Below are 110,236 nucleotides of genomic sequence, written 5' to 3'. Positions count from 1 at the left end.
CAGGTATTTCGGCCCACTTCCGCTCAATTCGATCATCGGCCGCGCAGTCCCGATCTGGACCAACGACCGCACTTCTCCGGTGCCGGATGCCGACAAACCGGTCCCTGGCGAGCCGTGACACCTCGCGCCAACCCTCATCAACGCTCATGAAAGGAGCACCCCAATGGCCCAGATTGGCACCTTCACCCGCAACGATGACGGCTTCTTCGGCAACATCTCGACGCTGACGCTCGACGCGAAACTCACCATCCTGCCTGCCGAGAAATCGGACGCGGAAAATGCGCCAGACCATCGCGTCTTCTGCGAAGGCATGGAGATCGGCGCGGCATGGGATCGCACCGGCGAGAAAGCCGGCAACTATCTCTCGGTCTCCATCGATGATCCGTCCTTCACTCAGGCGATCCACGCCAATCTGTTTCAGTCCGAATCCGAGAAAAAGGTCTGGGCCTTGCACTGGAGCCGGCAGTCGAAGCGCGACGCGCGAAGCTGATCGGATGCTCCGATTGCGCTTCAGCGGCCCTTCTGCGTCAAACCCTTTGATCGATCGGGCGCCGGTCAAACCCTTCGACCCGATCGCCTGTCAGGCGGCCGCCGCGCGCAGCGAAGGTCAAGGGTGGCCGGACGCTTGCCAATCGCTGCGGACGCCGATCGCGCTACAATTTGCGGAAAGCAGGTTCGGCCGGCGAAGCCTTGCCCTTGACGGGAGCGAGCACGGTGGCAGGCTGCAGGCGCGTCGGGATCGTGGTGCATGTGCTTTTGTCCGCCGAGGCATTGTTGCACTGTCTGCAAGCGTCATGCTCGCCCTCCCACCGTCTACTGTCTGTGCAGAGCCTTCCGCGCATCGTGAGCGGCCAGCGCGCTCCGGCAGTGCCATCTCGTCCTCTGATCCTTGGTCGGCGCATATCCGGGAGGCTGCCAAACGCTTTGCCATTCCCGAACGGCTGCTTCGCGCCGTCATGCATGTCGAGAGCGTTGGTGATGTCCATGCGGTGTCGAGCAAGGGCGCGATGGGCTTGATGCAGATCATGCCGGCGACATGGGAGGAACTGCGCGCCAAGTACCGCCTCGGTGACGATCCTTATCAGCCGCGCGACAACATTTTTGCAGGTGCAGCGTATCTGCGCGAGATGCTCGACCGCTTCGGCCGCAACGGCTTCCTCGCTGCTTACAATGCCGGTCCTGGGCGATACGAAGAGCATCTTGTTACCGGCCGGCCGCTGCCGCGCGAGACGATCGACTACGTCAGGAAACTGGCACCTCTGATCAATGGTTCGGTTCCCATTCCGATGAGCGCACGTCAAGGAGCGGGCAGGGCGAGCGCACTCGAAGCGGCGATTTTCGCGCACGTCGTGAACACACGGAATAGCTCGACTCTGCAGGGTGAGCGCGAGACTAATGTTCCCGTAGAGACCGTCTTCACGGCGATCCGTTCACCCACCGTACGAGCACCGGTGGACAAAGCGGTCACCGATCTTACGGCGCTCGTACCGCAACCGGACGGCTCGCGCAGTGAAGGCGTATCAGTTCCGAACCCCGCTATTCGTAGTCCGTTTGTGCAGACCTTCGCCGCGACTCCGCAATGATGTCAGCATTCCTGGTCAATCGCATTCCGACCTGTTCCGTCGCGGAAATTGCGGCGGGAGGGTTGGCCGTGAGAGAGGACGAAGAGGGATGGCGAGATAAAAGGCCGCGAGGTGCAGCGTCGATCGGTTGTGTTATTTCAATAGGTTATACTGCATTTCCGCGAGGTGCTAACAGGCGGCGTACCGCGCCGGAACACCGATTTCCCTGTGATTTCCATGCCTTAACACGATGTTCGGGGCCTTCGCCATGACCAGCGAGGATGGTTTCCGCATCCGCCCCGGCCGTATCCGCTCGTCCAGCGTCCAGCGCGCCAGGCCCTTCATCTCGCAAGCGCTTGCCGCCGCCCAGAAGGCCGGCGCCCGTATCTCTCGCTCAGGTCGGATCAGTCCGGGCAATCGCTCGACCTTCGGGCGTGGCCGCTCGGCGAGCGTGCGCGCCAATCGTCTCCTCACCAGCCGCTCGCGCACCGTGATCATCAAGACACGGCTGGTGCGCCATCACGCGCGCGGCGCCCCGCTTGCCGCCCATCTCACCTATCTGCGCCGCGAGGGCGTCACCCGTGACGGGGAGAAGGCAAGGCTGTTCGGGCCGGAAGGCGGGGAGGTGGATGGCAGCGCTTTCGCCGAGCGGTGCGGCGATGATCGGCACCACTTCCGCCTCATCGTCTCGCCGGAAGACGCCGTCGACATGGCGGACCTCAAATCCTTCGCCCGCGATCTGATGGGGCAGATGGAAAAGGACCTCGGCACGAAGCTCGATTGGGCGGGCGTCGATCACTGGAACACCGACAACCCGCACCTTCACATCATTTTGCGCGGCCACACTGATGACGGGCAGGATCTTGTGATCTCGCGCGATTACATCAAGGAGGGGATGCGCGCCCGTGCGGCCGATCTTGTTACCCAGGAGCTCGGCCCGCGCAGCGATCTCGACATCCATCGCAATCTGCAGCGCCAGGTCGAAGCCGAGCGTTGGACCCAGCTTGACCGGCAGCTTGTTCGCGACGGCCGCGACACTGGCGTCATCGACCTTGCCACCGCCGCGAACGCCCAGCCCGACGAGTATCACGTGTTGAAGGTCGGGCGGGTACGCAAGCTCGAAACCCTTGGCCTTGCCGAACAGGTCAACCCGGGCCAATGGATGATCGACGACAAGGCCGAGGCAACGCTGCGCGAGCTTGGCGAGCGCGGTGACATCATCAAGCGGATGCACCGCGCCCTGACAGAGCAGGGCATCGAGCGCGGCTCGGCGAACTATGTGCTGGCGGCGGAGCGCCTCGACACGCCGATCGTCGGTCGGCTGGTCGACCGCGGCCTCGATGATGAACTGAAAGGCACCGCATACGCCGTGGTCGATGGCACCGACGGCCGCACACATCACATCAAGCTGTCCGACCTCGATGCCGCCGGCGACAGCGCTCCGGGTTCGATCATCGAGCTGCGCAAGTTCCATGACGCGCAGGGACATGGGCGCGTGGCGCTCGCTGTCCGTTCCGATCTCGACATTGAGCGGCAGGTCACCGCCGCCGGCGCGACCTGGCTTGACCGCCAGAACATCGCCCGCGAACCGATTGCGTTGTCGCAAGGCGGCTTCGGTGCCGAGGTACGGCAGGCGATGCAGCGCCGCGCCGACCATCTGGTCGAACAGGGCCTCGGCGAGCGCCATGGCCAACGCACAACCTTCACCCGCAACCTGATCGACACGCTGCGTCGCCGCGAGTTGGAGGCGCTCGGCGAAAAGCTCTCGGCCGAAACCGGCCAACCTTTCAACCGCGCCCGCGGCGGCGAATATGTCACCGGTTCCTACCGGCAGCGCTTCACGCTCGCGTCGGGCCGCTTCGCCATGATCGATGACGGCCTCGGTTTCCAGCTGGTGCCCTGGACGCCGTCTCTCGAAAAGCATCTTGGCCGCCACGTCTCGGGCATCGCTCGCGATGACGGCAGCATCGACTGGAGCTTCGCCCGCAAGCGGAGCCTCGGTCTCTAACCTCATTGTGAAGAAAGGACCGCTTCTATGTCCGCCACCAAAATACTCTGGGGCCAGATCCTCGCGGTCTTGATGATCGTGCTGATCACCACCTGGAGCGCGACGCAATGGGTGGCCTGGCGCCTGGCGTTCCAGCCCGAGCTCGGCAGGCCATGGTTCCATGTCCTGGGCTTTCCGTTTTACCTTCCGCCGTCCTTCTTCTGGTGGTGGTATGGCTTCGATGCCTACGCGCCGTCGATCTTCGTGGAGGGAGCCTTTATCGCGGCTTCCGGCGGTTTCGCCTGCGTCGCCGTCGCCATCGGCATGTCGGTCTGGCGGGCACGCGAGGCCAAGAAGGTCGAGACCTACGGCTCCGCCCGCTGGGCCGACAAGCAGGAGGTCATGGCAACTGGCCTTCTCGGCTCCGATGGAGTGGTGCTTGGGCGGTTTGACGGCGCCTATCTGCGCCACGATGGACCGGAGCACGTGCTGTGCTTTGCGCCCACACGTTCGGGCAAGGGTGTCGGCCTCGTCGTCCCGTCACTGCTGACCTGGCCGAGCTCAGCCGTCGTTCACGATATCAAGGGCGAGAATTGGCAGCTCACCGCGGGCTTCCGCGCCAGGCATGGCCGTGTCTTGCTGTTCGATCCAACCAATCCGAAATCCTCATCCTACAACCCGCTGCTTGAGGTGCGTCGCGGCGAATGGGAAGTCCGCGACGTTCAGAACATCGCCGACATCCTGGTCGATCCGGAAGGCTCGCTCGAGAGGCGGAACCATTGGGAGAAAACCAGCCATGCCCTTCTGGTCGGCGCGATCTTACATGTGCTTTACGCCGAGCCGGACAAGACGCTTGCCGGCGTTGCCGGTTTCCTTTCCGATCCAAAGCGTCCGATCGAATCAACGCTGTCGGCGATGATGAAAACGGCGCATCTGGGTGAAGCGGGTCCGCACCCGGTCATCGCCAGCGCCGCGCGAGAGCTACTAAACAAATCAGACAACGAGCGCTCCGGCGTGCTCTCCACCGCCATGTCGTTCCTTGGCCTCTATCGCGATCCTGTCGTGGCCGAGGTCACGCGCCGCTGCAACTGGCGCATCACAGACCTTGTCGAGGACAAGCATCCGACGACACTCTACCTCGTCGTGCCGCCGTCCGACATCAACCGGACCAAACCGCTCATTCGCCTGATCCTCAATCAGATCGGTCGCCGCTTGACTGAAGATCTGCAGGCGAGGGCGAAAGGGCACCGGCTGCTCTTGATGCTTGACGAGTTCCCGGCGCTTGGCCGCCTCGACTTCTTCGAGTCGGCGCTCGCCTTCATGGCCGGCTACGGGCTGAAAAGCTTCCTGATCGCTCAATCCCTCAATCAGATCGAGAGGGCGTACGGCGCCAACAACTCGATCCTCGACAACTGCCACGTCCGGGTAAGCTTTGCCACCAATGATGAGCGCACCGCCAAGCGGGTGTCCGACGCGCTGGGAACAGCGACCGAGATGAGGGCCATGAGGAACTATGCCGGCCACCGGCTGTCGCCGTGGCTCGGTCATCTCATGGTCTCCCGCTCCGAGACGGCTCGCCCGCTCCTCACGCCGGGTGAGGTGATGCAACTGCCGTCCACCGACGAGATTGTCATGGTCTCGGGTGCGCCGCCGATCCGCGCCAAAAAGGCGCGCTATCATGAGGATGCTCGCTTCCGGGAACGTATCCTGCCGCCTCCGGCGTTGGTGGCGGCAGTGGAGGGGAAACCCGACGACTGGACGAAACTGCCTCTGCCTTCGGGTCCCTGGATTGCCGAAGCCACGTCGGCCGCCGCCGCCGCGGATGAGGATCCAACCGAATCCGAGCGTCGGCGGCAACCTGAGCTCAGTCGCGTCGAGTTGGTCGTGAAGTCTTCGACCGAGAACGAATTCGAGATCGATCACCTCGACGACGTCGAGGACGATGTTGCCCGCAATCGTCGACTGACGCGCCTCATGCAAGGCATTGCGCGGCAGGCGTCGCTCGATCCCGGCGACGACGTGGATATGTGAGGCTGCGATGGCAAAGGCACAGCGCAAACAACGCCTGTCCGTCTATCTCGATCCGAAGGTCATGAGCAGGCTGGCCGAACATGCGGCGCGCCGTGATTTTTCACGGTCACTCGTCGCCGAGGCGGCCATCGAGTCGTTCCTCTCACCCGATGCCGCCGAGCGACAGGAGGCTGCGATCACCAAGCGGCTTGACCAGCTCGATCGCCGCATGGCACGCCAGGAGCGCGATGTTGGAATTGCGGTGGAGACGCTCGCCGTTTTCGTTCGCTTCTGGCTGGCGACAACACCAGCGTTGCCCGAGCCCGCGGCGCAGGCTGCCCATGCCAAGGCGGGCGAGCGCTATGATGCCTTTGTCGCCGCACTCGGCCGGCGCCTGGCAAAAGGTCCAAAGCTTCGACAGGAAATCTCCGAGGACATCGATGGAGGCCTGGAAACACACCAACCGGGCAGGCCCGTGGGCTAAATGGCCGTGAGCGATGTCAGGATTTTTCGTTGAAAATTATAGTCTGTATGCTATAAGGCAAGGGAGAATGAAAAACCAAAAGCCCGCAGTATGGATGGGGTCGTCGAAGGGCGACCTGCGCGAGTTTCCGGTCGATGTTCGCCGGTTGATGGGTGTCGCAATCAACGACGCCCAGAATGGTGAGGAGCACCCGGCTGTCAAAGCCCTGAAAGGCTTTGGGGGCCGCAGCATCCTCGAGGTGGTCGACGACTTCGACGGAGATACCTACCGGGCCGTCTATGCCGTGCGCTTTGCCGGGATGATCTACGTGCTTCATTGCTTCCAGAAGAAGTCGAAGAAGGGCAGGGAGACACCCAAGCACGAAATCGATCTCGTGACAGTGCGATTGAAGGCGGCCGAGGCGCACTACCGCGAAAACTATGGGAAAGGAAGAAAGTCATGACAGAAGACATCACCGCCGAAATGAGCAGCGGCAACGTGTTTGCGGACCTCGGCTTTGACAATCCCGAAGAGGAATTGCTCAAAGCCAAGTTGGCCCGCGAGATCCGCGCCATTATCAAGCGCCGGCGCCTGACCCAGGCGAAGTCGGCTGAACTGCTCGGAATGAAACAGCCCGACGTCTCCGCGATCGCCACCGGGCGCACGGGTAAGTTTTCAATAGACAGGCTGGTTCGCTGTCTGGACCGGCTCGACTACAAGGTCGACGTGGTGGTTCGCCACAAGCCTCGACGGTCAGCTCGTGCTGAGGCCGCTTGATCAGACGGCTTTGCCGCCGAGCGGACAATTGATTTTCCAGGTTTGGATGGGCGCCACCGCGACCAGGACGGTAGGATTAGCGAAAAGCATGGGAACACGAAGGTGGACACCCTTCGTCAGACCTACGGCGACAATTTCGCAGCTGGGATTCGCAGCGACGCGAAGCTATCGACGGTGTTGCAGCGCGCCGGCGTCGGCTCTCTAAGCCAGTACCTAAAGCAGAACAAATAATCGTCGCCTTGCGCCGTTTACATCGGCACCGCCGATCGCCTGTATTTGCACGCCACGCTACTACGCCTCGATATAGGTGTTGAAACCACTCGAGCTGCGGTTCTCTTAATCATCCCCGTCCGGGGGCCGCCGATGTTCCCCGGATCGAAACGGGGACAGGATGGCAGCTTCGCCTTACAATTCAGAAGGTCTGGCGCGCGGCGCACGCATGCTGCGCACGGCGCTCGGACCCGCGATCGCGAGCTATCTCGACGATGCGGGCGTAGTTGAAGTGATGCTCAACCCCGATGGGCGTTTGTGGATAGATCGCCTGTCCGAGGGGTTGTCCGATACCGGCGAACGTTTGTCGGCAGCTGACGGCGAGCGCATCGTTCGCCTCGTTGCTCATCATGTCGGTGCCGAAGTCCATGCCGGCGCCCCGCGCGTCTCGGCCGAGCTACCCGAGACGGGCGAGCGGTTCGAGGGGCTTCTTCCTCCCGTCGTCGCGGCGCCCGCCTTCGCGATCCGCAAGCCCGCCGTCGCCATCTTCACCCTCGAAGATTATGTCGCGGCCGGGATGATGTCGGTGCGCCAGGCGGAGGCGCTGCGACAGGGCGTTGCCAACCGCGCGAACATTCTGGTCGCTGGCGGCACATCCACGGGCAAGACCACGCTGATCAACGCGCTGCTCGCTGAAGTGGCCAAGACCGCCGATCGCGTCGTCATCATCGAGGATATGCGTGAACTGCAGTGCGCAGCACCCAATCTCGTGGCGATGCGCACGAAAGACGGCGTCGCGTCTCTATCTGATCTTGTTCGCTCATCGTTGCGCCTGCGCCCTGACCGCATTCCGGTCGGCGAGGTGCGCGGGGCCGAGGCGCTCGAACTGCTCAAGGCCTGGGGCACCGGCCACCCCGGCGGCCTCGGCACGATCCACGCCGGCAGCGCCATTGGCGCGCTGCGCCGGATGGAACAGCTCATCCAGGAAGCCGTCGTCACGGTTCCACGCGCTCTGATCGCCGAAACGATCGACCTGGTTGCCGTCCTTTCCGGCCGCGGCTCCGCGCGCCGGCTGTCCGAACTCGCCCGTGTCGACGGCCTTCGCCCGGACGGTGATTACCGGGTCGCGCCAGCCGTCCTTGAGAGCGACGACAGCCCGACAACCTTGCTCATCCAAAGCCCTGAAGGAGAAAATCCGTGACCCAACGCCTGCGCCTCGCGCGCCATCGTCTCGCCATGACCGTTTCCGTTCCCACGCTCATCCTGGTGATGGCGGCGCCTGCTTTTGCCTCCGGCTCGTCGATGCCGTGGGAACAGCCGCTGCAACAGATCCTCCAGTCGATCGAAGGCCCGGTCGCCAAGATCATGGCGGTGATCATCATCATCGTCACCGGCCTGACGCTCGCCTTCGGCGACACGTCGGGCGGCTTCCGCCGGCTCATCCAGATCGTGTTCGGCCTATCCATCGCCTTCGCGGCGTCGAGCTTCTTCCTGTCGTTCTTCTCGTTCGGCGGCGGAGCGCTGATCTGATGGTGGGTTCGGTCGAACAGGGCGGGTCAATGCCGGACTACGCAGTGCCGGGTTATGCGGTCCTCGTGCACCGCGCGCTGACCGAGCCGATCCTGCTCGGTGGCGCCCCGCGCGCCATTGCCATCATGAACGGGACGCTCGCGGGCGCCGTGGGGCTGGGGTTGCGTCTGTGGCTCGTCGGCCTCGCAATCTGGGCGATCGTCCATGTTGCCGCCGTCTGGGCCGCCAAGCGCGATCCGCTTTTCGTCGACGTCGTTCGCCGGCACCTGCGCATCCCGGCGCATCTCACGGTCTGAGCGAGGTCGCACCGATGATGAACCTTGCCGAATATCGCAATCGTAGCAGCCGGCTCGCCGACTTCCTGCCCTGGGTGGCATTGGTCGGCGCCGGCATCGTCTTAAACAAGGACGGCAGCTTCCAGCGCACCGCGCGTTTCCGCGGCCCCGATCTCGACAGCGCCGTTCCGGCCGAACTGGTCGCCGTCGCCGGCCGGCTCAACAATGCCTTCCGCCGCCTCGGCTCCGGCTGGGCGATCTTCATGGAGGCGCAGCGCCATGCCTCGACCCGTTATCCCGACAGCCGCTTTCCGGATGCGGCCTCCACGCTTGTCGATGCGGAGCGAAAGGCGGGCTTTGAGGAGACCGGCGCGCATTTCGAGTCCAGCTACTTTCTTACGCTCACCTATCTCGCGCCCGCCGAGGACACGGCGCGCGCGGAAAGCTGGCTCTACGAAGGCCGCGAGAAGAAGGGCCTCGACCCCAACGCGGTGCTGACCGGGTTCGCCGATCGCAGCGACCGCGTCCTGCGCCTTGTCGAAGCCTTCATGCCGGAGTGCCGCTGGCTCGATGACGCCGAGACGGTGACCTATCTGCATGGCTGCGTCTCGACCAATCGCCACCGTGTCCGCGTTCCCGAAACGCCGATGTATCTCGATGCCATGCTGGCCGACCAGCCGCTGACCGGCGGGCTCGAGCCGCGGCTTGGCGCGTCGCATCTGCGCATTCTCACGGTCACGGGTTTCCCGACCGCGACCACGCCGGGCCTGCTCGACGAACTGAACCGGCTGGCCTTCCCGTATCGCTGGTCGACACGCGCGATCCTGCTCGACAAGACGGATGCGACCAGGCTGCTGACAAAGATCCGGCGTCAATGGTTCGCCAAGCGCAAATCGGTCGCCGCGATCCTCAAGGAGGTGATGACCAACGAGGCATCCGTCCTCGTGGACACCGACGCCGCAAACAAGGCCGCCGATGCCGATATGGCGCTGCAGGAACTCGGCGCCGACTATGCCGGCATGGCCTATGTCACCGCGTCGGTGACGGTGTGGGACGATGATCCCGGCATCGCCGACGAAAAACTGCGCCGGGTCGAAAAAATCATCCAGGGCCGCGATTTCACGGCAATGATCGAAACCATCAACGCCGTCGACGCCTGGCTCGGCAGCCTGCCGGGTCATGTCTACGCCAACGTCCGTCAACCACCCATCTCCACCCTTAATCTCGCCCACATCATCCCGCTTTCCGCGGTGTGGGCGGGCGAGGTGCGGGACGAGCATTTTGCAGCGCCCCCTCTGCTCTTCGGCAAGACCGAAGGCTCGACCCCGTTCCGGCTTTCGCTTCACGTCGGTGACGTCGGCCATACGCTGATCGTAGGCCCGACCGGCGCGGGAAAGTCCGTGCTGCTGGCCCTGATGGCGCTCCAGTTCCGCCGCTATGCTGGCTCGCAGGTTTTCGCCTTCGATTTCGGCGGCTCGATCCGCGCGGCAGCACTCGCCATGGGCGGCGACTGGCATGATCTCGGCGGCGATCTCAGTGATGGGGCGATCGACAGCGTCAGCCTTCAGCCGTTCGCCCGCATTCATGATGTCCCCGAGCGCGCCTGGGCCGCCGACTGGATCGTGGCGATCCTGACGCGCGAGAATGTGACGATCACCCCTGAGGTCAAGGAGCATATCTGGACGGCTTTGAGCTCTCTGGCCTCCGCGCCAGTCGACGAGCGCACCATCACCGGTCTGGTCGTGCTGCTTCAATCAAATGATCTCAAGCAGGCATTGCGGCCCTATTGCGTCGGGGGTCCCTACGGCCGGTTGCTCGATGCCGAGCGCGAGCATCTCGGATCTGCATCGGTCCAGGCTTTCGAAACCGAAGGACTGATCGGAACAGGTGCCGCGCCCGCGGTCCTTTCCTATCTCTTCCATCGCATCGAGGACCGGCTCGATGGCTCGCCAACCCTTCTCATCATCGACGAAGGCTGGCTTGCGCTGGACGATGAGGGCTTTGCCGGCCAGCTCCGCGAATGGCTGAAGACGCTGCGCAAGAAGAACGCCAGCGTCATCTTCGCCACGCAGTCGCTCAGCGACATCGATGGTTCGGCAATCGCGCCCGCGATTATCGAGAGCTGCCACACCCGGCTTCTCCTGCCGAACGAGCGCGCCATCGAGCCGCAGATCACCGCGATCTATCGCCGCTTCGGCCTCAACGATCGGCAGATCGAGATCATCGCCCGGGCGATGCCGAAGCGCGACTATTACTGCCAGTCCCGCCGCGGCAACCGGCTGTTCGAGCTCGGCTTGTCGGATGTGGCGCTCGCGCTTTGCGCTATATCCGCCAAGGCCGACCAGGCCGCGATCGCCCGCATCGTCGCCGAGCACGGCCGCGACGGGTTCCTCGCAGCCTGGCTGACCCACCGCGACGTGGGCTGGGCCGCTGAACTCGTTCCCACCCTAACCAGCCCCGCCCTCACCAACCAGGAGAAGTCCCCATGAAACTGCGTCGTTCACTTGCCATGCGGCTCGCTGCCGCCCTGATTGTCGCTCCCGCCGCGCTCTCGCCGATGCTGGCGACGCCGGCACACGCCTTCATCGTTTTCGATCCCTCGAACTATTCGCAAAACGTCCTGACGGCAGCGCGCTCGCTCGAGCAGATCACCAACCAGGTCACCTCGCTTCAGAATGAAGCGCAGATGCTCATCAACCAGAGCCGTAATCTCGCAAGCCTGCCATTCTCCTCGCTGCAACAGCTCCAGCAGTCCGTGCAGCGTACGCAGCAATTGCTCGGTCAAGCGCAGAACGTTGCCTATGACGTCCAGCAGATCGACCAGGCCTTCCAGCAGAAATACGGCAACGTCTCGCTGTCGGCTTCGGATCAACAACTCGTCACTGAGGCGCGCTCGCGCTGGGGCAACACGATTGGTGGCCTTCAGGATGCCATGCGTGTGCAGGCGGGCGTCGTCGGCAACATCGACACCAACCGTAGTGAGATGTCGGCGCTGGTCGGCCAGAGCCAGGGTGCGACCGGCGCGCTTCAGGCAACACAGGCCGGCAACCAGCTCCTCGCGCTCCAGGCGCAGCAGCTCGCCGATCTCACCGCGGTCGTCGCCGCGAACGGTCGGGCGCAGGCGTTGCAATCGGCCGAACAGGCCACCACCGCCGACCAGGGCCGCGAGCAGCGCCGCCGCTTCCTGACGCAGGGCTCGGGCTACCAGTCCGGCAGTGCGCAGATGTTCTATGGCAAGAACTGAGGCCGGCGCGATGGATGGCAAGATGCTCGCTCGCATCGGCGCGGTCGTCTTCATCGCGGTCGCTTTGACAGTGACCGCGATCGAGATGAGCAGCAAGGACGATGAGCCTGACGCCCTGGCGACGCGGGACCGTTCCATCGAGTCACAAGACCCGCTCGCGTCCGAATTGCGCCGCTGTTCCGGGATCGGCGAGGCCGGTCCTCGCGATCCCGGTTGCTTGAAGGCATGGGCAGAAAGCCGGCGCCGGTTTCTCGGTCAACGTGACGCGGCAACCGCGCCTGCTCCGGTAGCGCCGACACCACTGTTTCCAAATGTGGCGGCGTCGGCCGACCGGAAAGAAGGCGAGCGGATGGATGTGACCGCTCCCGCGATGCAGGTCGAGCCGCCCCGGCCGGAGGCTCGCTGACATGGGTGGCATGGGCGTCATCGATCATTTCCTCGAAGTCTTCACGCGCTACATCGACAGCGGCTTCGGCCTGCTCGGCGGCGAGGTCGGCTTCATCGCCACAACCCTGATCGTTATTGACGTGACGTTGGCTGCGCTCTTCTGGTCCTGGGGTGCTGACGACGACATCATGGCGCGCCTCGTCAAGAAGACCCTGTTCGTCGGCGTTTTTGCCTATCTCATCTCCAACTGGAACAATCTCGCCCGCATCGTCTTCGAAAGCTTCGCTGGGCTTGGCCTGAAGGCCTCGGGTACGGGTTTTACCGTCAACGATCTCATGCGCCCGGGCAAGGTGGCGCAGACCGGGCTCGACGCCGGCCGGCCGTTGCTGGACTCGATCTCGAACCTGATGGGCTATTGGTCCTTCTTCGAGAACTTCATCCAGATCGCCTGCATGTTCTTCGCCTGGGCGCTGGTGCTGCTGGCCTTCTTCATCCTCGCGATCCAGCTCTTCGTCACGCTGATCGAATTCAAGCTGACGACGCTTGCCGGTTTCGTGCTGATCCCCTTCGGTCTGTTCGGCAAATCCGCCTTCATGGCCGAGCGCGTGCTTGGCAACGTCATCTCGTCCGGCATCAAGGTGCTGGTGCTCGCCGTCATCATCGGCATCGGCTCGACCCTCTTTTCCGAGTTCACCGCAGGCTTCGGTGGCAACACGCCGTCGATCGACGATGCCATGGCGATCGTGCTGGCCGCGCTGTCGCTGCTCGGCCTTGGCATCTTTGGACCGGGCATTGCCAACGGTCTCGTCTCCGGCGGCCCGCAGCTCGGCGCGGGCGCGGCGGTCGGCACCGGGCTCGCCGCCGGCGGCATGGGAGCAGTGGGCGCAGCGGCCGGCGGCGCCGTCATGTCCGGCGGCGCGGCTGTCAGCGGCGGCGCCGCGGCGGCGGCCCGTGGCGGTGCCGCGACCGCGGGCAGGGCATCCACAGCCTACAATCTCGGCGCGGCCGGAGAGTCTGGCCTTTCCGGGGTCGCATCCGGGCTCGGCGGTGTCATGAACGCTGGCGCACAGGGCGCTATCTCACCGCTGAAGCGCGCGGCCAATAATGCGGCAGGCGGCATGAAGCAGAGCTACCAGTCGGGCGCTCGCGCTGCCTTCGAGACGACGGGTGGATCATCCACCGCTGGCACAATCGGCGCGAACGCCGCCGAAGCCGGCTCCGCTCCCGCCGCGTCCTCCGCCACCGAGAGTCAGCCCGCCTGGGCAAAGCGCATGAAGCGCTCGCAACAGATGACCCATGGCGTCCAGGCCGCCGCTCACGCTGTTCGCAGTGGTGACAGCCATGGCGGCGGCTCCTCGATCAACCTCTCTGAAAGAGACTGAGCATGTTCAAACGACCGTCCACGCATTACGGCAAATCCCCACAACCCGAGACGCCCTACCAGCGCGCTGCGCAGGTCTGGGACGAGCGCATCGGTTCGGCTCGCGTGCAGGCGCGCAACTGGCGTTACATGGCTTTCGGTTCCCTGGCGCTCGCCGCGGGCTTCTCCGCCGCACTCGTCTGGCAATCCGCCAACGGCTCGATCGTGCCCTGGGTTGTGCAAGTCGATCGTCTCGGCCAGGCGCAGGCTGTCGCCCCTGCGGTCGGCGACTATCAGCCGAACGATCCGCAGATCGCCTTCTACCTGGCGCACTTCATCGAACAGGTGAGGTCGATCCCCGCCGATCCGGTAATCGTGCGGCAGAACTGGCTGCGCGCCTATGATTTCGCGACGCAGGGCGGGGCGCTGGCTCTCAACGACTATGCGCGCGCCAATGACCCGTTCACCAAGGTCGGTAAGCAGCAGGTCGCGGTCGATGTCTCGTCGGTCATCCGCGCATCGCCGGTGAGCTTCCGAATCGCCTGGGTCGAACGCCGCTATCAGGACAGCTCCCTCGCTTCCACGGAGCGCTGGTCCGCCATTCTCACCATTGTCGTGCAGCCTCCGCGCGACGCCGACGCGCTGAGGAAGAACCCGCTCGGCATCTACATCAACGCCATCAACTGGTCGAAGGAGCTTGGACAATGACGCCCGCACTCTTCAAGGCCGCCCACTGGGGGTGTCCAACTTTCCTCATCCACGCAGTGCCGGCTTTCCGCAAGATAGCCTTTCCAGCACTTCTGCTTTGCACTTCGGCGCTTGCGGGCTGTGCCGCCAGGCAGAAGCCACCGGAGATTTCCTATGACGATCCGGTCCCGGCCGTGCAGGCCGTCGATCCGCCCCCGCCCGTCAAGGTGGTCGAACTGTCAAAGCCGCTGCCGCTTCCAGGCCAGTTGAAGCCGGTCGGCAAGGACGCAAAGCCCGAGCCGGAACCGACTGATCCGACCGCGCGCGTGAACCTGGCCAACGCGGCCGCGCGCGTCCAGCCTGTGCGCAACGGCTTCATCAACTCGATGCAGGTCTATCCGTTCGTCGATGGCGCGCTCTATCAGGTCTATGCCTCGCCCGGGCAGATCACCGACATCGCGCTCCAGCCCGGCGAGCAGCTCGTCGGCTCCGGTCCCGTCGCCGCCGGCGACACCGTGCGCTGGATCATCGGCGATACCGAGAGCGGTGCCGTCGAGGCCAAGCAAGTCCACATCCTTGTCAAGCCGACGCGCGCCGAACTCATAACCAATCTCGTCATCAATACCGATCGGCGCACCTATCACATGGAACTGCGCTCGACGCCGTCGACCTATATGGCATCGGTTTCCTGGCAATACCCGCAGGACCAACTCATCGCCTTGCGCAGGCAGAACCAGCAGGCTGAGGCTGCACAGCCGGTCTCGACGGGCATCGATCTCGCTCGCGTCAATTTCCGCTACGAGGTGACCGGCGATCGCGCACCGTGGCGGCCGTTGCGGGCCTTCGACGATGGCAAGCAGGTGTTCATCGAGTTCCCCCGAGGCATCGGCCAGGGCGAGATGCCGCCACTCTTCGTGGTTGGGCCGGAAGGCGACACGTCGGATCTGGTGAACTATCGCGTGCGCGGCAACTACCTCATCGTCGATCGGCTGTTTGCCGCCGCTGAGTTGCGCTTCGGCGCCGGCAAGAACCAGAAGCGCGTCCGCGTCTCCCGCACCGATGGGGTGAAGAGCAGTCGATTTTCATGGATGCGTGGCCCTGGTGAGACCCCGCCAGCGACGTACCTCCGAACAGACAGGGGAGGGTCGTCATCATGAGCGACAAAATGGATCCCGGGAAGGAAGAAGGCCTGGGGCCGATGCATGACGCAGAAAGGGCGGAGCCAGCCGAAGATCACGCCCGTCCGTTGACAGGTGAGCCTGCCGCGGCCATGCGGCTGCGCGCCGAGCCGCCGCGCGTGACGCGTCTGTCGCGCAAGGCGCTTGCCGGATTGGGGCTCGCCGCAAGCCTGGCAGTTGGCGGCGCGCTGATTTATGCGCTGCAGAACCGTCAACAAGGCCAGGGGCAGGAGCTGTATTCAACCGATAATCGTTCGACGCCCGATGGGCTTGCCGACCTGCCAAAGGACTATGCCGGCGTTCCGAGGCTTGGCCCACCGCTTCCGGGCGATCTCGGCCGTCCGATCCTGAACGCGCAAAATGGAGGCCTCGCGCCATCGACAGGCCCCGTTGGACCGGACCCGGAGGAGCAGCGCCGGGAGCAGGAACTGGAAGCGGCGAGGACCGCGCGTCTGTTCGCGTCCACGCAAACGCGGCCTGCTGGTGAGGCGACTGCCACTCAGTCTACAACAGGCACCCCGCCACAGGCCGACCTTTCCAGCCTAGGCCTCGCGCCGCAGCCGGCGACGCCCTCGGCGCAGGACTGCCAGCTCGCGTTCCTCGATCAGCCACCGGACAAACGCACCGTCTCGTCGGATCGTGTCGCGGCGCCGGCGTCGAAGAACGTCCTGCAGGCGGGCGCCGTCATCGCAGCCGCCCTCATCACCGGCATTCGTTCCGACCTGCCGGGTCAGATTACCGCGCAGGTGACGGAGAATGTCTATGACAGCCCCACCGGACAAATCCGTCTCATTCCTCAGGGGACGCGCCTCATCGGCCAGTATGACAATGGTGTCGGCTTTGGCCAGCGTCGCGTGTTGCTGGTATGGACCAGACTGATTTTTTCAGACGGCCGCTCCATCGTTCTGGAACGTGAGCCTGGCGCGGACGCCGAGGGCTATGCTGGCCTCGAGGACGGCGTCGACTATCACTGGGGCGAGTTGTTCAAGGCTGCAGCACTTTCCACGGTTCTGAGCATCGGGGCGCAGGCAGGCTCATCGGGCCAGGAGAGCGACATCATGCGCGCCCTTCGCCAGGGTGCTTCCGACAGCATCAGCCAGACAGGCCAGCAGATCGTCCAGCGGCAGCTCAACATAGCGCCGACGCTCACCATCCGACCGGGATTCCCGGTGCGCGTGATCGTCACTCGCGATCTCGTGCTCGAACCTTACGGAGGCTGAAATGGCCAAGCTGAAACTGGGACCAATCGCCGACGACAAACCCGTCAAGGTCATGGTGGAACTCCCCGCGGCATTGCACCGTGACCTGACCGCCTATGCCGAGATCCTCGGCCGCGAGACGGACCAGAAAGTTGTCGATCCGGCAAAGCTCATTGCACCGATGCTGGCGCGATTCATGGCAGCAGATCGGGCGTTCACCCGAGCCCGGCATGGTCTAAAAGGCAGCTAGATTCGCCCGCGGACGATGATGGGTATCAAGGCGCAGGATGCAGCCTTCGGAGAAATGAGATGAAGGGAGCTATTTCGGGATCACTGGCCATCGATCCAACGACGGCATTGAGAAACGCGCAGCTGCAAAGGGGCGCATCCAACCCGATCGATGGTTGGACACTCTTCCCCGGCCCCCTTGGTTCAACACGGTTAAGCGCTTCATCCAGATCGGTCAGAATGCTGCGTATTTTAGCCAGTAAATGTTCGCCGGCAGCTGCCGCCTTGACCCCACCCGGGTGGCGTTCGAACAAAGCAACGCCCACCATCAACTCAAGATGCCTAATCCGCCTGCTGAGCGCGGAATGATGAATTCGCAACCGCCGGGAGGCACCGAGAAAGCTACCTTCCTCGGCCACAACGATCGTACAGTAAAGCGTGACCAGTTGAATGGAGCGCCACATTGCGCTTCCTTTGTGCGGAGATGATGCAGCGCTTGTCACAAGATTGAGTTGTGAGTGTTTGGGCTGCGTGTCTCGCGAAGCCTTTGGAGAGTGCGTTCATCGAAGCTCGCTGTCACCGCCACCGTCTCTTCGCCGCCTATGACCTTCGGCAACCCCAGTGGCGTCACCCTGAAATGCAACTGCACCAGCCGCAGCAGCCACAGCGGGTTCATTTCGATGATGATCGTGTCGATGTTTCTGTCCAATCCCCACTCGACGATGCCGGACAAAAGCGCATTCGCCACCGGACTGAGCATCCGTCCCCGTTCGCGATATTGTGGCTCGACGCAGTAGCGCGTCCATTCCCAAATGTTCTCGCCGACCGGCCGCTCGCCTTCGCTAAGGTCCGATAGGACCTCGGACAGCAGGTGGGGCCGCGTCGAAGGCAGCATTCGCTGGTAACCGACAATGCGGTCTTCGGCTGTAAAGAGCATGTGGACTGCGTGCTCATCGTCGAAGCGGTCCATTTCACGACCGTCTTCGCGCCACAAATCTGTCCAGCCCTTTTCTTCGACAAACACCCTGTGGCGAAGACGGAACGCCTGATCCAACTCTGCCTGATATTCTTCCGCATTGTGCGCCGTAACGACAAGAAGCATCTTGGTTGTCCTCCAGTTCGAGGTCAACCAATGGTCCTTTCCGAAAGAAGGCGGCATCACGTAGTTGCGTGAGATTAGGCGATCAAGCCCAGGCGGAAAGCTTCCGCGACAGCGTGTATTGTGCTTGTAACGCCGAGCCTCTCGCGCACCAAGCGCAAGTGAGTATCCACAGTATTGCGGCTGATGTGGAGATGATCGGCGATTTCGTCCACGGTGAGGCCTTCGGAAGCCCATCTGAGAACATCATGCTGCCGCGGAGAAAGACGCGCTGGCCTCGTGTTCCGCTTTCCGTCTGCGAGAACAGCCGCGCAGCCAAGAGCGTAAGCGGCGATGAACTGAAATGCGAGACGGTCGTGAGAATTTGGTTCGAGCTTTTCACCTGCAATAGAAAACCCGACCGCCTGACCTTCCAACGTCGCGAACGGTATCGTCAAGCCCTTGCGTAGTTTGAACTCAGTAGCCTCCTCCATCACCCGTCGGCCGACGCGGCAAACCCTGCACACTTGATTGATCTCGCTCCAAAGGAAAGGTGCATTACCCCGATTTACAAGTTGAATGGTAGGGTCGCGATAGAGATAGCCATTTGAAAAGTAGCGCTCGGACCACTGTTCAGGCCAAGCGTTGAGCAATACGTGTGAAACCTGCTCACGTTTCAGGGCTCGAGGCGGAGGAATTGAGCCTGCCAGCAGGTTCGTGGCGCCAAATCGTCCAGCATAACAAAGTAGGTGCTGACAAATCTCTTGTTGGGTCGAACTCCCCCGAATTCTACCAACGGATTCAAGCGTATCATCAAGACGCCTGCGCCAAATTGCGGTTTCTTTCATCACCGTCAGTTGCCATCCATACAGGGCAGGAGCCGCTGCCGCAGCCTAAATGTGTCGCCCTCCGTCCGCTTCGTATCCGACAGACCGGAGCGGTATTACTCATCGGGTCTATGGGGTGGTGCAGTCGCTGTGCACTGACTTCTGGTCTCCGGCCCGAGGCAGCCTTTCCGTGTTCGGTCACGCGATCAAATCTGGCCTAAGCAGCGCTCATAAGACTAATCTTCCTGACGAGCAGTCCGCTTCGATCTTCGTGCCATAAGACGCCGATCGCCGGGCAAGATCCGCGATGATTGAGCGGCCCATCTCGCTCCTGGCTAGCACCGGCACGCGCCTCGTGTGAGGTAGCCCCGTCTCAAGAGATTTCTCTCCGCCCAGGATGATCGGTTCCAGTGACATGGCACTGAGCGCCCCGCCCTCATTGAAGCAGCAACGGGCGACAACGCTTTTCCAGACGTCGGCCGAGTTCCACTCAGCCTCGTGCTCTGGAACGTGAAAGATGAAATTGCCGAGCCCAAAAAACAGTGGGGCAGATTTGTAAATCTCCACCGGCTGCAGCACAGGCGCGCCGTGGCAGGCAAATATCCGCGCACCGGCGTCGACGCACCTTCTGGCGAATACTCTCACCCAGTCGGGAACTTCGCGCCAGTCGGGCTCCCAATGGTGATGGTGAAGATAGGCTATGACGAACTCACCACGGTGGGCGGCGTCGCTTATGGCGGCAAGCTGGTTGGACGCACTGGTTTGGTCCATGAGAATGTGCCGTCGGTTCTGGGCCGACCGTCGGAACACCGTCCCATAGAAGTCAATATCGCGAGGGTCGCTCACGACTGGCGGATCGTCTGGTTGGTAATAGTTTGCCCTCTCTAACTCGCCGCTCTTGAATGCCGACTGTATGGCGGTCAGCATGTCGAACTTTTCAGGATCGACCCCGAAGAGCCGACGCACCTCCAGCCTGTTGACGCCTGGCCGAGCGGGCCTGTCGGAAGCTGCGTCGTCGGCATACATCGTCGCCGGTCCGGGTCCGGCATCCATGGCAGCCAAGGTAACCGTCTTGGCTCCCAACCTCTTCGATCGGGGTGTCATCGCGGTGGCACGGTCAGCGCCTGTGCCGGCATGGAGAAACCCGCGCGCGCCCACCTCCTCGATAGTGGACAGCACCCCACCTGGACCCAGGTCAAAGGCGTGGTTGTTCGCCAAGGAGAGAGTGTTGATACCCATGTCTTCCAGAACGTCGAGGACCAACGGTTCGGAGCAACCGAAAAACGATCCCTTCATCGGCCAGCCAGGGTGACGTCCCGTTATGGTCGTCTCGAGATTGGTGAAGGCGACGTCGGCGGTCTTCAACATCTGCACAAGGTCATGAAAACTGCTGTCCGATGACGCGCGGATATCGTGATGGATCAGGGATTGGCCAGTCATTGCCACGGTGAAGGGTGTCATTGTTGGACAGAATCTTTTCAAAAGGACGAACTTCAGGGTAGGGCATGGCGGATCCTGTTGCTCCGCCATGCCGCAATTTGGAGAACTTGCGCGATGGCGCTCAGGGCGTCTCGGGTGGAGAGATGTCGAAGCCGAACCATTGCAGGCTGAGTTTCTTCAACGTGCCGTCGGTGACCGCGCCGGCAATCGCCTTGTTGAACGCCTCCACCAGGTCGCCATCGTCCTTCCTGATGCCGATGCCAATGCCGGGTCCCCACGTCCCGCCAAAGAGTTGCGGACCATAGAAAGCTGCGTTTTGTCCGTCCGGACTGTCCAGAAACAGCTTCCAGTTGGAGTAATCGGCTAATCCGCCGTCGATCCGGTCGGCGGCGAGATCAAGCTTCAGGTTCTCCAGAGAGTCGTAGCTCCGGATCGTCGCCACTTTGCCGAACAGGTCGGTCAAGACTGCCTCGGAATTGGAGGAGCGCAGCACGCCGAGATTTTTCCCAGTCAGGGCCGCCTTGAGCTGGTCGAGGATCGCCTGTTTGCCGGCGTCGATTCCGGTGAGGTCCAGCTTCAGCTTTATGTCGGTTGGAGGCAAGTTCAGATCCCGGCGCATGACGATCTGGTTGGTGCCGATCGCGTAGGGCGCAGAGAACGATATGGTCTTCTTGCGCTTCTCGGTGATGGACATCCCAGAGATAATCGCGTCGTATTTTCCAACGGTAAGTGCAGGGATGATCCCGTCCCAATCCTGCGCTACGAACTTGCATTCGATGGCCATGCGGCGGCACAATTCCTTGCCGACGTCGATGTCGTAGCCGACGAGCTGGCCGTTGGAATCGATCGAGTCCCATGGCGGAGATGCACCCTCGGAGGCGATGGTGATCGCGGTTCGAGTGCCGGCGTGAGCGCCCGTCGTCCATAACATGGCTGCGAAGGCGATCGGCAAAAGATGTTTAGGCATGATTTGATTCCCCCTTTTTTGGTTGCGATGTCCGTTCGTGGGTTCAGAGCGTGTAGACTCGCGCCAGATCCGGCTGCAGCCCGCAGCAGATGCCGACGCTGTCGGTGCGCCAATGCCTGGCCAGTTCGGCGAGATCGATGTGTTCGCCATCGGCTGATCCGAGCAGGATCGCTTCGTCGCCGAGGGCAGCATCCGGAATGCAGGTCAGGTCGACACGCACATGCTCCAGGTGCAGGGGAGCAAGCAGCGGGATCCGCTTCCCACGGATGATCGCGCTGGCGCCAAATGGCAAATCCCTCGGCAGGCCGTGTCCCCAGCCTATGCCAAGCACGCCGATTTGCATGTCGGAGCTATAACCGGGCAGATCAGGTACAGGGCCTATGCTGGCATCGGCCCGTTTGACCGAAACGAGCCGAGCCTTGATCGCGTGAAGCGCTGGTTTGAGGGTGAGTGGGCGTGCCGCCCTCGCCGTGTCCGCGATGCCGAACAGCATTGCCCCAGGGTCGACCGCATCCAGATCCATCTCGGGATGGCGCAGCACTCCGTCGCTGCTGGACAACATGATGATAGCGGGTCGTCGACTGATAGTTGCCAAAAGGTCTTTCAGGCGGCTCCACTGCTCACTGGCTGTCGGCCCGGTGCCTGGAAGTTCGTTCAAATGCGCGTACAAGCCCTTGACGTCGATATTGGGTGTAGCGGCGGCCCTATCGAGCAATCCTTCGATCTCGGACGGAAGTGCGCCGGCGCGCCAGAAACCGAGGTCGACCTTGACGAAGGCGGCCAGCCTTTCCGAGGTCGCCGCCCAGGCGTCCAACTCGGATACATTCGAAAGGGTGATTGTGAGGTCCTGCTTCGACACATCCCTGGCCCATTGGGGACTTATGCCGGGATAGAGCAGAATTGGCGTTCGGGAAGCTCGCGAGCGGACGCGATAGGCGTCTCGCGCTGAGGCAACGCCGAACCCGTCCACCCCCTCGGCCGCCAGTACAGCTGCGACCTCTGCGGCGCCACAGCCATAGGCATCGTTTTTGAGGCAGGCAAAGATCTTGACGGCGGGTCCCACGGCAACCCTGACAGCGCGATAGTTGTGGATGATCGCCGAAAGGCTGATCTCGCGCCAACAGGACGCTGCAGCTGGGGACGCTAACTGGGACAGCGCATCCGTCATGGCGAAATCCGCCGCAACGAGAGCATCGCCGTCTCTCGTGCTACTTTCGGCTTAGCGCCTGCGAGGTGCCTCTCCAGAAGGCGAAAGATCGAGGTTACTAGGTATGTGAGAGCGAGATAGATGACGCCTGCGGCGAGGAATATTTCATAGGGCGCGAAAGTCTCGGAAACGAGCCGGCGCGCTACGCCGGTGATTTCGAGAAGCGTCACCGTGCTGGCCAAGGAACTGGCTTTCAGCAGCCCGATGACCTCGTTGGTGTAGGACGGCAATGCCGCGCGGAACGCGATGGGAAATGTGATGAGCCTTGCCTGCTGCAAACGTGACATGCCGACGGCTTCCGCGGCTTCGACCAATCCGCGAGGCACCGCCTGGATTGCACCCCGGAAGAGTTCCGTCGTGTAGGCGGCGCTGTTCAGCGAGAAGGCGAGCAGCGCGCACCAGAAGGGGTCGCGCAACAATACCCAGAGGGGGCTGTGGCGGATCACGTCGATCTGGCCGAGGCCGTAGTAGATAAGGAAGAGTTGCACCAGCAACGGCGTGCCGCGAACCACGTAGGTGTAGGCCAGTATGGCCGACGAAAGATATCGGCGGTCCGATGCCCGCATGAATGCCAAGGGCACGGAGATGACGAAGCCGATCACCAGCGACGGGACCGTCAGCGCTATCGTCAGGAACGCTGCGTTCGCCAGTGTCACGATACTTTGGAGGAAGATGTCGATCTGCATCTAGAGCAGTTTCTGGATAATCACGGTTAGGCATCGTAGCCGGCGTGGGCGAACAGGTTTTCGCATTCTTTGGGGTGGAAACGATCGATGGCGACGGCCACGGCGTCCCATAATTCCGGGATGGACCGGGCTGCTGCCTTTCGCAGTAAAGCCTTCAGCTTGGCGAAGGCCATCTCAATGGGGTTAAAGTCCGGGGAGTAGGGCGGAAGATAGCGAAGGGAAGCCCCCGCAGCCTCGATGATTTCGCGGACACCGACCACTTTATGAGCAGGCAGGTTGTCCATCACGACGACATCGTCGGGTTGAAGCGTCGGCACGAGGACGCGGCGCAAGTAGACCAGGAATGCTTCGCCATCCATGGCGCCGTCCAGGAGCCAGGGCGCGACGATCCCGTCGAGGCGCAGGCCGGCCGTGAAGGTCGTGGATTTCCAGTGCCCATGAGGAACAGCCGCCCGGCAACGCTGTCCACGCGCAGAGCGGCCTCGTAGCCGGGCCATCTTGGTATTGAGGCCACTTTCGTCGATGAAGATCAGGCGGCTCGGATCGAGATCGAGTTGGCCTTCGAACCACTCTTCCCGCGCTGCCAAAACATCCGGTCGCTGCTGTTCGGCCGCGTGCGCTGTCTTTTTTTGTACGTGATGCCACGCTTTGCGAAGAACGCATGGACCGTCGTCAGGCTGGCTTTGACCCCGCGCTCTGCCGCAAGGCGATCGACGATCTCGGCAAGCGTGATGTCCCGCTCATCGGTCTCGACCAAGGCGAGAATGAAAGTCTCGTGCGCGTCCAGCTTCGATACCTTCGGCTTGCCCTGCCGCCCAGGTTCCAGATTGCCGCTCGAACGCCAGGCCCGATACCATGCACCAGACGTCGATATCCCGATGGCAAACCGCCGTGCCGCTTCTCGGGTCGACAGGCCTGCCTCTATCGCCTCGATAACACGCGTCCGCAAATCCAGGCTGTAAGCTCGTGCCATGCCGCTGCTCCTTCCGCAAATCACTTCGATCAGGGAATCAGAACAAGCCGTTCACTGCAAACAAACGACTCCGATTAAGGGAAAACCGCTCTATCTTCCTCCCTCAGCGCAACTGGCCTGGCACAGCGATGTGTTGCTCGAGCCTTCTGAACGCCAACAGCGAGACGCTGGTGAGCAGCAGGTAGAGCGCGGAGGCGGCCAGATAGAACGTCAGCGGCGCCCTCATGGAGCCCGCGCCGACGAAGGCGACACGCATAATATCTGTCAGGCCGACCACCGAAATCAGCGCTGTGTCCTTGAGGAGCGAGATCCAGAGGTTGCAGAAGGCCGGCAACGCCACGCGCACCATCTGCGGCAAGATCACGAGCAACCAAATCTGCCAGGATTTCAGGCCGATCGATGATGCGGCTTCCCATTGCCCACGCGGGATACTCAAGATCGCGCCGCGGAATATCTCGGTGGAATAGGCGCCAAAAATGACGGTCAGCGCGATGACCCCTGCCGAGAGGGCGCTGATCTCGACATATCGGCCGATCGCGAATGTGATCGCGGCCGTTCCTCCGAAATAGATGAGGAGGATCACAAGCAGTTCGGGCACGCCCCTGATCACGGTCGTGTAGACCTCGGCCAGCCACATCGGAATCCGATACGCTGACAGCTTCGACGCGGCGCCGGCGAGGCCGACGGCGGTCCCCAGCACACCGCTGATGGCCGCGACCAGCACTGTCATGCAGAGTCCGTGCAGGAATTGTATGGCGAAGCCGTTCATGACGCAGGTCGCCCCATCAATAATGCGATTGAAGGAATCGGCGGAGCCGTTCGGAAGCCGGCTCAAGGAATAGCTGCCGCGATGGCCCCTCTTCTTCGATTTTGCCGTCGTGCATGAACGCAGCGCGCGTAGAGACCTCTCTGGCGAAGGCGAGCTCATGGGTTACCAGAAGCATAGTGCGCCCCTCCTCGGCCAGTGACCGGATGACCTTGAGCACCTCGCCGGTCAACTCGGGATCAAGCGCCGACGTCGGCTCATCGAACAACAGAACGGCGGGCTCCATGGCGAGAGCCCGGGCGATGCCCGCACGTTGCTGCTGCCCGCCCGAAAGTTGGTGCGGATAGTGATGGCGCCTGTCCGCAAGGCCGACCTGCGCGAGATATTGCTCCGCGACCCCGATCGCTTCCCGCCGTGACTGTCGCAGGACGTGCGTTGGGCCTTCCGCGACATTCTCAAGGATCGTTCTGTGCGGCCACAAGTTGAAGCTCTGAAAGACCATCCCCAGGGAGGCCCTCACCCTTTGAATCTGGCGCCGGTCTAGAATGGCGCCGCCACGGCCGTTTACCGCCTCGCGAAGCTTCAACCGCTCACCCAAGACCCACATGCGCCCGCGGTTCGGCAGCTCAAGCAGGTTGAGGCAGCGCAACAGCGTGCTCTTGCCCGAGCCGCTGCTTCCCAGAATGCCGATCACCTCGTGCCGGTGGGCAGTGAGCGTAACGCCGCGTAGAACCGGATAATTGCCGAACGATTTTTCAAGTCCTTCTACCCTGAGGGCCGCCACATCATCGCAGCCTGGCCTATCGAGATCGGAGGGTGCCAACGAAACGGCTCCCGCCGTACATGCGATGCGCGCCAACCGCTTTGGCAATCGAGCCTTCCCGGAACTGGGACAAAAGCTCCGCACTGCTGCCGACCAAGGTCGCATCATCCGTCATTCCCGTTCTGCGTTGAAACCCGGCAGCGGCTGGGCGACGCCCGAGAGTTCATCTCAGCGGGCGACGAAGCTTGACCGTGATCTGGCACTACAATCGGCCAAGAGAAGTGGACCGGTCAATTTATAAGCCAGATTCTTTTCATATAAGCTGAGCTAATATAGCCAATCGTGCGCTAGTGCCGAAAACGCGCGTTTTCTGCCCAATAATCGTGCTTGCTCAACAGGTCACGCTGCCGCATGATAAGTTGTTGTCGTGTCGGTCAACGACTGCGGGCGTAAAAGCGCCGGGCACGACCGACGGGAGCAAACTTGGTCGAGATTGCGAACACAGGGGTAACACTCCGCCAGCTGCAGATTTTCCGAGAGGTCGTGCGACTGGGGTCTGAACGTCAGGCCGCCAAGGTCCTTCGCGTCACCCAGTCGGCGGTAAGCCAACAGGTCGCGCAATTGGAGACGGCGCTCACCGTGCCGCTGTTTAGGCGCGAGGGAAACCGGCTCGTCGCAACGGCGCAGGCCTGGGAACTGCTTCGCGAGATCGATGGGACGTTCTTGAGCCTTGACAGGGTTGGAAAGTCGATCGCGGCGCTGAAGGGAATTGAGGGTCATGCAATCGGCATCGCGGCGCCAGACATCTTTTGCTTCACCCTTGTCCCGCGGGCTGTCAGGCAGATCCGTGTCGATGACCGCTCATGTGTCTTCCACGTCAAGTCAGGCAGCTACCAGGACGTCGCAGAGCATGTTCTCAACGGGCGTGCTGATCTGGGCCTATCGCGTCTACCACTCGACGAAAGACTCTTTGATTGGATGCCGGTCGCGACTGCGACCAATGTCTGTCTCTTTCCGGCGGGGCATCGGCTGGGCGAGAAGGACCTGATAACGCCGGAAGATTTGCGCGACGAGCCAATGATAGATATAGAGCCGCGCCAAAATACTCACCAGATGGACTTGAACGCTCTGCGCTACATGGGCGTGGAGCCGAATATTGCCGTCGAGGTTGACGCCAACGGGCATGAGGCTGCATTCATTGCGGCTGGTATCGGGATCTCGGTGACCAACAGTATCGTTGCGAAAGAGTGTGCGTTCTTTGGCCTCCAGTTTCGGCCCTTTGAGCCAAGCGCAATTTATCACTACGTCGTGTTCTGGCAGCGGGGACGCAAGTTAAGCGGCCAACTGCAACTGGCAAGGGAACGGCTCGCCGATGCGCTGCGGGATCCCGCATGACGGAATTGGCGTTGAACCGGCAGCATCTCCGGGCAAACCATCTAACGGAAAAGCTGGCGGCCAGTTGCAGGCACCAATGACTTGGTTGCCGCGCAAGCCTTGAGCGATGCTTCGGAAGCCTCGACTTGGTTCGCACCCGGGTCGCACCGGCAGGGCTGGGTAACGATGCCGGCGCAACAGGCATCCTAGTCGTCATCGTCGAGTTGATGTGCTGGACGCCGCAGGATGATGCCCTTGTGCAGCGCTGAGTTGGCGACAATTGCTTTAACTGCGGACAGCGCCCTGCGCGGTACAACGACCACTTCATGATCAAGTGCGCGGGCATGCTCGACCAAGCTCGAAAGCCTGAGGTCAGTTGCCCCGCTCTCGATCTTGGAGATATGGCTTTGCGGCACTCCGATCCGTGTGCTGAGCTTGCGCTGGCTTAGCCCTTTGTCTCTGCGGGCGCGACGCAGAGTTTGAATGATGTCGTCGGTCTCATGGCGCATCGATATGTCTCTGTATATCAGGTGAAACGTCTGATATGCTTTGGCATATCATTCTTAGTAAGACGATTGCGAGTCAGAGGACGCGACCTCTTCGATGAGTGCTGTGTCTGGGACGGGCTTTGAAACGTCGGTTCGGCGTGGCTCGAAGGACCGTAGCTTGGCCCTTCTTCGTGCTGCCTCGGCCTGTTCTCCCCTGGTGGTGGGGAAGCCCGCCAGTTCGTAGGCCTTAAACATCGAGCCGAAGCGTTCAGCGAACACGCGATACGTGGGCAGTTGTGAATCCGCATCGATAAGCGCTAGAGCGGTTTTCCCTTAATCGGAGTCGTTTGTTTGCAGTGAACGGCTTGTTCTGATTCCCTGATCGAAGTGATTTGCGGAAGGAGCAGCGGCATGGCACGAGCTTACAGCCTGGATTTGCGGACGCGTGTTATCGAGGCGATAGAGGCAGGCCTGTCGACCCGAGAAGCGGCACGGCGGTTTGCCATCGGGATATCGACGTCTGGTGCATGGTATCGGGCCTGGCGTTCGAGCGGCAATCTGGAACCTGGGCGGCAGGGCAAGCCGAAGGTATCGAAGCTGGACGCGCACGAGACTTTCATTCTCGCCTTGGTCGAGACCGATGAGCGGGACATCACGCTTGCCGAGATCGTCGATCGCCTTGCGGCAGAGCGCGGGGTCAAAGCCAGCCTGACGACGGTCCATGCGTTCTTCGCAAAGCGTGGCATCACGTACAAAAAAAGACAGCGCACGCGGCCGAACAGCAGCGACCGGATGTTTTGGCAGCGCGGGAAGAGTGGTTCGAAGGCCAACTCGATCTCGATCCGAGCCGCCTGATCTTCATCGACGAAAGTGGCCTCAATACCAAGATGGCCCGGCTACGAGGCCGCTCTGCGCGTGGACAGCGTTGCCGGGCGGCTGTTCCTCATGGGCACTGGAAATCCACGACCTTCACGGCCGGCCTGCGCCTCGACGGGATCGTCGCGCCCTGGCTCCTGGACGGCGCCATGGATGGCGAAGCATTCCTGGTCTACTTGCGCCGCGTCCTCGTGCCGACGCTTCAACCCGACGATGTCGTCGTGATGGACAACCTGCCTGCTCATAAAGTGGTCGGTGTCCGCGAAATCATCGAGGCTGCGGGGGCTTCCCTTCGCTATCTTCCGCCCTACTCCCCGGACTTTAACCCCATTGAGATGGCCTTCGCCAAGCTGAAGGCTTTACTGCGAAAGGCAGCAGCCCGGTCCATCCCGGAATTATGGGACGCCGTGGCCGTCGCCATCGATCGTTTCCACCCCAAAGAATGCGAAAACCTGTTCGCCCACGCCGGCTACGATGCCTAACCGTGATTATCCAGAAACTGCTCTAGTGTAACGTATCCGAACTTATTATGTAGTCGCCGGATACCATCTAGAAGTTCATCATTGGAGTACCATCGACCGCGCCTAGCAACCGCCCGGCACTTGTACCCGACAATTGCGTAGGCGGCCCGACGGCTTCCAAAATGCTTATCGTAAGATCTTGCGCAGGGCGTGTATAGGCAGTCATCAATGATCCTCGAAGACAGTCTTTTTCTCTCCTTAAAGAGCCGCTTCAGTCTCTTGAGCATGTCGGCTTCTGTAAACCCGTAGCCACGTTTAAATGCCAACTCCCGCTGCGCTTTCGCAAAAACCTTACCGTCGACAATCGGGTCCATCATCTTGACTCTAACCCACAGAAACGGAGGGTTGCGTTTCGTTTCTCCCCTCATTTTTTGCGTCGTTCGGTTGTACACGTAATATCCAACCATCAGCTCGCTGGTCAGCACGCTTTTGACACGCCCGGGGGTCCACGCGCAGCCGTCGGTCGAAGGAACCAGCTCATCGTTCAGCACCTTCACAATGTTCAGCATGCTTCGCTTTTGACTGACAAACATGCGAAAAATTCGGCGAACTGTTCTGAGCTCCTCCGGCGGGCCTGGCACAACAATCACACGATCAGTGCTCAGTCCCTTTTGCTCACCGGGTCCGAGCAAAAATCGGGGCTCACCATCTTTATTGACCAGGAGCCGTCGTATCCCATATGGCAAATTACCACCTTGCTTAAACCCAAGGCGTGCCTGCTGCGTTTGCGCCCTTGAGATTTTCGACGACAATTCCCGGCTGTACTCTCCCGCCATCACGCGCTTCAGATTTTTGACGATGCTCGAAACCATGCTGCCATCGTTTTCGAAAGGTTCACCGCAATACTCAACGCTGACTCCAGCATCTCGACAAAGAAACTCGTAGTGTGCGGCCTGGTCCGTATCTTGAAATCGACCCCACCGGCTTACATCCAGAACCAGAACAGCTGAATAAGCGTGTTGGCCTGTCACGACATCGGCCAACAATTGCTTGAGACCATCCCTCCCTTTCAGGCTTAGCCCACTTTTACCGGCATCGGCATAGGTCTGAACGACAGCATACCCCCATGTTTCTGCATACTCCGCGATTGCCGCGGCCTGGTTTTCCAGCGAATAGCGCTGGTGTTCGGTTGACATGCGGATGTATTGCGCCGCTAGCACACGAGGCATGCTTGGCAACCCACGCGCCATGGTATCTCCCCGGATAGCTCAGGCCAGATATCAATAGAAGGGCGTGCTTCCGAAGATCGAATATTACAACGCTCACGTGCTCTAACCAAGACATATCGGGTGTTAAGTTGCCGCGCTGTTCATCTCGGCGATGGCCTTTGCCGTCCTCGGATCGTCGGCCGAGGCGTGCCGTGACTCTAAACTTGCCGCGCAAGTGCTTCGCGCGGCTCGAGACGTTGGGTCGCTGGTAACCCCAAGCGAATTCACATCAGAATGGCGGATTGATTGTCAAAAACGCCGTACTAATTGCCGTACTAATTGGCAAAAAAGTACGGCAACAAATCACTAAACATCTGAAAACGTTGGTGATCCCGACAGGAATCGAACCTGTGACCTACAGATTAGGAATCTGCCGCTCTATCCTACTGAGCTACGGGACCACGCGGCCAGACACATAGCCGCTTCGGATCGTTTCGCCAAGAGGCCGGCCGAACGCAATTCGGCCAGCCCCGTGGGTGACAGGCATCAGGCGGCGAGTGCCGTCTCCGCCAGTTTCACCCAATAGCTCATGCCGTGCGGGATGACCTCGTCGTTGAAGTCGTAGGCCGGGTGGTGGAGACCGGCGGTGTCGCCATTGCCGATGAAGATGAAGGCGCCGGGGCGGGCTTCCAGCATGTAGGAGAAATCCTCGCCGCCCATCACCGGCTGGATGCCGCGATGCACATGGGCATCGCCGGCGACACCGGCCGCGATATCGCTGGCAAACACCGTCTCTTCCGCATGATTGAAGGTCACGGGGTAATTCGCCTGATAATCGACCTCGATCCTGGCGCCAAACGCGGTCGCCAGCCCGTCGCAGATGGCGCGGATGCGCTCTTCGGACTTTTTGGCGATTTGCTTGCGCAGGGTACGCACGGTACCAGCGATCTCGGCCGTCTCGGGGATGATGTTGTAGGCATCGCCGGCGTGGAACTTGGTCACCGACACCACCACGGCCTCGACCGGATCGGTGCTGCGCGAGGCGATCGTCTGCAAGGCGCCGACCAACTGGCTGGTGATGACGATCGGGTCGATGGTGCCGTGCGGCATCGCCGCATGGCCGCCCTTGCCACGGACGGTGATGGTGAACTCGGCCGTCGCCGCCATGATCGGGCCCGGGCGGATGGCGAACTGCCCGACAGGCAGGCCGGGCATGTTGTGCATGCCGAACACCTTGGAGATGTCGAAACGCTCCATCATGCCGTCCTTGACCATCTCGTTGCCGCCGCCGCCGCCTTCCTCGGCCGGCTGGAAGATCACCGCCACCGAGCCGGTAAAGTTGCGCGTCTCGGCGAGGTATTTCGCGGCACCCAAAAGCATCGCCGTATGGCCGTCATGGCCGCAGGCATGCATCTTGCCGGGAATGGTCGAGGCGTAGGGCTTGCCGGAGGTCTCGTTGAGCGGCAGCGCATCCATGTCCGCGCGCAGGCCGATGGTGGGGCCTTCGCCCTGGCGGCCGCGGATGATGCCAACCACGCCGGTCTTGCCGAGACCGGTGACCACGTCGTCGCAACCGAAGGCCTTCAGCTTCTCGGTGACGAAGGCGGCGGTCTTGAAGACGTCGAAGTTCAGTTCCGGCGACTGGTGCAGATGCTGGCGCCAGCCGGCAACTTCGTCCTGCATTTCGGCGGCACGGTTCAGGATTGGCATGATGGTTCCATCTCGCTGTTGGGACAGGCGGGTGTTGTCCGCTGCCTTGCAATTGTGATCGTCAGGCGCTTTGCCATGTTGGCGTCACATAGAGTAAATAGCACCGCAACGATGCAGTCCGGTTTTTGAGGGTCGGACTGCATCGTGCTGGCGATCGCGTAACGAAATCTTACGGAGCCAGGGGCGACTACGGCAAGAGGCGATTTCGGATTTGATCATGCGGCACAGGCATTTCCTCAAACTATTCTCGGCTGGCGCAATCGTGCTGTCGGTCCTGGCCGGGTCGGCGCAGGCCAATCCGGTCGTTGTGTTCGATCTCAACAACGGCCAGATCCTGCAGCATCAGGATGCGTTCAAGCGCTGGTATCCGGCGTCGCTGAGCAAGCTGATGACCGCTTATGTGACCTTCCGGGCGATCGCGGCCGGCGAGGTCCAGCTCGATTCGCCGATCAAGGTGACGAAACATTCGGCCTCCCAGCCGCCAAGCAAGATGGGCTTCAAGCCTGGCTCGGTGATGCGGCTCGACAACGCGCTGAAGATGATGCTGGTCAAGTCCGCCAATGACATCGCCATGGCTGTCGGCGAGAATATTGGCGGCTCGCAGGCAGCCTTCGCCGAACGGATGAACGCCGAGGCGACCCGCCTCGGCATGAACGGCACGCATTTCGTCAATCCGAACGGGCTCTATTCGCCGGACCAGTATACGACGGCGCGCGACCTCGCCGTGCTGGTGATGGCCATCCGGCGTGAATTTCCGCAATATGCGCCGTGGTTCTCGATCGAGGGGCTTGCGGTCGGCAAGAAGGCGATCCCGAACTACAATCTGCTGATCGGCCGGTATCCCGGCGCCGACGGCATGAAGACGGGCTTCGTCTGCCCCTCAGGCTTCAACATGATCGGCTCGGCGACCCGCAATGGGCGCACGCTGGTGGCGGTCGTGCTTGGCGAGAAGTCCGCAATCACCCGTGCCGAGGCCGCAGCGAAACTGCTCGACCAGGGTTTTGACACGCCCGCCGCCGGTTCGGCCACCATCGCCACGCTGGCGCCCTACGGCGACACCGTCTCGCCCAACGACATGCAGGACGAGATCTGCAAGAAGAAGGCGCGGGCGGAGCAGTCCGAAGCGCCGCCCGCCGCCGCTGCCGCCAAGGATGTGCCGAAATCACCCTACCATGAGAAGCTCGACCATGTCCCGACGCTGGTTGCCGTCGGCCTTGGCGGCGCCACCGGTCCGGCGCCGAAGGCCATGCTCGACCAGGGCGGCCAGGAGTATGCCGACGTGCCGATCCCGAGCTGGCGTCCCGACCAGCCGGCGCCGGCCGGCACAGGCCCGGTCGTTGCCGGTCCCGCCGCGCAAGGCGACCAGCCGGTCAAGGTCGCGAACTAGCCGGATGAGCGGCTTCCCGATCCCTGTTTCAGTGCTGACCGGTTTTCTCGGCGCCGGCAAGACGACACTGCTCAACCGGCTGTTGAAGGATCCGGCGCTGGCCGACACGGCGGTCATCATCAACGAGTTTGGCGAAGTGGCGATCGACCATCTGCTGGTCGAGCAGGCGTCCGACGGCATCATCCAGCTGTCGGACGGCTGCCTGTGCTGCACTGTGCGCGGCGAACTGGTCGACACGCTGGCCGACCTGGTCGACCGGCTGCAGACCGGCCGCATCGCCCGACTGGCCCGCGTCATCGTCGAAACCACGGGGCTTGCCGATCCGGCGCCGGTGCTGCAGTCGATCATGGCGCACCCCGCTCTGGTCCAGGCCTTCCGGCTCGACGGCGTCATCACGCTGGTCGACGCGGTCAATGGCAATGCCACGCTCGACGCGCATGTCGAAGCGGTCAAGCAGGTGGCGGTTGCCGACCGCATCGTGCTCAGCAAGGCCGATCTGGTCACCGACCCGGATGAATTGGAAACGCTGCGGGCGCGGCTGCGGCAGATCAATCCGGGCGCCGATTTGCTTGACGTTGCCGACACGAAGACAGGCGTGGCGGCGCTGTTTGATTGCGGTCTCTACAATCCGGCGACCAAATCCGCCGATGTGCGGCGCTGGCTGGGCGAGGCGCATGATCATCATCATCATGACGGCCATGATCACGAGCATGACCACGGCCACGGCCACGATCAGCGCGTGCGTTCTTATTCGCTGGTCCACGACGGCCCGGTGCCGTTTTCAGCTATCGAGATGTTTCTCGACCTGTTGCGCTCGGCACATGGCGAGCGTCTGCTACGGATGAAGGGCGTCATCGAGCTCAGCGAAGACCCGTCGCGGCCGTTGGTGATCCATGGCGTGCAGAAAATCCTGCATCCACCGGTGCAATTGCCGTCCTGGCCGGATGGCCAGCGCGGAACGCGGCTGGTGCTGATCACGCTCGACATGCCGGAAGACTATGTGCGTCGGCTGTTCGCCGCGTTCACCAACCGGCCGTCGATCGACACGCCAGACCGCGCGGCGCTGGAAAACAATCCGCTGGCGATCGCGGGAGGGTAAACTCTACGATTGCTGCTCGCCGCGCTCGACCAGAAAACGATGACCGCCTGACACCGCCGCCGTTTCGACGAGGCGGTGGCCGCTGTCGGAACAGAATGCCGGGATGTCGATGACGGCCAGCGGGTCGGTGGTTTCGAGCCAGAGCCGGCTGCCTGGCTGCATTCCGGCCAGCCGTTTCTTTGCTTTCAGCACAGGCAGAGGGCAGTTCAGCCCCTTGAGATCGTAGACGCTCGCGGGCTTGGCAAGCTTGTTTTCAAGCATGTCGTTGTCCCAAAACCGCTACGCACCTTTGGGTGGCATGCATTTGGCGAAAGCCTCAACCGCCGAACATGCCGAGCAGCTTGTTCTTCAGTCTGGTGACCCTGCTCTCGTCGGCGCTCGCCGCCTGTGTTTCAGCTTCAGGCGCGGCCTCCATGGGGGCTGCGATGGTGGCGGTGGCGACAGGCGCTTCCTTGGCGGCCTCTTTCTGGGCCTTGGCGGCTTCCTTTTCTGCCAGGGCCTGCGCCTTGGCGGCTTCCTTGGCCTGCCTGGCTGCCTCTATGGCGGCAAGCCTCTGCTCCTCGGCCTTCTGCTTGGCGGCTTTTTCGGCGTCGAGTGCCGCCATCCTGCGGCCGGCCGGCGAATCGATGCGGCCCATGCGCGCCGTCTCGGTCACCGAGCCATCGGTGTTGAGCGACGGCGGATCGATCGGCACACGCTCGCCGCGCGCCCGGCGCTTGGACCAGTCGGAGACGATGCTGGCTTCCTTGACGCCGGCGATGGTCGGCTTCGGCGGCGGCGCGCTGGCCTTGAGCGCGCCGTTGAACGCCGCGTCATAGGTGCTCTGATAGGCGTTGTAGGCGCTCTTCAAGGAATCCGGTTGCGTGGTCGCCGGGCAGGTGCCGGTCGGATCAAATGTCTGGCCGTCGGCGGCGACCTGGTTGAAGACGTAGCGCTTCTCGCAGACGTCGACCTTCGGCGGCACCTTGGTGACTTCGAAATTGTCGTAGCCAACCTTCAGCATCTTCCAGAACTCATAGTTCGGGTCGTTGCGGTAGCGCGCCATGTTAGCGGCGGTCATGCGGAACGGAAAAGCCTGGATCTGGAATTCGGTCTGGCCACCCTGGAAGGCATCGCGGCCAAAGGCATAGATCTGCTCGATCTGCGCATCGGTCATCGAATAGCAGCCCGACGACGAGCAGGCGCCGTGCACCATCAGATTGGCGCCGGTGCGGCCATTGGCCCGGTCATAGGCATTGGGAAAGCCGATGTTGAAGGACAGATGGTAGTTCGAGCGCGGGTTCATCTGCGACGGGCGCACTGTGTAGAAGCCTTCCGGCGCCTGGCGGTCGCCTTCGGTGTATTTCGGCCCGAGCTTGCCCGACCATTTGCAGATGTCGTAGCTCGCCACCATGTCGTAGCGGCCGTTGGTCTTGGCCTTCCAGATTTCTAGCTTGCCCTCTTCCTTGAAGATGCGGGCCATCACCGACGAGGTGCGCACCATGCCCTTGGCCCTCATGTCGGCGAGGATCTTGTCGGGCAGCGGCTTGTTGGCCTCCGGGGCAAAATCCTTCATCGACGAATCGTTGCAGCCGGCAACGCCGAGGGCAGCGATCAGGATTCCAGTACGGGCAAGCTTGGCGAACATGGCTGCGGATATCGTCTTTTCTCTGGCGCCAAGGCGATTCATGCCAAGGCTTCTGCACTGAACGTGTACGGACACTAAGCCCGTTAACCTTGAAAATTCCTTACCGCAAGTGTCGACGCGTCCCCCTGCGGCAGTCTCATTGAACCGAATGCAGCGGCATTTTTGTGGCAAAAATGCTCCGTGCCGCCACATTGCGGCGGGCGGGGCAGGGCCTTGGTTTAGAGACTGCGGCCCATTGCCAGATATTTCTCGCGGCGCTGCTCGCGGAAGTCGGTGTTGACGCCAGAAAAATCCTTCATCGTCTTGGCGATGAGGTCGCCGGTCGCGGCAATCACGGTTTCGGCGCCACGATGCGCGCCCCCGAGCGGCTCGGGGATGATGGCGTCGATGATCTTGAGCTCCAGAAGATCCTGCGCGGTGATCTTCATGTTGGTCGCCGCGTCCTTCGATCGTGTCGTGTCGCGCCACAGGATCGAGGCGGCGCCTTCCGGCGAGATCACCGAATAGATGGCGTGTTCGAGCATGTAGACGCGGTTGGCGGTGGCGATCGCGATGGCGCCGCCCGAGCCACCTTCGCCGATGACCACCGAGATCGACGGCACTTTCAGGCCAAGGCAGGCCGAGGTGGAGCGGGCAATTGCTTCCGCCTGGCCGCGCTCCTCCGCGCCGACGCCGGGATAGGCGCCAGCGGTGTCGACCAGCGTCAGCAGCGGGATATTGAAGCGGTCCGCGAGTTCCATCAGCCGCACCGCCTTGCGGTAGCCTTCCGGCCGCACCGAGCCGAAATTATGCTTCAGCCGGCTGGTCGTGTCGGAGCCCTTTTCCTGACCGATGATGGCCACCGGCTCGCCGCGGAAGCGGGCGAACCCGCCGACGATCGCCTGGTCCTCGCCAAAATTGCGGTCACCGGCCAGCGGCGTGAAATCGTTGAACAGGCCCTTGATGTAGTCGACGCAGTGCGGCCGGTCGGGATGGCGCGCCACCTGCACCTTCTGCCACGGCGTCAGTGCCTTGTAGGCGTCGCGCAGCGCGTCGCGGGAGCGCTTCTCGAGACGGCTGATCTCGTCGCCGACATCGACCGCCTCGCCACTCTCGGCAAGCTTCTTCAGCTCGAGGATCTTGCCCTCGAGGTCCTGCACCGGCTTTTCGAAATCGAGGTAATTGTACATGCGTGAGCGGACCGATACGTCGGAAGGCGAGGACTGGCGGAACCCTGAAATCCAAGGCTCCGGGCGGTGGAACGTCGTCCTCACATAGCGATATGAGGCCTAGTCGGCAAGCGGATGATGATCGTTGACCAGCCGTACCAGCCGCTCTTCCAGCACATGGGTGTAAATCTGTGTCGTCGATATGTCGGCATGGCCGAGCAACTGCTGCACGGCCCTGAGATCGGCGCCGTTCTGCAGGAGATGGCTGGCGAAAGCATGGCGCAGCACATGCGGCGAGATCTTCGCGGAGGCGATGCCGGCCCTTGCCGCCAGCCCTTTCAGGTCGCGGGCAAAGACCTGGCGCGAGAGATAGCCGCTATCCGAGGCGGCCGGAAACAGAAACGGACTGTCGGCGAAGGAAGGCACCTTGGCGCGGGCGGCAAGCCAGCTCCGCATCGCCGTGCGCGCCTTGGCCGATAGCGGCACCATGCGCTCCTTGTCACCCTTGCCGCGCACCATGAAGAAACGGTCGTCGCGCTGCGCCACCGTCACCGGCAGGCCGACCAGCTCGGAAACGCGCAGGCCGGTGGCATAGAGCACCTCGACCAACGCATGCAGGCGCAGTGCCGCCAGCCAATCGCTGTCGCCAGGCGCCGCATCGTTGCCGAGCCTGGGATCGCCGGCCTCAAGCGCTGCGCGGTCGATCAGCCGGCCGGTGTCGGCCTCGCTCATCGTCTTCGGCAGCGGACGGCCCTTTTTCGGGCTGTCCAGCGTGCCGGTCGGGTCATCCGCGCGAAGACCCTCGGCGTAGAGGAACTTGAAGAACTGACGGATCGCCGACAATTTGCGCGCCTGTGACGTCGGCGCAAAGCCGCGCGCGGCGATATCGTCGAGATAGGCGCGGATATCGGTGGCGGCGGCACCGGCAAGCCCGCCATCGATCGCGTCCGAAGCGTCTTCGAGGTCGCGGCGATAGGAGGACAGCGTGTTTTCGGCGGCACCGCGCTCGGCGCTCATCATTTCCAGGAAGGCTTCGATGCGGGCGGCGCTGTTCATTCGGGTTTTCTGGGCGGGCTTTTCTTTGGCGGCGATCAGCTTTTCTTGGGATTGAGCTTTTCGGGAGGGATGCGCACGCTCATTTCCGCCTTCCTGGGCTCGACGAACATCACCAGCGCGAACATCGTACCATAGGCAATGCCGGCCAGAATCGCGAGGATCACGACAAAGCGAAACAGTGTCGGCATCAATTTTCGCCCGTCTTCTTGTTCTGCGTTTCCAAACCCTGTGCCCTTATGGGACGCCAATCCGCCCAATTCAAGGAAGAAGCTGAGGTTTGTTAGCAACTTCTGATGATGCACGGCCAGCCCATATCAGGCTCAGGGCTGCTCGCCACGCTTGACGAAAACAGGCTTTTCATGTCGATACGCCGGCAAAGGGGGCACTCGAAGCATCAGATGAACGCGCTGCCATCAAATCCTCCAGAGGAGAACCATGCCGCGCTGCTTGGCCGGCTGGGCAGCCGTTCCGTCGTGTTTGTCGGGTTGATGGGCGCCGGCAAGACGGCGATCGGCCGCAAGGTGGCGGCGATGCTGGCGCTGCCCTTCATCGACAGCGACCAGGAGATCGAAAGCGTCTCGCGCATGACCGTTCCGGAGCTGTTCGAGCGCTATGGCGAGACCGAGTTCAGGGCCCTGGAGCAACGCGTCATCCTGCGCGTGCTGGAGAACGGCCCGCAGGTGCTGTCGACTGGCGGCGGCGCCTTCATGAACGCCCACACGCGCGAGGCCATCGCCGGCCATGGCGTGTCGGTGTGGTTGAAGGCCGAGCTCGACCTTTTGATGGAGCGCGTCTCCAAGAAGCAGAACCGGCCGCTCCTGAAAAGCGCCGACCCCCGCGCCGTGCTGGAGCGGCTCATGCAGGAGCGTTACCCCGTCTACGCGACATCGGACGTCACCGTGCCGACCCGCGACGACCGCAAGGAGGTCATCGCGGCCGAGGTGGTGGATGCGCTTTGCCGGCATTTCGGCATTGATGAGACTGTCCCTACAGACGAGGTGCGATCGTGAGCGCAAGTCAGCCGGTCACCGTCGAAGTCGGCCTTGGCGACCGGGCCTACGACATCCTGATCGGCTCCGGTCTGCTGTCGCGGGCCGGTGAGGAGATTTCGCGCCGCCTGCCTGGTACACGCGCCGCGGTCATCACCGATGCCAATGTCGCGGCAGCGCATCTCGATGCACTGAAAAAGGGTCTCGAAAAGAACGACATCCAGCCCACTATCGTCACGCTGCCGCCCGGCGAGAAGACCAAGAGCTTCACCCATCTCGAAGAGGTGGTCGACGGCGTGCTGGCCGCCCGACTGGAACGCGGCGACATCGTCATCGCTTTTGGCGGCGGCGTCATCGGAGACCTTGCCGGCTTTGCCGCCGGTATCGTGCGCCGCGGCATGAATTTCGTGCAGATCCCGACCTCGCTGCTGGCGCAGGTCGATTCCTCGGTCGGCGGCAAGACAGGCATCAACAGTGCGCGCGGCAAGAACCTGGTCGGTGTTTTCCATCAGCCGAAGCTGGTGCTGGCCGATACCGAGGTGCTCGACACGCTGCCGATCCGCGAATTCCGCGCCGGCTATGCCGAACTTGCCAAATACGGGCTCATAGACCGGCCGGCGTTTTTCGCCTGGCTGGAAGAGAACTGGTCCCAAGTGTTCGCCGGCGGGCCGGAGAGGGCGCAGGCCATTGCCGAGGCCTGCCGCGCCAAGGCCGATGTGGTTGCCCGCGACGAGTTCGAGACCGGCGACCGTGCGCTGCTCAATCTCGGCCACACTTTCGGCCACGCGCTGGAAGCCGCCACCCAGTATGACGGAACCCGGCTCGTCCATGGCGAGGGTGTCGCCATCGGCATGGCGCTGGCGCATCGGTTCTCATCGCGGCTCAACCTCGCCAGCCCCGACGATGCGGCACGCGTCGAGGCGCATCTGCGCGCCGTCGGGCTGCCGTGGCGGATGGCCGACATTCCGGGTGATTTGCCCGATGCCGAGGCGCTGCTTTCCTTCATTGCCCAGGACAAGAAGGTGTCGCGCGGCGCGCTGACCTTCATCCTGACGCGCGGCATCGGCCAGGCCTTCATCGCCAAGGATGTGCCGGCTTCGGAAGTGCTGACGTTTCTGAAGGAGAGCCATCCGGGCGAGCAGGAAAGCCGGCCGGGCCAGCAGAAGATGCGGCCGAGCCAGCAGAAGAGCCGGCCGAGATGACCAACGAGACTGGCTGGATCGTCGTCGCTGTCCTTGCCGTCCTCGTCCTGCTGGCCGTTGCCTTGCGTACGCGCCTGCTTGCCGCTTTCGGCTATGAACTGTCGCGCATCGGGCCGCAGCGCTCGAGTGAGGCCGAGTTGCGCGGCGCGGTCGACGATTTCCGCCGCGACGGCCAGGTGGTGCGCGAGGATCGCGATCGCGTCGGCGGCCTGTTCGATCTCGCCGAGCTCGAAGTGTCCGACATCATGGTCCACCGTACCAACATGCGCTCGGTCAATGCCGACAATGCGCCGGAGGCGGTGGTGCGCGAGATCCTGCAGAGCCCGCACACCCGCATGCCGCTGTGGAAAGGCTCGCTCGACAACATTGTCGGCGTTCTGCACGCCAAGGACCTGCTGCGGGCGCTCAACGATGTCGGCAACGACTTTTCCAAGATCGACGTGATGAAGATCGCCTCGAAACCCTGGTTCGTGCCCGACACCACGACCTTGCAGGAACAGCTCAATGCCTTCCTGCGCCGCAAGGCGCATTTCGCCGTTGTCGTCGACGAATATGGCGAGGTCGAAGGGCTGGTGACGCTGGAGGACATCATCGAGGAGATCGTCGGCGAGATCGCCGACGAGCACGACGTCGACATCCAGGGCGTCAAGCAGGAGGCCGACGGTTCCGTCGTCGTCGACGGCACGGTGCCGATCCGCGACCTGAACCGGGCGCTCGACTGGAACCTGCCGGATGAGGAGGCCACCACCATTGCCGGTCTCGTCATCCACGAGACGCAGTCTATCCCCGAGGAAAAACAGGCGTTTACTTTCCATGGCAAACGCTTCGTCGTGATGAAGCGCGACAAGAACCGCATCGCCCGGCTGAGAATACGGCCAGCCGGCGACGCTTAGAGCAATTCATCGTTTCACGGAAACGGCGAACGGCTCTAACTCTTTGTTTCGACGCAATTCCGGACGGAAAACAGTTTCACACTTTTCCTGGAATTGCTCTAGGGCGTGTCGCGTTGATCGAATTCAGGCGACGTGCTTCAAGCCCCTGTTTTGATGCATGTCGCCCAAGACCGGCGCGCACTTCTTGACGCCATGAGAACCAGCGCAACTGCGCAGCTTCATTCTGTGATCTGGCTCGTCGAGCGTTCGTGGATCGTTGCCCCCGTTTCAGCGTCGACGGCGGCCAAGCTGACCTCATAACCCCAAAGCCTGCGGATGTGACGAAGCGTGGCGTCCCGGCTGGCATCCTCGAGAAGGACGCCGTCATTGACCTTGTGCTGCAGTCGCAAATGCCGGTCGCCGAGCAGATCGACATCCACCACCTGGATGTCCGGTCGCTTCGCGCCAACGTCGTAGCTGTGAGCGAGCGCGGCGCGTATCTTGGCATAGCCGCGCTCGTTGTGAATCGAGGCGACCTGGCAATGCGGTTGGTCGGCAACGTCGCCGAGCACAAAGAACCGCCATTTTCGGATCAAAGTCGGACTGAGGTACTGGCGGATAAAGGATTCGTCGCGGTGATCCGCCCAGGCGTCGAGCAGGATCTCGCGCCAGTTGCCGCGGCCGGCAATGTCTGGAAACCAGTCCCGGTCCTCGGCCGTCGGCTCTGTCGACATACGCTGGATGTCCTGCATCATGTCGAGGCCGAGAGCGTAGGGGTTGATGCCGGAAAAGCGCGGATCGTCGAACGCCGGCTGGAAGACCACGTTGGAATGATTGCGCAGGATTTCGAGCATGGCGCCTTCGCTGATCAGGCCGCGATCGAACAGCATGTTCATCAGCGTATAGTGCACGAAAGTGGCGCAGCCCTCGTTCATCACCTGTGTCTGCCCCTGCGGATAAAAATACTGTGCTATGACACGAACGATCCGGATGATCTCCCGCTGCCAAGGCTCCAGGACCAGGCTGTTCTTTTCCAGGAAATAAAGCAGGTTTTCCTCGGGCAGGTTGAGCGATTTCTTCCGCTCCGGCTCTTGCTCCTTATCGCTGACCCTTTGCTGAGAAGGCGGCAGCGTGCGCCACAAATCGTTGTACGAGCGCTCCTCGTATTCGAGGCGCTCGCGAAGCCCTTCGCGCTGCCGCTCCGACGACAGCTTCGGCGGCCGGTGATAGCGGAACACGCCCTGCGCCATCAGCGCATGGGCGGAATCAAGAACAGCCTCGACGGCGGTGAGGCCGTGCCGCTCCTCGCAACGGGCAATGTAGCCTTTGGCGAAGTCCAGGTAGCCGAGGATAGCCCCGGCGTCCGTCCACTGCTTGAACAGCTGATTGTTCTTGAAGAAATGATTGTGCCCGAGCGCAGCATGGGCCGTCACCAAGGCCTGCAGGGCCATGGTGTTTTCCTCCATCAGATAGACGATGCAGGGATTGGAATTGATGACCAGTTCATAGGCAAGCCCTCGCGCGCCTTTGCGATAGAGCAGATCCTGGTAGAGGAAATGTTTGCCGAAAGACCAGTGACGGTACATCAGCGGCATGCCGACCGACGAATAGGCGTCGAGCATCTGTTGGGAGGAGATGATCTCCATCTGCACGGGGTAGGTATCGAGATGAAGCTCTTCGACCGCGATTGCCTCGATCGCGTCATAGGCCCGCGACAATGTCTTGAAATCCCAGTCGGACCCTGAAAAAAGCAGGCTGGATTTACTGGCTTGTCTGGCCATCGTACCCTTCACGCTCTCTTAAGGGGAGCCAGCTGTCTGCCGAAGAGCTGGCGAAAAACGGGGTAGATATCGGCGGGCGTGGCGATGCGGCTCATCTGAAAGTTCGGCCATCTCACGTCGATTTCGCTGTAGGCACGCCATAGCGATGTCCCGTTTTCGGTTGTGCGGAAGATATGGGCCTCACGCTCGTCGATGATCTCCACATAGGCAAAATACTGGCACAGCCGCATGAGCTTGCCGTTGAGCAAGGCTTTGCATCGCTCGGAATCGCCGGCGAAATTGTCGCCGTCCGAGGCCTGGGCGGCATAGATGTTCCATTCGCGGGCCGGGTAACGTTCTTCAATAATGCGATGCATTTCCTCCAGCGCGGTGGAAACGACAGTGCCGCCGCTTTGCGTGTTGTAGAAGAATGTGTCCTCATCGACCTCCTGTGCCAAGTGCGTGTGGCGGATGAAGACGATCTCGATGCGGTCGTAGCGCCGTTTCAAGAACAGGTGCAGCAGCACGAAGAAGCGCTTGGCCAGATCCTTTTCGCGCTCTCCCATCGAGCCGGACACATCCATCAGGCAGAACATGACGGCGTTGGCGTTCGGCACAGGCTGGGGATCGAAGCGGTTGAAGCGGATGTCGACCGGATCGACATAGGCAATTCGCCGGCGGCGGCGTTCCAGCCGGTCGAGATCCTCGCGCAATGCCGCAATGCGCTGGCTTGCCGCTGCGCCGGATGGCACCAACTCAAGCGTAGCGATTTCCCGGAGGACCGCGTCCAGTTCCGCCTGCTTGGGACGCCTCAGCGCAATGCGGCGGCCATGGCTGTTGCGCATCGTGCGCCCAACATTGATGTTGGTCGGTGAACCGGTAGCGGCGAAACCAGCCCGGCGCGGTTTGAAGGCAAGGATTTCCTTGAGATTGAGCTTGACCATGTCCGGAAGTTCGAGATCCTCGAAAAAAAGATCGAGCACCTCTTCGCGTGACAGCACGAAACGAAAGTCGTCTTCAGACGCCGTGTTTCCCGGGGACGACGCTCCCCCGCCGCCGCCCTGGCCAGGCTTGGGGATCAGGTCTCCAGGGGAGAAATGCTTGTTACCCGGCAGGATGTGCTGGCGCCTGCCGCTGTTGCGGGCGTTGTTGAAGCTCGGCTCGCCTGTGCCTCTTTCGGGCATGGGCACGGTGTGCTCGGCGTCCGCGTCGGCGATCCTGCCAGCGCGGATCTGATCGCGTATGCTCCGCTTCAGTTCCTCGCGGGCACGCTTGAGGAAGCGCTGGCGATTGCCGAGGCTCTTGTCCTTCGGATTCAGGCGACGGTCGATGAAGATCGGCATGGACCCATCGGGCTCCCTCAGCCCGCCTTGTTCACCCGCATGTACCAGTCCACCAGGCGACGCACCTGCCGCTGGGTGTAGCCGCGCTCGACCATGCGTTGAACGAATTCGTTGTGCCGTTTTTCCGTAACGCTGTCTTGCTTGGAGCCGAAGCTGATCACCGGCAAGAGGTCCTCGACCTGACCGAACATCCGCTTCTCGATGACCTCGCGGAGCTTTTCATAACTCGTCCATGACGGGTTGCGGTCGTGGTTCCTTGCGCGCGCACGCAGCGTGAACTTCACCACCTCGTTGCGGAAGTCCTTGGGATTGGCGATGCCGGCCGGCTTTTCGACCTGCGACAATTCGTTTTCCAAAACCTCGCGTTTCAAGATCTGGCCGGTGTCGGGGTCCTTGTAGTCCTGATCCTCGATCCAGGCATCGGCATAGGCGATGTAACGGTCGAAAAGGTTCTGGCCATATTCGCTATAGGATTCGAGATAGGCTTTCTGGATCTCGTGGCCGATGAACTCGGCATACCGCGTGGCGATCTCCGACTTGATGAAATCGAGATAGGCTGCTTCCGATTCCTTGGGAAACTGCTCTCGCTTGATCGCCTCCTCCAGAATGTACATCAGGTGCACAGGATCGGCAGCCACTTCCTTGGTGTCGTAGTTGAAGGTCTGCGACAGGATCTTGAAGGCGAAGCGCGTGCTGACGCCCCTCATGCCCTCATCGACCCCGGCGGCATCGCGATATTCCTGAACCGACTTCGCCTTGGGGTCGACGTCCTTCAGGTTCTCGCCGTCATAGGCACGCATCTTGGTGTAGAGCGGCGAATTGTCATGCTCGGCCAGGCGGGTCGAGACGGTGAACCGGCTGAGAATGTCCAGCACCTCGGGCGCGCACGGGCTGGCGGCCAATTCGCTCTCCCGCAGCAGCTTTTCGTAGATCTGCCTCTCTTCGGTGATCCGCAGACAATAAGGCACCTTGACCACGAGGATGCGGTCGAGAAAGGCCTCATTGTTCTTGTTGTTCTTGAACTGCTGCCACTCCGACTCGTTGGAATGGGCCACGATGATCCCCTGGTAGGGAAAGGCGCCGAAATTTTCGGTGCCGTTGTAGCTGCCCTCCTGGGTGGCGGTCAGCAGCGGATGCAGGACCTTGATGGGCGCCTTGAACATTTCCACGAATTCAAGCAGGCCCTGGGTGGTCCGGTTCAGTCCGCCGCTGTAGGAATAGGCGTCCGGATCGGACTGGCTGAAATTTTCCAATAGCCGGATGTCGACCTTGCCGACCAGGGCCGAGACGTCCTGATTGTTCTCGTCGCCGGGCTCGGTCTTGGCGATGCCGATCTGGCGCAACCGCGAAGGCATCAGCTTGACCACGCTGAACTTGGAAATGTCGCCGGAGAGTTCGTCAAGGCGCTTGGCCGCCCATGGCGAGATGAGCCCGTTCAGCCGGCGTCGGGCTATGCCGTATTTATCCTGCAGCAGGTCGCCCATGCGATCGGGATGGAAGAGGCCAAGCGGCGATTCGAAAACCGGGCTGACCTGGTTGCCGACCTTCAGCGTGTAGATCGGGCGCTGCTCCATCAATTTCTTCAGCCGTTCGGCAAGCGAGGATTTGCCGCCGCCAACCGGGCCCAGGAGATAAAGGATCTGCTTGCGCTCCTCGAGCCCCTGGGAAGCGTAGCGAAAATAGCCAGCAATGCGTTCGATCGTGTCCTCCATTCCGTAGAAATCGGAGAAGGAGGGATAGATCTTAACGGTGCGGTTCGAGAAAATGCGACCGAGCCGTTCGTCCTTGCTGGTGTCAACCAGGTTCGGCTCGCCGATAGCCTCGACCATCCGTTCAGGTGCCGAGGCATACATCGATCTGTCCTCTCGGCAGGCAAGGAGATATTGCTGGAGGCTGATTTCTTCCTGAGCCGCGTTCGCATAAATCTCCGAAAACAGGTCGAAGACGTCGGATTGATTCTCGCGCATGATACTCTGCCCTCAGAGCCGTTTTGGCCGCCTGCCGGCTCATCATGTATTCAACTGCCGGAATGCATTGTGGTTCCCTTCACACGAAGGAGAGCGCGTGCATCTGGCATTGAAACCCGGGACACCACCCATGTGGCAAAAATGCTTGCCAAATACTTAGGTGGTGATGGCCAGATGAGACCGTCAAGGGGCAGATATTGATTTCGTGAGCTGAACTGCAAGACAGTGCATTTGATACGGCCCAATGCTGCGACATTTGCGACCCGAAGCGAATTCGGCAAAGCCGGTGGATCCGGCCCCTCTACAGCGGATGAGCCCCAAAAACTCGAGTGCCATTCGAGATTCGGATCGATGATAGCTCGCCGACCCAGACCACTCGGGTGTTACCAATCCTTAACTGGACGCTCGCTGCGCCTGCGGGCACTGTTGGCCTACACGGTCGGGAGACCATGATGATCGATCGACGAAGCCTCATTCTGACCTCCGTGGTGGCGATGCTGCCATTGGGAGCATCGGCTGCGCGGCGCCCGCGCCAACCCGCGCCAAAAACCTTCGACTACGGGCCGGCCAAGCTCGATATCTATGCGCCTGACGGTGCAACCGGCCTGCCGGTCGTCTTTTTCGTCCATGGCGGTACCTGGCAGTTCGGCAAACGCAGCCAGGTCAACGCCAAGCCGGCCTTCCTGCTCGCCAATGGGTTCTGCTTCGTCTCCATCGACTATCGCATGTTGCCCGAGGCCGACGTCGCCACCCAGGCCGGCGACGTCGAAAAGGCCTATGCCTATGTGCGCGCCAACATCGCGCAGCATGGCGGCGATCCCGATCGCATTGTCGGCATGGGCCACTCGGCCGGCTGCCATCTGATTGCGCTGACCGGCATGCGCGGTGGCCTGCCTGGCGTCGCGGCACTCATCCTCGACGATACCAGGGCCTATGATCTTGCGGCGCTTTCCAGCAATGGCGGCATGGTCCGGGCCTATGCCCGCGTCTTTTCCGACCCCACGCAATGGGCCGCGCTGTCGCCCGCCAGCTATGTCGACGGCCACAAGCATCCGCCGACCTTCATCGCCTATTCAAGCGCCGTGGGCCGTGGCGAGGCCTCGAAGGCCTTCGCCGCGCGCCTGCGGGCGACCGGCACCAAGGTCACTGTGTTCGACGGCAGTGCCTATACGCACATGTCGATCAATCGCGATTTCGGCGAGGATGGCGACGCGCTGACCGCCGCCGCGCTGGCATTCCTGAAATCGACCGTCAGCTGACCCCCGACCCCGACCCCGACGAGGCACAGGCATCAGAGGGACTGGATCAGATCAAAAGTGCCGACGGGATATTGCTGCGCGAGCGTTTGCCGGTGCAACTGCTCTCTTCGATCGTCAAGCGGGAGAGAATTCCATGAACGGCGCCGATGTCCTGTGTGATGTGCTTCTGGCCAATGATGTGACGGTCTGCTTCGCCAACCCCGGCACATCCGAAATGCATTTCGTCGCAGCGCTCGACCGGAAACCTCAGATGCGTTGCGTGCTCGGCCTGTTCGAGGGCGTGGTGACCGGTGCCGCCGACGGCTATGCGCGGATGACCGATCGGCCGGCCGCGACGCTGCTGCATACCGGTCCGGGTTTGGCCAACGGCCTGGCCAACATGCACAATGCGCGGCGCGCGCTGAGCCCGATGATCAACATTGTCGGCGACCATGCAGCCTACCATCTGCCGCTCGATGCCCCGCTGACCAGCGATATCGAGAGCCTTGCCAAGCCGATGTCGAACTGGGTGCGCCGCATCGCCGGCCCAGACGATGTCGCGCCGGCGACCGAGGCCGCCTTCCGCGCCTCGCTGACGCCTCCCGGCGTAACCACCCTGATCCTGCCCGCGGATGCCGCCTGGGGCGAAGTTGGCGCAGCCTCAGTCGGCAAGGCGACGCTGGCGCCGCCGCCCGCCGTCGACATGGACGCCGTCCGCACGGTCGCCGCAGCCATCCGTGCCGCTCCGGGTCGGGCGGGCATCATCGTTCGCGGACAGGCGGCAAGAGCCGATGCGCTTGCTGTCGCCGGGCAGATCTCGACGGGCAGCGATGTCCGCGTGTTCAGCGACGTGCTGGTCGCCCGGATGCAGCGCGGGCGCGGGCGTGTCGCGCCGACCCGCATCCCCTATCCGATCGATGCGGCGACGGCACTGCTCAGGGATATCGATGTTCTGGTGCTGGTCGGCGCGCGGGAGCCGGTGGCCTTCTTCGCCTATCCGGGAAAGCCGGGGCGGCTTGTTCTGGAAGGCTGCCAGGTGCTGACGCTGGCCGCGCATGGCGAGGATCTCAATGCGGCGCTGGAAGCGCTTCGCGACGAACTCGGCATCAAGCCGTCGCAACAGACGGTGTTCGCAACCGCCTTTCCCGACGAGGCAACGCCGAGCGGCAAACTCACGGAGGATGCGATCGCGCTGTCGGTGGCGCGCAAGCTGCCGGCCGATGCGATCGTCTGCGATGAGGCGGTGACCTCGGCACGGCGTTTCTTTGCGCTGTCGGCCTTTGCCGCCCCGCATGACTACATGATGACCACAGGCGGATCGATCGGTGGAGGCATTCCGCTTGCAACCGGGGCGGCGATCGCCTGTCCCGACCGCAAGGTGATCAATCTGGAGGCTGACGGCAGCGGAATGTACACGGTGCAGGGGCTGTGGACGCAGGCCAGGGAAAATCTCGACGTGGTGACGATCGTCTTTTCCAACCGGACCTATGCGATCCTGCATGGCGAGATGCGCAATGTCGGTGTCGGCGCGATCGGCGAGAACGCCAGGCGCATGCTCGACCTCGACCAGCCGTCGCTGGACTGGGTTTGCCTGGCCAAAGGCATGGGCGTGGAGGCGGCTCGCGCCGATACCTGCGAGCGGTTCGATGCGCTGCTGGAGAGCGCCTTGTCACGGCGCGGACCGTTCCTCATCGAAGCGGTGCTCTGAGCACAGCGAAGGCGGAACCGACCTACCAGCGGGTCTTTTCGCCGGGAGCCGCCGGTTCGATCGCCAGCGCATGCACGCCGGCCTTCAGTTCATCGGCAAGCAATTCATTGACGGCGCGGTGGCGGTCGATGCGGCTCATCCCGGCAAAGGCCGAAGAGACGACGCGGACGCGAAAATGCGTCTCGCCGGTGCCGTCATAGGCGCCGTGATGGTCGGAGCCATGATGGTGATGGCCGGCATGGAGATGGCTTTCGTTGATGATGACCAGCCGGTCCGGCGAAAAGGCCTTGTTGAGCTTGTCTTCCATCGTCGCCTGTATGGACATCGCCGTCTCCCTTCACCACATATGGCTGGCGCAGCAGCCGGCAAAACCAAAATCGGGCTCGCAAAAGCCGCTGCTGCGCAACAAAATCCGCCATTCGCCTGCTTTATGCCGCGATTCAGCGGTTAGGGCGATCATCGCGAAAATGTCAATTCTTGTTTCGCATTTGCGAACGCCCCATAAATGGGTGAGATGAAGCCGTATCCCAAATATTTCGAGAAGATTCGCATCCGCCCGGAGAAGGATGCGGAGCTGAAGTCGCACTCGCCGATCTGCCAGTGGGACGGCTGCAAGGAAGCGGGCACCCATCGTGCGCCGGTCGGGCGCATGAAGGAGGGCGAGTATTTCCGCTTCTGCTTCGACCATGTGCGCGAGTACAACAAGGGCTTCAACTATTTCTCCGGCGTGCCGGACACCGAGGTCGCGCGCTTCCAGAAGGAAGCCATGACCGGCCACCGGCCGACCTGGAAGATGGGCGTCAACGGCGCCTCGACGCGTTCGTCGCCGGATGTGGCCCAGATGCGCTCAGGCCGCGCCGGCTACTATAATCGCATGCGCGACCCGTTCGACCTGTTCAAGGGGCCAAAGGATCCGCGCGAGGCACGCGAGCGCAGGGCCAAGCCGCTTGAGGCCAAGGCGCTGGAAACGCTTGGCCTTGATACAAAGGCGACTGGCAAGGAGATCAAGGCGCGCTATAAGGAACTGGTGAAGCGTCACCATCCGGATGCGAATGGTGGCGACCGAGGTTCGGAAGACCGGTTCCGCGATGTGCTGCAGGCCTATCGCGTGCTCAAACAGGCGGGCCTGTGCTGAGCGACCATACGGTTCGTGTCGTTTTCCAACTTTCATAAGGTTGGAAAAGGCTCTAAGACCGCCCCCGGACAAAATCGATTGCCGGCGAAATCAGGCTTTTCGCCCGTGGAGACGTTGAGAGATATGAACAAGGTCGATCGCGACATCGCCAACCTGCCCGACACGACGGTGTCGGTGAAGGAGAAATTCGGGTTCGAGTCCAAGATGGTGGTGCCGGCCTATTCGGTGACCAGCGAGCATGTACCCGACATCGACCCGGACTATCTGTTCGACAAGAACACAACGATGGCGATCCTTGCAGGCTTTGCCTACAACCGCCGCGTCATGGTGTCGGGCTATCACGGAACCGGCAAGTCGACCCATATCGAACAGGTCGCCGCCCGCCTCAACTGGCCATGCGTGCGCGTCAACCTCGACAGCCATGTCAGCCGTATCGATCTCGTCGGCAAGGACGCGATCGTCGTCAAGGACGGCTTGCAGATCACCGAATTCCGCGACGGCATCCTGCCCTGGGCCTACCAGCACAATGTCGCGCTCTGCTTCGACGAGTATGACGCCGGCCGTCCGGACGTGATGTTCGTCATCCAGCGCGTGCTGGAATCGTCGGGCCGGCTGACGCTGCTCGACCAGAGCCGGGTCATCCGTCCGCATCCAGCCTTCCGGCTGTTCTCGACCGCCAACACGGTGGGCCTGGGCGACACCACCGGCCTCTATCACGGCACCCAGCAGATCAACCAGGCGCAGATGGACCGCTGGTCGATCGTCACCACGCTGAACTACCTGCCGCACGACAATGAAGTGAACATCGTGCTGGCCAAGGCCAAGCACTATCGCGACGGCAAGGGCAAGGACATCGTCAACAAGATGGTGCGCGTCGCCGACATGACGCGCTCGGCCTTCATCAATGGCGATCTGTCGACCGTGATGAGCCCGCGTACGGTCATCACCTGGGCCGAGAATGCCGAGATATTCGGCAATATCGGCATGGCGTTCCGGCTGACCTTCCTCAACAAGTGCGATGAGCTGGAGCGTTCGGTGGTTGCCGAGTTCTACCAGCGCGCCTTCGGCGAGGATTTGCCGGAATCAGCTGCCAATGTGGTGCTGGGCTAAGCAGAGTCTCGATGGCGGGTCCGGGCGACAATACGCGCAACAAGTCGAAGACGGGGTCTGAAGCCGACAGCTTCAAGCGTGCCGTCACTGTCTGCATGCGCGCCATCGCCGGCGACAAGGAGCTTGAAGTCGGCTTCGCCAAGGATAGGCCGGCACTTGCCGGCAGCCGCGCCCGGCTGCCCGAACTGCCGAAGAAGGCGTCCAAGGCCGACATCGCCATCACTCGAGGCCTCGGCGATTCCATGGCGCTGAAGCGCGCCTGCCATGACGTGCGGATCCACACCAAGCTGGCGCCGGAGGGCAAACAGGCCCGCGCCGTCTACGACGCGGTCGAGCAGGCCCGCGTCGAGGCGATCGGCAGCCGCGCCATGCAAGGCGTCGCCGACAATATCGGCTCGATGCTGGAGGACAAATACGCCAAGGCCAACCTCGTCGACGTCAAGGACAAAGCCGACGCGCCGATCGAGGAAGCGCTGGCGCTGATGGTGCGCGAGAAGCTGACCGGCCGTCCGATCCCGAAGAGCGGCGAGCGCCTGGTCGAGCTGTGGCGGCCCTGGGTCGAGGAGAAGGCCAGCGCCGATCTCGACGGTCTCTCGGCCAAGCTCGACGACCAGCAGGCCTTCGCCCGCGTCGTGCGCGAGATGCTCGCCTCCATGGAAATGGCCGAGGAACTCGGCGACGACCAGGAGACCGAAGACTCCGAGGACAATGACGACAACCAGCCGCAAGGCGAGGAACAGAGCGAGGAGGGCGGCGAAGAGGATTCCGGCTCCGAGCAGTCACAGTCCGAGGATGCCGAGGCGTCCGCCGATGACGAGCAATCCGCCGAGACCGAAGCCTCCGACGCCACCGCCGACGACCTGTCCGACGATGACGATGCGGATGCCGAGACGCCCGGCGAGGCGCGCCGCAACGACAATCCCTTCACCAATCTGCCGAAGGAAATCGACTACAAGGTCTTCACCACCGCTTTCGACGAGACGGTCGGCGCCGAGGAGCTTTGCGAAGAGGAAGAGCTCGACCGGCTGCGCGCCTTCCTCGACAAGCAGCTTGCCAATCTGTCCGGCGTCGTCGGGCGGCTGGCCAACCGGCTGCAGCGGCGGCTGATGGCGCAGCAGAACCGGTCGTGGGATTTCGACCTGGAAGAAGGCTACCTCGACCCGGCGCGCTTGGTGCGCGTCGTCATCGACCCGATGCAGCCATTGTCCTTCAAGCAGGAACGCGACACCAAGTTCCGCGACACGGTGGTGACGCTGGTGCTCGACAATTCCGGCTCGATGCGCGGCCGGCCGATCACGGTCGCCGCCACCTGCGCCGACATCCTGGCGCGCACGCTGGAACGCTGCGGCGTCTCGGTCGAGATCCTCGGCTTTACCACCCGGGCCTGGAAAGGCGGCCAGGCGCGCGAGAAGTGGCTCAAGGACGGCAAGCCGCCGAACCCCGGCCGGCTCAACGACCTGCGCCATATCATCTACAAATCCGCCGATCATCCGTGGCGGCGGGCACGGCGCAATCTCGGCCTGATGATGCGCGAGGGCCTGCTCAAGGAAAACATCGACGGCGAGGCGCTGCTGTGGGCGCACAACCGGCTGATCGCGCGGCCTGAACAGCGCAAGATCCTGATGATGATCTCGGACGGCGCGCCGGTCGACGATTCGACGCTGTCGGTCAATCCGGGCAATTATCTCGAGCGCCATCTGCGCGCCGTCATCGAACTGATCGAGACGCGCTCGCCTGTGGAGTTGCTGGCCATCGGCATCGGCCATGACGTCACCCGCTATTACAGGCGCGCCGTCACCATCGTCGACGCCGAGGAACTGGCCGGCGCCATGACCGAGCAACTGGCCTCGCTGTTCGCCGAGGAAAGCGCCCGCGACACGCGGCGCGGCGGCATGCGGCGCGCCGGATGATCTTTTCGCGCGGCGGCTTCCAGCAAACGCTTTTCGCCGCCATCGCCCTATTTGCCGGCGCGGCTCCGGTGCTGGCCGGTTCGCCCGACTCGACCTCAGTTGAATCAGTCGAAATCTCGGCCCGCCCGATCACCGAATTCCAAATCGGCCGCGCCGACAAACAGTTCGGCCCATTCGAATTTGTCGGTGGGCTGGAACTGACCTCGGCGACACGCGATTTCGGGGCGCTGTCGGCCTTCCGCTTTCTCAAAGGCGGCAGCGATTTCATCGGCGTCGCCGACACAGGCTTCTGGTTCTTCGGAACGGTGGTCCGCGACGCCGACAAGCGACCGTCCGGCATCCAGAATTTCCGCATCCAGCAGATGGTCGACGAAGCGGGGCGGGCGATCGACGAGAAGTGGGAGGTCGACGCCGAAGGCCTCGCCGTCAAGGACGGCATCGCCACTGTCGGCTTCGAGCGCAGCCATCACGTCGCCCAGTTCAAGATCGACCCCGACGATATGAAGGCGCCGTTCAAGCAGCTGGATTTCCTGGTGCCGGCCCGGGAACTGCGCCAGAACCGCGGTTTCGAGACCGTCACCCACGCCAATGCCAACGGCCAGCATGAGGGCGGGCTGGTGGTGGTCTCCGAAAAGAGCCTCGACAAGGCCGGCAACATCTATGCCGCCATCATCGAAGGGCCGCACAAGGGCGTGTTTACCGTCAAGCGCAACGGCGACTTCGACATCACCGACGGCGCCTTCCTGCCGGATGGCGACCTGCTGTTGCTGGAGCGCAGCTTCTCGATGGCCCGCGGCGTCAAGATGCGGCTGCGGCGCATTTATGGCGAAAGCGTCGAGAAGGGCGCCGTCGCCGACGGGCCGGTGCTGCTGGAGGCCGACATGGGCTACCAGATCGACAATATGGAAGGGCTCGACGTCTGGACCCGCGACGACGGCGCGCTGATGGTGTCGCTGGTCTCCGACGACAACCACTCGATCCTGCAGCGCAATCTCTATCTGGAATTTATTCTCCATCAGGATTGAGCAACGCCTCACAAGCTGACAGTCGCCATTAATTTTCGATGACGCGACTGACCCGCTCCGCATTTGCCCTGCCAAGTCATTGACATTGAACGGTTTTCCAGCCGCGCGGTCGCGCCTCAAAATACTTTAGTCTAGACTTGACAATTGATGACGCCGCCGCAATACTCAAGTCCATGCTTAACTATTCCGAGATCGACAGCATCTTGCGGGCTCTGGTCGAGCCCACCCGCCGCCAGATCCTGGAAAAATTGAGCCGCGGACCAGCCACCGTCAGCCAGCTGGCGGAGCCGTTCGGCATGACGTTCGCCGCCGTGCTGCAACATCTGCAGGTGCTGGAAGCCTGCGGGCTGATCCGCAGCGAAAAGATCGGACGGGTGCGCACCTGCCGGATCGAACCGGGCGGGCTTGCCCCGCTCGCCGACTGGATTGCTGAACGCCGCATACCGGCGGAACGTCACCTCGACCGTCTTGGCCAGATCCTGGCCGAGACAGATCAATCGCCCCCGAAAGTTCAAGATCAGGAAAAGGACGAACAGACATGAACCAGATCGCCCCCGTGAAAGACGAGCATTCCGTCATCCACTCCACGTTCACCATCGAGCGGACCTATCCGCAATCGCCGGCCCGAGTCTTCCATGCCTTCGCCAACAAGGCGACGGTGCGGCGCTGGCGGATCGATGGCGATGGTTTTGCCATCGCCGAATTCAGCTTCGACTTCCGCGTCGGCGGTGGCGAGGTGTCGCGATTCAGCTATGCCGGCGGTCCGGAGATCAGGCTCGACGCGCAGTTCCAGGACATCGTTGTCGACCAGCGCATTGTGTTCTCCTACAGGATGGCGATCGGGCCCCAGCCAATGTCGGCATCCCTCACCACCGTCGAGCTGACCCCCTCGGGCAGTGGCACGCGGCTGACCTATACCGAGCAGGGCGCGTTTTTCGACGGTGTCGATTCCGCGAAAGGGCGGGAAGAGGGGACACGCGCGCTGTTGGAAGCCCTTGCCGCGGAACTCCAGAAGTCGAAGTAGACCGGACCGCGGCCCGGCTCTCGCTCAGGATCGTGGGCCGTTGGTTGCCATCCAGATGATATGGCGGGCGCCACGCTTGCCGTTGGCGCGCGTATTGATCTCCTCGACCGCAAAGCCTGCCTGCTTCAGCCGCCGGGTGAAGCCGCCGTCGGGACCTTGCGACCATACCGCCAGGACACCGCCCGGCTTGAGGGCGGTGCGCGCGGCTCCCAGCCCCTGCAGGCTGTAAAGCGCGTCGTTGGATTTGTGGACGATGCCTTGCGGGCCGTTGTCGACATCGAGCAGGATGGCGTCCCAGGCTGCCGGCTCAGACCGTATCAACTGGCCGACGTCGGTTTCCTCGACAGTGACGCGCGGATCGTCAAGGCAGCCGCCAAACACCTCGCCCATCGGGCCGCGTGCCCAGGCGACGACCGTCGGCACCAGCTCCGCAACGACGATGCTGGCATCATTGCCGAGTTCGGCGAGGGCGGCGCGCAAGGTAAAACCCATGCCGAGCCCGCCGATCAGCATTCTCGGCCGCCGATGGTCGGCAATCCTTTGGCAAGACAGTTTTGCCAGCGCTTGCTCGGAGCCGCTGAGGCGGCTGTTCATCAGCTCATTGGTGCCGAGCATGATCGAGAATTCGGAACCGCGCCGCTTGAGGCGAAGCTCTTGCTGGCCGTCTGGGGTCTTTGCCGAATCGAGCTGGACCCAGGGGATCACGGGCTTTCTTTCTGTTTGGCGTGATCTTATCCGAAAGGCCTAGACCGCGACAGCCGGCTGGCTCCAGCGGGCGGCGAGCAGCCGGTAGGGGATGAGCGCCACAATGGCGATGATCAGCTTCACACTGAGGTCGCCGAGCGCCCAGGAGATCCAGCGCATAGCGTCGACATGGAACACACCCATCAGCGGTGCGGTTTCGAGCGCGAAACTGTCGTTCGGACCAGCAAAGGCGAAAGCGGCAGAGAAAGCGACGGTAAAGAACACGGCGGTGTCGAACACCGAGCCGACCAGCGTGCCGACGATCGGCGCCCGCCACCAGCTTTGCCGGCGCAGCCGGTTGAACACGGTGACGTCAAGCAATTGCGCGCAGAGGAACGCAGCACCTGACGCCGCGGCGATGCGCACCAGCCGGTCGGCCGCGGTCTCGAATTCGATCAGGCCGTGGCGGAACAGGAAGGGCGGGACGAGGATCGAGCAGATGACGGCCGTCATGAAGCCGACAAAGACGATCCTGCGCGCCACGGCAGGCCCATAGCGGCGGTTGGCCAGATCGGTGACCAGGAACGAGAAGGGATAGGTGAAGGCGCCCCAGGTCAAAAGGTCGGCCAGCGACAAGCCGCCAATCTGCCCCTGCATCGGGAACTGCACGAGAATGTTCGATGCCACGACGACGAGCGCCATGGCGGCCACGAAGGGCAGGTATCGCGAGAAGGAACTCATTTTTTTATCCTGGGTAATGGAACCAGCGGAGCGTTATTCCGAAACCGGATCACGCTCGCTTTGTTTGAGCATCGGAAGCCACGTTGAAAGGCTTGGATCCGATGCCCAAGGCGGTCGTCCCCCGCCTTTAAACGATGTTAGGCAGCAGGCTGATCGGCAAGCTTCTTGGCGATCTGCTTCTTCAACAGACGCGCGCGCTGCGACAGTTCCTTGATGTCGGCCTTGGCCAGGAAGGCATCCAGACCGCCGCGATGTTCGACCGAACGCAGGGCGTTGGCGGAAATGCGCAGGCGCACGTTCTGGTTCAGCGCTTCCGAGATCAGCGTCACATTGACGAGGTTCGGCAGGAAGCGACGCTTGGTCTTGTTGTTGGCGTGGCTCACATTGTTGCCGGACATGACTGCCTTGGCAGTGAGTTCGCAGGTGCGGGACATAGTTCTAACCTTCAGTTCTCGGGTCTGCCAAACCTTTATGCCCACGCCGGGTGGCGCGCGGTTCTGGTCAGGCGGCCTTATGGAAAAAGTTGGCGTTCCATAGTTGCATTTCACCGGTGCGTCAAGCTCCGGCATGCCCACGGACGCGCCCGGCATTTCATACTAAGGCCGGAATTCATCCTATAAGCGGTCTGACAGGGACATGCCAGCCCGGAGTTGCCCGCCTCCGGCCAAGAATCAAGGACCCGATGCCGCCATGCCTCGTTCCTCTCACGCCCTTGCTGCCCTGCTCGCCATCGCCTTGCCGTCCGCCGCCACAGCTGCCTCGCCGCAGTCGTTCAAGGGCGAGTACATCGTGTCGTTCCTTGGTCTTTCGATAGCGAAATCAACGTTTTCCAGCCACTATGAGAACGGTGCCTACGCGATCGAAGGCAGCGTCAGAGCTGCCGGTCTCGCCAAGCTGTTCGACGATACCCAGGGCACGGTCTCGTCCAAGGGCACGATCTCGGGCAAGAAGATGGTGCCGCAGGCGTTCCGTGCCGATTACACCTCGGGCAAGAAGGCATCGGTGGTCGATATCCGCTTTGCCAATGGCACGGTCACCTCGACGCAGGTCATCCCGGCGCCGGACAAGCGCGATCCCAAGAGCTGGGTGCCGATTGGCACCGGCGACCTGGCATCGGTGCTCGATCCGATGGCCGCCACCGTCATCCACGCCGACAGCCTCGACCAGGTCTGCGGCCGCACGGTGAAATTCTATGATGGCGAGATGCGCGCCGATCTGACGCTGACCTACGCGTCGAAAGGCACGATCTCGGTGCCGGGTTACAAGGGCGATACCATCACCTGCCGGATGGGCTTCGATCCTGTGGCGGGGTACCGCAAGGGCCGCAAGGCGCTCAACTACCTGAAGGACCGCAGTCGCATGATGGTGACGTTTGCGCCGCTCGGCCAAACCGGCGTATATGCGCCGATCCACGCCACGGTTGGAACGCAGATCGGCACGTTGACCATCAGCGCCAGGCGTTTCGAAGCGGTACAATAGGTCAGGCGCGCCACTGCGGACAGAATGGGGCGCACCACTGGAGACAGAATGGGGCGCGCTACACTCATCGGCTTTTCGGCGGTCGCCATGTGGGCGCTGCTGGCGCTGCTTACGGATGCCTCCGGCCAGGTGCCGCCGTTCCTGCTGTCGGCAATCACGTTTTCGATCGGCACCGGGGTCGGGCTTGTCGCGCGGCTGGTCATGCCGGCCCCCGACAAGAGCCAGAAGATACCGCCGCAGGTTTGGCTGATCGGCATTGCCGGGCTGTTCGGCTACCACTTCTTCTACTTCACCGCGCTGCGCAATGCGCCGGCGGTGGAGGCGAGCCTGATCGCCTATCTGTGGCCGCTGCTGATCGTGCTGGGTTCGGCGCTGATGCCGGGCGAGCGCCTGGCCTGGAACCATGTCGTCGGCGCGCTGCTTGGCCTTGCCGGCACCGTGCTGATCGTCACCAAGGGCGGCGGCCTCGCCTTCGATGCCCGCTTCGCCTTCGGCTATGCCATGGCCGCCGTCTGTGCGGTGCTGTGGTCGTCCTATTCGCTTTTGTCGCGGCGCTTCCCGTCGGTGCCGACCAGCATCGTCACCTGGTTCTGCGCCGCCACCGCGGTGCTGTCGCTCGCTTGCCACCTGGCGCTGGAACAAACCGTGCTGCCGAACGGTGCCGGCCAGTGGCTGGCCGTGCTCGGGCTCGGCCTGATGCCGGTCGGCGCGGCCTTCTACGCCTGGGATATCGGCGTCAAGCGCGGCAACATCCAGGTGCTCGGCGCGGCAAGCTATGCGGCGCCGCTGTTGTCGACGCTGGTGCTGATCGCGGCCGGCGTCGCCGAGCCGTCGCTGCGCATCCTCGCCGCCTGCGTGCTCATCACCGGCGGGGCGGCGATGGCGGCAAAATCGCTGTTCCTGCGCAAGCCGGTCGTGACCGAAAGCGGAGCCAAGGCATGACGATGCCGTTTGCAGGTGGCATCGACGCCAATGCCAATGCGACGTTGATCTTTTCGCTGGTGGCGGCGGTGATCTACGCCTTCATATCAGGCATGCCGCCGACGCTCGCCCGCTCGGCGGCAAAGACACTCGCCGTGGCGATGCTTGCCGTGCTGGCGGCGCTGCAAGGCGGCCCGCTGCTGCTGGTCATCGCCCTTGCGCTCAGCGCCGCTGGCGATGCCTTCCTATCGCGCGACGGCGAAAGGGCCTTTCTCGGCGGGCTGGTCAGTTTTCTCGTCGCGCACATCGTCTATGTCGCGTTGTTCCTGCGCAGTGGCGGCGGCCTGGAGTTGCTTGGCGCCGAGTCGTGGCGCGGGGCGATCGCGCTGGCAATGGCGGTGTTCGCGATCGTCATGCTGGCGGCGCTCTGGCGGCGTGTCGGTCCGGGCCTGCGCGTTCCGATCGTCGTCTATATCGCGGCCATCCTCGCCATGGGCGTTTCGGCGCTGACGACAGGCAGCGTCTCGATTGTCGGCGGCGCGCTGTTGTTCATGGCATCGGACGGGCTGCTCGCCGCTGAAAAATTCCTGGTGGCCGCCATCTCGCCGCACCGCGTCTGGATGCGTTTGGCCGTCTGGGGTCTCTACTACGCCGCCCAACTGGCGATCACCCTAGGATTCCTGCTGAGCTAGGGGTTCTTGCTGAGTTGGGGTTGTTTCGGCTGCCAGCCGGGCTCGGCCAGCTCGAAGGTGGCAAACTCAAAGCCCGGTGCGACGGTGCAGCCGACCAGGGTCCATTCGCCCAGGCTGCGCGCCGATTGCCACCAGCCTGCCGGCACGACGATCTGCGGCCGCTCGCCCGCCGCCAGATCGATGCCAAGTACCTGCTCGAACACGGCGCCATCCTCCTCACTCATCGACAGCGCCAGCGGGGCGCCGGCGTGGAAATGCCAGACCTCGGTGGCGTCCTTGACCCGGTGCCAGGCCGAAACCTGGTGCTGCTCCAAAAGGAAATATATCGCGGTCGAATGGCCGCGCGCGCCGCCGGCGCCGTCGCGAAAGGTCTCCGCATACCAGCCGCCTTCCGGATGCGGCTTCAGGCCGAGGATCGCGATGATTTCGGCGGCGCTGGTCATGGGTTCCGGACCATCCTGTTTTGCTTAGAAGTTATCCTTGCGCTTGCGGATTTCGGCGAACACCTCGGCGTCCGAGGCCTTCTCCAGCCCAAGATGCTTGCGGATCGCCGGATCGTGCCAGCGCAGGAACGGATTGGTCGACAGTTCCTCGCCGATCGTCGTCGGCAGTGTCGGCTTGTTGTCGGCCCGCAATGCCTCGATCTTGGCGGCACGTTCCTTCAACGCCGAATTGGTCGGGTCGACGGTCAGCGCGAAACGGGCGTTGGAGAGCGTGTATTCGTGGCCGCAATAGATGACGGTCGCGGCAGGCAGCGCTGCAAGTTTCTTCAGCGACTCGTACATCACCGGCGGCTTGCATTCGAACAGCCGCCCGCAACCCAGCGCAAACAGCGTGTCGGCGGTGAACGCCACCTTCGATGCCGGCAAGTAATAGGAGACGTGGCCGGCAGTATGGCCAGGCGTGGCGATCACCTCGATCCGTTCATCGCCGAGATGAACGACGGAACCTTCTTCGACGGTTTCGTCGATGCCGGGAATCTTGGCCTTTTCCGCTTCCGGGCCGATGATGCGCAGCTTGAAGCGCTCCTTCAGCGCCAGATTGGCCTCGACATGATCGACATGGTGATGCGTGGTCAGGATCATCGTCGGCGTCCAACCGGTGCGCTTGAGCGCGGCCAGGATCGGCGCTTCCTCGGGCGCATCGATGATCGCGGTCTGGCCGCTTTTGGGGTCATGCACCAGCACGCCGAAATTGTCGCTGCGGCACATGAACTGTTCGATTTCGACCGGCATCGCATCTCTCCATTGTCGCCGCAGACATAGGGCGCCAAGGCGCCGATGTCATCCCGGAATGTCGAATGACATCCCAGGGAGATGACAAGTGTCACTCGGGAATGTCGACCTCGTCGAGGCCTTTTGTTGAAACCCGCCGATATCACGGCTACATCCCTCGCATGCATTCCGACATCGTCGATCTTCGCTCCTTCTATTCGACAACGCTCGGCCGGTTCGCCGAGCGCTCGATCACCATGGCGCTGTCGTCGATCTGGGCAGCCGTGCCCAATGAACGGCTGGTCGGCCTCGGCTACACCTTGCCGTGGCTGGAGCGCTTCGGCGCCGATGCCGAGCGGGTCTTCGCCTTCATGCCGGCAACGCAAGGCGCCGTGGTGTGGCCGGCGACGGGGCCGACGGCGACGGCATTGGTCTTCGACGAGGAGCTGCCGCTGGTCGATTCCTGCATCGACCGCATGCTGCTCGTCCATTCGCTCGAACATGTCGAAAATCCGCGCGAAACGCTGAACGAGATCTGGCGGGTGCTGTCGCCGGCGGGTCGCGTCGTCATCGTCGTGCCCAACCGGCGCGGCGTCTGGGCGCGCTTCGAGCACACGCCGTTCGGCAATGGCCGGCCGTTCTCGCGCGGCCAGCTTACCGAACTGCTGCGCGAGACGAATTTCACGCCGGCCGCCTGGTCCGACGCGCTGTTCTTCCCGCCATCGCGGCGTCATTTCATGATGCGCTTCCAGAACGTGCTCGAACGCGCCGGCCGGCGGCTGTGGCCGATCTTTTCCGGAGTCATCGTCGTCGAGGCGCAGAAGCGGCTCTATCAAGGCGTTCCGGTCGCCCAGCGCGCCTCTCGTCGCGTCTTCGTGCCGGTGCTGTCGCCGCATGGCGCCACGCGGCTCGGCCGTCAGAATGAGGCCGGGGATGCCAAGCCATCGGCTGCGGGGGTGACGGCTTCGTGATCGCGACAAGAACACCTGGGGCCTTGTCCCACCCTATCTGTCGCAAGGGGGCTCGCAGCCCATTTGAACGACGGATGCGATCAAGTCTCTCCATCCGGTTTCAGCACTGAACGCAAGGACCTCAGCCATGGCTGATCAACTGGACAATGCAGCCACCGTTCAGCCGGCTGCCGTGGCGGTCGAAGCCAGCAGCCTGGGCGATCAGGTGGCGACGATCAGGCAAGCGCTGACGGGATCGCCGGTTCGCAGCTGGTTGCTCTGGACATCGGTCGGCATCATGGCCGTCATCATCGCAACGTCGATCGGCCAGGTCCTGCTCAACCGCTGGAACCAGCCTTTCTACGATGCGCTTGCGCGCCGCGACATGGCGGCCTTCCTGCACCAGCTTCTCGTCTTTGCGGCAATCGCCGGCGGACTTCTGGTGCTCAACATCGGCCAGACCTGGCTCAACCAGATGATCAGGCTGAAGCTGCGCGAGGCGCTGACGCTGGATCTGATCGACCAGTGGATGCGGCCGGCGCGGGCCTTCCGTCTGGCCAATGCCGGCGCCATCGGCGTCAATCCCGACCAGCGCATGCAGCAGGACGCCGCGCATCTGTCCGACCTGTCGACCGACCTCGGCGTCGGCCTGCTGCAGTCGTGTATCCTGCTCGTATCCTTCGTCGGCGTGTTGTGGGAACTGTCCTCGGGCTTCGTGTTTCATATCGGCGGCACCGCGCTGGCCATACCGGGCTACATGGTCTGGGCCGCCATCCTCTATGCCGGCACCGCCTCCTGGCTGAGCTGGCTGGTCGGGCGACCGCTGATCCGCCTCAACAGCGACCGCTACACACGCGAAGCCGAGCTTCGCTCGTCGATGGTGCGCGTCAACGAGAATGTCGATGCCATCGCGCTGTACCATGGCGAGGCCGACGCCAGGCGACGGCTCGGACTCGACCTCGGAACGGTGCTGGGCGCCATGCGACGCATCTACACCGCCCAGATCAACCTGTCCTGGGTGACCGACACCTATGGCTGGATCACCGTCGTGGCACCCATCCTGGTCGCCTCGCCGGTCTATTTCTCCGGCGATATCAGCTTTGGCGGGCTGATGATGGCGGTCGGCGCCTTCAACCAGGTTCACTCGTCGTTGCGCTGGTTCATCAACAATATCGGCAGCATCGCCGACTGGCGCGCCACGCTGATGCGCGTCGCCGATTTCCGCATCGCGCTCAATGAGACCGATGTGCTGCACGACAAGGAAAGGCGCATTGCCTTCGGCGAGAACGCCAATGGCAGCCTGACTTTCGAGAAGCTCGAAGTGGCCTCGCGGGACGGCTGCACCAAGCTTGCCGACCAGCATGTCGAAATCCGTCCGGGCGAGCGCGTCATGATCACCGGCGACCCCGGCGCCGGCAAGACGTTGTTCTTCCGTGCCATTGCCGGCCTGTGGCCATGGGGGAGTGGGCGGATCGGCCTGCCTGCGGGAGAAAACCCCATATTCGTGCCGCGCGTCCCGTATTTCCCGGCCGGCACTCTGCGCGAGGTCCTCGATCACCCGAACGGACCTGCGCCGGCGAGCGACGCCGACATTTCGGCGGTGCTTGCCGAAGTCGGGCTTGGACGGCTGTCATCCTCACTCGACCGCAGCGCGCGCTGGGAGCACGAGCTGGGCGATGACGAACAGCGTTCGCTGGCCTTCGCCAGGCTCGCCTTGCGGCAGCCGAAATGGGTGATCATCGACGAAGCCCTGGACGCGTTCGACGGGCCCTCGCTGCGGCGCGTGCTTTCGACATTGGATAAGCGCTTGCCTGAGGCGGCGATCCTCAACATCGGACGCGGGCTGCACAACAATCAGTTCTTTCCGCGCGCGTTGACGATCGTCAAGGATACCGGTGCGCAGGCGCTGAAACCCGTCCGCGTCAGGGCCGGTGCGATCGACCCGCCGCCGGCGGCCGCCCGCCGCAAGAAATAGGCTGTTTTCCCCGGTTACGGGCTCCAAGCTTTATTTTGCCGCGATCGCGAAGGAAGATTTCGCGAAGAAACAACTCTGGCGTCGGCCATGCTTGATGCTTTACGCCTGCTTGCCTGTCTTGCCTGTGCCCAGGCTGCTCCGACCGCCCCGCCGCCGGATGCGCTGGCGGTCGATGTCGAGCTGGTGCTGGCGGTCGACATTTCGCTGTCGATGGACGAGAAGGAGTTTGCCCTGCAGCGCGCCGGTTATGTCGAGGCGCTGCGGCATCCCGATTTCATCCAGGCTGTCCGCGCCGGCAAGACGGGCCGCATCGCGCTCGCCTATTTCGAATGGGCCGGCACGGTGCGCGACGACGCGATCATCGACTGGCAAATCATCGACAGCGCCGAGAGCGCCAACAGCTTTGCCGACAAGGTCGCGGCCCGGCCGTTCCGCAGCTTCCGCGGCACTTCGATTTCCAGTGCACTGGCTTTCGGCACCGAGATTTTCGATCGCACTTCTTTCGAGGGCGAACGCAGCGTTATCGATATATCGGGCGATGGTCCCAACAATATCGGGCCGCCGGTCACCGCGACGCGCGATGCGGCAACAGCCAAAGGCATCGTCATCAACGGCCTGCCGATCCTGATCAATCCGTCACCGACCTTCAGCCATCTCGACCAGTACTATGCGCAGTGCGTGACCGGAGGGCCTGGTTCCTTTGTGCTGCCGATTTACGCTGCCGCCGAATTTTCTACGGCCATCCGGCGCAAGCTGATCCTCGAAGTGAGCGGCATTCAGGCGACGGCCATCCCCGTCGACGCTGCTGCGCCTGTCGACTGCTTGAAAGGCGAGCGGGACAGACGGTTTTTTTCGGACCCGTATTTTCCGGAGCTCGACCGATAGCTTCGTCGTAGTGACAGGGTCAGGCCGGACGGACGCCGAACTTCTGGCGAAACTCGTCGTGAAGGTCGCGGCGCCAGCGCCGGCCATAGACATAGCCATTGATCAGTTCGGGCAGCGAGTAGCCGAGATCTTTCGACGAGCGGTTGGCCATATAGCCCGAGAAGGCTTCCGGGATTCGGCACTTCAGAACATCGGCAATGATCTGCCGCGTGATCATGTAGGGCGGGATATGCGGGTAGGAGCGGGCAATATTCGGGTGTTTGCGCATCAGGTTCGCATAGGCTTCGACATAGCCGTGGCGACGTCGCGAAATCGAATTCTCCGAATTGTGCTTCGTGCAGTCGATGTCCTGAGACAATTGCGCGCCGAAGCGCCGGGCAAGGCGCAGCAGCAATTCCCGATCCTGCATCCGGGCGATGTCGCTGTCGTAGCCGCCGATGGCCAGCAACGCCTCGCGGCGCGCTGTTATCGCCGATCCCGCGATCAAGATTGTTTCCGCGACCAGCGTTCGCTCCAGCGTGGCAGAGTTTAGGAATGCATCGCGATTGATGCAATCGGTGGCGCGTCCGCCCTTCAGGGAGACATAGGAGCTGATCAGCACTTCGAGCGCCGGATTGGCATCGAACCAGGTCAGGGTCCGTTCGAGCCTGTGCGGCAGATAGACGTCGTCGGAATCGAGGAACGTCACGACGGGTGCCCGCGCGCGCTCGATGCCTGCATTGCGGGCGGCATTGGCGCCTCGCCATTTCGCGCCGACATAGATCAGTCGCGGATCACGAATGCCGGCCAGTGCCGCCGCGGTTCCGTCCGTCGAGCCATCGTCGACGACAATATGCTCGAACCTCGGCATGCTCTGGGAAAGTACACTTTCCACGGCGCGCAATACGGCATCACGTCTGTTGTGAGTCGGCGTGATGACCGTGATGAGAGGAGCGTGCTCTGTCTTCCCGGTCATACTGCGTCAGCCATTTCCAGCGAAAAAATACGCTTCCTGCCAGGTCTTTCGATCTTCAGGACGGTCAAATGGATCGGACTCCCCCTTCCATATCCCCCGTATTGGCCACGACGCTACAAAAAACAGACGTACCTGTCACCCCACCGGGATGCTGCTCAATGCGTGTGAAACGACGAATTCCAGTATCCAGCGCTTCAACTGCAACACTATTGCCGCGCGCTATGCTTGCGAATCGCCCTTGCCATGAATGACGCGTCTATGATCCGAATGCATTCCACTACGTCAGACGTAATCGCATCGCGGCCGGTGTTTGGGCAGATTGCCGTCGCGAGGCCGGCTGGTCGGCTTCGGTCCCAGAGGGAGTACTGTCATGACTGCTTACGCCGTTGCCCATATGCGCCAAGCCCGGATGGGTCCGCAGATCGTCGAATATCTGCAGAAGATCGATGCCACGCTGGCCCCTTTCGGCGGTCGTTTTCTGGTCCATGGCGGCGACGTCGAGGTCATCGAAAACGATTGGCAGGGCCACCTGATCATCATCGAATTTCCCGACAGGCAACACGTGCGCGGATGGTACAACTCGGCCGCCTATCAGGCGATACTGACGTTGCGGACCGACAACTCGGAAGCCGACGTGATCTTCGTTGATGGCGTTGAGCATCCGCATAAGGCCACGGATGTCCTTGACCAGGCGTGAAGTCGACAATGGCGCGGCGGGATTACCGTTTCAGCAAGAACACCGCCTGCTGGCCGAAGAAGTTCCAGAACCACCATGGCATCGACAGGCCGATCTTCTGGCCATTGGCGTCGAGCGCGGTTGCTTTTTCCACGGTGGCGCCAAGCTCGTCGCACAGATTGACGAAGTCGCGGATGGTGCAGAAATGGATGTTGGGCGTGTCGTACCAGGAATAGGGCAGGTCCGTGGTCACCGGCATGCGGCCATTGAGGAACAGCGACATGCGGACCCGCCAATGGCCGAAATTGGGGAAGGACACGATGGCGCGATTGCCGATCCTGAGCAGTTCCTTGAGAACCAGCTTCGGGTTGCGGGTGGCCTGCAGGGTCTGCGACAGGACGACGAAGTCAAAGCCCTTGTCGGGATAGAACTCGAGATCCTTGTCGGCATCGCCCTGGATGACGCTCAAGCCGCGCGCCACGCATTCGTTGACGCCACGCTGCGACAGTTCAAGGCCGCGGCCGTCAACCTGCTTGGTGTCCTGCAGCAATTCGAGCAGCGAGCCATCGCCCGAACCGACGTCGAGCACGCGCGACTGTGGCGGGATGAGGTTGGCGACGACTTCGAGGTCGACGCGCTGGTTGCGGGTGACGTTCATGATGCGAGCCCTCGCGCCCGTGCCGCGGAGCCGATGAAGCCATTGATGGCGGCAAACAGTTCCGGCTCGTCGAGCAGGAAGGCGTCGTGGCCGCGATCGGTCTCGATCTCGACGAAGGATACCGACGCGCCGGCGGCGTTGAGCGCATGAACGATCGAGCGGCTCTCTTCGGTCGGGAACAGCCAGTCCGAGGTGAAGGACACCAGGCAGAAGCGGGTTTTCGTGCCGGCGAACGCATCCGCCAGCCGGCCGCCATGGTCGGCGGCAAGGTCGAAATAATCCATCGACCGCGTCATGTAGAGATAGGAATTGGCATCGAAGCGATCGACGAAGGTCATACCCTGGTGGCGCAGATAGCTCTCGATCTGGAAGTCGGCGTCGAAGCCGAAGGTGAGTGCCTCGCGATCCTGCAGATTGCGGCCGAACTTCCGATGCAGGGCAGCCTCCGACAGATAGGTGATGTGGGCGGCCATGCGCGCCACCGCCAAGCCCTTTTCCGGGCGCTTGCCGTGCTCGAAATATTTGCCGCCATGCCAGTCCGGATCCGCCATAACGGCCTGCCGGCCAACCTCATGGAAGGCGATGTTCTGCGAGGAATGGCGCGCGCCGGTGGCAATCGGCAGAGCCGAGAAGACGCGCTCCGGATAGCTGGACGCCCATTCCAGCACCTGCATGCCGCCCATCGAGCCGCCGAGGACGCAAAACAGTTTTTCGATGCCGAAATGGTCGATCAGCATCTGCTGGGCGCGCACCATGTCGCGGATGGTGATGATCGGCAGGTCGAGCCCATAGGGCTTGCCGGTGGCGGGATTGGTCGAGGCCGGGCCGGTGGAGCCCAGACAACCGCCGATGACGTTGGAGCAGATGACGAAGAAACGGTTGGTATCGATGATCTTGCCGGGGCCGATCAGCACTTCCCACCAGCCCGGCTTGCCGGTCACCGGATTGGTGCTGCCGACATGCTGGTCGCCCGTCAGCGCATGGCAGACGAGAATGGCGTTGGAACGGGCGTCGTTCAGCGTGCCGTAGGTCTGGTAGGCGACCTGGAACGGCGACAGCAGGGTGCCGGCATCGAGCTTTAGCGGCTTGTCGGGCCCAAAGCGCAGCACCGGGCTCGACGGCTGATCAGCCTCGTTGTTGGTTTTTCCAGCGCGCAGGGCGGCCATTGCATCTATCTCACACTTTGAATCCGCACGGTGCTTTCGAAATTCGAGGCCGATGCGGTGTCCGGCCGGCGCGGACAACAAAAAAAACCGGCATTGCAGTCGCAAAGCCGGTTACAGGATGCAAACGGCCCTTTAGCAAGTTGTTTAACGTGGCTGCAAGCCGACCGGCCAAATCACCACGGAATTTCGCACCTCTTCTAGGACTGTGGCGCGCCGGCGTCAACGGCGAGCCGCGTTCCGGAGGTTGCCACCTCTCGACATTGCGGGCCGTGGCTTGTATTTCCGCTGCGGCTTCCAGACGGAAGCGTTCTCGACGGATTTTGCGACATGAGCCAGACACCGGACAAGGCACGTCCAACCCCGCGCGCGGGCATCATGGACATCGACGCCTATGTGCCGGGCAAGAGCACGGCGCCCGCCGGCGTCGCCAAGGTCTACAAGCTGTCGTCGAACGAGAATCCGCTGGGTCCGTCGCCGAAGGCGATCGAGGCCGCGCGGGAGATTGCTGCGAAGCTCGACATCTATCCCGATGGCACCGCCAGGCGGCTGCGTGAGGCGATCGCCGAGGTGCATGGTCTCAACGCGCAGAACATCATCTGTTCCAACGGCTCCGACGAAATTCTCGGCCTTCTGGCGCAGACGTATCTCGCTCCCGGCGACGAGGCGATTTTCACCGAACACGCCTTCATGGTCTACAAGATCTACATCCAGTCGGCCGGCGCAACTCCGGTCGCGGTCAAGGAGACCGATGAGCGTGCCGACATCGATGCGATGCTGACCGCCGTCACGCCGCGCACGAAAATCGTATTCCTCGCCAATCCCAACAACCCGACCGGCACCTATGTGCCGTTCCAGGAAGTGCGCCGCCTGCATGCCGGCTTGCCCAGAAATGTGCTTCTGGTGCTCGACGCGGCTTACGCCGAATATGTTCGCCGCAACGACTATGAAGCCGGTATCGAACTGGTCGGCGGCGCCGAGAACGTGGTGATGACCCGCACCTTCTCCAAGATCGGCCTGGGCGGGGCGCGGATCGGCTGGATGTACGCACCGATGCACATTGTCGATGCCATCAACCGCGTGCGTGGCCCCTTCAACGTCAATGCCACGGCGATCGAGGCCGGCATCGCCGCGATCCGTGACCGCGACCACGTCCAACGCAGCGTGATGCACAACGAAACCTGGCTCACATGGCTGAGCGGGGAGCTTGGCAAGCTCGGGCTGCGGGTGACGCCAAGCGTCGGCAATTTCATCCTGATCCATTTTCCCGACGACCAGAACCATTCGGCTGCCGCGGCGGACGATTATCTGACGGCGCGCGGCTATATCCTGCGGCGCGTTTCCGGCTACGGCTTTCCCAACGCGCTGCGCATGACCGTCGGCACCGAAGAGGCCAATCGCGGCGTTGTCGCTGCCCTCACGACATTCCTGAAAAGCTAGAACACCATGACATCACCGATGTTTGAAAAGATCGCGCTGGTCGGCATCGGCCTGATCGGCTCGTCCCTGGCCCGCGTCATCCGTCGCGAGGGCCTCGCCCGTCACGTCGCCATCTCGACCCGCAGTGCCGCGACATTGGCGCGGGCGCAAGAGCTTGGGCTCGGCTCCTCCTACTCCAGCGATGCGAAGGAAGCGGTCCGCGATGCCGATCTGGTCATCGTCTCGGTGCCGGTCGGCTCGTCGGGCGCTGTGGCCGAGGAAATCGCGCCGGCACTGAAGCAGGGTGCGATCCTCACCGATGTCGGCTCGACCAAGGCATCGGTCATCGCGCAGATGCAGCCCTATGTGCCTGATGGCGTGCATTTCATTCCGGGCCACCCCCTGGCGGGCACGGAAAAATCCGGCCCCGATGCCGGTTTCGCCGACCTGTTCGACAATCGCTGGTGCATCTTCACCCCGCTGCCCGACACCAACCCGGAGGCGCTGGAGAGGCTGTCGGAATTCTGGCGCCGTTGCGGCGCCAACATCGACACGATGGACCCGCAGCATCACGACATGACGCTGGCCATCGTCTCGCACCTGCCGCACATCATCGCCTACAACATCGTCGGCACCGCCGACGATCTGCAGTCGGTGACCAAATCCGAAGTGATCAAATATTCGGCTTCAGGTTTTCGCGATTTCACCCGTCTCGCCGCCTCGGATCCGACCATGTGGCGCGACGTCTGCCTGCACAACAAGGACGCCATCCTCGAAATGCTGGCACGGTTCTCGGAAGATCTGGCGTCGCTGCAGCGGGCGATCCGCTGGGGCGACGGCGAAAAGCTGTTCGATCTGTTCACCCGCACCCGCGCGGTGCGCCGCTCTATCATCGAGGCGGGCCAGGACATCGACGTACCCGATTTCGGCCGTCAGGCGGTCGAGCACCCGGCGAAGGCGTAGATCGGTTCTTCAGCCTGCTGGCCAGTGGCTTTTCATCATCGCCAGCGTCTCGGCCCGGTCCGGCGCGCCTAGCCTGCCGCCGAAACGCAGGCATTTGAGCGCGGCGGCCGCACTGGCAAAGCGCAAGGCCTGCTCGACCGGCATGGCTTCCGCCAGCCCGACGGCGAAGGCGCCGTGAAAGACATCGCCGGCGGCCAGCGTGTCGACCGCCTTGATTTTTGGCGCCGCGACATGGCGCGATGATCCCGTCGCGCGATCGAACCACCAGGTTCCAGCCGCGCCGCCGGTAACCGCGACAAACACATCGCCGCGCCGGGCAAGTGCCTCACAGGCCTGGCGCGAATCCAGTTCCGCGCCGCACAATATGCGCGCCGCCGGCTCGGAAGCCACGATATGGGAAGCCAGCGGCAGCAGCAGTTCCAGCACGTCCCTTGGCGCGGTATCGGCATCAAGGATCGCCGGCCGGCCGATGGCGTGCGCCGCCTCCAGGGCAAGCGCTGCGGCACCGGGCCAGCGGACGTCGACCAGCACGGCATCGAATGCGGAGAGGTCTGCGAGCGGCAGAGCCTCGGGATCGGCCTGGGCCTGGCTGTCGTAGAAGGGCACGATGATGCGCTCGCCATGCGCGTCGACCAGGATCGAGGCGAGCGCCGAGCGGGCGCCACTGACGCGGCGCACGAAGCTGCAATCGATGCCTTCCGCCTCGATTCCGGCGATCAGTTGATCGCCGACGGAATCGTCACCCGCGCTCGCCCACAGCGATACGTCGGCGCCTAGGCGATGTGCAGCGCAGGCCGCGCTCGTCGCCATGCCCGAGGCGATCTGGACGCCGTCGGAGGCGATGAACTTGCCTTGGTGGCCGGGCAGCGTCTCGACTCGCAGGATCGTATCCAGCGTCAGCGCGCCGACACTCAGCAGTCTCACGGTTTTTGCCATCGATGCGCTATTCCACCGGCTTGATCTTGCCCAGCGGAATGAAGCCGAGCGAGGCCTTGCCCTTGACCACCTTGAGCGGCATCGACGGCTGGTTGCCGAGCAGGGCCAGGCCAGCAAAGCCCTGCTCGATCTGCGTTTTTTGCTCTGGGATGGCACCGCCGAGGATCGCCGCCACGGCCTTCGGATCCTTCAGCGTGATCGTCAGGTCGGCGTCGATGAGACCATCGGCATCGACCGACAGCGGTCCGGAAAGGGTGACGCGCGCCGTGCCTGACGACAGGTCGAGGTTGCGGATCTCGATCGCCTGGCCGCGCAGGCTCTTCACTTGCCTGCCGATCAGCGCGACGCCATTCTTCAGCGTCACGTCGCCGCTGGCATCGAGCGCCGGCAGCACCCGTCCGCCGATCGCCTCGGCATCGATCTCGAGATCGCTGAAATTGCCGAGATAGTTGATATCCCCGCCGTTCGGCTGCAATTGGCTGTCCGCCTTGCCGGCACTGAACAGTTCGACCGGATCGGTGTCATCAGCGGGATCGGTCTGGCCGGACAGGCCCTCGGCCTGCAGCGAAATCCGCCGTGGCAGCGGCCATGACAGTTTGACGTTGGCTTGCAGGTTGTCCCAGTCGATCCACAAAGGCATCATGCCTGGAACGGAGGTCCTGAGCGGACCGCGTAGATCGGCCACCGGCGACAGCGGCTGGATGATCTGGGCGACGGCATTGAAGCTGCCGGCCGAGGCGGCGATGTTCCTGGCATCGTCCTCATAAGCGAGATTGTCGCAGGAGACGGCAAAGCTCAGCGGATAGCCGCTGACCTGGAGATTGGCACAGCCGGCCTCGACGCCACTCTTGTTGAGCGAGGCAACCGCCTTGTCGGCTTCACTTCGGACCCGGTCAGCCAGGTAGAACCAGCCAGCGCTGTAAATGGCGAACAGCACGACAATGAACGCGGCAAGCCAGAACAGGAGTCGTCGGCGCTTCGGTTGGCGTTCGTCACTTGACGTCATGCTTTGGCTCTCGTTAACGCATGGGTGTTGTAGGCGGACTCGCGATTCCGACAACAACAGGTAGACAGAGGCGGACGGAAAAAACACCGATTCCGGTGTGGTGCTGCCATTCTTTACAATCAGGCGCGGCGATATGGGCGATTTTTGGGTGTTTGGCTATGGGTCGCTGATCTGGCGGCCGGGTTTCGCGCATGTCGAGACACAGCGCGCCCGCCTGCACGGCTACCGGCGCTCGCTGTGCGTCTATTCCTTCGTGCATCGCGGCACGCGCCAGCGGCCGGGGCTGGTGCTCGGTCTCGATCGTGGTGGCTCCTGCGTCGGTTTGGCGTTCCGCGTGCCCGGCGAATTGCGCGACGAGGTCATCGCCTATCTGCGCGAGCGCGAGCTGGTCACCAACGTCTATCTCGAACGGACGCTCAAGATTCGCCTTGACGGCGGCCGGACGGTCGAAGCCGTGGCCTACATTGTCGACCGCCAGCACGAGCAATATGCCGGCGGGCTCGACGCGGCGCATGCAGCGGCCGTGGTGCGCGGCGCGGTCGGCCAGTCCGGCAACAATGAGGACTATGTGATCAGCACGCTGGAACACCTTGAGGCGCTGGGCATAAGCGACCACTGGCTGGAGGATGTCGCGCGCCGGGTAGCGCCTTTGTGAAGCGCTGGCTCTGCGGAAAAGGCCGCCAGGCCTTTGACCTCGATAAGGGAAGACCTAGGTTAGGTCCCGAACCTCAGCCAGGGCTGCATTCACTGGCCCCCAATCATCCCGGAGATACGCCTTGCAGAAACGCCGCCTTGGTCGCACCGACCTTTCCATCGCGCCGCTGGTTCTGGGCGGCAATGTCTTCGGCTGGACCGCCGACGAGAAAACCTCGTTCGATCTGCTAGACCGCTTCGTCGGGGCCGGTCTCAACGCCATCGACACGGCGGACGCCTATTCGCGCTGGGTGCCCGGCCACAAGGGCGGCGAATCGGAAACCATCATCGGCAAGTGGATGAAGGACCGCGGCAATCGCGATCATGTCGTGGTGGTCACCAAGGTTGGTTCGGATATGGGACAAGGCCACAAGGACCTGTCCGCCGCCTATATCGAAAAGGCCGTCGACGCGTCGCTGAAGCGGCTGCAGACCGACGTCATCGACCTCTATCTGTCGCACTGGCCGGATCCGACCACACCCTATGAGGAAACCCTTGGCGCCTACGAGAGGCTGCTCGCCAAGGGCAAGATCCGCTATGCCGGCTGCTCGAATCTCGACGCCGGCCAGTTGCGCGCGGCACTTGATGTGGCGAGCCTGCGCAGCCTGCCGCGCTACGAGGTGCTGCAGCCGGAGTACAATCTCTACGACCGATCCTCGTTCGATGGGCCGTTGCGCGATCTGTGTGTGGCCGAGGATATCGGCGTCATCACCTATTTCAGCCTGGCCAAGGGCTTCCTGAGCGGCAAATACCGCAGCGAGGCCGATCTTGGCCAAAGCCCGCGTGGCGGCGGGGTGAAAGACTACCTCAATGCGCGCGGCACGCGCATTCTCGCGGCGCTCGATGCGGTGTCGGCCAGGCATTCGGCCAAGCAGGCGGAGGTAGCACTTGCCTGGGTTATCGCACGGCCAGGCGTCACCGCGCCGATCGCCAGCGCCACCAGGCCTGAGCAGATGGACAGCCTGATCAAGGCGGCGTCGCTGAAATTGGCCGCCGACGACATGGCCGAGCTCGACAAGGCAAGCGGCTGAAACTTCCGGCAGCTCCGCACGCACGAACGTCCAAGACCACGCTCCCGCCTTGCCATACCTTCCTTCGCACGGGGCAAGGCAGAGGGTGAGATGACTGAGCCGCTTCTTTCGCAGCCGGATCTTTGGCGCCAGCTGCTCGCGCTGGTGCTTGCCGCCACCGTCGTCATGGGCAGCCCAGGGCCGGCAACGATAAGCGTCACCGCCGTCGGAGCTGCCTTCGGCTTGCGTGATTCATTGCGGTACGCCTGGGGGATCGTCCTGGGCACGATTGCAGTGCTGCTGGTGGTAGCTACCGGGGTCATGGCGGTGCTCACGTCGATGCCGAAGCTGGCACCGCTGCTGGCTTTCGCGTCCGGTGCCTATATCCTCTATCTCGCGTTCAAGATCGCCACGGCTCCGCCATTGGCGGCGCGCGCGGCCGAGGCTTCGCGCCCAACATGGCTGGCCGGGTTTCTGCTGGCTGTCGCCAACCCAAAAGCCTATGTGGCGATCGCCGCCGTGTTCGCCGGCGCCTCGTCGAGCCAAGGCGCCGGCGATATCGGCATATGGCTTAAGCTGACCGTTCTGGCGCTGATGATCGTCGCTATCCACGCTTTGTGGCTCGTTGCGGGAGCGGCGTTCGCCCGGTTCCTCCGCAGGCCGGCCGCTTCGCGGATCATCAATCTGGTCTTTGCCGCGACGCTGGTGTTGACCACCGCGCTGGCCGTGTTCGGCTGAGTGTTGGCTCGGAGCTTTTCAGGCTTTCGCGCCGAGTTCCCGCAACCGCTTCACCGCGGTTGACGGCAATGCCGGCGGGTTGGGCGTGCGGGATGCCTCGATGAGAAGCTGGTCACAAGCAGCCTCGGTTTCACCGATCAGCCGGGCCATGAATTCGTCCCTGCCCAAGCCCGGCGGAATCGGCGGCAGGAACCGCGCCTTGATCGTGCCGGGGAAGCGCAGGAATTTGCGGCGCGGCCAGTAGAGACCGGCGACATGGGCGACCGGCACCACCGGAACGCCAAGCTGCGAATAGATTTCGACGATGCCGTATTTGTAGGCCGGCTCGTCACCCGGCGCGCGGCGCGTCCCCTCGGGATAGATGATCAGCTGGCGTGGGTTGCGCGCCATTTCCTGCCTGGTGGCGGCGACCACCGCCTTCAACGCTTTCGAGCGGCTGCCGCGGTCGACCGGGATCATGCGCATCTTCATGATGTACCAGCCGAAGAACGGGATCCAGGTCAGCTCGCGCTTGAGGATGTAGAGCGGATCCTGGAGGAACGGGAAGAAGGCGATCGCGTCCCAGAACGATTGATGCTTGGGCGCCAGGATGAAGGAACCCTCGGGCAGGTTTTCCAGGCCGGTGATGTCGCTCTTGGTCCCGGCAATCTTGTCATAGAGCCACATGCACGTGCGTGACCAGAATTTCGGCACGAACCAGGCGCGGTGACGGGGCGACAGGAAATAGTAGGGGGTCCAGAGGATCATCTGGACGATCAGATTGACGTAGAAGACGAAATTGAACGCCAGCGATCGGACATACAGCATGGAGGGAGGCCCGGTGAGAGGTGTGCGTTGGTTACACCAAGCGCGGCGAAAAAGGAAATGGCCGCCAGCCGCTCTGACGAGTAAAGGAGAACGATGGTCGGGCGGCCCGTTTCAGCTACGTCAATCGCGCCAGCCGCTCCTTCAGACGCGGGGCAGCGAAATCGAGAAAGGCCCGCAGCTTGACCGGCAGCAGGCCGTGGCCGGCATGCACCAGGCTTACCGGCCATGGTTCAGGCTCGAACTCCTGCAGCAGGATGCGCAGCGCGCCTGACCGCAGTGCGGCTTCGATCTGGTAGGAAAGCACTTTTGTCACCCCGATGCCGGCAATCGCGGCGTCGATGGCCGCCTCGGCGGTGTTGACCTGAAGCCGCGAGCGGACCTGAACCGGGACTTCCGTCCTGCCCTGGGCGAAGCTCCAGGTGGCGGCGGAAGCAAGTCCCTCGAAGGTGATGCAACTGTGTGTTTCCAGATCCTGCGGGGTCATCGGCGTGCCATGCTCGGCCAGATAGGCCGGGCTCGCACAAGCGACGCGGCGGATCGAGCCGACAGCAATGGCGACCAGGCTCGAATCAGGCAACTGGCCGATGCGAATGGCGAGATCGAAATGGTCCTCAACCAGCTGGGTTATGCGGTCGGCTAGCGTCAGGCGAATGTTCACGTCGGGATAGGCCGCGAGAAAACCGGTGACGACCGGCAGCACGTGCAGGCGGCCAAAGACGACCGGCGCGGTGATGGCCAGTTCGCCGGTCGGAGCGCTGTATTCGCCGGCCGCCGTGCGTTCGGCCTCACCGACGTCGTCGAGGATACGGCGGCAGGCGGCAAGATAGGCCTGGCCGGCGTCGGTCGGCGTCAGCCGGCGCGTCGAGCGGTTCAACAGGCGTGTGTTCAGATGTCGTTCGAGATCGGAAACCTTGCGGCTGACCGTCGCCAGCGGAATGCCGAAACGGCGGGCCGCGGCGGAAAGGCTGCCGGCCTCCACCGCGGCGACAAAGAGCGACATGGCTTCGAGACGATCCATAGCTTCTTCCAGAAAATGGAAGGACGGATTGCGAATATGTCATCTGCATTTGAAGGATGGAAGGCTTTATATCAAGATTCCTGGCCTGCCTGCAGCAGGGCCTCAACGAGCAAGGAGTCATCATGTCCGAAAGCCGGCCGCCGCTGCCGCCGTTCACAGCCGAGACCGCCGCGCAGAAGGCGCGCATGGCCGAGGATGCCTGGAATTCGCGCGATCCGGCCCGAGTGGCGCTTGCCTACACGACGGATAGCCGCTGGCGCAATCGCGCCGAATTCCTACAAGGCCGCGATGCCATCCAGGCGTTCCTGACGCGCAAGTGGAGCCGCGAACTCGACTACCGGCTGATCAAAGAGGTCTGGGCCTTCCACGGCAACCGCATCGCCGTGCGCTTCGCCTATGAATGGCACGACGACAGCGGCTTATGGTTCCGCAGCTATGGCAACGAGAACTGGGAATTCGACGAACACGGGCTGATGCGCCTGCGCATCGCCAGCATCAACGACCTGCCGATCGGTGCGGCCGATCGCAAATATCACTGGCCGCTCGGTCGGCGCCCGGACGACCACCCGTCATTGTCGGAGCTTGGGCTCTAGGGTCGCCCGGGCAAGGAGGCTTTCATGAATGCTCATGCTTTCACCAGCGACGTCGCCTTCACGCCGACCGTCAAGGCGATCCAGGCCCGCAAGGGCTCACGCCAGTCCTATGCCCGCGTCGAGGAGCGTGGCGGCTGGCAGGCCGATATCACGCCCGACCTTGCCGCCTTCATCGAGATCCAGACCAGCGTCTTCCTGTCGACGGCCAATGGCGATGGCCAGCCCTACATCCAGCATCGCGGTGGACCCGCCGGGTTTCTCAAGGTGCTGGATCAACACACGATCGGCTTTGCGGATTTTGCCGGCAACAGGCAGTTCATCACGCAGGGCAACCTGGCCGACAATCCGCAGGCCTTCCTGTTCCTGATCGATTATGCCCACCGGCAGCGCATCAAGATCTGGGGCACGGCCCGCGTCGTCGAGAACGATGCCGAGCTGATGGCGAGGTTGATGCCGCAGGACTACAAGGCGCGTCCCGAGCAGGTCATCCTGTTCACGGTCTCGGCCTGGGACTCCAATTGCCCGCAACACATCCCGCAGCGGTTCGAGGCGGCTGACGTGGCAGCGGCGCTTGGCGAACGGGACAAGCGTATCGAGGGCCTCGAACAGGAGATAGCGCGCCTCAAGGGGATTTCAGGCGCTGCAGCTGGGGCAGGTGCTACAGCCGGGGAATGAGGTTCAGCCGCCGGCCGCGGTCTCGGCCAGCGCGATGCCGTCCGGCGTCGGCTTCATCGGCACGATGCCGCGCGCCAGCGCCAGCAGATATTTATTGTATTCGGTGAACAGCACGCGCAATGCGCGCGGCTTGGTCAGCCAGCTGCCATTGTCGAGATTGGTGTTGACCACCGGATACGGTTCGAGCTTGGCGCCATGCAGCAGCCGGCCCATTTCCAGCAGGCTGCGCGGCATATGATAGTTGTTGGTGACCAGGATCACCGTGCCGTAGGCATGGCTCTCCACCCATTTGGCGCTCTCCTCGGCATTGCCGATCGTGTCCAGCGCGGCGCGGTCGATGTCGACGCAGCAGGAGAACAAGCGCTTGTCGCCACCGATCGCCGCCTGCAGCTGGCGGCGGCTGGCGGAAGGATGCACGCCGCTGATCAACAGCCGCTCGCCCTTGCCGGACGCCAGCAGATCCATTGCGGCGTCAAGGCGTGACTGGCCGCCGGTCAAAACGATGATTGCGTCGGCCTTAGCCGGATTGGCGGGCGTCGTCAGGTGGCTGACCTTGTTGGCGAACCAGCCAAAGCCGCCGGCAAACAGAGTTGCGAGGATGAGGAGGGAAAGCCCGGACAGGCGCAGAGCGGCTTTTAGGCGGCTGACCTTGCCGTGGTCGCGCGAATGGGCAACCACCACTGGCATCTGCCCAGCCGTCCCGGTCGTTTGCCGCGCGTCCATCGCCATATGGTTAATCCCCAAATGTGGCTTTGGGTAGTAGAAAGACGCACTTTGCGTTACGCCAATTCTCCATCCGTGATCATCCTGTTTCTATCGATGTCATTGTCCCGAACTTGTCCCTGCTTCCAAGCGACGTAAATTAGCCGGCATCCGGCTGGCGGACCTCGATGTCGCTGAGATAGGCGACAACAGTGGCGTGCGAGGTTGCCGCCGTCAGCCCACCGATCACCAGCACCATGAGAACGACCCCGAGATAGCCCGCCGAACCTATGGCGAAATTGCCGAACAGCGCGGTCGCCTGGTCGGCCTGCGGCGTCGCCATGTTGCGCGACGACCACCATGAAAAGACGATGAACACGAGCACAGCCGCGGCTCCGCCGGCGGCGGCACCCTTCATGCCGGTAACCAGGAAATGCCGGCGGAATTCACGCGCGATGAAGCTCGCCTCGGCGCCGACAAAATGCAGAACCTCGATGATGTGGCCATTGCCCGCCATGGCGCCGCGCGTCGCGAACACCACGGTCAGCACGGTCGCCGACAGCATCAGCGCCAGCACGGCGATGCCGATGGTCACCGTGGTGCGGGCCATGGCCACCAGCCGGTCGACCCAGGTGCGGTGATCGTCGAGCGATGCGCTTGGCAATTTCGGCGTGATCGCGGCGCGCATGGCGGCGAAATCAGGCGGGCTGCTCTCGTCGATGGTGACGATGATCAGGCGCGGCACCGGCAGTTCATCGATGTTGAGGCCGGAGCCCAGCCACGGCTCCAGGAGCCTCGCGGTCGCGTCGCGATCGATGATCCGGGTCGACTTCACGCCGGGAAACTCGCTGGCCATCTGGGAGGCCTGGGCAAGGGCGGCCTCCATGTCGAGGCCGTCGACAGGCTTGATCTGGATCGTCGCCTCGCGCGAGATCTGGTTCTCCCAGACCGAGGCGGTGTCACGCACCAGCGTCACCGCGCCGAAGGTCAGGCAGGACAGGAAGGTCATGATGGCAATGACCAGCACCAGTGCCCGGCCAGCGATGTTCTGCGCCGGCACGATCGGCGCCATCCGGCGCTGGGCACGCGGCCTCGCCTCGGCCGCCTCGGCGTCCTGCTCCTGCTGTTCAAGATGTTCGGCGGACAGCTCAGTCATAGATGTCCAGCCTTCCGCCGGCCAGGATCATGCGGCGCGCGTCGACCTGTTCCATCAGGCCAAGGTCATGGGTCGCGATCACCACGGCGGTGCCGAGACGATTGAGCTCGATAAACAGCCGCAGCAGGCGTCGCGCCAGCGGCGGATCGACATTGCCGGTCGGCTCGTCGGCCAGCAGGATCTCCGGCTGCTCGATCAGCGCACGGGCGATCGCCGCACGCTGCTTCTCGCCGCCGGACAGAACTGGCGGCAGCACATGCATGCGCTCGCCCAGCCCGACCCATTTCAACAGCTCGGTGACATCGGTGCGGTAGCTCGCCTCCTCGCGCCCGCGCACGCGCAGCGGCAAGGCCACGTTCTCGTAGGTGGTCATATGGTCGAGCAAGCGAAAGTCCTGGAACACCACACCGATACGACGCCTCAGATGCGGCAGTTCGGCGCGCGAGATGCGCGAGCGGTCCTTGCCGAAAATGGTGATCAGCCCGCGCGTCGGCTTCAACGACATGAACAGCAGGCGCAGCAACGTCGTCTTGCCGGCACCCGAAGGCCCGCTCAGGAACTGGAAGGAGCGCTCCGGAATGTGCAGGGAGATGTCACGGAGGATTTCCGGACCCATGCCATAGCGGAGGCCGACATTTTCGAAGCGAATCAATTTCGGCGACCTGAAATTCGCGGCGGCAGCGAGCCAGCCTGTTCTGGGTAATGACCATCGGCCGGCATGGTTAACCGGCGGTTAATTCTTGGGCTTTTTCGGCGCTTCACGAGGGCTCCGGTGGGGAAGCGTTAACCATTTGTGTTTACGCAAAAGAAACGAAAAGCGAACACGTGCTGCAATGCTGGGGCCATGATGGCTGACGATAGAACCGCGCGCCCGGTTTCCGGCGAAATCATGACCGATCCGGCGGCAATTGCCGCAACGGACCGGTTCATGCGCGCACCAGCGGCTGACATCGTCGATGCCGACTATGTCGTGATGCCGCGCCTTGTCCCCGCCGCGGAAAGCATTTCGCCGCTGCCACGCGCGATCGTCACGCCGCCCATCGAGGGCATGGACATGCTGCGCAAGCCCGAGGCCCCGGCGGAGCGGCCACCGGCTTCACGCGGCGGGCCGATCTTCTGGATCGCCGGCATTGGTGCCGCGTTCGCCGCTTTCTGGGTCTCCGGAGGGCATGCGCTGGTGCGCCAGGCGCCGTTCCTGTCCAGTGCGCAGGCGTCGGCGCTGAGCATTTCAGGCGTCACGTCACGCGTCGACGCCTCCGGGCCGAACCCCGTGCTGTTCGTCGATGGCGAGGCCGCCAATGACGGCGCGAAACCGGCGCCGCTGCCGCCGCTCGAAATCCGGGTGACCGGCAATGACGGGCGCACGACCCGCTATTCGTTGGGGACATCCGGTCGTTCGCTGGCGTCGGGCGAAAGATTCGGCTTTGCCAGCCGGCTCGACGTGCCTAAGAACGGCGTAAGAACCGTTTTGGTCACTTTCGCCCAATAGGCGATCACCGAGGAAGACCACCAATGCCAAACGTACGCGGCAAGGACATCGAGGTCCTGTTTTCGGCATCGGCGATCGCACGGCGCAATCTTGAACTCGCCAAGGAGATCGCCGGCCACGATTATCACGATCTGCTGGTGATTTCGGTGCTGAAGGGCTCGTTCATCTTCGCCGCCGACCTGATCCGCGCCATGCATGATGTCGGGCTGTCGCCGGAGGTCGAATTCATCTTCATTTCCAGCTACGGCGCCGGCACCACAAGCGGCGAGGTGAGGGTGCTGCGCGATATCGACAATGAGGTGGCCGGCCGTGACGTGCTGTTGATCGACGACATTCTCGAATCGGGCAAGACGCTGAGCTTCACCCGCGACCTGATGCTGTCGCGCGGCGCCAAGAGCTGCGCCATCGCCGTGCTGCTCGACAAGCGCATGCGCCGCCAGACCTCACTCAAGGCCGACTATGTCGGCTTCGACTGTCCCGACTATTTCGTCGTCGGCTACGGCATGGACGTTGCGCATGCCTTTCGCGAATTGCCGTTTGTCGGTGTCGTCAAAGGCGACGTGTAAGCGACGTTCAAAAAGGCTTGTTGGTCTCCTGCGCCTTCAGAAAAAGTCAACTTTTCGCAGCCAAACATGGCCGCCATGGCAAAGCTTCTGATCGTTGAGGACGATGAGTCCGTCCGCACCCTGGCCGCCCGCGCGCTTGAACGCGCCGGACACACAATCGATATCGCCGCGGACGGCGCGCAAGGCCTCTCGCTGATCCAAGCCGCAAATGGCGGCTATGATCTCGTCGTCTCCGACATCCGCATGCCGGAGATGGACGGCATCGAGATGGCGATTGCGGCGGCAGCGCTCTTCCCGTCGATGAAGATCATGCTGATGACGGGCTATGCCGACCAGCGCGAACGCGCCGAGGAGTTGAACGGCGTGATCCTCGATGTCGTGCAGAAGCCGTTTACGCTGGCCGAAATCCGCTCCCGCGTGGAACGGGCGCTGATCTGCTTCGCCTGATCAGGCTGGATCGACTGCAGCGAGCACGGGCGGAGCGCTCTTGCGGCGTTCGAAGTTGAGCGCCAGCAGGCCGGCGCCGATGATGAGCGCCGCACCGATCACGGTCGTCGACCGTGGCACCTCGGCGAAGAACAGGAAACCCCATAGCGGCGACCACAGGATGCCGGTGTATTCGAAGGTGGCAACGCGATTGGCCGGCGCCATCCGGTAGGCTTGCGACAGCAGGATCATGCCGGCGGAGGCGACGAAACCGCAGGCCGCCATCTTGAGAAAATCAGGCAGTGTCGGCGAGAGCCAGGGCCGCACCAGGAATTCGAGGCTCGGGTGGACGGCGTGGGTGATGCCGGCCAGGTGAAACGTACCGGCAACCACGGCCGCGCCGACCAGATAGGCGCCGTTCTGGTAGAAGGCCATGACGGTGGACGATTCGGTATCGCCGATCTTGCGGGCCATCAACTGCGAAAAGCCGTAGAGCGCCGCCGAGCCCAGCGACAGCAGCGCCGCCCAGTCGAACAGACCGGCGCCCGGGCGCAGCATCACGAGGACGCCGAACAGCCCGATCAGCACGGTCGCCAGCGTCTGCCAGGAGACGCGCTCGCCAAGATAAGGCCCGGCCAGCACCATGATGAACAGCGGCGCCATGAAATAGAGCGCCACGGCGTCGGCCAGCGGCAAGGCGGCGATAGCCAGATAGTACACCGTATAGGAGGTGAACTGGATGAAGGCGCGCATCGTCAGCATGCCGAATCGCCTCGACAGGATCGCCGGCAAGCCGACATCGACATGGACGAGAACAATCAGGATCGGCAAGGCGACGATCGAGCGGATCGCCATCACCTCGGTCACCGGATAGCCGCTCGACACGGCTTTGACGAGCGGGTCCTGCAGCGAGAATACCAGCACGCCAAGGCACAGGCTCAGGATGCCAAGGACCATCCGGTTCTGCATGTGCCTTCGGGGCTCCCTGCAAGCGAAAAAGAACCCGCCACCGTTTCGGGCAGCGGGCATGAGTGAGGACTCTTCGAATTGGTCCGCGGCCGATTTCGCAGCCGCATATCCAATGGGTGAGGCGACTATGGTTCGGCGTTTGACATGTTGCAAACGAATTGGAATGATATCAGTGATCAAAATTCCTTATGGCGGATTCATGCGACCGACCCTCGACAGCGACCTTCTGCGCACCTTCGTGGCTATTGCCGAAGCCGGCAATTTCACCAGGGCGGCGGAGCAGGCCGGCCGTACCCAGTCGGCGGTGTCGATGCAGATGAAGAAGCTCGAGGACCTGATCGGCGACACCCTGTTCGAGCGCGGTTCACGCGGTGTCGTGTTGACGCGGCGCGGCGGCGAACTCATCGTCAACGCTCGCCGGATCGTTTCGCTGCTCGACGAGACGGCGGCGTCGATGGCGGCGGCGCCGCTTGGCGGGCCGGTCCGCATCGGCATTCCGGAGGAGTATGGCCACGCGATCCTATCGCGCGCGCTCGGCGCCTTTTCGAAGCGCCACACCCAGGTCGAGGTCACCGTGCGCTATGCGCATTCGGGGGCGCAGGTGGCGGCGCTCGCCGCCGGCGAACTCGATCTGTGCGTGGTTTTCGAATGGCAGGATCCTGCCGGCGGCGAAGTGCTGATGCACGATCCGACCGTATGGGTGACATCGACCCTGCATCACATGCATGAGGAGCGGCCGGTGCCGATCGCGCTCTACAACCGGGCCGGCTGGTGCAAGGATTTTGCCGTCAAATCACTGGAGCAGCGCGGTCTTGCCTATCGCGTCGCCTATACGAGCGACACCACTGGCGGTCTAAAGCTCGCCGTCACCTCCGGGCTGGCGATCGCGCCGATCTCGCGCAGCAACATTCCGGCCGGCTGCCGCGAACTGACGTCGGCGGACGGGTTCGGCGACATCGATTCCTCGAATGTGGTGATGCACCGCAACCCGAATGCCTCGGGTGAGGCGATCGACGGCATGCAGGAGGCAATCCGCGAAGCGTTCGTCAACAGGCAGATCTAGTGCCTGTCGTCCAAGCTGTGCAGCAGTCTTGGATAACGACATGCACAAAACAAAGACTCAAGCGGCCGCTTCCTCGTGGAAATGCAGCCGGTTGCCGAACGGATCGGCGACCGATATTTCGCGGGATTTCCACGGCGTCTCCTCCAGACCCGGCCTGGCGAAGCGGTAATTCTTGCCGATCAGCTCGCGATGAAGTGCCGCGATGTCCTCGACCTTGATGCGCACGGCAATGCCTGGCGCGCCGTCGCCGTGATGTTCGCTCAGATGCAGCACGCAGCCGTCGCGGCCGACCGCCATGTAGAGCGGCGCGTTGTCGTCGAAGCGATGCTCCCATTGCACCTCGAAACCAAGGAAGCCGACATAGAACTCACGTGCCTTGGCAATGTCGAAGATGCGCAGGATGGGCGTGACGGCGCCAAGTTTCGGCATGGTGTTGCAACCGTTCGAGTGTCTTCGGGTGAGGTTGGAAGCGGGGCGGCGATCCCTATTTCAGCTCGAGCAGCCGTTCCAGATAGCTGCGTTCGATGTCGGGGCTGAGCGCATTGCCGAGCCGCTTGCGGATCGCTTCCAGAATCTGGCGGGCGCGCTGCACGTCGATCTCGTCGGGCACTTTCACCGAATCGCCGAAATCAGGGCCCTGGCTGGCGCGTGGCCGGCCCAGCGGGTCACGGTCGGCGTTCTGCTGGCGGCCACCTTCCTCGCTGCCGCCCTGATCGCCCTGCATGGCCTGCATCTGCTTCATCATGTCCTTGGCGCCCTTGCGCAGCGCTTCCAGCGCCCGGCCCTGGTGGCCGACCGCCTGGTCGCCGTCGCCTTCGCCGAGCGCCTGTTCGGCATTGCCCATGGATTTGCCGGCCTCGCCAAATCCCTCATTGGGCTCCATGCCCATGCCCTCCAGCCCCTTCTTCAGCTGCTCGAGGTCGCTTTTCAGCTGGCCCTGGCCCTGCTGCAGCTGCTTCAGCGCATCGGCGAATTCCTGCGGTGTCATCGGCTTCTGCTGGCCATCCTCGCCGGGCTTGCCGTTTTCGCCCGATTGACCTTGCTCACCGTCCTGGCCGAGCTGCTCTTCGCGGTTCTGTCCGCGTTGGCGCTCGCCGCGCTGCATCTGGTCCATGCGGAAGGTGTCGTTCATCATCTCCTGCTGGCGCCGCAGGATTTCGCCGAGCTTGTCCATCTGCTGGCGCATCTCGCTGTCCTGCTGGCCGCCTTGCTGCTGACGGCCGGCCTGGAGATTGTTCATCATATCCTGCAGTTGCGACAGCAATTGCTGCGCCTTGTCGCGATCGCCCGACTTCGCCAGGTTCTCGATCTGGTCCATCATGCGGTCGATATCGCTCTGGCGCAGTTCCTGGCCGTTCTGCTGCATCTGCGGCGCGTTGGGATTCTGCTTGGCGCGTTCGGCGAATTCCTGCAGGAACTGGTTCATCGCCTCGCGCAGTTCCTTCATCGCCTTTTCGATTTCCGCGTCGCTGGCGCCGTTCTTGATGGCGTCCTGCAGCGCCTGCTGCGCCTGGCGCAGCCGCTTTTCGGCGGCCGAGAGATTGCCTTCCTCGATGCCGAGCGCGATTTCCCAGAGATAGGACACCTCGCTGCGCAGCTGGTCGTCATTGACGGCCATCTTCAGCCGGCTGCGGGCGCTCATGATGGCGAGGTAGTGGGACATGTTGTCGAACGTGTCCTCGGGCCGTAGCGTGATTGCGTCCATCAGGTCGAGCACGCGCGGCTTGGCGTTGGCGTCGAGCGCCAGCAGGCGGCGCTGCTCGAGCACCGCGCGCGCCAGCGGGTTGGCGAAAGGCCGCTGCGGCATAACCAGCGTCTTGGTCTCGCTCGACGCGGTGTGCCCGGCATCGTCGGTGGCGACCAGCGTCAGCTTGATGCTGCTACCGGCCCAGACATGCTCGGTCAGGTCCTTCGTCGTCCGGGCGGCATTCGACTTGCCGCCGCGACGCGGCAGCGACAGCGGCATTTCAGGCGGACCATAGAGCGGATGTGCATTGGGCGCCTGCGGATCGGCGAGCGCGAAAACCGCCTTGGCATTGGCGGCGCCATAGTCGTCGTCGATCTGGTAGTTGAGCTCGAAGGCGCCGTTGGCGGCGCGCTTCGGTTCGCCGACGAAACGGATCTGCGGCGGCTTGTCCGGCATGACCGCGAAGGCCCAGCGGCCGAGCTGATCCTCGCCTGACGTCAGCGTCAGTGTGCCGTCGCCGGTCAGCTTGCCGGTGAACTGGCGCACCTTGGATGGCGTCGCCGGGCTTGCCGCCGGTTTGGCCGTGGCGGCGGCCTGTGGGCCGGCCGGGTCGATGGCGCGGGAATTGCCATTCTTGTCGGCATAGGCGAGCGTTTCCTCGCCCGAGCCGCCGGTAACGCGCAGCGAGACGTCGCTGCCTTCGGGGATGATGAAGGTCGGCGTTGCCTGGTTGACGTCGGCGGTCAGGAAGATCGGCGGCTTGCCGGTATAGGCCGGCGGCGTCACCCAGGCGTCGATGCGCGGTGGTATGGCATCGTGGACGCCATGGGCACTGAACCCGTCGACAATCCTGCCGCCGCTCGGTCCGAAGGAGAAGGCAAAGGCGGTCACCAGCAAAAGTGCGGCCACCGCGCGCAGACCCCAGCGGTCGCGCTCCGGCACGCGGGTGCGCGGCAGGTCGGCGCCAAGGCTGTCGAGCTTTCCGGCCATGCGCTTCTGGTGTTCGCGCCACAGTGCCTGCGAGAAGCTGCTTTCTCGGCCGGTCGGCCGATCGGTCTGCACCAGCACCGGGCTGTGCAGCAATTGATTGGCCGCTTCGATCCTGCGGTCGATTTCGGCGGCGCCCGGCAAGCGGAAGAAACGCAGCGGATAGAGTGCCGCAAGTGCTGCCACACCGAATGCGGCGAGCAGGCCGATGCGCGCCACGTCCGGCAGGCGCGAGAAGATGCCGAGCCAGGAGACGCTGAGGAACAGGCTGGCGACGATGACGAGCGGAAGCAGCAACGGCCAGCCACGCTCGACCATCATCGAAACCCGCGTCGCCAGCCGGCTCAAGGCAAGGCGCCGGGCCAGGCCGCGATGGCTGCTGAAGGTGGGTCGTTGCGTCATCGGCCCTTCCATGGGCGGGCAGGATAGCCCGATCCTCACGACTCGAAGAATACCAGCAAACACGGCAAAGGCGAGGCAGTTTGAGAAAACGTGAAGCTGCCGGACCGGTTGCTGTCAGAACGTGGCGGGGTTGGCGTTGGCACCGCAGACCAGTATGGCGACCCTTTCGCCGGGCGCAGGCTCATACCGTCCGGACAGCACGGCAGCGAAGGCGGCGGCACCGCCCGGCTCGGAAATGATGCGCACCCGGTTCCACAGCGCCTTCTGGGCAGCGATGATGTCGTCGTCGCTGACCAGGATCGAACGCTCGACAAAGGCCTCGGCGATCGGGAACATCATTTCGCCGACGCGCTTGGGCGCCAGCGAATCGGCGGCGATGCCCTCGGCCGGCGCGTCGACGGGCCGGCCGGCCTCGAAGGCGCGGTAAAGCGTTGGCGCCCCTTCCGGCTCGATGGCGATGATGCGGATGCGGCCGGCGAACCAGGCGGCGATGCCGCCAATCAGGCCGCCGCCGCCGACGGCGACCAGCAACGTGTCGATCTCAGGCAAGTCGCTCTCGATTTCCAGCCCGAGCGTGCCTTGGCCGACCAGCGTCTCCTCCTGGTTGAAGGCATGGATCTGCAAGGCGCCGGTTTCCTCGGCGAAGCGTTCGCTGGCGGCCAGCGCCTCGGCGTAGCGGGCGCCGCCGACGATCAGCTCGGCGCCGTAGGAGCGGATCCGCTCCAGCTTGGCCGGCGGGCTCACCTCGGGAACGAAGATGGTCGCCTTGTGGCCAAGCCGCATGGCGGCGTAGGCGACCGCGGCGCCATGATTGCCGCCCGACGCGGCGACAACGCCGGCCTTGGGAACCGTTCTCTCCAGGAGGTTGGTGAAGGCGCCGCGCGCCTTGAACGAGCCGGAATGCTGCAGGCATTCGAGCTTCAGGTCGACGGTCAGCGGCGGGCGGTCGAAGTCGGCCATGTCGACGCGCAGCACCGGCGTGTGGCGCACGTACGGCCGAATGCGCGGTTCCATCGCGGCAATGCGTTCGCGTGTGACGGTGTTGCCGTTGCTCATGGACGTCTCCTTGGGATTGACAGTAATTAGTAACTTGGCAAAATAGCTAAATGCAAGAGGTTGATGTCTTCAAGGCGATCGCCAACGAACGCAGGCTGCAGATTCTCGACTGGCTGAAGGATCCGCGCGCGCATTTCCCACGCCAAGCCGACGGCGATCTGGTCGAGGACGGTGTCTGCGCGCTGCTGATCGCCGAGAAGCTCGGCATCACGCAGGCGACGCTCAGCGAACACATGCGCGTGCTCACCCAGGCCGGCCTGCTGCGGGCCAAGCGCATCAAGCAATGGACGTTCTACCGCCGCGACGAGGACAGGATCGCCGACACAAGGGCACTCATCCAGAACCGGCTGTAGTGCCGCCGGCGCAGCATTTCGGACGGGGCAGCGTCTACCTTAGCCAGTCGGGTACCGAATCCAGCCCGATCAGGTCGTCATAGGTCAGGCGCGGGCGCACGATGTGGAAACGGTCGCCGTCGACCAGCACCTCGGGCACCAGCAGGCGGGTGTTGTAGGTGCCGGCCTGGACCGCGCCATAGGCGCCGGCGGTGGAAACGGCAATCAGGTCGCCAGCCTTCAGCCTGGGCAGGTCACGGTCGAGGCCGAGATAATCGCCGGTTTCGCAGACCGGGCCGACGACATCGACCATCATGCGCGGCGTGTCGGCCGGCGGCTGCACCACCGGCCTTATGTCGTGGAAGGCATCGTAGAGCGTCGGCCGGATCAGGTCGTTCATGGCGGCGTCGACGACCAGGAAATTCTTGGCGTCGCCTTCCTTCACGAAGATCACTTCCGAGACGAGGATGCCGGCATTGCCGACGATCAGCCGGCCGGGTTCGAACATCACCTTGAGCCCGAGCTTGGTGACATGCTTCCTAACGATCTGGGCATAGGCGTCGGGCAAGGGCGGCGGGTTGTTGTCGATGCGGTAGGGGATGCCGAGGCCGCCGCCGAGATCGATATGCTCGATGGCATGGCCGTCGGCGCGCAGCGCGCCGACAAGATCGACAAGCAGGGCGAAGGCGTCGTCGAAGGGCTGCAGCTCGGTGATCTGGCTGCCGATATGGGTGTCGATGCCGGTGATCTTGAGGCCCGGCAGCTGTGCGGCACGGGCATAGACCTGACGCGCCCGTTGCCACGGGATGCCGAACTTGTTCTCGGCCTTGCCGGTGGAGATCTTCTTGTGGGTCTTGGCGTCGACATCCGGATTGATGCGCAGCGAGATCGGCGCCACCTTGCCAAGGGCGGCGGCACGGGCCGACAGCAGCTCGAGTTCAGGCTCGGATTCAACATTGAAACAAAGGATGCCGGCGGAGAGGGCAAAGTCCATTTCGCGTGCGGTCTTGCCGACGCCTGAAAACAGGATCTTGCTTGCCGGGATGCCGGCCGCCAACGCCCGCCGCAATTCGCCTTCCGACACCACGTCGGCGCCGGCCCCGAGCCTTGCCAGCGTCCGCAGCACCGCCTGGTTGGAATTAGCCTTCATGGCATAGCAGACCAGCGCGTCGAGTCCGGTAAAGGCCTGGGCAAACACCCGGTAGTGCCTGGTCAAGGTGGCCGTCGAATAGCAATAGAATGGGGTGCCGACCTGTGCGGCGATATCGGGGATCGCCACGTCCTCGGCATGCAGCACGCCGTCGCGGTAGTCGAAATGGTTCACGAGAGTGGTTCCGGAAGTTGGAGCACGATGAGACCGGGTCTTAAACGACCAACCCGGGTGTCATCGGCCTAGATCAGCGGGTCGAGGAAGAACTTCTTGTCCTTGACCGGTTTTTCCGGCTCGGGCGGCACGGGCTGGTGGGCCTTTGAGGCATCCTTGCGCGCCTGGACGGCTGCTTCGTAGGGCGTGTCGAGACCGCCCCTCCTGCCGCAGGCCGAGACGGCCGCAATCGCCACCAGCAGCGTCAGCGTCACCAAAATCCTGCTTCCGGTCATCGATCCATCCGTCCGAAACTTTTTCCAGCCGCCGCTTTTAGCCGAGTTCTCAGAGCATTGCACCCCGGATATTGCTGGTCGCAGTATCCGGGATCATGCCTTGGCGATGCGCTTTTTCCAGCCGCGGATCTGCCTTCTAACTTCCGACGGCGCGGTGCCGCCGAAACTGGTGCGGCTCTTCACCGAGTTCTGCACCGCCAGCACCGAAAAAATATCCGCCGTGATGCCGGGATTGATCGACTGCAGGTCTTCCAGCGAAAGCTTCTCCAGCCCCACTTTCTTGTCTTCGGCCAGCGCCACCGCCCGGCCGGTGACATGATGCGCCTCGCGGAACGGCAAGCCGAGCGTGCGCACCAGCCAGTCGGCAAGATCGGTGGCGGTCGCGTAGCCCGAGCCGGCGGCCTTTTTCATCGCCGCTGCGTTGATTGTCATGTCCGAGACCATGCCGGTCATCGCCGCCAGCATCAGGTCGAGCGTCTCGGCGGCATCGAATACCGATTCCTTGTCTTCCTGCATGTCCTTGCCATAGGTCAGCGGCATGCCCTTCATCACCGTCAGCAGGCCGACCAGATGGCCGGTGACGCGGCCGGTCTTGCCGCGCACCAATTCAGCGGCGTCGGGGTTCTTCTTCTGCGGCATGATCGACGAGCCGGTGGAAAAGCTGTCCGACAGCCTGACGAAGCCGAATTGCGGCGTCGACCAGATGATGATCTCTTCGGCGAGCCGCGACAAATGCGTGGCGCAGATCGCCGCCAGGGCGAGGAACTCCAGCGCGAAATCGCGATCCGAAACGCTGTCCAGCGAATTGCGCATCGGCTCGCGGAAGCCGAGTGCCTTGGCGGTTTTGTGGCGGTCGATCGGGAAACTGGTGCCGGCAAGGGCCGCGGCACCGAGCGGGCTTTCATCCATCCGTTCGATCGCGTCGCGAACGCGCGACAGGTCACGCGCAAACATCTCGACATAGGCCATGCAGTGATGGCCGAAGGTCACCGGCTGCGCCGCCTGCATATGGGTGAAGCCTGGCATTACCGTCGCCGCATGCTCCTCGGCCCGTGCCAGAAGCGCCTCGATCAGCCCTTTCAACGCCCCGGCGACGCGCAGGCACTCGTCCTTGACCCACAGCCTCAGGTCGACCGCAACCTGGTCATTGCGCGAGCGGGCGGTGTGCAGGCGGCCGGCCGCCGGTCCGATCAGGTCGGCGAGGCGAGCCTCGACATTCATGTGGATGTCTTCAAGCCGGGTCGAGAACTCGAATGTGCCGGCCTCGATCTCTTTCAGAATCGTGTTCAGCCCGTGAGCGATTTTTTCTTGATCAGCCGCCGAAATAATGCCCGTTTGAGCCAGCATCTCGCTATGGGCGATCGAGCCTCGGATGTCTTGCGCATAGAGCTTGCGGTCGAACGAGATCGACGCGTTGATCGCTTCCATGATCGCGGCCGGACCCGAGGCAAAACGTCCGCCCCACATCTGGTTGCTGGTCTTCTTGTCGCTCATGGCTATAACCCGTGCTTCGGAGCAGTTTTGAGAAAATGGCAGACGGTAATAGATTCTTCCCGGCCCCGCGCCTGATCCTCGCCGCGTTGGTGGCGGGCGCGCTGGCCGGCGCGGTCGCGGTATATGTCAGCGAGAGCCGGTCTGGCAACAACGCCGAGCACCAGGTGGCTGTCGGCGACAGCAAGGACGATGTCGCCTGCGCCGCCAAGGGCGAGCGCGCCAAGAAGGTGGCGGCAGCGGCCACCGGCGAGGTCGCGGCATTGTTGCCGGCCGATCCGCCGCAATCGTTGAAGAGCCTTGCCTTCAATGGACCGGACGGCAAGCCGATGACGCTCGCCGACCATGCCGGCAAGACGGTGCTGCTCAATCTGTGGGCGACATGGTGCGCGCCGTGCCGTGCCGAAATGCCGGCTCTCGATGCGCTGCAGAAGGAAAAGGGCAGCGACGCCTTTCAGGTGGTCGCCGTCAATGTCGATGCCGGCGACGATGTTAAGCCGAAGAAGTTCCTCAGTGAGACAGGCGTCAAGACGCTCGGCTACTACCGGGATTCGACGATGGCTGTGTTCAACGACCTCAAGACGCGCGGCCTGGCACTCGGCCTTCCCGCCACCATGCTGATCGATGGCGAAGGTTGCCTGATCGCCCATATGAACGGCCCTGCCGAATGGTCGGGGCCGGACGCAAAGCGGCTGGTCGAGGCCGCGCTCCAGCCCGAAAGCTAGGCTCTGTCCACACTCAGTGCAGGCGCGGGTGCGAAGGCCAGGACGCTTCTGTTGCGCTGGCCGGCCGTGTCGTTGCTGACGCGGGGTGCGTCGACACCGGTCAGTTCGCCGAACTCCTCGATGAGGCCAGGCCTGCCGATATAGTAACCCTGGCCGATCTCGCAGGCTTCGGCATCCAGGAATTTCAGCTCGCCGAGCGTCTCGACACCCTCCGCCAGGACCGGCAGGCCGAGGCCGCGCCCGAGCCCCAGTACGGCGCGCACGATTGCCGCGACCTGGCCGTTCTTGTCGACGGATTTGATGAAGGAGCCGTCGATCTTGATCTTGTCGAAGGGAAAGGCGCGAAGGTTGGAGAGCGAGGAATAGCCGGTTCCGAAATCGTCCATGGCCACCCGCACGCCCAGCGCCTTGACCTGCCGCAAGGTCGCCAGTGCGCGCGGCATGTCTTTCACAAGCGCCGTCTCGGTGATCTCAAGTTCCAGCTTGCCGGGCGCAAGACCGGAATTCAGCAGTGTCTCGTGGACCTTGCGGCTGAAATTCGGATTGTGAAGCTGCACCGCCGATACGTTGACGGCAACCGTCAGCGGATTTTCCCAGCGGGCGGCTTCCTCGCAGGCCGCCGTCAGCACCCATTCGCCAATCTGGCCAATGGCTCCACTGTCTTCGGCGATCGGGATGAATATGGTCGGGGGCACGTCGCCGCGCGTCGGATGCCGGAGCGCACCATGCCTTCGTCGACCTCGGACAGCAGCAAGACGTCGGGAGACTGGCCGATAAGCGTGGCCGCGACGGCATCGCCGTGGCGGAGCCGCTCGACGTTCCAGGCCACCACGGTGAGCGTGTCGCCGGCGCTTTCGCGTGTGGCCCTGCCGCCGATCTCGATCTGACCCAGTGCGGGAATGGCGGCAGCGAGGCGCAGATGGGTGGCGCTATCACGCGGCCGTCGCGCATGGCCTCGCGGTCGGCGATCGGCACATGTGTCAGCTGCGAGACAAGCATTTCGTCTATCCATTTTTCATTTCGTCTATCCATTTTTAGCCGGTTAACGACCTGGGCCTTTACGCCAGTTTTCGACGCCCTAGGTACCTAAGGCGCCGATATGACGTTTTCATTTTCATGCCGGCGCAAGCCGTCGAGGGAGGAGAGATTGGCTGTCCACAGGCCTGAAAAGGCACAGCAGAACTGTCACATACTTTCTCTATGAGACGGCCCGGGACCTGCGCAACGATCCTTGAAACGAGCCACTCAACAGGGAATGAGATTCATGTCGATGATCAAAAATGGCCTGGCGGCTCTTGCCGCCGGTGCAATCAGCGTTTCCATGGCGCTGCCAGCGGCCGCTGCGCCCACCAAGTTCGATTTCTGGTTCGGCCTTTCGGGCGACCTCGCACGTGTCGTCGACACGCTGTGCAAGAACTTCAACGCCTCGCAGTCCGACTATGAAGTCGTCTGCACCAGCCAGGGCAACTACGACGCCACGCTGCAGAACACCATCGCCGCCTTCCGCGCCGGCAAACAGCCCGCCGTCGTCCAGGTCTATGATGTCGGTACCGCTACGATGATGCTTTCGGGCGCCTACAAGCCGGCCGACAAGCTGATGGAAGAAAACGGCTACAAGATCGACTACGCCGATTATTTCCCCGGTATCGCGCGCTACTACGCGACGTCGAAGGGCGAGATGCTGTCGTTCCCGTTCAATTCCTCGACGGCGCTGCTGTACTGGAACAAGGACGCCTTCGCCAAGATCGGCAAGACCGAAGCGCCGAAGACCTGGGAAGATGTCGGCGCCGACCTGCAGGCCATGAAGGAAGCCGGCTACGAATGCCCGATGGCGATCAACATCTCGGCCAATGAAAGCTGGCAGCTGATGGAGCAGTTCTCGGCCATCCACAACCAGCCGATCGCCACCAAGAACAACGGCTATGACGGCCTCGACGCGCGCCTGGAAGTCAACAAGACCAAGTTCGTCCAGTACGTCACCGACCTCAAGAAGTGGTATGACGCCGGCCTGATCAAGATCAAGTCGAAGGACCTTGGCCAGGACATGGTCCAGGCTTTCGCTTCGGGCACCTGCCAGGTCATCATGACCTCGGTCGGCGACCACGGCACCGTCGGCAAGACCCAGAAGGAAGGCATGAACTGGGATGTCGCCGAACTGCCGGCCTACGCCGGTACCGAGCGCAAGAATTCGCTGGTCGGCGGCGCCTCGCTGTGGGTGCTCTCGGGCAAGTCGGATGCGGAATACAAGGGCGCGGCCGCGTTCCTCAATTTCATCCACGATCCCAAGACCGCACTGTTCTGGTCGACCAACACCGGCTACATCCCGGTGACCAAGTCGGGCTTCGACTACATGAAGTCCAGTGGCTTCTACGACAAGGCGCCCTTCAAGGGCCGTGAAACCGCGATCGCCAGCCTGACCGCGTCCGAACCGACCGAAATCACCCGTGGTATCCGGTTGGGCAATTTCACCCAGATCCGCGCCGAGTTCGGCACGCAGATGCAGGCGATCTTCGCCAACAAGGTCAGCGTCCAGGAAGGCCTCGACACGCTGGTCAAGAATGGCGATGCCATCCTCGACCGCTTCCAGCAGACCTATCCGGGCAAGACCCTGCCCTGATCTCGGATCGACGCGGCCGCCCGCCGGTCTTGTCCAAGCATGATCTCTTCCGAAAACCGGTTTCCACTTTCGGGATCATGCTTGGGTCGACGGGCGGCCATTTCGTAGACTAGTCTCCCTTTGCTCTAGGCCAGCTGTTAAGCGGCGTCGGCGGACCGATGGAAAAACGCGTTACCTTCAGCAGTTGGACAATCGGCATCCTTTTCGCGGTGCCGCAGCTCCTCTTGATCTTCACGTTCTTCTACTGGCCGGCCGGTCAGGCGGTCTACTGGTCGCTGACGCTGCAACAGCCTTGGGGCGGCGGCAACATCTGGGTCGGGCTCGACAATTTCCGTTCGATCCTGTCCAACGCCGATTACTGGAACTCGATCACCGCCAGCCTGGTCTTTGCAGGGATCAGCACCGGGCTTGCCATGTTCATCGCGCTCGTGCTCGCGGCGCTGACCGACCGGCAGCTCGCCGGCTCGCGCTTCTATCGCGTGGTGCTGATCTGGCCCTACGGCATCGCCGCTCCGGCGCTGGCAATGGCGTTCCGGTTCATCCTGGCGCCGGAAGCGGGCTTCATGGCCGTCGTCAACCAGGTCTGGCCCGGCTTCTGGGACCCTGGCCTTGATGGCGCCGACGCCATGGCCTCGATCATCATCGCCTTCTCCTGGAAATATGTCGGCTATAATTTCATCTTCTTCCTCGCCGCGTTTCAAGCCATTCCGCGTTCGCTGATCGAGGCGGCGGCGATGGACGGCTCGGGCGTAATGAGGCGTTTCCGGGACATCCAGTTCCCGTTGATCACGCCGACGATCTTCTTCCTGCTGGTCATCAACATCACCGAAAGCTTCCAGGATTCCTTCGGCATCGTCGACATCATGACCTCCGGCGGGCCGGCCAACGCCACCAACCTGATGGTCTACAAGATCTATTCCGACGGCTTCAAAGGGCTCGATTACTCGGGTGCCGCCGCGCAGAGCATCATCCTGATGCTGCTCATCATCGTGCTGACCATTTTCCAGTTCCGCTTCATCGAGCGGCGTGTGCACTACAGGTGAGGCTGATATGGTAGAGCGCACGCCTTTCCTCAATTTCTTCACGCATGTGATCCTGTTCGTCGGCTTCGTGCTTTGCATCGCGCCGTTCGTGGTCGTCACCATTGCCGCGTCGCATAATCTCAAGGATGTCAACGACGTGCCGATGTCGCTGCTGCCGGGCAGCGACTTCTGGCTCAACATCAAGACGGCCTGGACGACCGCCGACCTTGGCCCCAAGCTTTTGAACAGCTTCATCATGGCCGCCGGCGTCGCGGCGGGCAAAGTGATGATCTCGGCGCTCACCGCCTTTTCGATCGTCTATTTCCGATACCCCGGCCGCACTTTCATCTTCTGGCTGATCTTCGTCACGCTGATGCTGCCGCTGGAAGTGCGCATCGTGCCGACCTATGCAGTGGTCGCCAACGTTCTGTCGCCCTATCAGACCATCCTCGATTTGACTGGTCTGAGCTGGCTCATCGAAAAAGTCTCGGGCGTGCAGGTTTCGCTCAGCCTCGGGCTGCTCAACTCCTATTCCGGACTTATCCTGCCGCTGATCGCGACGGCAACCGGCACCTTCCTCTACCGGCAGTTCTTCCTGACTGTTCCCGATGAGCTGACCGAGGCCGCACGCATGGACGGCGCCGGTGCGCTCCGCTTTTTCATCGACATCCTGCTGCCGCTGTCGCGCAACAACATGGCCGCGCTTGGAACCATCATGTTCCTGTGGGCATGGAACCAGTATCTGTGGCCGCTGCTCATCACCACCGACCAGTCGCATGCGACAGCGGTCACCGAGTTGAAGCAGCTTATCCCCAATGTCGGCGGCATCCCGGAATGGAACATCGCCATGGCCGGAACGCTTATCGTCATGCTGCCGCCGCTGATTGTCGTGGTCGCCATGCAGCGCTGGTTCGTGCGCGGCCTGATCGCCACCGAAAAGTAACAAGGAGACGGCCAATGGCCTCCATCACCATTCGCGACGTCAAGAAGAGCTACGCCAAGTCGCAGGTCGTGCACGGCGTCGACCTCGACATCGCGTCGGGCGAGTTCGTCGTCATCCTCGGGCCTTCCGGCTGCGGCAAGTCCACTTTGCTTCGCATGATCGCCGGGCTGGAGGATATCTCCGGCGGCACGATCGCGATCGACGGCATCGTCGTCAACAAGCTGGAACCGCGCGAGCGCGGCTGCGCCATGGTGTTCCAGAATTATGCGCTCTATCCGCATATGAGCGTGGCGCAGAACATCGGCTATTCGCTCAAGGTCGCGGGTGTTCCGGCCGCCGAGCGTACGCAGCGCATCCAGGCGGTTGCCCGTACGCTGGAGCTCGAACATCTGCTCGACCGCAAGCCGATGGCGCTTTCCGGAGGCCAGAGGCAGCGCGTTGCCATGGGCCGCGCGATGATCCGCGAACCCAAGGTGTTCCTGTTCGACGAGCCGCTGTCCAACCTGGACGCCAAACTGCGCGTCCAGATGCGCTCGGAGATCCGCAAGTTGCATCGCCGCTTGAACGCCACCTCCGTGTTCGTCACGCATGACCAGGTCGAGGCGATGACACTGGCCGACCGGCTGGTGGTGATGAATGGCGGACGTGTCGAACAGGTCGGCACGCCCGGTGAGGTCTACAGCCGTCCGGCAAGCCGTTTCGTCGCCACCTTCGTCGGTGCGCCGGCGATGAACATGCTCGAAGGCACGGTCGAGCTCGACGGGCTTTCGCTGCTGGGCGGCAGCCGGCGCCTTGCCGTTCAACGCGCCGGTCTGGCTGTCGGCACGCAGGTGGCCGTCGGCATCCGGCCGGAAGCCGTCCGTCTGGTGGCGCCCGGCACGGCAGGCGCGCTCGACGCGACGGTCGACCTCGTCGAGGAACTGGGCGCTGGACGGGTCATCTATGTCGATCTCGACGGCGCGTCGTTCTCCGTCATGACTTCGGAGGCCGTCCACCCCGAGCCGGGCAGCACTGTTGGTCTGCGGTTTTCGCCGGATGACTTGCATTTCTTCTCGTCGGACACGGGAACCCGTATCGAGGTCTTCAAGGCCTCGGTGCCGGAGCCGGCACTCTGATTTCTGAAGGCAGTCACTGTCGCCGATGACGGGGCAGGCGGTGCTGGCAAAACGGTCGTGCGATGAAGATAATCCAGGTCACCGATGTCCATCTTGGCCGGCAGGGCCAGCGCCGCTATGGCGTGGACCTGCATCAGCGATCGGCTTCATGCATCGCGCACATCAATGCGCATCACGCCGACGCGGCGCTTTGCGTCTTCACTGGCGACCTGACCGAGACCGGTGCGCCCCAGAGCTATGCCGATCTCAGGACAGCCCTGAATGCGCTGTCGGTGCCCTGGCGGCTGCTGCCGGGGAATCACGACCGGCGAGCCAATCTTGCCGCGGCGTTTCCTGAAGTTCCGGTCGATGAGAACGGCTTCGTGCAGTCGGCTCATCAAATGGCCGACGAGGTGCTGCTCTTCCTCGACTGCCTGGCGGAAGGACGCATCGAAGGCGAATTGTGCGAGAGGCGGCTTGCCTGGATCGACGCCCGGCTCGAAGAGACGGCCGGGAGGCCCGCCTATGTCTTCATGCACCATCCGCCGGTCGCGCTCGGCCTGCCGCAGCTCGACCCGCTGGCGCTCGAGCAGCCCGAACGGTTCCTCGGCCTGCTGCGGCGCCATGGCAATGTCCGCCACATCTTCTTCGGCCACGTCCATCGCGACATTGCCGGAACGGTCGCCGGCATTCCGTTCTCGGCGCAGCGCGGCCTGCATGCAAGGTTCGCGCTCGCCCTCGACAAATCGAGCGAGATCGTCGAGCAGGCGCCACCCTCCTACGCGGTCATCCTTTTCGACAGCGCCAATGGGCGCGTGGTCGTGCATGGCTGCGATTTTCTCGAACAATGGCCGATCTATTCCGGCGAAACCGGCGAACGCATCACGGCGTGAGCCTGCTCGCCGCGTTGAGGCACAACGTCGCCAGCCTTCGACCGTTCAGGCGAACACGTGCGCCGTTCCCGATACGGTCAGCCGGACGATCTCGCCGACCGCCGGCGCGTCCATGCCCGATTTGCGCAGGATCAGCGGCGTGTTGCCGATCGCGGCGGCGTCGGGCGGATCGGCGCTGTTCAGAAGCCGCACCGCGACCGTGCACATCGAGCCGGCGAATTCTGATTCCGTCACTTCGCCGAACAGCATGTCAGGGGTGCCCGACATGCCTTCGCGCGATGTCCGCTTCAAGGCAATCTGCTCCGGCCGCAGCATGATGCGGACAACATCGCGGCTGTCCGACGTATCGACGGCGATGCGGCCGAGCGGAGAGTAGGCGAAGCCGCCTGATATCTTTGCCGGCAGGATGATGGCATCGCCGAGGAACTCGGCGATCATCCTGTCCTTCGGCTTGAGGTAGAGCTCGCGCGGCGTACCGACCTGCGAGAACTTGCCGTCGCGCATCACCGCCACCTGGCTGGCGAAGGACAGCGCCTCGGCCTGGTCGTGTGTCACCAGGATGGTGGTGATGCCGGCCGCCTCCAGGAGTTCGGCCACGGCCTTGCGCATGGAGGCGCGCAGGCCGGTATCCAGGGCCGAGAACGGCTCGTCGAGAAGCATCAGCCGTGGCTTCATCGCCATGGCGCGGGCGAGCGCCACGCGCTGCTGCTGGCCGCCGGAGAGTTGATGGGGGCGGCGTTTGAGGATCGCCTTGTCGAGCCCGACAATGTAGGCGAGTTCTGCGATGCGCTCGGCGCGCTTGTCCTCGCCGCGACCCATGCCGAAACCAATATTGTCGCCAATGGTCAGGTGCGGGAACAGCGCGCCGTCCTGCGCCACCACGCCGATGCCTCGACGATGCGCCGGCACCGCGCTGCCGTCCTTGGCCAGCACCTCGCCATCGAGCGTGATGCGACCCTGGTCCGGCGCCTCGAAGCCGGCGATCAGCCGTAGCAAGGTCGTCTTGCCGCAACCGGACGGGCCGACGATCGCCGTGCGGCTGCCGCTGACGACGCTCAGATCGACGCCGGCAAGTGCCGCCACCGGGCCGTAATGCTTGTGCAGGCCGCTGATTTCGAGAAAGCTCATCGTCCGGCCATCCGTTTCGACTGGACATAGAGCAGCCAGGTCAGGGGGAGCGACATCGCCACCATGATGAAGGCGTAAGGGGCGGCCGAGGCATAATCAATCTCGCCGCTGTAGGACCAGAACGCCATCGCCAGCGTGCGGGTGCCGTTCGGCGCCAGCATCTGGGTGGCCGTCAGTTCGTTCATGATGCCGAGCGCCACCAGCGCCATGCCGGCCGCGGCACCTGGCGCCGACAGGCGGATCGTCGTCGACCACAGCGCCTGCAGCGGCGGCCGGCCGAGACTGGAAGCAGCGCGCTCGAGTTCGACCGGCGCCTGCGCGATCGATGCGCGCAGGCTGACCAGCGCGCGCGGCAGGAACATCAGCGCATAAGCCACCAGGATGGTGAACAGGGTCTGGTAGAGGGGCATGGCGATGCGCACGGTTATGGTGACCAGCGCCAGCGCGATGACGACCCCGGGCAACGAGCCGACGATGTAGGTGCAGCCCTCCAGCAGGCGCTGCAATGGCCCGGGCGCGCGGATCGAGATCCAGGCCATCGGCATGGCGGCGACGGTGGCGAGCAAAGCGCCGGCGAGCGCCAGGAACAGCGTCTGGCCGAGGGCCAGCCCGATCTCGTCGAAGCGCCATACAGCGGTGCCGCCGGCGGCAAGCCAGCCGCCGATGGTGACGAAAGGCACGCCAAGCGCCAGCAGCGTGGTGGCGACAAGCAAGGCCAGGCACGGGATGGTGGCGCGGCCGAGGGGCGCGCGCTGCTGGTGTCGTGCGGCGCCGGAGCCAACGCGCGCATAGCGCTCTTCGCCGCGCACCAGCACTTCGAGGCCCAGAAGCACGAAACAGCAACTCACCAGCACGCCGGCCAGCATGTTGGCCGCCGGTCCGTTGAAGGTCGACTGGAACTGGTCGACGATCGCCGTGGTGAAGGTGTCGAAGCGGATGAAGACATAGAGGCCGTACTCGGCCAGCAGATGCAGCCCGACCAGCAGCGAGCCGCCGCAGATGGCAAGCCTGAGTTGCGGCAGCACGACGCGCCAGAATACGCGCCATGGCCCAAGGCCGAGCGCTGCCGCGGCGTCCTCGAGGGCGGGATCGAGACGGCGCAATGCCGCCGACACCGGCAGATAGAGGAACGGGAAATAGGCGATGACGGAAACCAGCACGCCAGCTCCCAGACCGTGCAGCCTGGGCACCATGGTGATCCAGGCGTAGCTGTGCACAAAAGCCGGAATGGCGAGCGGCGCCACGCACAGCCAGGCCCAGAGCCGGGCGCCAGGCAGGTCGCTGCGCTCGGTCAGCCAGGCCAGCGCCACCGACAACACGACGGCGATCGGCACGGCCAGCAAGACCAGCAGGACCGTGTTGACCAGAAGCTCGCCGACACGCGGCCGGAAGACCAGTGCCGAGACGGTTTCCCAGCCGGTCTGCACCGCGGTCCAGATGATGAAGGCAAGCGGCAGCAGCGCCAGCAGCGAAACGAAGAGGGCGGCGATGACCAGCCAGGGTGCCGCGCGTCGCCGAGCCCTTCGGCCTGTGCCCACAGGCAGGCCCGAGCGCGCGAGATCGGCCGCAGACTGCATCAGGTCAGACGCCGTGCCGGTGCCGTCCAGCGGCAGCAGTTGAAGGACCGCAATTGCGGTCGGGAACACAGCGTGGCGTCATCGACGAATGCCATCTCGAAAAACAAAATCACTCCCGCGGAAGGCTAATTCCCGCGGGAGCGTGGTTGGTTGTCCTTTTAGGAGGAATGGCAACTAAAGCAAGCCGGCTGCCGTCATCAGGTCGGTGACCTTCTTGGAGTTCAGCGTCGTGGCATCGACCTTGGGTGCCTGCAGATCGGCCAGCGGCACCAGCTTCGGATTGGACTCTGCACCCTTGCCGACCGCGTATTCGAAGGAATCGCCAGTCTTCAAGATCTCCTGGCCGCCCTTGCCTGTCACCCACTTCAGGAACGCCTGGGCGTCCTTCGGATGCTTGCTCGAGGCCAGCACGCCGCCGCCGGAGATCGAAACGAACGCGCCCGGATCCTGGTTCTTGAAATAATGCAGTTCGACATTCTTGCTGTTTTCGCCGGTCTTGGCCTGATCGCCGAAATAGTAATAGTGGTAGATCACGCCGCCTTCGATCTCACCGGCATTGACCGCTTTCATCACCGTGCTGTTGCCCTTGTAGGCGGTGAAATTCGCCTTCATCGCCTTCAGCCAGTCCGCGGTGGCGGCTTCGCCCTTGAGCTGCAGCAGCGCACTGACTATGGCCTGGAAATCGGCGCCCGACGGCGAGGCGGCCCAGCGGCCCTTCCAGCTCGGATCGGCGAGATCGAGCATCGACTTGGGCAGCTGGTCGGCCGTCAGCTTGGTCTTGTTGTAGGCAAAGACGGTGCTGCGTGCCGCGACGCCGACCCATTTGCCGCTGGCCGCCTGATAATCGTTGGGAACCTGGGCCAGCGTGTCGGCGTCGACCGGCGCGAACAGGCCGGCACTTTCGACCAGCGCCATGGCCGGCGAGTTTTCGGTCAGGAATACGTCGGCCGGCGAGGCCGCGCCTTCGGCGACGATCTGGTTGGAGAAGTCGCTGTCGCCGCCATTGCGGACTGTGACCTTGATGCCGGTTTCCTTGGTGAAGCCTTCGGCCCACGCCTTGGTCAGGTTCTCGTGCTGGGCGTTGTAGACAATGATGCCATCATCTTCCGCCATCGCCGGGCCGGCGATCAGGCTGATTGCCAGCGCGGTGGCGCCGACGAGGGTGGAAAGAGCATATTTCATGGCATTGTCCTCGATCTCGGGGGTCTTGCGTCTGTCACGGCTGCACCTACCAATACCTGACAGGGATAGTCAACATTGCCTTGCCGATTTTGATCGAACGCCGAGACGCAAACTTTCGTGATTTGCCGGTAATTTGGCTTGGACATTATTTCGCCGGCCACGTAACAAATCACCGCCGAGACGCGAAAATCGGGGAGTAACTCTTGTGACCGGCAAGGATGAGGCCGAGCTTTCCCGGCTGATGCGGGCCGCGATCGCGGGAGATGAAAAGGCTTACGCCGACTTTCTGCGCCGGATTGCCGCGCTGGTTCGCGGTTTTGTCAGGCGCAAGATCGTGCAGGGCGGGGTCGATCCCGAGGATGTCGTGCAGGAAACCTTGCTGGCCATTCATGTGAAACGACATACCTGGCGCCAGGATGCGCCAGTGTTGCCGTGGGTTTATGCGATCGCCCGCTTCAAGCTGATCGACGCGTTCCGGCGGCGCGGACGGCGCATCGAGATCGATGTCGACGATATCGCCGAGACCTTCGCCGAACCGGAACAGGAGAGCGTCAGCGAACGCGACATCAACCGGGCATTGGACGGCCTGTCGCCGGCACAGCGTTCCGTGGTCTCTGCCGTGTCGGTGGAGGGGCAGTCAATCGGCGAGACGGCGGCCAAGTTCGGGATCAGCGAGACGGCGGTGCGCGTGTCGCTGCATCGGGGACTTGCCGCGATAGCCAAGCGATTCGGGCAGGGGCGATTCGGGCGGGAATGACATGAGGACGGACGATCTCATCAAAGCGCTGGACGCCGATGCCCGCAGCAAGGCGATGCCGCTGCAATCGGCCTGGTGGATGGCCGCCGGTGCGGCGGCGGTTATCGCGGCCATCGTTTTCCTGCTGACGATCGGCCCGCGCCCCGATTTCATGGTCGCCGCGCACACGATGCGCTTTCTCTCCAAATTCGTCTTCACCATCGTGCTTGCCGTCAGCGCCTTTGCCCTGATCCGCGCGTTGTCGACACCCGGTGCGCCGACCAGCAGCGCAATGGCCGGGATGATCGCCGCGCCGTTGTTGGTAGCCTTGGCCGTGGTTCTTGAGCTGCTTGCCGTGCCCGAGGCCGACTGGGGCACAAGGATGGTCGGCTCCAACATGATGATCTGCATGGGCTTCATTCCGCTGATCGGCATTGGCCCGCTTGCCATTTTCCTGTGGATGCTGCGCTACGGCGCGCCGACACGGCCGGTGCTTGCCGGTGCGGTCGCGGGCCTGCTTGCGGGCGGGCTGGCGGCGACCTTCTACGCCGCGCACTGCTTCGACGATTCGCCGCTTTTCGTCGCCACCTGGTACACGATAGCGATTGCCTTCCTCGCGCTGCTTGGCGCGCTCGGCGGGCGGTTTTTCGTGCGCTGGTAGCGCGGCGCCCGGAGCGGTTCACGGAAACGCCGAACCGCTCCATCTGTTTTGTTTGACGCAATTCCGGACGGAAAACCGCTTCACACTTTTCCTGGAATTGCTTAGTCGCGCCCCCCTGCACACCGATCCTTAATCATGCCGGCAATTGTTTGTCGATTACCGATCGCGCCGGCATGCCGCACGCAACCATTCCTTAAAATCGATCCGCCAAGGTCGGCGCAACAACATGCGTTTGCGCACGGGGGTGCCACGTATCGTGATGGGGCGAGGATTGACCGGCCGAAGATCTTTTGGGCACGCAGGGTTGGCGCTGCTCGTGGCCGGCCTCTGCGTCGTGGCAGCCTCGATCCTGCTGTCGCGACTGGATCCCGGCACCGAGGCGGTGAAGCTCTGCATGCAGGTTTCGGTGGCGGTGGCGGCGGGTGCGCTTTTCATTGCCGCCCTGTGCATCCGCCGGATCAGCGAGGATCGCCGGCAGATCGCGGAGAGCGAGCAGCGCTTCCGCCGCGCCATGGAGGATTCGGCGATCGGTATCGCCGTTGTCGGCCTCGACGGGCGCATTCTCCAGACCAATCCGGCCTTCGCCGCCATGCTTGGCTACAGCCGCGCGGAGATCGAGGCGCTGACCTTCTTCCAGATCACGCATCCCGACGATATCCAGATCGGCCGGGACACGATGGCCGGTCTGAAAGCAGGCACGGTCAATTCCTTCCACTTCGAGAAACGCTATCTCAGGAAGGATGGCACACCCGTCTGGGCGCATCTTGCCGGCTCCGTCATCCGTGACGAAAGGAGCGGCCGTCCGCTCTATCTCGTCTCGCAGATCGAGGACATCGACGCCCGCAAGCAGGCCGAGGCGCGCATTGCCGAAGCCGAAACGCGCTGGAATTTCGCGCTTGCCGGTGCCGGCCAGGGCGTCTGGGATCTCGACATGCGCAAGGGCGGGACGACGTACTCCGAGACCTGGGTCAAGATGCTGGGCTTTGACGAAGGCGAGCTCGACGGTGATCCCAACTGCTGGCTGACGATGATCCATCCCGACGATCGCCAGACCGTCGCCGAGGCGGATCGCGCCCATCTCGACGGCAAGACACCCTACTTCGAAGCCGAATTCAGGATGCGCCACAAGGATGGCCACTGGATATGGATCCTCGACCGCGGCAAGGCCATCGAGCGTGACGAGGAGGGGCGGCTGGTCAGGGCCATCGGCAGCCTGACCGACATTACCCGGCGCAAGGAGGCGGAAGCACGCCTCACCGTATCGGCGGCGATGCTGGCCGATGAGAAGGAGCGGCTGAGGGTGACGCTGCAGTCGATCGGCGATGCCGTCATCTGCACCGATGCCGCAAACCGCGTCACCTTCATGAACCCGGTTGCCGAAAAGCTGACCGGGGTTGCCGGTGGCGAGGCCCTCGGCAAGATGCTTGGCCATGTCTACTGGGCGGTCGACGAAGAGACGGGGCACAGGATCGGCGTCACCCGGCCGGCCATCGGCGGCGGCCAGGCGCCCGCCGACCAGAACAGCCGCGCCGTCCTGATCCGGCGCGACGATACGCGCTGCAGCATCCGCCAGGTGGTGTCGCCGATCATCAACGAGCGGAACGAGTTCTGCGGGCTGGTCATCGTCTTCCAGGACTTCACCGACGCGCGCGCGCTGCAGCGCCAGCTCGCCCACGCGGCCGCGCATGATGCCCTGACCGGCCTTGCCAATCGCTCGAGCTTCATCCGCGCCATGGAGGACCTGGTCGATCAGGCGCGCAAGGGCGGCATCTCGGGCACAGACAGCGGATATCAGTTCATGTTCATTGACCTCGACCACTTCAAACTGGTCAACGACACCGGCGGCCATGCAGCCGGCGATGCCTTGCTCAAGCGGGTTGCCGAGGCGGTTCGCGGTGTGCTTGGTCCCGAAGACATGGTCGCGCGCCTGGGCGGCGACGAATTCGCGGTCGTCCTGAAATCGGGTTCGGCTGCCGGCGCCAAGATCGCGGCGCGATCTATCATCGATGCGATACGCGGCCTGGACTTCGCCTGGGATGGCCGTCCTCACGTGATCGGCGCCAGCATCGGCCTGGCTGCGATCGGCGCCAGTTGCGGCGAAGTCGACGAGATCATCGCCAGGGCCGACGCCGCTTGCTATGCGGCCAAGGCGGCCGGCCGCGGCTGCGTTTGCGTGGCGCCGGACGGCGAGGTCATGGACGACAGAATGGAACCGCCCGAGCCGCTGGCCGCGGCCTCCTGATCCCGACCGATCAGCTTCCAGACCTGATTAGCGCGTCGGAACGGGATGCTCGCCGCGATAGTCGTAGAAACCACGTCCGGTCTTGCGGCCGAGCCAGCCCGCCTCGACATATTTGACCAGCAGCGGGCAGGGGCGGTATTTCGAATCCGACAAGCCGTCATGCAACACCTGCATGATCGACAGGCAGGTATCCAGCCCGATGAAATCGGCCAGCTGCAGCGGGCCCATCGGATGGTTGGCGCCGAGCCGCATGGCGGTGTCGATGGCGTCGACCGAGCCGACACCCTCATAGAGCGTGTAAATCGCCTCGTTGATCATCGGCAGCAGGATTCGGTTGACGATGAAGGCCGGGAAATCCTCCGAGACCGTGATCGTCTTGTCGAGCTGCTTCACATAGGTCTTCGCCGCCTCGAAGGTCTGGTCCTCGGTGGCGATGCCGCGCACCAGCTCGACCAGCTTCATCAGCGGCACCGGGTTCATGAAATGGATGCCGATGAATCGCTCCGGCCGGTCGGTCTGCGCGGCAAGCCGCGTGATCGAGATCGACGAGGTGTTGGTCGCCAGGATGGCTTCGGGATTAAGCTGCGGACAGAGCTGTGCGTAGATCTTGCGCTTGACCGTCTCGTCCTCGGTCGCCGCCTCGATCACCAGATCGGCGCCGGCAAGATCGGCCATCGCCGGGGCGGAGGCGATGCGCGCCATCGCCTCGTTGCGCACCTTCTCGTCGAGCTTGCCTGACCCTACCTGGCGGGCCATGTTGCCGCTGATGGTGGCGATGCCCTTCTCGATGCGATCGGGCGATATGTCGTAGATCAGCACCTTGTAGCCCGAAAGCGCGGAGACATGGGCGATGCCGCCGCCCATCTGGCCCGCGCCGATGATGCCGATCGTCTCGATCTTGCTCATTACACCGATCCCGTCAAAAGGCCTTTGCGGCCTGCTTTTTGTGCGGTGCAAACTAAAAGGGCGGGGCGACTTCGTCTACCCCACCCTTCACTATTTAATACGCTTTGGCAGAGAGCGTCAAAGCGCCTTTTGCAGTTCCGGCAGGATGACGAAGAGGTCGCCGACGAGGCCATAGTCGGCGACCTGGAAAATCGGCGCCTCCTCGTCCTTGTTGATGGCGACGATGACCTTCGAATCCTTCATGCCGGCGAGGTGCTGGATGGCGCCGGAGATGCCGACCGCGATGTAGAGATCGGGGGCAACGACCTTGCCGGTCTGGCCGACCTGCCAGTCGTTCGGCGCATAGCCGGCATCCACCGCGGCGCGCGAAGCGCCGACGGCGGCACCAAGCTTGTCGGCGACCGGCAGGATGACTTCCTGGAACTTCTCCGAGGAGCCCAGCGCGCGACCACCCGAGATGATGATCTTGGCCGAAGTCAGTTCCGGACGGTCGGTCTCCGAGAGCTTGTTCTCGACGAAGGTGGAGAGGCCGGGATTGGCCGCCGCCTTCGCGGTCTCGACCGCGGCCGATCCGCCCTCGGGGGCTGCCTGGAAGGAGGCGGTGCGGACAGTGATAACCTTCTTGGCGTCGGTCGACTGCACCGTCTGGATGGCGTTGCCGGCGTAAATCGGCCGCTTGAACGTGTCGGGCGAGACGACTTCGATGATCTCGGAGACCTGCGCGACATCGAGCAGGGCCGCCACGCGCGGCGCGACATTCTTGCCCGACGAGGTCGCCGGCGCGATGATGGTGTCGTAACCGCCCGCGAGCGACACAACGAGTGCTGCGGTCGGTTCGGCGAGGCGCTCGGCAAGCTCGTCGGCCTCGGCCAGCAGCACCTTGCTCACGCCCTTCAGCTTGGCTGCGGCGTCGGCTGCCCCCTTGGCGCCCTTGCCGGCAACCAGCACATGCACGTCCGAACCGATCTGCAGGGCCGCGGAGAGCGCCTTGGCGGTCTGGTCGGAAAGGGTCGCGTTGTCGTGTTCAGCAATCAGAAGAATAGCCATTTTCGTGTTCCTTTCCCGATCGCTTACAAAACGCCGGCTTCGTTCTTGAGCTTGTCGACCAGTTCGGCGACGCTCTTGACCTTGACGCCTGCCTTGCGGCCGCTCGGCTCCTCGGTCTTGATGACCTTCAGCCGCGGCTTGACGTCGGCGCCGTAGTCGGCCGGGCTCTTCTCGTCGAGCTGCTTCTTCTTGGCCTTCATGATGTTGGGCAGCGAGGCGTAGCGCGGCTGGTTGAGGCGAAGGTCGGCGGTCACGATCGCCGGCATCTTCAGCTCCACCGTCTGCAGGCCGCCGTCGACTTCGCGCGTCACCTTGGCCTTGTCGCCGTCGATCACCACCTTGGAGGCGAAGGTGCCCTGCGCCCAGCCAAGCAGGGCCGCCAGCATCTGGCCGGTCTGGTTGGAATCGTCGTCGATCGCCTGCTTGCCGAGGATGACGAGGCCGGGCTGTTCGGCGTCGACGACGCCCTTCAGCACCTTGGCGACGCCGAGCGGCTCGGTCTGTTCGTCGGTCTTGACCAGGATGGCGCGGTCGGCACCCATGGCAAGCGCGGTGCGCAAGGTTTCCTGCGCCTGCTGCGGACCGATCGAAACAACGATGATCTCTTCGGCCTTGCCGGCCTCCTTCAGCCGGATCGCCTCTTCAACCGCGATCTCGTCGAACGGGTTCATCGCCATCTTGACGTTGGCGAGTTCCACCGCCGAACCATCAGCCTTCACGCGAACCTTGACGTTCGCATCCACAACCCGCTTTACGGGCACAAGGATCTTCATTGCCTGTCACCTCTTCAAGATAATTAGGCGCGCTATAACAGCCTGCGCCCTTTCTGAGTTGTCGAAAGCCGACATTCCGGATGGAAATTCTGGTCTTTGACCGCCTTAGGCTGCGACGGAGACGTTTCCGTAGTTGCGGCAACCCTGCACGTCAATATGCGGCAAGGCGCTCAAATCGGTTCAATCCGAACCGGAAGCGTTTCCCCGCCCCCAGCGTGGCGTCGCGGCAGGCGGGTCGGGGGTCACCGGTTCGGCCGCAGGCTGGTCAGCGGGAGCGACAGGGACATCCTCGTCGGGGCCGGCAAACAGCGGCACGCCGCGGCTGCGCAAGACAAGCACCAGAATGGCGCCGGCGATGATGCCGCCGATGTGGCAGGCCCATGAAATCCGGTC

At 63.1% G+C, this 110,236-nt stretch carries 114 protein-coding genes, 1 tRNA gene, 1 pseudogene and 1 riboswitch (2 of these 117 running past the window's edge); of the genes and pseudogenes, 63 read left to right on the top strand and 53 right to left on the bottom strand.

Annotated features, from left to right (window positions below):
• The 19 genes from CGZ66_RS15450 to CGZ66_RS15355 all read left to right on the top strand — a co-directional run.
• Positions 1–118 carry the 3' end of a S26 family signal peptidase gene (locus tag CGZ66_RS15450; RefSeq protein WP_095084950.1) on the top strand. It extends 437 nt beyond the left edge of the window, so 118 of the gene's 555 nt are visible here — the last part of the coding sequence; its start codon lies off the left edge, out of view; it ends in the stop codon at positions 116–118.
• Positions 119–163: 45 nt separating this feature from the next.
• Entirely contained in the window at positions 164–490 is a 327-nt protein-coding gene (locus CGZ66_RS15445; RefSeq protein ID WP_095084949.1) for a DUF736 domain-containing protein, read from the top strand.
• 13 nt (positions 491–503) lie between these two features.
• Complete coding sequence (locus CGZ66_RS15440; RefSeq protein WP_245331102.1) at positions 504–1,583, top strand: lytic transglycosylase domain-containing protein; 1,080 nt, start codon at positions 504–506, stop codon at positions 1,581–1,583.
• Positions 1,584–1,830: 247 nt separating this feature from the next.
• Positions 1,831–3,570 carry a relaxase/mobilization nuclease domain-containing protein gene (locus tag CGZ66_RS15435; RefSeq protein WP_095085030.1) on the top strand — a complete coding sequence of 580 codons (1,740 nt, stop codon included), beginning with the start codon at positions 1,831–1,833 and terminating at the stop codon, positions 3,568–3,570.
• A 27-nt stretch (positions 3,571–3,597) separates the two neighbouring features.
• Positions 3,598–5,580, top strand: coding sequence for a conjugal transfer protein TraG (locus CGZ66_RS15430; RefSeq protein ID WP_095084947.1), 1,983 nt, complete (start codon positions 3,598–3,600; stop codon positions 5,578–5,580).
• Positions 5,581–5,587: 7 nt separating this feature from the next.
• Positions 5,588–6,043 carry a ribbon-helix-helix protein, CopG family gene (locus tag CGZ66_RS15425; RefSeq protein ID WP_095084946.1) on the top strand — a complete coding sequence of 152 codons (456 nt, stop codon included), beginning with the start codon at positions 5,588–5,590 and terminating at the stop codon, positions 6,041–6,043.
• Positions 6,044–6,137: 94 nt separating this feature from the next.
• Positions 6,138–6,485, top strand: coding sequence for a type II toxin-antitoxin system RelE/ParE family toxin (locus tag CGZ66_RS15420; protein ID WP_095084945.1), 348 nt, complete (start codon positions 6,138–6,140; stop codon positions 6,483–6,485).
• Entirely contained in the window at positions 6,482–6,799 is a 318-nt protein-coding gene (locus CGZ66_RS15415; RefSeq protein WP_095084944.1) for a helix-turn-helix domain-containing protein, read from the top strand. Before CGZ66_RS15420 ends, CGZ66_RS15415 begins: the two co-directional genes overlap by 4 nt.
• A 391-nt stretch (positions 6,800–7,190) precedes the next feature.
• The gene (gene trbB, locus CGZ66_RS15405) at positions 7,191–8,210 is read left to right on the top strand and encodes a P-type conjugative transfer ATPase TrbB (RefSeq protein ID WP_095084942.1); all 1,020 of its coding nucleotides are present in this window, start codon (positions 7,191–7,193) and stop codon (positions 8,208–8,210) included.
• Between the two features lie 35 nt (positions 8,211–8,245).
• A complete protein-coding gene (locus tag CGZ66_RS15400) occupies positions 8,246–8,539 on the top strand; it encodes a TrbC/VirB2 family type IV secretion system protein (RefSeq protein WP_245331107.1) in 294 nt (97 codons plus the stop codon).
• Entirely contained in the window at positions 8,539–8,835 is a 297-nt protein-coding gene (locus CGZ66_RS15395) for a VirB3 family type IV secretion system protein (protein ID WP_095084940.1), read from the top strand. The genes CGZ66_RS15400 and CGZ66_RS15395 overlap by 1 nt, the downstream gene beginning before the upstream one ends.
• A 14-nt stretch (positions 8,836–8,849) precedes the next feature.
• The gene (gene trbE, locus CGZ66_RS15390; RefSeq protein ID WP_095084939.1) at positions 8,850–11,303 is read left to right on the top strand and encodes a conjugal transfer protein TrbE; all 2,454 of its coding nucleotides are present in this window, start codon (positions 8,850–8,852) and stop codon (positions 11,301–11,303) included.
• The gene (trbJ, locus tag CGZ66_RS15385; RefSeq protein ID WP_095084938.1) at positions 11,300–12,058 is read left to right on the top strand and encodes a P-type conjugative transfer protein TrbJ; all 759 of its coding nucleotides are present in this window, start codon (positions 11,300–11,302) and stop codon (positions 12,056–12,058) included. The genes trbE and trbJ overlap by 4 nt, the downstream gene beginning before the upstream one ends.
• A gap of 10 nt (positions 12,059–12,068) precedes the next feature.
• Positions 12,069–12,464 (top strand): putative entry exclusion protein TrbK-alt, encoded by a 396-nt coding sequence (trbK-alt, locus tag CGZ66_RS15380; protein WP_095084937.1) that lies wholly within the window; start codon positions 12,069–12,071, stop codon positions 12,462–12,464.
• A gap of 1 nt (position 12,465) precedes the next feature.
• On the top strand, positions 12,466–13,827 hold the full coding sequence (gene trbL, locus CGZ66_RS15375; protein ID WP_095084936.1) for a P-type conjugative transfer protein TrbL: 1,362 nt from the start codon (positions 12,466–12,468) through the stop codon (positions 13,825–13,827).
• 2 nt (positions 13,828–13,829) lie between these two features.
• Entirely contained in the window at positions 13,830–14,513 is a 684-nt protein-coding gene (gene trbF, locus CGZ66_RS15370; protein ID WP_095084935.1) for a conjugal transfer protein TrbF, read from the top strand.
• Positions 14,510–15,649, top strand: coding sequence for a P-type conjugative transfer protein TrbG (gene trbG / locus CGZ66_RS15365; protein ID WP_245331101.1), 1,140 nt, complete (start codon positions 14,510–14,512; stop codon positions 15,647–15,649). The genes trbF and trbG overlap by 4 nt, the downstream gene beginning before the upstream one ends.
• The gene (locus CGZ66_RS15360) at positions 15,646–16,890 is read left to right on the top strand and encodes a TraB/TrbI/VirB10 family type IV secretion system protein (RefSeq protein ID WP_095084934.1); all 1,245 of its coding nucleotides are present in this window, start codon (positions 15,646–15,648) and stop codon (positions 16,888–16,890) included. The genes trbG and CGZ66_RS15360 overlap by 4 nt, the downstream gene beginning before the upstream one ends.
• Position 16,891: 1 nt before the next feature.
• Complete coding sequence (locus CGZ66_RS15355) at positions 16,892–17,119, top strand: DUF2274 domain-containing protein (protein ID WP_023708411.1); 228 nt, start codon at positions 16,892–16,894, stop codon at positions 17,117–17,119.
• A gap of 25 nt (positions 17,120–17,144) precedes the next feature.
• Here CGZ66_RS15355 and CGZ66_RS15350 read toward each other — a convergent pair whose 3' ends face one another.
• The 10 genes from CGZ66_RS15350 to CGZ66_RS15305 all read right to left on the bottom strand — a co-directional run bounded on the left by CGZ66_RS15350 (position 17,145) and on the right by CGZ66_RS15305 (position 25,864).
• Positions 17,145–17,561 carry a LysR family transcriptional regulator gene (locus CGZ66_RS15350; protein WP_095084933.1) on the bottom strand — a complete coding sequence of 139 codons (417 nt, stop codon included), beginning with the start codon at positions 17,559–17,561 and terminating at the stop codon, positions 17,145–17,147.
• 35 nt (positions 17,562–17,596) lie between these two features.
• Positions 17,597–18,199: an acyl-homoserine-lactone synthase gene (locus CGZ66_RS15345; protein ID WP_095085028.1), complete on the bottom strand. Its 603-nt coding sequence runs from the start codon at positions 18,197–18,199 to the stop codon at positions 17,597–17,599.
• A gap of 74 nt (positions 18,200–18,273) precedes the next feature.
• Entirely contained in the window at positions 18,274–19,023 is a 750-nt protein-coding gene (locus tag CGZ66_RS15340) for a helix-turn-helix transcriptional regulator (RefSeq protein WP_084565923.1), read from the bottom strand.
• A gap of 207 nt (positions 19,024–19,230) precedes the next feature.
• Positions 19,231–20,463: a CapA family protein gene (locus tag CGZ66_RS15335; protein WP_095085027.1), complete on the bottom strand. Its 1,233-nt coding sequence runs from the start codon at positions 20,461–20,463 to the stop codon at positions 19,231–19,233.
• A gap of 100 nt (positions 20,464–20,563) precedes the next feature.
• Positions 20,564–21,409, bottom strand: coding sequence for a transporter substrate-binding domain-containing protein (locus CGZ66_RS15330; RefSeq protein ID WP_095084932.1), 846 nt, complete (start codon positions 21,407–21,409; stop codon positions 20,564–20,566).
• 43 nt (positions 21,410–21,452) lie between these two features.
• Entirely contained in the window at positions 21,453–22,577 is a 1,125-nt protein-coding gene (gene alr / locus CGZ66_RS15325) for an alanine racemase (RefSeq protein ID WP_023708405.1), read from the bottom strand.
• Entirely contained in the window at positions 22,574–23,302 is a 729-nt protein-coding gene (locus CGZ66_RS15320; RefSeq protein WP_095084931.1) for an ABC transporter permease, read from the bottom strand. The genes alr and CGZ66_RS15320 overlap by 4 nt, the downstream gene beginning before the upstream one ends.
• Before the next feature lie 26 nt (positions 23,303–23,328).
• Positions 23,329–24,275, bottom strand: a protein-coding gene (locus tag CGZ66_RS15315) for an IS630 family transposase (protein WP_417568608.1) whose coding sequence is annotated in 2 segments (ribosomal slippage) — positions 23,329–23,931 and positions 23,934–24,275 — 945 coding nt in all. Because the reading frame shifts where the segments join, the coding sequence is not laid out codon by codon here.
• A 103-nt stretch (positions 24,276–24,378) separates the two neighbouring features.
• On the bottom strand, positions 24,379–25,044 hold the full coding sequence (locus CGZ66_RS15310) for an ABC transporter permease (protein WP_023708403.1): 666 nt from the start codon (positions 25,042–25,044) through the stop codon (positions 24,379–24,381).
• Positions 25,045–25,060: 16 nt separating this feature from the next.
• Positions 25,061–25,864 (bottom strand): ATP-binding cassette domain-containing protein, encoded by an 804-nt coding sequence (locus tag CGZ66_RS15305; protein ID WP_280952804.1) that lies wholly within the window; start codon positions 25,862–25,864, stop codon positions 25,061–25,063.
• Between the two features lie 423 nt (positions 25,865–26,287).
• On the opposite strand from CGZ66_RS15305, the gene CGZ66_RS15300 reads away from it, so the two are divergent.
• A complete protein-coding gene (locus CGZ66_RS15300; protein ID WP_023708401.1) occupies positions 26,288–27,199 on the top strand; it encodes a LysR family transcriptional regulator in 912 nt (303 codons plus the stop codon).
• A 185-nt stretch (positions 27,200–27,384) separates the two neighbouring features.
• Here the strand turns inward: CGZ66_RS15300 and CGZ66_RS15295 are convergent, their stop codons facing one another.
• On the bottom strand, positions 27,385–27,687 hold the full coding sequence (locus CGZ66_RS15295; RefSeq protein ID WP_095084930.1) for a helix-turn-helix domain-containing protein: 303 nt from the start codon (positions 27,685–27,687) through the stop codon (positions 27,385–27,387).
• 390 nt (positions 27,688–28,077) lie between these two features.
• Here CGZ66_RS15295 and CGZ66_RS15290 point away from each other — a divergent pair.
• Positions 28,078–29,024, top strand: a protein-coding gene (locus tag CGZ66_RS15290; protein ID WP_417568608.1) for an IS630 family transposase whose coding sequence is annotated in 2 segments (ribosomal slippage) — positions 28,078–28,419 and positions 28,422–29,024 — 945 coding nt in all. Because the reading frame shifts where the segments join, the coding sequence is not laid out codon by codon here.
• Here the strand turns inward: CGZ66_RS15290 and CGZ66_RS15285 are convergent.
• The 3 genes from CGZ66_RS15285 to CGZ66_RS15275 form a co-directional block, all read right to left on the bottom strand.
• Positions 29,021–30,232, bottom strand: a complete 1,212-nt coding sequence (locus tag CGZ66_RS15285; RefSeq protein ID WP_280952806.1) for a recombinase family protein — start codon at positions 30,230–30,232, stop codon at positions 29,021–29,023. The genes CGZ66_RS15290 and CGZ66_RS15285 overlap by 4 nt on opposite strands.
• Positions 30,233–30,595: 363 nt before the next feature.
• Positions 30,596–30,672 (bottom strand) — tRNA-Arg (locus tag CGZ66_RS15280).
• Between the two features lie 85 nt (positions 30,673–30,757).
• On the bottom strand, positions 30,758–31,921 hold the full coding sequence (locus CGZ66_RS15275) for a M20 aminoacylase family protein (RefSeq protein ID WP_095084927.1): 1,164 nt from the start codon (positions 31,919–31,921) through the stop codon (positions 30,758–30,760).
• A 217-nt stretch (positions 31,922–32,138) separates the two neighbouring features.
• On the opposite strand from CGZ66_RS15275, the gene CGZ66_RS15270 reads away from it, so the two are divergent.
• Both CGZ66_RS15270 and CGZ66_RS15265 read left to right on the top strand, forming a co-directional pair.
• On the top strand, positions 32,139–33,308 hold the full coding sequence (locus CGZ66_RS15270; protein ID WP_095084926.1) for a D-alanyl-D-alanine carboxypeptidase family protein: 1,170 nt from the start codon (positions 32,139–32,141) through the stop codon (positions 33,306–33,308).
• Positions 33,309–33,312: 4 nt separating this feature from the next.
• Positions 33,313–34,407: a CobW family GTP-binding protein gene (locus tag CGZ66_RS15265; protein WP_095084925.1), complete on the top strand. Its 1,095-nt coding sequence runs from the start codon at positions 33,313–33,315 to the stop codon at positions 34,405–34,407.
• A 3-nt stretch (positions 34,408–34,410) separates the two neighbouring features.
• On the opposite strand, the gene CGZ66_RS15260 is transcribed toward CGZ66_RS15265, so the two are convergent.
• From CGZ66_RS15260 to CGZ66_RS15240, 5 genes are all read right to left on the bottom strand, one after another.
• A complete protein-coding gene (locus CGZ66_RS15260) occupies positions 34,411–34,668 on the bottom strand; it encodes a sulfurtransferase TusA family protein (protein ID WP_095084924.1) in 258 nt (85 codons plus the stop codon).
• Between the two features lie 55 nt (positions 34,669–34,723).
• Positions 34,724–36,034: a L,D-transpeptidase family protein gene (locus CGZ66_RS15255; protein ID WP_095085025.1), complete on the bottom strand. Its 1,311-nt coding sequence runs from the start codon at positions 36,032–36,034 to the stop codon at positions 34,724–34,726.
• A gap of 218 nt (positions 36,035–36,252) precedes the next feature.
• A complete protein-coding gene (locus CGZ66_RS15250) occupies positions 36,253–37,203 on the bottom strand; it encodes an acetyl-CoA carboxylase carboxyltransferase subunit alpha (protein ID WP_095084923.1) in 951 nt (316 codons plus the stop codon).
• Between the two features lie 99 nt (positions 37,204–37,302).
• A complete protein-coding gene (locus CGZ66_RS15245) occupies positions 37,303–38,238 on the bottom strand; it encodes a site-specific tyrosine recombinase XerD (RefSeq protein WP_095084922.1) in 936 nt (311 codons plus the stop codon).
• A 35-nt stretch (positions 38,239–38,273) separates the two neighbouring features.
• Positions 38,274–38,426, bottom strand: a complete 153-nt coding sequence (locus CGZ66_RS15240) for a histidine kinase (RefSeq protein ID WP_095084921.1) — start codon at positions 38,424–38,426, stop codon at positions 38,274–38,276.
• Between the two features lie 210 nt (positions 38,427–38,636).
• Here CGZ66_RS15240 and CGZ66_RS15235 point away from each other — a divergent pair, with 210 nt between their 5' ends.
• Genes CGZ66_RS15235 through CGZ66_RS15225 form a run of 3 tightly spaced genes read left to right on the top strand, consistent with a single transcriptional unit; the run spans position 38,637 to position 41,322 of the window.
• Positions 38,637–39,248 carry a shikimate kinase gene (locus CGZ66_RS15235; RefSeq protein WP_095085024.1) on the top strand — a complete coding sequence of 204 codons (612 nt, stop codon included), beginning with the start codon at positions 38,637–38,639 and terminating at the stop codon, positions 39,246–39,248.
• Positions 39,245–40,429, top strand: coding sequence for a 3-dehydroquinate synthase (aroB, locus tag CGZ66_RS15230; RefSeq protein WP_095084920.1), 1,185 nt, complete (start codon positions 39,245–39,247; stop codon positions 40,427–40,429). The genes CGZ66_RS15235 and aroB overlap by 4 nt, the downstream gene beginning before the upstream one ends.
• Positions 40,426–41,322, top strand: a complete 897-nt coding sequence (locus tag CGZ66_RS15225) for an HlyC/CorC family transporter (RefSeq protein ID WP_095084919.1) — start codon at positions 40,426–40,428, stop codon at positions 41,320–41,322. The genes aroB and CGZ66_RS15225 overlap by 4 nt, the downstream gene beginning before the upstream one ends.
• Before the next feature lie 218 nt (positions 41,323–41,540).
• Here CGZ66_RS15225 and CGZ66_RS15220 read toward each other — a convergent pair whose 3' ends face one another.
• Genes CGZ66_RS15220 through CGZ66_RS15210 form a run of 3 tightly spaced genes read right to left on the bottom strand, consistent with a single transcriptional unit; the run spans position 41,541 to position 46,371 of the window.
• The gene (locus CGZ66_RS15220; RefSeq protein ID WP_095084918.1) at positions 41,541–43,082 is read right to left on the bottom strand and encodes a SpoVR family protein; all 1,542 of its coding nucleotides are present in this window, start codon (positions 43,080–43,082) and stop codon (positions 41,541–41,543) included.
• Positions 43,083–43,090: 8 nt separating this feature from the next.
• The gene (locus tag CGZ66_RS15215) at positions 43,091–44,404 is read right to left on the bottom strand and encodes a YeaH/YhbH family protein (protein ID WP_095084917.1); all 1,314 of its coding nucleotides are present in this window, start codon (positions 44,402–44,404) and stop codon (positions 43,091–43,093) included.
• Between the two features lie 17 nt (positions 44,405–44,421).
• A complete protein-coding gene (locus tag CGZ66_RS15210; RefSeq protein ID WP_095084916.1) occupies positions 44,422–46,371 on the bottom strand; it encodes a PrkA family serine protein kinase in 1,950 nt (649 codons plus the stop codon).
• A 452-nt stretch (positions 46,372–46,823) separates the two neighbouring features.
• On the opposite strand from CGZ66_RS15210, the gene CGZ66_RS15205 reads away from it, so the two are divergent.
• Together CGZ66_RS15205 and CGZ66_RS15200 are read left to right on the top strand one after the other, a co-directional pair.
• Positions 46,824–47,630 (top strand): alpha/beta hydrolase, encoded by an 807-nt coding sequence (locus CGZ66_RS15205; protein WP_095085023.1) that lies wholly within the window; start codon positions 46,824–46,826, stop codon positions 47,628–47,630.
• 133 nt (positions 47,631–47,763) lie between these two features.
• Positions 47,764–49,317 carry an acetolactate synthase large subunit gene (locus CGZ66_RS15200; RefSeq protein ID WP_095084915.1) on the top strand — a complete coding sequence of 518 codons (1,554 nt, stop codon included), beginning with the start codon at positions 47,764–47,766 and terminating at the stop codon, positions 49,315–49,317.
• Positions 49,318–49,339: 22 nt separating this feature from the next.
• Here the strand turns inward: CGZ66_RS15200 and CGZ66_RS15195 are convergent, their stop codons facing one another.
• Complete coding sequence (locus CGZ66_RS15195; protein WP_095084914.1) at positions 49,340–49,642, bottom strand: BolA family protein; 303 nt, start codon at positions 49,640–49,642, stop codon at positions 49,340–49,342.
• A 180-nt stretch (positions 49,643–49,822) separates the two neighbouring features.
• On the opposite strand from CGZ66_RS15195, the gene CGZ66_RS15190 reads away from it, so the two are divergent.
• The 6 genes from CGZ66_RS15190 (at position 49,823) to CGZ66_RS15165 (ending at position 55,521) form a co-directional block, all read left to right on the top strand.
• Positions 49,823–50,452: a J domain-containing protein gene (locus CGZ66_RS15190; protein WP_095084913.1), complete on the top strand. Its 630-nt coding sequence runs from the start codon at positions 49,823–49,825 to the stop codon at positions 50,450–50,452.
• 123 nt (positions 50,453–50,575) lie between these two features.
• Positions 50,576–51,562 carry a cobaltochelatase subunit CobS gene (cobS, locus tag CGZ66_RS15185; protein WP_095084912.1) on the top strand — a complete coding sequence of 329 codons (987 nt, stop codon included), beginning with the start codon at positions 50,576–50,578 and terminating at the stop codon, positions 51,560–51,562.
• 11 nt (positions 51,563–51,573) lie between these two features.
• Positions 51,574–53,472, top strand: a complete 1,899-nt coding sequence (gene cobT / locus CGZ66_RS15180; protein ID WP_095084911.1) for a cobaltochelatase subunit CobT — start codon at positions 51,574–51,576, stop codon at positions 53,470–53,472.
• On the top strand, positions 53,469–54,497 hold the full coding sequence (locus CGZ66_RS15175; RefSeq protein ID WP_095084910.1) for an esterase-like activity of phytase family protein: 1,029 nt from the start codon (positions 53,469–53,471) through the stop codon (positions 54,495–54,497). The genes cobT and CGZ66_RS15175 overlap by 4 nt, the downstream gene beginning before the upstream one ends.
• 173 nt (positions 54,498–54,670) lie before the next feature.
• The gene (locus tag CGZ66_RS15170; protein WP_095084909.1) at positions 54,671–55,039 is read left to right on the top strand and encodes an ArsR/SmtB family transcription factor; all 369 of its coding nucleotides are present in this window, start codon (positions 54,671–54,673) and stop codon (positions 55,037–55,039) included.
• Positions 55,036–55,521, top strand: coding sequence for an SRPBCC family protein (locus tag CGZ66_RS15165; protein WP_095084908.1), 486 nt, complete (start codon positions 55,036–55,038; stop codon positions 55,519–55,521). Before CGZ66_RS15170 ends, CGZ66_RS15165 begins: the two co-directional genes overlap by 4 nt.
• A 24-nt stretch (positions 55,522–55,545) precedes the next feature.
• Here CGZ66_RS15165 and CGZ66_RS15160 read toward each other — a convergent pair whose 3' ends face one another.
• From CGZ66_RS15160 to rpmB, 3 genes are all read right to left on the bottom strand, one after another.
• Complete coding sequence (locus CGZ66_RS15160; RefSeq protein WP_095084907.1) at positions 55,546–56,226, bottom strand: spermidine synthase; 681 nt, start codon at positions 56,224–56,226, stop codon at positions 55,546–55,548.
• Between the two features lie 39 nt (positions 56,227–56,265).
• Entirely contained in the window at positions 56,266–56,946 is a 681-nt protein-coding gene (locus CGZ66_RS15155) for a queuosine precursor transporter (RefSeq protein WP_095084906.1), read from the bottom strand.
• Between the two features lie 137 nt (positions 56,947–57,083).
• Entirely contained in the window at positions 57,084–57,380 is a 297-nt protein-coding gene (rpmB, locus tag CGZ66_RS15150; protein WP_095084905.1) for a 50S ribosomal protein L28, read from the bottom strand.
• A gap of 256 nt (positions 57,381–57,636) precedes the next feature.
• Here rpmB and CGZ66_RS15145 point away from each other — a divergent pair, with 256 nt between their 5' ends.
• The 3 genes from CGZ66_RS15145 to CGZ66_RS15135 are packed head-to-tail and all read left to right on the top strand — an operon-like array spanning position 57,637 to position 60,038.
• Entirely contained in the window at positions 57,637–58,425 is a 789-nt protein-coding gene (locus CGZ66_RS15145) for a DUF3108 domain-containing protein (protein ID WP_095084904.1), read from the top strand.
• A 48-nt stretch (positions 58,426–58,473) separates the two neighbouring features.
• The gene (gene yddG, locus CGZ66_RS15140) at positions 58,474–59,367 is read left to right on the top strand and encodes an aromatic amino acid exporter YddG (RefSeq protein WP_095084903.1); all 894 of its coding nucleotides are present in this window, start codon (positions 58,474–58,476) and stop codon (positions 59,365–59,367) included.
• Positions 59,364–60,038, top strand: coding sequence for a lysoplasmalogenase (locus tag CGZ66_RS15135; RefSeq protein ID WP_095084902.1), 675 nt, complete (start codon positions 59,364–59,366; stop codon positions 60,036–60,038). The genes yddG and CGZ66_RS15135 overlap by 4 nt, the downstream gene beginning before the upstream one ends.
• Here the strand turns inward: CGZ66_RS15135 and CGZ66_RS15130 are convergent.
• Positions 60,035–60,481, bottom strand: a complete 447-nt coding sequence (locus CGZ66_RS15130; RefSeq protein ID WP_095084901.1) for a cupin domain-containing protein — start codon at positions 60,479–60,481, stop codon at positions 60,035–60,037. The two genes, CGZ66_RS15135 and CGZ66_RS15130, sit on opposite strands and share 4 nt — an antisense overlap.
• Positions 60,482–60,505: 24 nt before the next feature.
• Positions 60,506–61,273 carry a hydroxyacylglutathione hydrolase gene (gene gloB, locus CGZ66_RS15125; protein ID WP_095084900.1) on the bottom strand — a complete coding sequence of 256 codons (768 nt, stop codon included), beginning with the start codon at positions 61,271–61,273 and terminating at the stop codon, positions 60,506–60,508.
• 161 nt (positions 61,274–61,434) lie between these two features.
• Between gloB and CGZ66_RS15120 the strand changes: the two genes are divergently transcribed.
• The 3 genes from CGZ66_RS15120 to CGZ66_RS15110 all read left to right on the top strand — a co-directional run bounded on the left by CGZ66_RS15120 (position 61,435) and on the right by CGZ66_RS15110 (position 65,062).
• Positions 61,435–62,223, top strand: a complete 789-nt coding sequence (locus tag CGZ66_RS15120; RefSeq protein ID WP_095084899.1) for a class I SAM-dependent methyltransferase — start codon at positions 61,435–61,437, stop codon at positions 62,221–62,223.
• Between the two features lie 127 nt (positions 62,224–62,350).
• Positions 62,351–64,177 (top strand): ABC transporter ATP-binding protein/permease, encoded by a 1,827-nt coding sequence (locus CGZ66_RS15115; RefSeq protein ID WP_095084898.1) that lies wholly within the window; start codon positions 62,351–62,353, stop codon positions 64,175–64,177.
• Positions 64,178–64,264: 87 nt separating this feature from the next.
• A complete protein-coding gene (locus CGZ66_RS15110; protein ID WP_095084897.1) occupies positions 64,265–65,062 on the top strand; it encodes a DUF1194 domain-containing protein in 798 nt (265 codons plus the stop codon).
• Positions 65,063–65,081: 19 nt separating this feature from the next.
• Here CGZ66_RS15110 and CGZ66_RS15105 read toward each other — a convergent pair whose 3' ends face one another.
• Complete coding sequence (locus CGZ66_RS15105) at positions 65,082–66,017, bottom strand: glycosyltransferase family 2 protein (protein ID WP_095084896.1); 936 nt, start codon at positions 66,015–66,017, stop codon at positions 65,082–65,084.
• Positions 66,018–66,387: 370 nt separating this feature from the next.
• Between CGZ66_RS15105 and CGZ66_RS15100 the strand changes: the two genes are divergently transcribed.
• Positions 66,388–66,714, top strand: a complete 327-nt coding sequence (locus tag CGZ66_RS15100; RefSeq protein WP_095084895.1) for a DUF1330 domain-containing protein — start codon at positions 66,388–66,390, stop codon at positions 66,712–66,714.
• A gap of 22 nt (positions 66,715–66,736) precedes the next feature.
• Here the strand turns inward: CGZ66_RS15100 and metW are convergent, their stop codons facing one another.
• Together metW and metX are read right to left on the bottom strand one after the other, a co-directional pair.
• On the bottom strand, positions 66,737–67,351 hold the full coding sequence (gene metW, locus CGZ66_RS15095) for a methionine biosynthesis protein MetW (protein ID WP_095084894.1): 615 nt from the start codon (positions 67,349–67,351) through the stop codon (positions 66,737–66,739).
• Positions 67,348–68,517 (bottom strand): homoserine O-acetyltransferase MetX, encoded by a 1,170-nt coding sequence (gene metX / locus CGZ66_RS15090; protein WP_095084893.1) that lies wholly within the window; start codon positions 68,515–68,517, stop codon positions 67,348–67,350. The genes metW and metX overlap by 4 nt, the downstream gene beginning before the upstream one ends.
• Before the next feature lie 112 nt (positions 68,518–68,629).
• Positions 68,630–68,707, bottom strand: a riboswitch (SAM riboswitch).
• A gap of 137 nt (positions 68,708–68,844) precedes the next feature.
• Between metX and hisC the strand changes: the two genes are divergently transcribed.
• Positions 68,845–69,954 (top strand): histidinol-phosphate transaminase, encoded by a 1,110-nt coding sequence (hisC, locus tag CGZ66_RS15085; protein WP_095084892.1) that lies wholly within the window; start codon positions 68,845–68,847, stop codon positions 69,952–69,954.
• A 6-nt stretch (positions 69,955–69,960) separates the two neighbouring features.
• Positions 69,961–70,896, top strand: coding sequence for a prephenate/arogenate dehydrogenase family protein (locus CGZ66_RS15080; protein ID WP_206073712.1), 936 nt, complete (start codon positions 69,961–69,963; stop codon positions 70,894–70,896).
• A gap of 9 nt (positions 70,897–70,905) precedes the next feature.
• Here the strand turns inward: CGZ66_RS15080 and CGZ66_RS15075 are convergent, their stop codons facing one another.
• Positions 70,906–71,832: a sugar kinase gene (locus CGZ66_RS15075; protein ID WP_095084890.1), complete on the bottom strand. Its 927-nt coding sequence runs from the start codon at positions 71,830–71,832 to the stop codon at positions 70,906–70,908.
• A 7-nt stretch (positions 71,833–71,839) separates the two neighbouring features.
• Positions 71,840–72,838, bottom strand: coding sequence for a DUF2125 domain-containing protein (locus tag CGZ66_RS15070; RefSeq protein WP_095084889.1), 999 nt, complete (start codon positions 72,836–72,838; stop codon positions 71,840–71,842).
• A 133-nt stretch (positions 72,839–72,971) separates the two neighbouring features.
• Between CGZ66_RS15070 and CGZ66_RS15065 the strand changes: the two genes are divergently transcribed.
• The 3 genes from CGZ66_RS15065 (at position 72,972) to CGZ66_RS15055 (ending at position 75,279) form a co-directional block, all read left to right on the top strand.
• Complete coding sequence (locus CGZ66_RS15065; RefSeq protein WP_095085022.1) at positions 72,972–73,493, top strand: gamma-glutamylcyclotransferase; 522 nt, start codon at positions 72,972–72,974, stop codon at positions 73,491–73,493.
• A 121-nt stretch (positions 73,494–73,614) separates the two neighbouring features.
• Complete coding sequence (locus tag CGZ66_RS15060; protein WP_095084888.1) at positions 73,615–74,562, top strand: aldo/keto reductase; 948 nt, start codon at positions 73,615–73,617, stop codon at positions 74,560–74,562.
• A gap of 90 nt (positions 74,563–74,652) precedes the next feature.
• Entirely contained in the window at positions 74,653–75,279 is a 627-nt protein-coding gene (locus CGZ66_RS15055; RefSeq protein ID WP_095084887.1) for a LysE family translocator, read from the top strand.
• Positions 75,280–75,297: 18 nt separating this feature from the next.
• On the opposite strand, the gene CGZ66_RS15050 is transcribed toward CGZ66_RS15055, so the two are convergent.
• Both CGZ66_RS15050 and CGZ66_RS15045 read right to left on the bottom strand, forming a co-directional pair.
• Entirely contained in the window at positions 75,298–76,086 is a 789-nt protein-coding gene (locus CGZ66_RS15050) for a lysophospholipid acyltransferase family protein (protein WP_095084886.1), read from the bottom strand.
• A gap of 115 nt (positions 76,087–76,201) precedes the next feature.
• A complete protein-coding gene (locus CGZ66_RS15045; protein ID WP_095084885.1) occupies positions 76,202–77,104 on the bottom strand; it encodes a LysR family transcriptional regulator in 903 nt (300 codons plus the stop codon).
• A gap of 122 nt (positions 77,105–77,226) precedes the next feature.
• Between CGZ66_RS15045 and CGZ66_RS15040 the strand changes: the two genes are divergently transcribed.
• Together CGZ66_RS15040 and CGZ66_RS15035 are read left to right on the top strand one after the other, a co-directional pair.
• Positions 77,227–77,697 (top strand): nuclear transport factor 2 family protein, encoded by a 471-nt coding sequence (locus CGZ66_RS15040; protein WP_095085021.1) that lies wholly within the window; start codon positions 77,227–77,229, stop codon positions 77,695–77,697.
• A 24-nt stretch (positions 77,698–77,721) separates the two neighbouring features.
• Positions 77,722–78,372, top strand: coding sequence for a pyridoxamine 5'-phosphate oxidase family protein (locus tag CGZ66_RS15035; RefSeq protein ID WP_095084884.1), 651 nt, complete (start codon positions 77,722–77,724; stop codon positions 78,370–78,372).
• A 3-nt stretch (positions 78,373–78,375) separates the two neighbouring features.
• On the opposite strand, the gene CGZ66_RS15030 is transcribed toward CGZ66_RS15035, so the two are convergent.
• The 3 genes from CGZ66_RS15030 to ftsE form a co-directional block, all read right to left on the bottom strand.
• On the bottom strand, positions 78,376–79,101 hold the full coding sequence (locus CGZ66_RS15030) for a YdcF family protein (RefSeq protein WP_095084883.1): 726 nt from the start codon (positions 79,099–79,101) through the stop codon (positions 78,376–78,378).
• 133 nt (positions 79,102–79,234) lie between these two features.
• On the bottom strand, positions 79,235–80,230 hold the full coding sequence (locus CGZ66_RS15025; RefSeq protein WP_095084882.1) for a cell division protein FtsX: 996 nt from the start codon (positions 80,228–80,230) through the stop codon (positions 79,235–79,237).
• The gene (gene ftsE / locus CGZ66_RS15020) at positions 80,223–80,882 is read right to left on the bottom strand and encodes a cell division ATP-binding protein FtsE (RefSeq protein ID WP_027023302.1); all 660 of its coding nucleotides are present in this window, start codon (positions 80,880–80,882) and stop codon (positions 80,223–80,225) included. The genes CGZ66_RS15025 and ftsE overlap by 8 nt, the downstream gene beginning before the upstream one ends.
• 192 nt (positions 80,883–81,074) lie before the next feature.
• On the opposite strand from ftsE, the gene CGZ66_RS15015 reads away from it, so the two are divergent.
• From CGZ66_RS15015 to CGZ66_RS15005, 3 genes are all read left to right on the top strand, one after another.
• The gene (locus CGZ66_RS15015; RefSeq protein ID WP_095084881.1) at positions 81,075–81,719 is read left to right on the top strand and encodes a hypothetical protein; all 645 of its coding nucleotides are present in this window, start codon (positions 81,075–81,077) and stop codon (positions 81,717–81,719) included.
• Positions 81,720–81,742: 23 nt separating this feature from the next.
• Entirely contained in the window at positions 81,743–82,285 is a 543-nt protein-coding gene (hpt, locus tag CGZ66_RS15010) for a hypoxanthine phosphoribosyltransferase (protein WP_095084880.1), read from the top strand.
• 75 nt (positions 82,286–82,360) lie between these two features.
• Entirely contained in the window at positions 82,361–82,732 is a 372-nt protein-coding gene (locus CGZ66_RS15005) for a response regulator (RefSeq protein WP_167392122.1), read from the top strand.
• On the opposite strand, the gene CGZ66_RS15000 is transcribed toward CGZ66_RS15005, so the two are convergent.
• A complete protein-coding gene (locus tag CGZ66_RS15000; RefSeq protein ID WP_095084878.1) occupies positions 82,733–83,680 on the bottom strand; it encodes a DMT family transporter in 948 nt (315 codons plus the stop codon). It abuts the gene before it with no gap.
• Between the two features lie 199 nt (positions 83,681–83,879).
• On the opposite strand from CGZ66_RS15000, the gene CGZ66_RS14995 reads away from it, so the two are divergent.
• Positions 83,880–84,743: a LysR family transcriptional regulator gene (locus CGZ66_RS14995; RefSeq protein ID WP_095085020.1), complete on the top strand. Its 864-nt coding sequence runs from the start codon at positions 83,880–83,882 to the stop codon at positions 84,741–84,743.
• Between the two features lie 57 nt (positions 84,744–84,800).
• Here CGZ66_RS14995 and CGZ66_RS14990 read toward each other — a convergent pair whose 3' ends face one another.
• The 3 genes from CGZ66_RS14990 to CGZ66_RS14980 form a co-directional block, all read right to left on the bottom strand.
• Positions 84,801–85,172 (bottom strand): glyoxalase superfamily protein, encoded by a 372-nt coding sequence (locus CGZ66_RS14990; protein ID WP_095084877.1) that lies wholly within the window; start codon positions 85,170–85,172, stop codon positions 84,801–84,803.
• A 55-nt stretch (positions 85,173–85,227) separates the two neighbouring features.
• Complete coding sequence (locus CGZ66_RS14985; protein WP_095085019.1) at positions 85,228–87,819, bottom strand: TIGR02302 family protein; 2,592 nt, start codon at positions 87,817–87,819, stop codon at positions 85,228–85,230.
• Positions 87,820–87,933: 114 nt separating this feature from the next.
• The gene (locus tag CGZ66_RS14980; RefSeq protein ID WP_095084876.1) at positions 87,934–88,875 is read right to left on the bottom strand and encodes a threonine/serine dehydratase; all 942 of its coding nucleotides are present in this window, start codon (positions 88,873–88,875) and stop codon (positions 87,934–87,936) included.
• A gap of 50 nt (positions 88,876–88,925) precedes the next feature.
• Here CGZ66_RS14980 and CGZ66_RS14975 point away from each other — a divergent pair, with 50 nt between their 5' ends.
• Positions 88,926–89,228, top strand: a complete 303-nt coding sequence (locus CGZ66_RS14975) for an ArsR/SmtB family transcription factor (RefSeq protein WP_095084875.1) — start codon at positions 88,926–88,928, stop codon at positions 89,226–89,228.
• A gap of 34 nt (positions 89,229–89,262) precedes the next feature.
• On the opposite strand, the gene lysA is transcribed toward CGZ66_RS14975, so the two are convergent.
• The 3 genes from lysA to argH form a co-directional block, all read right to left on the bottom strand.
• A complete protein-coding gene (gene lysA / locus CGZ66_RS14970; RefSeq protein ID WP_095084874.1) occupies positions 89,263–90,531 on the bottom strand; it encodes a diaminopimelate decarboxylase in 1,269 nt (422 codons plus the stop codon).
• 68 nt (positions 90,532–90,599) lie between these two features.
• Complete coding sequence (locus tag CGZ66_RS14965; protein WP_095084873.1) at positions 90,600–90,806, bottom strand: lipoprotein; 207 nt, start codon at positions 90,804–90,806, stop codon at positions 90,600–90,602.
• A 93-nt stretch (positions 90,807–90,899) separates the two neighbouring features.
• Positions 90,900–92,300, bottom strand: a complete 1,401-nt coding sequence (gene argH / locus CGZ66_RS14960; protein WP_095084872.1) for an argininosuccinate lyase — start codon at positions 92,298–92,300, stop codon at positions 90,900–90,902.
• A 35-nt stretch (positions 92,301–92,335) separates the two neighbouring features.
• Between argH and tlpA the strand changes: the two genes are divergently transcribed.
• Positions 92,336–93,022: a thiol:disulfide interchange protein TlpA gene (gene tlpA, locus CGZ66_RS14955; RefSeq protein WP_095084871.1), complete on the top strand. Its 687-nt coding sequence runs from the start codon at positions 92,336–92,338 to the stop codon at positions 93,020–93,022.
• Here tlpA and CGZ66_RS14950 read toward each other — a convergent pair.
• A pseudogene (locus tag CGZ66_RS14950) lies at positions 93,019–93,798 on the bottom strand (EAL domain-containing protein); the annotation flags it as partial. The gene tlpA and the pseudogene CGZ66_RS14950 sit on opposite strands and share 4 nt — an antisense overlap.
• Between CGZ66_RS14950 and CGZ66_RS39880 the strand changes: the two are divergent.
• The 6 genes from CGZ66_RS39880 to CGZ66_RS14920 all read left to right on the top strand — a co-directional run bounded on the left by CGZ66_RS39880 (position 93,748) and on the right by CGZ66_RS14920 (position 99,591).
• Positions 93,748–93,909: a hypothetical protein gene (locus CGZ66_RS39880; protein ID WP_167392109.1), complete on the top strand. Its 162-nt coding sequence runs from the start codon at positions 93,748–93,750 to the stop codon at positions 93,907–93,909. The pseudogene CGZ66_RS14950 and the gene CGZ66_RS39880 sit on opposite strands and share 51 nt — an antisense overlap.
• 377 nt (positions 93,910–94,286) lie before the next feature.
• Positions 94,287–95,639, top strand: a complete 1,353-nt coding sequence (locus CGZ66_RS14940) for an extracellular solute-binding protein (RefSeq protein ID WP_095084870.1) — start codon at positions 94,287–94,289, stop codon at positions 95,637–95,639.
• A gap of 158 nt (positions 95,640–95,797) precedes the next feature.
• Positions 95,798–96,682: a carbohydrate ABC transporter permease gene (locus CGZ66_RS14935; RefSeq protein WP_095084869.1), complete on the top strand. Its 885-nt coding sequence runs from the start codon at positions 95,798–95,800 to the stop codon at positions 96,680–96,682.
• Between the two features lie 7 nt (positions 96,683–96,689).
• Positions 96,690–97,604, top strand: a complete 915-nt coding sequence (locus tag CGZ66_RS14930; protein WP_095084868.1) for an ABC transporter permease subunit — start codon at positions 96,690–96,692, stop codon at positions 97,602–97,604.
• Positions 97,605–97,618: 14 nt separating this feature from the next.
• Entirely contained in the window at positions 97,619–98,719 is a 1,101-nt protein-coding gene (locus tag CGZ66_RS14925) for a sn-glycerol-3-phosphate import ATP-binding protein UgpC (RefSeq protein ID WP_095084867.1), read from the top strand.
• Positions 98,720–98,781: 62 nt separating this feature from the next.
• On the top strand, positions 98,782–99,591 hold the full coding sequence (locus tag CGZ66_RS14920; RefSeq protein WP_095084866.1) for a phosphodiesterase: 810 nt from the start codon (positions 98,782–98,784) through the stop codon (positions 99,589–99,591).
• Positions 99,592–99,636: 45 nt separating this feature from the next.
• On the opposite strand, the gene CGZ66_RS14915 is transcribed toward CGZ66_RS14920, so the two are convergent.
• The 3 genes from CGZ66_RS14915 to CGZ66_RS14905 form a co-directional block, all read right to left on the bottom strand.
• Entirely contained in the window at positions 99,637–100,719 is a 1,083-nt protein-coding gene (locus tag CGZ66_RS14915; RefSeq protein WP_095084865.1) for an ABC transporter ATP-binding protein, read from the bottom strand.
• Positions 100,716–102,296 carry an ABC transporter permease gene (locus CGZ66_RS14910; RefSeq protein WP_167392121.1) on the bottom strand — a complete coding sequence of 527 codons (1,581 nt, stop codon included), beginning with the start codon at positions 102,294–102,296 and terminating at the stop codon, positions 100,716–100,718. Before CGZ66_RS14910 ends, CGZ66_RS14915 begins: the two co-directional genes overlap by 4 nt.
• A 174-nt stretch (positions 102,297–102,470) precedes the next feature.
• Complete coding sequence (locus CGZ66_RS14905) at positions 102,471–103,478, bottom strand: iron ABC transporter substrate-binding protein (protein ID WP_095084863.1); 1,008 nt, start codon at positions 103,476–103,478, stop codon at positions 102,471–102,473.
• Between the two features lie 205 nt (positions 103,479–103,683).
• On the opposite strand from CGZ66_RS14905, the gene CGZ66_RS14900 reads away from it, so the two are divergent.
• From CGZ66_RS14900 to CGZ66_RS14890, 3 genes are all read left to right on the top strand, one after another.
• Positions 103,684–104,235 (top strand): sigma-70 family RNA polymerase sigma factor, encoded by a 552-nt coding sequence (locus CGZ66_RS14900; RefSeq protein ID WP_095084862.1) that lies wholly within the window; start codon positions 103,684–103,686, stop codon positions 104,233–104,235.
• A gap of 1 nt (position 104,236) precedes the next feature.
• Positions 104,237–104,875, top strand: a complete 639-nt coding sequence (locus tag CGZ66_RS14895) for an NrsF family protein (protein ID WP_095084861.1) — start codon at positions 104,237–104,239, stop codon at positions 104,873–104,875.
• 259 nt (positions 104,876–105,134) lie between these two features.
• On the top strand, positions 105,135–107,117 hold the full coding sequence (locus tag CGZ66_RS14890) for a PAS domain S-box protein (protein ID WP_425352292.1): 1,983 nt from the start codon (positions 105,135–105,137) through the stop codon (positions 107,115–107,117).
• Positions 107,118–107,144: 27 nt separating this feature from the next.
• On the opposite strand, the gene CGZ66_RS14885 is transcribed toward CGZ66_RS14890, so the two are convergent.
• The 4 genes from CGZ66_RS14885 to CGZ66_RS14870 all read right to left on the bottom strand — a co-directional run.
• Positions 107,145–108,023 carry a 3-hydroxybutyryl-CoA dehydrogenase gene (locus CGZ66_RS14885; protein WP_095084859.1) on the bottom strand — a complete coding sequence of 293 codons (879 nt, stop codon included), beginning with the start codon at positions 108,021–108,023 and terminating at the stop codon, positions 107,145–107,147.
• 117 nt (positions 108,024–108,140) lie between these two features.
• The gene (locus CGZ66_RS14880; RefSeq protein WP_095084858.1) at positions 108,141–109,070 is read right to left on the bottom strand and encodes an electron transfer flavoprotein subunit alpha/FixB family protein; all 930 of its coding nucleotides are present in this window, start codon (positions 109,068–109,070) and stop codon (positions 108,141–108,143) included.
• A 23-nt stretch (positions 109,071–109,093) separates the two neighbouring features.
• The gene (locus tag CGZ66_RS14875; RefSeq protein ID WP_095084857.1) at positions 109,094–109,843 is read right to left on the bottom strand and encodes an electron transfer flavoprotein subunit beta/FixA family protein; all 750 of its coding nucleotides are present in this window, start codon (positions 109,841–109,843) and stop codon (positions 109,094–109,096) included.
• 180 nt (positions 109,844–110,023) lie between these two features.
• Positions 110,024–110,236 carry the final stretch of a rhomboid family intramembrane serine protease gene (locus CGZ66_RS14870; RefSeq protein ID WP_095084856.1) on the bottom strand. The gene runs 582 nt beyond the window's last position, so only the last 213 of its 795 coding nucleotides appear in the window; the start codon falls outside the window, past its right edge — the gene reads right to left on this strand; it ends in the stop codon at positions 110,024–110,026.

Source organism: Mesorhizobium sophorae (genome assembly GCF_002270415.1).
Classification (GTDB): Bacteria; Pseudomonadota; Alphaproteobacteria; order Rhizobiales; family Rhizobiaceae; genus Mesorhizobium; species Mesorhizobium sophorae.
This window is presented reverse-complemented; position numbering and strand designations above follow the sequence as displayed.

Bases quoted from the DNA above. Each gene is read 5' to 3' on its own strand.
- CGZ66_RS15445 (WP_095084949.1), top strand. From the start codon at position 164: ATGGCCCAGATTGGCACCTTCACCCGCAACGATGACGGCTTCTTCGGC.
- CGZ66_RS15435 (WP_095085030.1), top strand. From the start codon at position 1,831: ATGACCAGCGAGGATGGTTTCCGCATCCGCCCCGGCCGTATCCGCTCG.
- CGZ66_RS15430 (WP_095084947.1), top strand. From the start codon at position 3,598: ATGTCCGCCACCAAAATACTCTGGGGCCAGATCCTCGCGGTCTTGATG.
- CGZ66_RS15425 (WP_095084946.1), top strand. From the start codon at position 5,588: ATGGCAAAGGCACAGCGCAAACAACGCCTGTCCGTCTATCTCGATCCG.
- CGZ66_RS15420 (WP_095084945.1), top strand. From the start codon at position 6,138: ATGGGGTCGTCGAAGGGCGACCTGCGCGAGTTTCCGGTCGATGTTCGC.
- CGZ66_RS15415 (WP_095084944.1), top strand. From the start codon at position 6,482: ATGACAGAAGACATCACCGCCGAAATGAGCAGCGGCAACGTGTTTGCG.
- trbB (WP_095084942.1), top strand. From the start codon at position 7,191: ATGGCAGCTTCGCCTTACAATTCAGAAGGTCTGGCGCGCGGCGCACGC.
- CGZ66_RS15400 (WP_245331107.1), top strand. From the start codon at position 8,246: ATGACCGTTTCCGTTCCCACGCTCATCCTGGTGATGGCGGCGCCTGCT.
- CGZ66_RS15395 (WP_095084940.1), top strand. From the start codon at position 8,539: ATGGTGGGTTCGGTCGAACAGGGCGGGTCAATGCCGGACTACGCAGTG.
- trbE (WP_095084939.1), top strand. From the start codon at position 8,850: ATGATGAACCTTGCCGAATATCGCAATCGTAGCAGCCGGCTCGCCGAC.
- trbJ (WP_095084938.1), top strand. From the start codon at position 11,300: ATGAAACTGCGTCGTTCACTTGCCATGCGGCTCGCTGCCGCCCTGATT.
- trbK-alt (WP_095084937.1), top strand. From the start codon at position 12,069: ATGGATGGCAAGATGCTCGCTCGCATCGGCGCGGTCGTCTTCATCGCG.
- trbL (WP_095084936.1), top strand. From the start codon at position 12,466: ATGGGTGGCATGGGCGTCATCGATCATTTCCTCGAAGTCTTCACGCGC.
- trbF (WP_095084935.1), top strand. From the start codon at position 13,830: ATGTTCAAACGACCGTCCACGCATTACGGCAAATCCCCACAACCCGAG.
- trbG (WP_245331101.1), top strand. From the start codon at position 14,510: ATGACGCCCGCACTCTTCAAGGCCGCCCACTGGGGGTGTCCAACTTTC.
- CGZ66_RS15360 (WP_095084934.1), top strand. From the start codon at position 15,646: ATGAGCGACAAAATGGATCCCGGGAAGGAAGAAGGCCTGGGGCCGATG.
- CGZ66_RS15355 (WP_023708411.1), top strand. From the start codon at position 16,892: ATGGCCAAGCTGAAACTGGGACCAATCGCCGACGACAAACCCGTCAAG.
- CGZ66_RS15350 (WP_095084933.1), bottom strand. From the start codon at position 17,561: ATGTGGCGCTCCATTCAACTGGTCACGCTTTACTGTACGATCGTTGTG.
- CGZ66_RS15345 (WP_095085028.1), bottom strand. From the start codon at position 18,199: ATGCTTCTTGTCGTTACGGCGCACAATGCGGAAGAATATCAGGCAGAG.
- CGZ66_RS15340 (WP_084565923.1), bottom strand. From the start codon at position 19,023: ATGAAAGAAACCGCAATTTGGCGCAGGCGTCTTGATGATACGCTTGAA.
- CGZ66_RS15335 (WP_095085027.1), bottom strand. From the start codon at position 20,463: ATGACACCCTTCACCGTGGCAATGACTGGCCAATCCCTGATCCATCAC.
- CGZ66_RS15330 (WP_095084932.1), bottom strand. From the start codon at position 21,409: ATGCCTAAACATCTTTTGCCGATCGCCTTCGCAGCCATGTTATGGACG.
- alr (WP_023708405.1), bottom strand. From the start codon at position 22,577: ATGACGGATGCGCTGTCCCAGTTAGCGTCCCCAGCTGCAGCGTCCTGT.
- CGZ66_RS15320 (WP_095084931.1), bottom strand. From the start codon at position 23,302: ATGCAGATCGACATCTTCCTCCAAAGTATCGTGACACTGGCGAACGCA.
- CGZ66_RS15310 (WP_023708403.1), bottom strand. From the start codon at position 25,044: ATGAACGGCTTCGCCATACAATTCCTGCACGGACTCTGCATGACAGTG.
- CGZ66_RS15295 (WP_095084930.1), bottom strand. From the start codon at position 27,687: ATGCGCCATGAGACCGACGACATCATTCAAACTCTGCGTCGCGCCCGC.
- CGZ66_RS15285 (WP_280952806.1), bottom strand. From the start codon at position 30,232: ATGCCTCGTGTGCTAGCGGCGCAATACATCCGCATGTCAACCGAACAC.
- CGZ66_RS15275 (WP_095084927.1), bottom strand. From the start codon at position 31,921: ATGCCAATCCTGAACCGTGCCGCCGAAATGCAGGACGAAGTTGCCGGC.
- CGZ66_RS15270 (WP_095084926.1), top strand. From the start codon at position 32,139: ATGCGGCACAGGCATTTCCTCAAACTATTCTCGGCTGGCGCAATCGTG.
- CGZ66_RS15265 (WP_095084925.1), top strand. From the start codon at position 33,313: ATGAGCGGCTTCCCGATCCCTGTTTCAGTGCTGACCGGTTTTCTCGGC.
- CGZ66_RS15260 (WP_095084924.1), bottom strand. From the start codon at position 34,668: ATGCTTGAAAACAAGCTTGCCAAGCCCGCGAGCGTCTACGATCTCAAG.
- CGZ66_RS15255 (WP_095085025.1), bottom strand. From the start codon at position 36,034: ATGTTCGCCAAGCTTGCCCGTACTGGAATCCTGATCGCTGCCCTCGGC.
- CGZ66_RS15250 (WP_095084923.1), bottom strand. From the start codon at position 37,203: ATGTACAATTACCTCGATTTCGAAAAGCCGGTGCAGGACCTCGAGGGC.
- CGZ66_RS15245 (WP_095084922.1), bottom strand. From the start codon at position 38,238: ATGAACAGCGCCGCCCGCATCGAAGCCTTCCTGGAAATGATGAGCGCC.
- CGZ66_RS15240 (WP_095084921.1), bottom strand. From the start codon at position 38,426: ATGCCGACACTGTTTCGCTTTGTCGTGATCCTCGCGATTCTGGCCGGC.
- CGZ66_RS15235 (WP_095085024.1), top strand. From the start codon at position 38,637: ATGAACGCGCTGCCATCAAATCCTCCAGAGGAGAACCATGCCGCGCTG.
- CGZ66_RS15225 (WP_095084919.1), top strand. From the start codon at position 40,426: ATGACCAACGAGACTGGCTGGATCGTCGTCGCTGTCCTTGCCGTCCTC.
- CGZ66_RS15220 (WP_095084918.1), bottom strand. From the start codon at position 43,082: ATGGCCAGACAAGCCAGTAAATCCAGCCTGCTTTTTTCAGGGTCCGAC.
- CGZ66_RS15215 (WP_095084917.1), bottom strand. From the start codon at position 44,404: ATGCCGATCTTCATCGACCGTCGCCTGAATCCGAAGGACAAGAGCCTC.
- CGZ66_RS15210 (WP_095084916.1), bottom strand. From the start codon at position 46,371: ATGCGCGAGAATCAATCCGACGTCTTCGACCTGTTTTCGGAGATTTAT.
- CGZ66_RS15205 (WP_095085023.1), top strand. From the start codon at position 46,824: ATGATCGATCGACGAAGCCTCATTCTGACCTCCGTGGTGGCGATGCTG.
- CGZ66_RS15200 (WP_095084915.1), top strand. From the start codon at position 47,764: ATGAACGGCGCCGATGTCCTGTGTGATGTGCTTCTGGCCAATGATGTG.
- CGZ66_RS15195 (WP_095084914.1), bottom strand. From the start codon at position 49,642: ATGTCCATACAGGCGACGATGGAAGACAAGCTCAACAAGGCCTTTTCG.
- CGZ66_RS15190 (WP_095084913.1), top strand. From the start codon at position 49,823: ATGGGTGAGATGAAGCCGTATCCCAAATATTTCGAGAAGATTCGCATC.
- cobS (WP_095084912.1), top strand. From the start codon at position 50,576: ATGAACAAGGTCGATCGCGACATCGCCAACCTGCCCGACACGACGGTG.
- cobT (WP_095084911.1), top strand. From the start codon at position 51,574: ATGGCGGGTCCGGGCGACAATACGCGCAACAAGTCGAAGACGGGGTCT.
- CGZ66_RS15175 (WP_095084910.1), top strand. From the start codon at position 53,469: ATGATCTTTTCGCGCGGCGGCTTCCAGCAAACGCTTTTCGCCGCCATC.
- CGZ66_RS15170 (WP_095084909.1), top strand. From the start codon at position 54,671: ATGCTTAACTATTCCGAGATCGACAGCATCTTGCGGGCTCTGGTCGAG.
- CGZ66_RS15165 (WP_095084908.1), top strand. From the start codon at position 55,036: ATGAACCAGATCGCCCCCGTGAAAGACGAGCATTCCGTCATCCACTCC.
- CGZ66_RS15155 (WP_095084906.1), bottom strand. From the start codon at position 56,946: ATGAGTTCCTTCTCGCGATACCTGCCCTTCGTGGCCGCCATGGCGCTC.
- rpmB (WP_095084905.1), bottom strand. From the start codon at position 57,380: ATGTCCCGCACCTGCGAACTCACTGCCAAGGCAGTCATGTCCGGCAAC.
- CGZ66_RS15145 (WP_095084904.1), top strand. From the start codon at position 57,637: ATGCCTCGTTCCTCTCACGCCCTTGCTGCCCTGCTCGCCATCGCCTTG.
- yddG (WP_095084903.1), top strand. From the start codon at position 58,474: ATGGGGCGCGCTACACTCATCGGCTTTTCGGCGGTCGCCATGTGGGCG.
- CGZ66_RS15135 (WP_095084902.1), top strand. From the start codon at position 59,364: ATGACGATGCCGTTTGCAGGTGGCATCGACGCCAATGCCAATGCGACG.
- CGZ66_RS15130 (WP_095084901.1), bottom strand. From the start codon at position 60,481: ATGACCAGCGCCGCCGAAATCATCGCGATCCTCGGCCTGAAGCCGCAT.
- gloB (WP_095084900.1), bottom strand. From the start codon at position 61,273: ATGCCGGTCGAAATCGAACAGTTCATGTGCCGCAGCGACAATTTCGGC.
- CGZ66_RS15120 (WP_095084899.1), top strand. From the start codon at position 61,435: ATGCATTCCGACATCGTCGATCTTCGCTCCTTCTATTCGACAACGCTC.
- CGZ66_RS15115 (WP_095084898.1), top strand. From the start codon at position 62,351: ATGGCTGATCAACTGGACAATGCAGCCACCGTTCAGCCGGCTGCCGTG.
- CGZ66_RS15110 (WP_095084897.1), top strand. From the start codon at position 64,265: ATGCTTGATGCTTTACGCCTGCTTGCCTGTCTTGCCTGTGCCCAGGCT.
- CGZ66_RS15105 (WP_095084896.1), bottom strand. From the start codon at position 66,017: ATGACCGGGAAGACAGAGCACGCTCCTCTCATCACGGTCATCACGCCG.
- CGZ66_RS15100 (WP_095084895.1), top strand. From the start codon at position 66,388: ATGACTGCTTACGCCGTTGCCCATATGCGCCAAGCCCGGATGGGTCCG.
- metW (WP_095084894.1), bottom strand. From the start codon at position 67,351: ATGAACGTCACCCGCAACCAGCGCGTCGACCTCGAAGTCGTCGCCAAC.
- metX (WP_095084893.1), bottom strand. From the start codon at position 68,517: ATGGCCGCCCTGCGCGCTGGAAAAACCAACAACGAGGCTGATCAGCCG.
- hisC (WP_095084892.1), top strand. From the start codon at position 68,845: ATGAGCCAGACACCGGACAAGGCACGTCCAACCCCGCGCGCGGGCATC.
- CGZ66_RS15080 (WP_206073712.1), top strand. From the start codon at position 69,961: ATGACATCACCGATGTTTGAAAAGATCGCGCTGGTCGGCATCGGCCTG.
- CGZ66_RS15075 (WP_095084890.1), bottom strand. From the start codon at position 71,832: ATGGCAAAAACCGTGAGACTGCTGAGTGTCGGCGCGCTGACGCTGGAT.
- CGZ66_RS15070 (WP_095084889.1), bottom strand. From the start codon at position 72,838: ATGACGTCAAGTGACGAACGCCAACCGAAGCGCCGACGACTCCTGTTC.
- CGZ66_RS15065 (WP_095085022.1), top strand. From the start codon at position 72,972: ATGGGCGATTTTTGGGTGTTTGGCTATGGGTCGCTGATCTGGCGGCCG.
- CGZ66_RS15055 (WP_095084887.1), top strand. From the start codon at position 74,653: ATGACTGAGCCGCTTCTTTCGCAGCCGGATCTTTGGCGCCAGCTGCTC.
- CGZ66_RS15050 (WP_095084886.1), bottom strand. From the start codon at position 76,086: ATGCTGTATGTCCGATCGCTGGCGTTCAATTTCGTCTTCTACGTCAAT.
- CGZ66_RS15045 (WP_095084885.1), bottom strand. From the start codon at position 77,104: ATGGATCGTCTCGAAGCCATGTCGCTCTTTGTCGCCGCGGTGGAGGCC.
- CGZ66_RS15040 (WP_095085021.1), top strand. From the start codon at position 77,227: ATGTCCGAAAGCCGGCCGCCGCTGCCGCCGTTCACAGCCGAGACCGCC.
- CGZ66_RS15035 (WP_095084884.1), top strand. From the start codon at position 77,722: ATGAATGCTCATGCTTTCACCAGCGACGTCGCCTTCACGCCGACCGTC.
- CGZ66_RS15030 (WP_095084883.1), bottom strand. From the start codon at position 79,101: ATGGCGATGGACGCGCGGCAAACGACCGGGACGGCTGGGCAGATGCCA.
- CGZ66_RS15025 (WP_095084882.1), bottom strand. From the start codon at position 80,230: ATGACTGAGCTGTCCGCCGAACATCTTGAACAGCAGGAGCAGGACGCC.
- CGZ66_RS15015 (WP_095084881.1), top strand. From the start codon at position 81,075: ATGATGGCTGACGATAGAACCGCGCGCCCGGTTTCCGGCGAAATCATG.
- hpt (WP_095084880.1), top strand. From the start codon at position 81,743: ATGCCAAACGTACGCGGCAAGGACATCGAGGTCCTGTTTTCGGCATCG.
- CGZ66_RS15005 (WP_167392122.1), top strand. From the start codon at position 82,361: ATGGCAAAGCTTCTGATCGTTGAGGACGATGAGTCCGTCCGCACCCTG.
- CGZ66_RS15000 (WP_095084878.1), bottom strand. From the start codon at position 83,680: ATGCAGAACCGGATGGTCCTTGGCATCCTGAGCCTGTGCCTTGGCGTG.
- CGZ66_RS14995 (WP_095085020.1), top strand. From the start codon at position 83,880: ATGCGACCGACCCTCGACAGCGACCTTCTGCGCACCTTCGTGGCTATT.
- CGZ66_RS14990 (WP_095084877.1), bottom strand. From the start codon at position 85,172: ATGCCGAAACTTGGCGCCGTCACGCCCATCCTGCGCATCTTCGACATT.
- CGZ66_RS14985 (WP_095085019.1), bottom strand. From the start codon at position 87,819: ATGACGCAACGACCCACCTTCAGCAGCCATCGCGGCCTGGCCCGGCGC.
- CGZ66_RS14980 (WP_095084876.1), bottom strand. From the start codon at position 88,875: ATGAGCAACGGCAACACCGTCACACGCGAACGCATTGCCGCGATGGAA.
- CGZ66_RS14975 (WP_095084875.1), top strand. From the start codon at position 88,926: ATGCAAGAGGTTGATGTCTTCAAGGCGATCGCCAACGAACGCAGGCTG.
- CGZ66_RS14965 (WP_095084873.1), bottom strand. From the start codon at position 90,806: ATGACCGGAAGCAGGATTTTGGTGACGCTGACGCTGCTGGTGGCGATT.
- argH (WP_095084872.1), bottom strand. From the start codon at position 92,300: ATGAGCGACAAGAAGACCAGCAACCAGATGTGGGGCGGACGTTTTGCC.
- tlpA (WP_095084871.1), top strand. From the start codon at position 92,336: ATGGCAGACGGTAATAGATTCTTCCCGGCCCCGCGCCTGATCCTCGCC.
- CGZ66_RS39880 (WP_167392109.1), top strand. From the start codon at position 93,748: ATGCCTTCGTCGACCTCGGACAGCAGCAAGACGTCGGGAGACTGGCCG.
- CGZ66_RS14940 (WP_095084870.1), top strand. From the start codon at position 94,287: ATGTCGATGATCAAAAATGGCCTGGCGGCTCTTGCCGCCGGTGCAATC.
- CGZ66_RS14935 (WP_095084869.1), top strand. From the start codon at position 95,798: ATGGAAAAACGCGTTACCTTCAGCAGTTGGACAATCGGCATCCTTTTC.
- CGZ66_RS14930 (WP_095084868.1), top strand. From the start codon at position 96,690: ATGGTAGAGCGCACGCCTTTCCTCAATTTCTTCACGCATGTGATCCTG.
- CGZ66_RS14925 (WP_095084867.1), top strand. From the start codon at position 97,619: ATGGCCTCCATCACCATTCGCGACGTCAAGAAGAGCTACGCCAAGTCG.
- CGZ66_RS14920 (WP_095084866.1), top strand. From the start codon at position 98,782: ATGAAGATAATCCAGGTCACCGATGTCCATCTTGGCCGGCAGGGCCAG.
- CGZ66_RS14915 (WP_095084865.1), bottom strand. From the start codon at position 100,719: ATGAGCTTTCTCGAAATCAGCGGCCTGCACAAGCATTACGGCCCGGTG.
- CGZ66_RS14910 (WP_167392121.1), bottom strand. From the start codon at position 102,296: ATGCAGTCTGCGGCCGATCTCGCGCGCTCGGGCCTGCCTGTGGGCACA.
- CGZ66_RS14905 (WP_095084863.1), bottom strand. From the start codon at position 103,478: ATGAAATATGCTCTTTCCACCCTCGTCGGCGCCACCGCGCTGGCAATC.
- CGZ66_RS14895 (WP_095084861.1), top strand. From the start codon at position 104,237: ATGAGGACGGACGATCTCATCAAAGCGCTGGACGCCGATGCCCGCAGC.
- CGZ66_RS14890 (WP_425352292.1), top strand. From the start codon at position 105,135: ATGGGGCGAGGATTGACCGGCCGAAGATCTTTTGGGCACGCAGGGTTG.
- CGZ66_RS14885 (WP_095084859.1), bottom strand. From the start codon at position 108,023: ATGAGCAAGATCGAGACGATCGGCATCATCGGCGCGGGCCAGATGGGC.
- CGZ66_RS14880 (WP_095084858.1), bottom strand. From the start codon at position 109,070: ATGGCTATTCTTCTGATTGCTGAACACGACAACGCGACCCTTTCCGAC.
- CGZ66_RS14875 (WP_095084857.1), bottom strand. From the start codon at position 109,843: ATGAAGATCCTTGTGCCCGTAAAGCGGGTTGTGGATGCGAACGTCAAG.